Source organism: Dinoroseobacter shibae DFL 12 = DSM 16493 (assembly GCF_000018145.1).
Taxonomy (GTDB): Bacteria; Pseudomonadota; Alphaproteobacteria; order Rhodobacterales; family Rhodobacteraceae; genus Dinoroseobacter; species Dinoroseobacter shibae.
In genome coordinates this window covers 3,483,682-3,598,066 of sequence record NC_009952.1, presented here as the reverse complement: position 1 = coordinate 3,598,066, position 114,385 = coordinate 3,483,682, and the positions used below count along the sequence as shown (strand labels likewise).

At 62.1% G+C, this 114,385-nt stretch carries 99 protein-coding genes and 1 tRNA gene (1 of these 100 cut by a window edge); 53 read left to right on the top strand and 47 right to left on the bottom strand.

Annotation, left to right across the window (positions count from 1 at the left end; translation table 11 throughout):
• A protein-coding gene (locus tag DSHI_RS17315) for an amidase (RefSeq protein ID WP_012180076.1) crosses the window boundary here: on the top strand, positions 1 to 85 show its 3' end. 1,241 nt of this gene lie to the left of the window's left edge; the window shows 85 of its 1,326 coding nt (coding positions 1,242–1,326); its start codon lies off the left edge, out of view; its stop codon occupies positions 83 to 85.
• 74 nt (positions 86 to 159) lie between these two features.
• Here the strand turns inward: DSHI_RS17315 and DSHI_RS17310 are convergent, their stop codons facing one another.
• The 3 genes from DSHI_RS17310 to DSHI_RS17300 all read right to left on the bottom strand — a co-directional run bounded on the left by DSHI_RS17310 (position 160) and on the right by DSHI_RS17300 (position 3,896).
• Positions 160 to 1,668, bottom strand: a complete 1,509-nt coding sequence (locus DSHI_RS17310) for a heme biosynthesis protein HemY (protein ID WP_012180075.1) — start codon at positions 1,666 to 1,668, stop codon at positions 160 to 162.
• 10 nt (positions 1,669 to 1,678) lie between these two features.
• On the bottom strand, positions 1,679 to 3,106 hold the full coding sequence (locus tag DSHI_RS17305) for a hypothetical protein (RefSeq protein ID WP_012180074.1): 1,428 nt from the start codon (positions 3,104 to 3,106) through the stop codon (positions 1,679 to 1,681).
• A gap of 73 nt (positions 3,107 to 3,179) precedes the next feature.
• Complete coding sequence (locus tag DSHI_RS17300; RefSeq protein WP_012180073.1) at positions 3,180 to 3,896, bottom strand: uroporphyrinogen-III synthase; 717 nt, start codon at positions 3,894 to 3,896, stop codon at positions 3,180 to 3,182.
• 51 nt (positions 3,897 to 3,947) lie between these two features.
• On the opposite strand from DSHI_RS17300, the gene tsaD reads away from it, so the two are divergent.
• From tsaD to ccmI, 8 genes are all read left to right on the top strand, one after another.
• A complete protein-coding gene (gene tsaD / locus DSHI_RS17295; protein WP_012180072.1) occupies positions 3,948 to 5,018 on the top strand; it encodes a tRNA (adenosine(37)-N6)-threonylcarbamoyltransferase complex transferase subunit TsaD in 1,071 nt (356 codons plus the stop codon).
• Complete coding sequence (locus DSHI_RS17290; RefSeq protein WP_012180071.1) at positions 5,015 to 5,977, top strand: NAD(P)H-dependent glycerol-3-phosphate dehydrogenase; 963 nt, start codon at positions 5,015 to 5,017, stop codon at positions 5,975 to 5,977. The genes tsaD and DSHI_RS17290 overlap by 4 nt, the downstream gene beginning before the upstream one ends.
• Before the next feature lies 1 nt (position 5,978).
• Positions 5,979 to 6,251 carry a YciI family protein gene (locus DSHI_RS17285; RefSeq protein WP_012180070.1) on the top strand — a complete coding sequence of 91 codons (273 nt, stop codon included), beginning with the start codon at positions 5,979 to 5,981 and terminating at the stop codon, positions 6,249 to 6,251.
• Positions 6,251 to 6,670 carry an EVE domain-containing protein gene (locus DSHI_RS17280; RefSeq protein WP_012180069.1) on the top strand — a complete coding sequence of 140 codons (420 nt, stop codon included), beginning with the start codon at positions 6,251 to 6,253 and terminating at the stop codon, positions 6,668 to 6,670. Before DSHI_RS17285 ends, DSHI_RS17280 begins: the two co-directional genes overlap by 1 nt.
• 207 nt (positions 6,671 to 6,877) lie before the next feature.
• A complete protein-coding gene (locus tag DSHI_RS17275) occupies positions 6,878 to 8,872 on the top strand; it encodes a heme lyase CcmF/NrfE family subunit (protein WP_012180068.1) in 1,995 nt (664 codons plus the stop codon).
• A gap of 4 nt (positions 8,873 to 8,876) precedes the next feature.
• Positions 8,877 to 9,446 carry a DsbE family thiol:disulfide interchange protein gene (locus DSHI_RS17270; RefSeq protein ID WP_012180067.1) on the top strand — a complete coding sequence of 190 codons (570 nt, stop codon included), beginning with the start codon at positions 8,877 to 8,879 and terminating at the stop codon, positions 9,444 to 9,446.
• A complete protein-coding gene (locus DSHI_RS17265) occupies positions 9,443 to 9,928 on the top strand; it encodes a cytochrome c-type biogenesis protein (RefSeq protein ID WP_012180066.1) in 486 nt (161 codons plus the stop codon). Before DSHI_RS17270 ends, DSHI_RS17265 begins: the two co-directional genes overlap by 4 nt.
• Positions 9,925 to 11,106, top strand: coding sequence for a c-type cytochrome biogenesis protein CcmI (ccmI, locus tag DSHI_RS17260; RefSeq protein WP_012180065.1), 1,182 nt, complete (start codon positions 9,925 to 9,927; stop codon positions 11,104 to 11,106). The genes DSHI_RS17265 and ccmI overlap by 4 nt, the downstream gene beginning before the upstream one ends.
• Positions 11,107 to 11,108: 2 nt before the next feature.
• Here ccmI and DSHI_RS17255 read toward each other — a convergent pair whose 3' ends face one another.
• Complete coding sequence (locus DSHI_RS17255) at positions 11,109 to 13,220, bottom strand: protein-disulfide reductase DsbD family protein (RefSeq protein WP_012180064.1); 2,112 nt, start codon at positions 13,218 to 13,220, stop codon at positions 11,109 to 11,111.
• Between the two features lie 154 nt (positions 13,221 to 13,374).
• Positions 13,375 to 13,923 carry a L,D-transpeptidase gene (locus DSHI_RS17250; protein ID WP_012180063.1) on the bottom strand — a complete coding sequence of 183 codons (549 nt, stop codon included), beginning with the start codon at positions 13,921 to 13,923 and terminating at the stop codon, positions 13,375 to 13,377.
• A gap of 259 nt (positions 13,924 to 14,182) precedes the next feature.
• Between DSHI_RS17250 and DSHI_RS17245 the strand changes: the two genes are divergently transcribed.
• On the top strand, positions 14,183 to 14,905 hold the full coding sequence (locus DSHI_RS17245; RefSeq protein WP_044029101.1) for a DsbA family protein: 723 nt from the start codon (positions 14,183 to 14,185) through the stop codon (positions 14,903 to 14,905).
• A 4-nt stretch (positions 14,906 to 14,909) separates the two neighbouring features.
• On the opposite strand, the gene DSHI_RS17240 is transcribed toward DSHI_RS17245, so the two are convergent.
• Positions 14,910 to 15,122, bottom strand: a complete 213-nt coding sequence (locus tag DSHI_RS17240; RefSeq protein WP_044028117.1) for a heavy-metal-associated domain-containing protein — start codon at positions 15,120 to 15,122, stop codon at positions 14,910 to 14,912.
• Positions 15,123 to 15,342: 220 nt separating this feature from the next.
• Between DSHI_RS17240 and DSHI_RS17235 the strand changes: the two genes are divergently transcribed.
• The 8 genes from DSHI_RS17235 to DSHI_RS17195 all read left to right on the top strand — a co-directional run bounded on the left by DSHI_RS17235 (position 15,343) and on the right by DSHI_RS17195 (position 24,982).
• Entirely contained in the window at positions 15,343 to 17,082 is a 1,740-nt protein-coding gene (locus DSHI_RS17235; protein ID WP_012180060.1) for an AMP-binding protein, read from the top strand.
• Positions 17,083 to 17,240: 158 nt separating this feature from the next.
• On the top strand, positions 17,241 to 18,695 hold the full coding sequence (locus DSHI_RS17230) for a M10 family metallopeptidase (RefSeq protein WP_083768407.1): 1,455 nt from the start codon (positions 17,241 to 17,243) through the stop codon (positions 18,693 to 18,695).
• Between the two features lie 94 nt (positions 18,696 to 18,789).
• Positions 18,790 to 19,557: a methyltransferase family protein gene (locus DSHI_RS17225; protein ID WP_050757859.1), complete on the top strand. Its 768-nt coding sequence runs from the start codon at positions 18,790 to 18,792 to the stop codon at positions 19,555 to 19,557.
• A 13-nt stretch (positions 19,558 to 19,570) separates the two neighbouring features.
• Entirely contained in the window at positions 19,571 to 20,269 is a 699-nt protein-coding gene (gene ubiG, locus DSHI_RS17220) for a bifunctional 2-polyprenyl-6-hydroxyphenol methylase/3-demethylubiquinol 3-O-methyltransferase UbiG (protein WP_012180057.1), read from the top strand.
• 260 nt (positions 20,270 to 20,529) lie between these two features.
• Positions 20,530 to 21,484 (top strand): IS630 family transposase gene (locus tag DSHI_RS23145; protein ID WP_422703591.1). Its coding sequence is split into 2 segments (ribosomal slippage): positions 20,530 to 20,868 and positions 20,870 to 21,484, totalling 954 coding nucleotides; the frame shifts between segments, so codons are not numbered across the junction.
• Between the two features lie 107 nt (positions 21,485 to 21,591).
• Complete coding sequence (locus DSHI_RS17205; RefSeq protein ID WP_012180056.1) at positions 21,592 to 22,638, top strand: TRAP transporter substrate-binding protein; 1,047 nt, start codon at positions 21,592 to 21,594, stop codon at positions 22,636 to 22,638.
• Positions 22,639 to 22,726: 88 nt separating this feature from the next.
• A complete protein-coding gene (locus DSHI_RS17200) occupies positions 22,727 to 23,530 on the top strand; it encodes a TRAP transporter small permease subunit (RefSeq protein WP_012180055.1) in 804 nt (267 codons plus the stop codon).
• A gap of 3 nt (positions 23,531 to 23,533) precedes the next feature.
• The gene (locus DSHI_RS17195; RefSeq protein ID WP_012180054.1) at positions 23,534 to 24,982 is read left to right on the top strand and encodes a TRAP transporter large permease; all 1,449 of its coding nucleotides are present in this window, start codon (positions 23,534 to 23,536) and stop codon (positions 24,980 to 24,982) included.
• Positions 24,983 to 25,034: 52 nt separating this feature from the next.
• Here the strand turns inward: DSHI_RS17195 and DSHI_RS17190 are convergent, their stop codons facing one another.
• On the bottom strand, positions 25,035 to 26,045 hold the full coding sequence (locus DSHI_RS17190) for a Gfo/Idh/MocA family protein (RefSeq protein WP_012180053.1): 1,011 nt from the start codon (positions 26,043 to 26,045) through the stop codon (positions 25,035 to 25,037).
• Complete coding sequence (locus tag DSHI_RS17185; protein ID WP_012180052.1) at positions 26,042 to 27,115, bottom strand: isocitrate/isopropylmalate dehydrogenase family protein; 1,074 nt, start codon at positions 27,113 to 27,115, stop codon at positions 26,042 to 26,044. The genes DSHI_RS17190 and DSHI_RS17185 overlap by 4 nt, the downstream gene beginning before the upstream one ends.
• Positions 27,116 to 27,229: 114 nt before the next feature.
• Between DSHI_RS17185 and DSHI_RS17180 the strand changes: the two genes are divergently transcribed.
• Genes DSHI_RS17180 through DSHI_RS17170 form a run of 3 tightly spaced genes read left to right on the top strand, consistent with a single transcriptional unit; the run spans position 27,230 to position 29,082 of the window.
• Entirely contained in the window at positions 27,230 to 27,520 is a 291-nt protein-coding gene (locus DSHI_RS17180; RefSeq protein ID WP_012180051.1) for a putative quinol monooxygenase, read from the top strand.
• Positions 27,517 to 28,317: an N-acyl homoserine lactonase family protein gene (locus DSHI_RS17175; protein WP_012180050.1), complete on the top strand. Its 801-nt coding sequence runs from the start codon at positions 27,517 to 27,519 to the stop codon at positions 28,315 to 28,317. Before DSHI_RS17180 ends, DSHI_RS17175 begins: the two co-directional genes overlap by 4 nt.
• 3 nt (positions 28,318 to 28,320) lie before the next feature.
• Positions 28,321 to 29,082 (top strand): metallophosphoesterase family protein, encoded by a 762-nt coding sequence (locus DSHI_RS17170; RefSeq protein WP_012180049.1) that lies wholly within the window; start codon positions 28,321 to 28,323, stop codon positions 29,080 to 29,082.
• Here DSHI_RS17170 and DSHI_RS22405 read toward each other — a convergent pair.
• From DSHI_RS22405 to DSHI_RS17155, 3 genes are read right to left on the bottom strand one after another with little or no spacing between them, the layout of a single operon-like run.
• Complete coding sequence (locus DSHI_RS22405; RefSeq protein WP_012180048.1) at positions 29,079 to 29,909, bottom strand: tyrosine-protein kinase family protein; 831 nt, start codon at positions 29,907 to 29,909, stop codon at positions 29,079 to 29,081. The two genes, DSHI_RS17170 and DSHI_RS22405, sit on opposite strands and share 4 nt — an antisense overlap.
• A 47-nt stretch (positions 29,910 to 29,956) precedes the next feature.
• A complete protein-coding gene (locus DSHI_RS17160) occupies positions 29,957 to 31,483 on the bottom strand; it encodes a GumC family protein (RefSeq protein ID WP_012180047.1) in 1,527 nt (508 codons plus the stop codon).
• Complete coding sequence (locus DSHI_RS17155; RefSeq protein ID WP_245533025.1) at positions 31,483 to 32,331, bottom strand: ExeA family protein; 849 nt, start codon at positions 32,329 to 32,331, stop codon at positions 31,483 to 31,485. Before DSHI_RS17155 ends, DSHI_RS17160 begins: the two co-directional genes overlap by 1 nt.
• 737 nt (positions 32,332 to 33,068) lie before the next feature.
• Here DSHI_RS17155 and DSHI_RS17150 point away from each other — a divergent pair.
• The 4 genes from DSHI_RS17150 (at position 33,069) to DSHI_RS17135 (ending at position 38,630) form a co-directional block, all read left to right on the top strand.
• The gene (locus DSHI_RS17150) at positions 33,069 to 33,584 is read left to right on the top strand and encodes a sugar transferase (protein ID WP_012180045.1); all 516 of its coding nucleotides are present in this window, start codon (positions 33,069 to 33,071) and stop codon (positions 33,582 to 33,584) included.
• 133 nt (positions 33,585 to 33,717) lie between these two features.
• Positions 33,718 to 36,153, top strand: a complete 2,436-nt coding sequence (locus DSHI_RS17145) for a tetratricopeptide repeat protein (protein ID WP_012180044.1) — start codon at positions 33,718 to 33,720, stop codon at positions 36,151 to 36,153.
• A gap of 109 nt (positions 36,154 to 36,262) precedes the next feature.
• The gene (xrtD, locus tag DSHI_RS17140; protein WP_012180043.1) at positions 36,263 to 37,864 is read left to right on the top strand and encodes a VPLPA-CTERM-specific exosortase XrtD; all 1,602 of its coding nucleotides are present in this window, start codon (positions 36,263 to 36,265) and stop codon (positions 37,862 to 37,864) included.
• A 61-nt stretch (positions 37,865 to 37,925) separates the two neighbouring features.
• Positions 37,926 to 38,630 (top strand): rhomboid family intramembrane serine protease, encoded by a 705-nt coding sequence (locus tag DSHI_RS17135; protein WP_012180042.1) that lies wholly within the window; start codon positions 37,926 to 37,928, stop codon positions 38,628 to 38,630.
• Here the strand turns inward: DSHI_RS17135 and DSHI_RS17130 are convergent.
• Positions 38,624 to 41,878 (bottom strand): translocation/assembly module TamB domain-containing protein, encoded by a 3,255-nt coding sequence (locus DSHI_RS17130; RefSeq protein ID WP_012180041.1) that lies wholly within the window; start codon positions 41,876 to 41,878, stop codon positions 38,624 to 38,626. The two genes, DSHI_RS17135 and DSHI_RS17130, sit on opposite strands and share 7 nt — an antisense overlap.
• Positions 41,875 to 43,614 (bottom strand): autotransporter assembly complex protein TamA, encoded by a 1,740-nt coding sequence (locus DSHI_RS17125; RefSeq protein WP_044029082.1) that lies wholly within the window; start codon positions 43,612 to 43,614, stop codon positions 41,875 to 41,877. The genes DSHI_RS17130 and DSHI_RS17125 overlap by 4 nt, the downstream gene beginning before the upstream one ends.
• A gap of 230 nt (positions 43,615 to 43,844) precedes the next feature.
• Here DSHI_RS17125 and DSHI_RS17120 point away from each other — a divergent pair, with 230 nt between their 5' ends.
• The 5 genes from DSHI_RS17120 (at position 43,845) to DSHI_RS17100 (ending at position 49,637) form a co-directional block, all read left to right on the top strand.
• Positions 43,845 to 44,663 (top strand): OmpA/MotB family protein, encoded by an 819-nt coding sequence (locus DSHI_RS17120; protein ID WP_012180039.1) that lies wholly within the window; start codon positions 43,845 to 43,847, stop codon positions 44,661 to 44,663.
• 83 nt (positions 44,664 to 44,746) lie between these two features.
• Entirely contained in the window at positions 44,747 to 46,051 is a 1,305-nt protein-coding gene (locus DSHI_RS17115) for a flagellar hook protein FlgE (protein ID WP_012180038.1), read from the top strand.
• 15 nt (positions 46,052 to 46,066) lie between these two features.
• Positions 46,067 to 47,524 carry a flagellar hook-associated protein FlgK gene (gene flgK / locus DSHI_RS17110; RefSeq protein ID WP_012180037.1) on the top strand — a complete coding sequence of 486 codons (1,458 nt, stop codon included), beginning with the start codon at positions 46,067 to 46,069 and terminating at the stop codon, positions 47,522 to 47,524.
• Positions 47,525 to 47,526: 2 nt separating this feature from the next.
• A complete protein-coding gene (locus DSHI_RS17105) occupies positions 47,527 to 48,537 on the top strand; it encodes a flagellin (protein ID WP_012180036.1) in 1,011 nt (336 codons plus the stop codon).
• A complete protein-coding gene (locus DSHI_RS17100) occupies positions 48,534 to 49,637 on the top strand; it encodes a flagellar basal body P-ring protein FlgI (RefSeq protein WP_012180035.1) in 1,104 nt (367 codons plus the stop codon). Before DSHI_RS17105 ends, DSHI_RS17100 begins: the two co-directional genes overlap by 4 nt.
• Here the strand turns inward: DSHI_RS17100 and recF are convergent.
• The 7 genes from recF to mutM form a co-directional block, all read right to left on the bottom strand.
• The gene (gene recF, locus DSHI_RS17095; protein WP_012180034.1) at positions 49,634 to 50,719 is read right to left on the bottom strand and encodes a DNA replication/repair protein RecF; all 1,086 of its coding nucleotides are present in this window, start codon (positions 50,717 to 50,719) and stop codon (positions 49,634 to 49,636) included. The genes DSHI_RS17100 and recF overlap by 4 nt on opposite strands.
• Positions 50,720 to 50,725: 6 nt before the next feature.
• Positions 50,726 to 51,844 carry a DNA polymerase III subunit beta gene (dnaN, locus tag DSHI_RS17090; RefSeq protein WP_012180033.1) on the bottom strand — a complete coding sequence of 373 codons (1,119 nt, stop codon included), beginning with the start codon at positions 51,842 to 51,844 and terminating at the stop codon, positions 50,726 to 50,728.
• A 136-nt stretch (positions 51,845 to 51,980) separates the two neighbouring features.
• Entirely contained in the window at positions 51,981 to 53,363 is a 1,383-nt protein-coding gene (gene dnaA, locus DSHI_RS17085; protein ID WP_012180032.1) for a chromosomal replication initiator protein DnaA, read from the bottom strand.
• Positions 53,364 to 53,384: 21 nt separating this feature from the next.
• Complete coding sequence (locus DSHI_RS17080) at positions 53,385 to 53,834, bottom strand: rhodanese-like domain-containing protein (RefSeq protein ID WP_012180031.1); 450 nt, start codon at positions 53,832 to 53,834, stop codon at positions 53,385 to 53,387.
• Between the two features lie 227 nt (positions 53,835 to 54,061).
• Positions 54,062 to 54,328 (bottom strand): 30S ribosomal protein S20, encoded by a 267-nt coding sequence (gene rpsT, locus DSHI_RS21860; RefSeq protein WP_012180030.1) that lies wholly within the window; start codon positions 54,326 to 54,328, stop codon positions 54,062 to 54,064.
• A gap of 92 nt (positions 54,329 to 54,420) precedes the next feature.
• On the bottom strand, positions 54,421 to 55,197 hold the full coding sequence (locus DSHI_RS17075) for an enoyl-CoA hydratase (protein ID WP_012180029.1): 777 nt from the start codon (positions 55,195 to 55,197) through the stop codon (positions 54,421 to 54,423).
• Positions 55,198 to 55,261: 64 nt separating this feature from the next.
• On the bottom strand, positions 55,262 to 56,116 hold the full coding sequence (gene mutM / locus DSHI_RS17070; protein ID WP_012180028.1) for a bifunctional DNA-formamidopyrimidine glycosylase/DNA-(apurinic or apyrimidinic site) lyase: 855 nt from the start codon (positions 56,114 to 56,116) through the stop codon (positions 55,262 to 55,264).
• Between the two features lie 84 nt (positions 56,117 to 56,200).
• On the opposite strand from mutM, the gene ubiE reads away from it, so the two are divergent.
• Together ubiE and ubiB are read left to right on the top strand one after the other, a co-directional pair.
• Complete coding sequence (gene ubiE / locus DSHI_RS17065) at positions 56,201 to 56,953, top strand: bifunctional demethylmenaquinone methyltransferase/2-methoxy-6-polyprenyl-1,4-benzoquinol methylase UbiE (RefSeq protein ID WP_012180027.1); 753 nt, start codon at positions 56,201 to 56,203, stop codon at positions 56,951 to 56,953.
• Positions 56,954 to 56,955: 2 nt separating this feature from the next.
• A complete protein-coding gene (ubiB, locus tag DSHI_RS17060; protein ID WP_012180026.1) occupies positions 56,956 to 58,485 on the top strand; it encodes a 2-polyprenylphenol 6-hydroxylase in 1,530 nt (509 codons plus the stop codon).
• Here the strand turns inward: ubiB and DSHI_RS21855 are convergent.
• From DSHI_RS21855 to fliK, 3 genes are all read right to left on the bottom strand, one after another.
• Positions 58,453 to 59,322, bottom strand: a complete 870-nt coding sequence (locus tag DSHI_RS21855; RefSeq protein WP_157865355.1) for a phosphotransferase family protein — start codon at positions 59,320 to 59,322, stop codon at positions 58,453 to 58,455. The genes ubiB and DSHI_RS21855 overlap by 33 nt on opposite strands.
• A 70-nt stretch (positions 59,323 to 59,392) precedes the next feature.
• Complete coding sequence (locus tag DSHI_RS17055) at positions 59,393 to 60,055, bottom strand: flagellar hook assembly protein FlgD (protein WP_012180024.1); 663 nt, start codon at positions 60,053 to 60,055, stop codon at positions 59,393 to 59,395.
• 8 nt (positions 60,056 to 60,063) lie between these two features.
• Complete coding sequence (fliK, locus tag DSHI_RS21850; protein WP_083768405.1) at positions 60,064 to 62,463, bottom strand: flagellar hook-length control protein FliK; 2,400 nt, start codon at positions 62,461 to 62,463, stop codon at positions 60,064 to 60,066.
• Between the two features lie 59 nt (positions 62,464 to 62,522).
• On the opposite strand from fliK, the gene DSHI_RS17045 reads away from it, so the two are divergent.
• From DSHI_RS17045 to DSHI_RS17020, 6 genes are all read left to right on the top strand, one after another.
• Positions 62,523 to 62,825, top strand: a complete 303-nt coding sequence (locus DSHI_RS17045; RefSeq protein WP_012180022.1) for a rod-binding protein — start codon at positions 62,523 to 62,525, stop codon at positions 62,823 to 62,825.
• On the top strand, positions 62,809 to 63,156 hold the full coding sequence (locus tag DSHI_RS17040; protein WP_044028102.1) for a hypothetical protein: 348 nt from the start codon (positions 62,809 to 62,811) through the stop codon (positions 63,154 to 63,156). Before DSHI_RS17045 ends, DSHI_RS17040 begins: the two co-directional genes overlap by 17 nt.
• A 190-nt stretch (positions 63,157 to 63,346) precedes the next feature.
• The gene (locus tag DSHI_RS17035) at positions 63,347 to 64,897 is read left to right on the top strand and encodes a flagellin (protein WP_012180020.1); all 1,551 of its coding nucleotides are present in this window, start codon (positions 63,347 to 63,349) and stop codon (positions 64,895 to 64,897) included.
• Positions 64,898 to 64,959: 62 nt separating this feature from the next.
• Entirely contained in the window at positions 64,960 to 65,331 is a 372-nt protein-coding gene (gene flaF / locus DSHI_RS17030) for a flagellar biosynthesis regulator FlaF (RefSeq protein WP_012180019.1), read from the top strand.
• Positions 65,328 to 65,729 carry a flagellar biosynthesis repressor FlbT gene (gene flbT, locus DSHI_RS17025; protein WP_012180018.1) on the top strand — a complete coding sequence of 134 codons (402 nt, stop codon included), beginning with the start codon at positions 65,328 to 65,330 and terminating at the stop codon, positions 65,727 to 65,729. Before flaF ends, flbT begins: the two co-directional genes overlap by 4 nt.
• Positions 65,729 to 66,520, top strand: a complete 792-nt coding sequence (locus DSHI_RS17020) for a DUF1217 domain-containing protein (protein ID WP_012180017.1) — start codon at positions 65,729 to 65,731, stop codon at positions 66,518 to 66,520. Before flbT ends, DSHI_RS17020 begins: the two co-directional genes overlap by 1 nt.
• Positions 66,521 to 66,872: 352 nt before the next feature.
• Here DSHI_RS17020 and DSHI_RS17015 read toward each other — a convergent pair.
• A protein-coding gene (locus tag DSHI_RS17015; protein ID WP_245533024.1) for an IS3 family transposase occupies positions 66,873 to 67,972 on the bottom strand; the annotation gives its coding sequence in 2 pieces (ribosomal slippage) (positions 66,873 to 67,714 and positions 67,714 to 67,972; 1,101 coding nt in all).
• A gap of 353 nt (positions 67,973 to 68,325) precedes the next feature.
• On the opposite strand from DSHI_RS17015, the gene DSHI_RS23060 reads away from it, so the two are divergent.
• Positions 68,326 to 68,718 carry a topoisomerase DNA-binding C4 zinc finger domain-containing protein gene (locus DSHI_RS23060; RefSeq protein WP_083768404.1) on the top strand — a complete coding sequence of 131 codons (393 nt, stop codon included), beginning with the start codon at positions 68,326 to 68,328 and terminating at the stop codon, positions 68,716 to 68,718.
• A 246-nt stretch (positions 68,719 to 68,964) separates the two neighbouring features.
• Here DSHI_RS23060 and gyrB read toward each other — a convergent pair whose 3' ends face one another.
• Positions 68,965 to 71,382: a DNA topoisomerase (ATP-hydrolyzing) subunit B gene (gene gyrB, locus DSHI_RS17005; RefSeq protein ID WP_012180015.1), complete on the bottom strand. Its 2,418-nt coding sequence runs from the start codon at positions 71,380 to 71,382 to the stop codon at positions 68,965 to 68,967.
• A 202-nt stretch (positions 71,383 to 71,584) separates the two neighbouring features.
• On the opposite strand from gyrB, the gene DSHI_RS17000 reads away from it, so the two are divergent.
• From DSHI_RS17000 to DSHI_RS21840, 4 genes are read left to right on the top strand one after another with little or no spacing between them, the layout of a single operon-like run.
• Entirely contained in the window at positions 71,585 to 72,241 is a 657-nt protein-coding gene (locus DSHI_RS17000) for an ABC transporter ATP-binding protein (RefSeq protein WP_012180014.1), read from the top strand.
• Complete coding sequence (locus DSHI_RS16995; RefSeq protein ID WP_012180013.1) at positions 72,241 to 74,643, top strand: FtsX-like permease family protein; 2,403 nt, start codon at positions 72,241 to 72,243, stop codon at positions 74,641 to 74,643. Before DSHI_RS17000 ends, DSHI_RS16995 begins: the two co-directional genes overlap by 1 nt.
• Entirely contained in the window at positions 74,633 to 75,697 is a 1,065-nt protein-coding gene (locus DSHI_RS16990) for a lipocalin-like domain-containing protein (protein ID WP_012180012.1), read from the top strand. The genes DSHI_RS16995 and DSHI_RS16990 overlap by 11 nt, the downstream gene beginning before the upstream one ends.
• Positions 75,690 to 76,250, top strand: a complete 561-nt coding sequence (locus DSHI_RS21840) for a pyridoxamine 5'-phosphate oxidase family protein (RefSeq protein ID WP_083768403.1) — start codon at positions 75,690 to 75,692, stop codon at positions 76,248 to 76,250. Before DSHI_RS16990 ends, DSHI_RS21840 begins: the two co-directional genes overlap by 8 nt.
• Positions 76,251 to 76,260: 10 nt before the next feature.
• Here DSHI_RS21840 and DSHI_RS16985 read toward each other — a convergent pair whose 3' ends face one another.
• Entirely contained in the window at positions 76,261 to 77,736 is a 1,476-nt protein-coding gene (locus tag DSHI_RS16985; RefSeq protein WP_012180011.1) for an alpha/beta hydrolase, read from the bottom strand.
• A 97-nt stretch (positions 77,737 to 77,833) separates the two neighbouring features.
• Between DSHI_RS16985 and selD the strand changes: the two genes are divergently transcribed.
• Complete coding sequence (gene selD, locus DSHI_RS16980; protein ID WP_012180010.1) at positions 77,834 to 79,963, top strand: selenide, water dikinase SelD; 2,130 nt, start codon at positions 77,834 to 77,836, stop codon at positions 79,961 to 79,963.
• Positions 79,964 to 79,969: 6 nt separating this feature from the next.
• Here the strand turns inward: selD and mnmH are convergent, their stop codons facing one another.
• Positions 79,970 to 81,031, bottom strand: coding sequence for a tRNA 2-selenouridine(34) synthase MnmH (gene mnmH, locus DSHI_RS16975; protein ID WP_012180009.1), 1,062 nt, complete (start codon positions 81,029 to 81,031; stop codon positions 79,970 to 79,972).
• Between the two features lie 42 nt (positions 81,032 to 81,073).
• Complete coding sequence (trhO, locus tag DSHI_RS16970; protein WP_044028098.1) at positions 81,074 to 81,973, bottom strand: oxygen-dependent tRNA uridine(34) hydroxylase TrhO; 900 nt, start codon at positions 81,971 to 81,973, stop codon at positions 81,074 to 81,076.
• A 103-nt stretch (positions 81,974 to 82,076) separates the two neighbouring features.
• Here trhO and pncA point away from each other — a divergent pair, with 103 nt between their 5' ends.
• The 3 genes from pncA to pncB all read left to right on the top strand — a co-directional run bounded on the left by pncA (position 82,077) and on the right by pncB (position 86,405).
• Positions 82,077 to 82,679 carry a bifunctional nicotinamidase/pyrazinamidase gene (gene pncA, locus DSHI_RS16965; protein WP_012180007.1) on the top strand — a complete coding sequence of 201 codons (603 nt, stop codon included), beginning with the start codon at positions 82,077 to 82,079 and terminating at the stop codon, positions 82,677 to 82,679.
• 69 nt (positions 82,680 to 82,748) lie between these two features.
• Positions 82,749 to 85,034 (top strand): PAS domain-containing hybrid sensor histidine kinase/response regulator, encoded by a 2,286-nt coding sequence (locus DSHI_RS16960; protein ID WP_050757857.1) that lies wholly within the window; start codon positions 82,749 to 82,751, stop codon positions 85,032 to 85,034.
• Between the two features lie 78 nt (positions 85,035 to 85,112).
• On the top strand, positions 85,113 to 86,405 hold the full coding sequence (pncB, locus tag DSHI_RS16955) for a nicotinate phosphoribosyltransferase (protein ID WP_012180005.1): 1,293 nt from the start codon (positions 85,113 to 85,115) through the stop codon (positions 86,403 to 86,405).
• Here pncB and DSHI_RS16950 read toward each other — a convergent pair.
• The 9 genes from DSHI_RS16950 to DSHI_RS16910 form a co-directional block, all read right to left on the bottom strand.
• Complete coding sequence (locus tag DSHI_RS16950) at positions 86,402 to 87,358, bottom strand: phosphotransferase enzyme family protein (RefSeq protein WP_012180004.1); 957 nt, start codon at positions 87,356 to 87,358, stop codon at positions 86,402 to 86,404. The two genes, pncB and DSHI_RS16950, sit on opposite strands and share 4 nt — an antisense overlap.
• On the bottom strand, positions 87,346 to 88,587 hold the full coding sequence (locus tag DSHI_RS16945; RefSeq protein WP_012180003.1) for an aspartate aminotransferase family protein: 1,242 nt from the start codon (positions 88,585 to 88,587) through the stop codon (positions 87,346 to 87,348). The genes DSHI_RS16950 and DSHI_RS16945 overlap by 13 nt, the downstream gene beginning before the upstream one ends.
• Positions 88,584 to 89,006 carry an alternative ribosome rescue aminoacyl-tRNA hydrolase ArfB gene (arfB, locus tag DSHI_RS16940; RefSeq protein ID WP_012180002.1) on the bottom strand — a complete coding sequence of 141 codons (423 nt, stop codon included), beginning with the start codon at positions 89,004 to 89,006 and terminating at the stop codon, positions 88,584 to 88,586. Before arfB ends, DSHI_RS16945 begins: the two co-directional genes overlap by 4 nt.
• A 45-nt stretch (positions 89,007 to 89,051) precedes the next feature.
• Complete coding sequence (gene rimK / locus DSHI_RS16935; protein WP_012180001.1) at positions 89,052 to 90,467, bottom strand: 30S ribosomal protein S6--L-glutamate ligase; 1,416 nt, start codon at positions 90,465 to 90,467, stop codon at positions 89,052 to 89,054.
• Between the two features lie 342 nt (positions 90,468 to 90,809).
• Positions 90,810 to 91,433: a queuosine precursor transporter gene (locus tag DSHI_RS16930; RefSeq protein WP_012180000.1), complete on the bottom strand. Its 624-nt coding sequence runs from the start codon at positions 91,431 to 91,433 to the stop codon at positions 90,810 to 90,812.
• Positions 91,434 to 91,522: 89 nt separating this feature from the next.
• Entirely contained in the window at positions 91,523 to 92,404 is an 882-nt protein-coding gene (locus DSHI_RS16925) for an esterase-like activity of phytase family protein (RefSeq protein ID WP_012179999.1), read from the bottom strand.
• Positions 92,377 to 93,267: a penicillin-insensitive murein endopeptidase gene (gene mepA / locus DSHI_RS16920; protein ID WP_012179998.1), complete on the bottom strand. Its 891-nt coding sequence runs from the start codon at positions 93,265 to 93,267 to the stop codon at positions 92,377 to 92,379. The genes DSHI_RS16925 and mepA overlap by 28 nt, the downstream gene beginning before the upstream one ends.
• Positions 93,264 to 94,595, bottom strand: coding sequence for an MFS transporter (locus DSHI_RS16915; RefSeq protein WP_012179997.1), 1,332 nt, complete (start codon positions 94,593 to 94,595; stop codon positions 93,264 to 93,266). Before DSHI_RS16915 ends, mepA begins: the two co-directional genes overlap by 4 nt.
• A 61-nt stretch (positions 94,596 to 94,656) precedes the next feature.
• Positions 94,657 to 95,193, bottom strand: coding sequence for a thioesterase family protein (locus tag DSHI_RS16910; protein ID WP_012179996.1), 537 nt, complete (start codon positions 95,191 to 95,193; stop codon positions 94,657 to 94,659).
• Between the two features lie 124 nt (positions 95,194 to 95,317).
• On the opposite strand from DSHI_RS16910, the gene DSHI_RS16905 reads away from it, so the two are divergent.
• The 3 genes from DSHI_RS16905 (at position 95,318) to yaaA (ending at position 98,589) form a co-directional block, all read left to right on the top strand.
• The gene (locus DSHI_RS16905) at positions 95,318 to 95,605 is read left to right on the top strand and encodes a YggT family protein (protein WP_012179995.1); all 288 of its coding nucleotides are present in this window, start codon (positions 95,318 to 95,320) and stop codon (positions 95,603 to 95,605) included.
• 82 nt (positions 95,606 to 95,687) lie between these two features.
• Positions 95,688 to 97,727 (top strand): DNA helicase RecQ, encoded by a 2,040-nt coding sequence (gene recQ, locus DSHI_RS16900; RefSeq protein WP_012179994.1) that lies wholly within the window; start codon positions 95,688 to 95,690, stop codon positions 97,725 to 97,727.
• A 58-nt stretch (positions 97,728 to 97,785) separates the two neighbouring features.
• Complete coding sequence (yaaA, locus tag DSHI_RS16895) at positions 97,786 to 98,589, top strand: peroxide stress protein YaaA (RefSeq protein ID WP_012179993.1); 804 nt, start codon at positions 97,786 to 97,788, stop codon at positions 98,587 to 98,589.
• On the opposite strand, the gene DSHI_RS16890 is transcribed toward yaaA, so the two are convergent.
• The 9 genes from DSHI_RS16890 to DSHI_RS16850 all read right to left on the bottom strand — a co-directional run bounded on the left by DSHI_RS16890 (position 98,586) and on the right by DSHI_RS16850 (position 108,781).
• Positions 98,586 to 101,045 (bottom strand): response regulator, encoded by a 2,460-nt coding sequence (locus DSHI_RS16890; RefSeq protein ID WP_012179992.1) that lies wholly within the window; start codon positions 101,043 to 101,045, stop codon positions 98,586 to 98,588. The two genes, yaaA and DSHI_RS16890, sit on opposite strands and share 4 nt — an antisense overlap.
• An 88-nt stretch (positions 101,046 to 101,133) precedes the next feature.
• Positions 101,134 to 102,318, bottom strand: coding sequence for an acetyl-CoA C-acyltransferase family protein (locus DSHI_RS16885; protein WP_012179991.1), 1,185 nt, complete (start codon positions 102,316 to 102,318; stop codon positions 101,134 to 101,136).
• A gap of 178 nt (positions 102,319 to 102,496) precedes the next feature.
• Positions 102,497 to 102,573, bottom strand: a tRNA-Arg gene (locus DSHI_RS16880).
• 57 nt (positions 102,574 to 102,630) lie between these two features.
• Entirely contained in the window at positions 102,631 to 103,866 is a 1,236-nt protein-coding gene (locus DSHI_RS16875) for a CaiB/BaiF CoA transferase family protein (protein ID WP_012179990.1), read from the bottom strand.
• Positions 103,863 to 104,636 (bottom strand): enoyl-CoA hydratase/isomerase family protein, encoded by a 774-nt coding sequence (locus DSHI_RS16870; protein ID WP_012179989.1) that lies wholly within the window; start codon positions 104,634 to 104,636, stop codon positions 103,863 to 103,865. Before DSHI_RS16870 ends, DSHI_RS16875 begins: the two co-directional genes overlap by 4 nt.
• Entirely contained in the window at positions 104,633 to 105,913 is a 1,281-nt protein-coding gene (locus DSHI_RS16865) for a TRAP transporter large permease (protein WP_012179988.1), read from the bottom strand. The genes DSHI_RS16870 and DSHI_RS16865 overlap by 4 nt, the downstream gene beginning before the upstream one ends.
• Positions 105,913 to 106,455 carry a TRAP transporter small permease gene (locus DSHI_RS16860; RefSeq protein WP_012179987.1) on the bottom strand — a complete coding sequence of 181 codons (543 nt, stop codon included), beginning with the start codon at positions 106,453 to 106,455 and terminating at the stop codon, positions 105,913 to 105,915. The genes DSHI_RS16865 and DSHI_RS16860 overlap by 1 nt, the downstream gene beginning before the upstream one ends.
• A gap of 122 nt (positions 106,456 to 106,577) precedes the next feature.
• Positions 106,578 to 107,555: a TRAP transporter substrate-binding protein gene (locus tag DSHI_RS16855; RefSeq protein ID WP_012179986.1), complete on the bottom strand. Its 978-nt coding sequence runs from the start codon at positions 107,553 to 107,555 to the stop codon at positions 106,578 to 106,580.
• Positions 107,556 to 107,593: 38 nt separating this feature from the next.
• Positions 107,594 to 108,781 (bottom strand): pyridoxal-phosphate-dependent aminotransferase family protein, encoded by a 1,188-nt coding sequence (locus DSHI_RS16850; RefSeq protein ID WP_044028095.1) that lies wholly within the window; start codon positions 108,779 to 108,781, stop codon positions 107,594 to 107,596.
• Positions 108,782 to 108,909: 128 nt separating this feature from the next.
• Here DSHI_RS16850 and DSHI_RS16845 point away from each other — a divergent pair, with 128 nt between their 5' ends.
• The 3 genes from DSHI_RS16845 (at position 108,910) to DSHI_RS16835 (ending at position 113,801) form a co-directional block, all read left to right on the top strand.
• Positions 108,910 to 111,831 (top strand): FAD-binding and (Fe-S)-binding domain-containing protein, encoded by a 2,922-nt coding sequence (locus DSHI_RS16845; RefSeq protein ID WP_012179984.1) that lies wholly within the window; start codon positions 108,910 to 108,912, stop codon positions 111,829 to 111,831.
• A 1-nt stretch (position 111,832) separates the two neighbouring features.
• Positions 111,833 to 112,489 carry a GntR family transcriptional regulator gene (locus DSHI_RS16840; RefSeq protein WP_044028093.1) on the top strand — a complete coding sequence of 219 codons (657 nt, stop codon included), beginning with the start codon at positions 111,833 to 111,835 and terminating at the stop codon, positions 112,487 to 112,489.
• Between the two features lie 274 nt (positions 112,490 to 112,763).
• On the top strand, positions 112,764 to 113,801 hold the full coding sequence (locus DSHI_RS16835) for a LacI family DNA-binding transcriptional regulator (protein ID WP_012179982.1): 1,038 nt from the start codon (positions 112,764 to 112,766) through the stop codon (positions 113,799 to 113,801).
• On the opposite strand, the gene DSHI_RS16830 is transcribed toward DSHI_RS16835, so the two are convergent.
• The gene (locus DSHI_RS16830) at positions 113,798 to 114,253 is read right to left on the bottom strand and encodes a CreA family protein (protein ID WP_012179981.1); all 456 of its coding nucleotides are present in this window, start codon (positions 114,251 to 114,253) and stop codon (positions 113,798 to 113,800) included. The genes DSHI_RS16835 and DSHI_RS16830 overlap by 4 nt on opposite strands.
• Between the last annotated feature and the right edge of the window lie 132 nt (positions 114,254 to 114,385).

The window sequence follows — 114,385 nt, the reverse complement described above, 5'->3', positions numbered from 1 at the left end:
CGTACAGCTGGTCGGAAGGCGTGGAGAAGACCGCGCGCTCTTGTCCAAGGCGATCTGGTTGCAGGGCCATATGGGTAAAAACTGACGTCTTCGGCGACGAGGCATCAGTCTGGACCGGGTACCGGACCCATTGCGCTCAAGACAGAAGCAGTATGGAGATCAGGCGCTTTTCTGCGCGGGCGCTTCGTCCTCTTTTGACACGTTATCATCCCCGGTCTCGGTCGGTGTGATGTCCACGACATCGGGCACAATCACCTCTTCCTCCGGGTCTTTCTTGGCGCTCTGATCTGCGATGGCTCCGACGATCAGTGGCAGCATCTCAGCTGAGTTGGTCAGCGCGATTTCGGATTCCGGTGGTTCCACCCAAGACAGGGAGTCGAACGCACCACAATTGCCGCAGACCGGCGTCCAGGAGGCATGGATGTTGTTGCAGTTCTCGCAGGTCCATTGCGGCCCGCGTGAGGCGGTGACTGCCTTTGCCAGCCACGCACGCACGATCGCGTCGTCCGAACCTTCGCCGCGCTCTACTGCCGCCATTATTGTGAGCGACCGGGCGTTTGGCTTGGTCTCGTAGAGATCACCCATGGCTTTTCGGGCGGCGGGGAAATCCTCCGCGGCGATGAAAAGCTCCGCCATCAGCAGTCGCGACTCGTCATGGTTCGGGTTCGGTTTCACCAAGGCCTCAAACCGCTTGATCCGTGCCGCGGCGGTCTCGTCCGGGACAATCTCGGCATATGCTGCGGCCAGTTCGGGATGTGGGTTCAGCTCCCACGCTTTCCTCAGCAGCTTGGTTGCCTGCCGTTGCTTGCCCGCACGGATGGCCATCCGTGCGGCCAGCGCGGCAGACGGCACGAGACCGGGTGCCAGCCGGTTCGCCTCGTTGGCATGGGCTTCTGCCTTGTCCATCTTCCCTGCTTCCACCGCGTCGGCGGCCTCGCTATAGGCCAGAACGGCATCGCGGCGCTTGTGCACGTCACGCGGCAGATCCCCGGATTTGAGTTTCGCCGCCAATGTCTTGCGCGCGCCCGCCCAGTTCTCGTCCCCCGCCTGCAGGCGCAGCAGTGTATCCTGGACCTCGCCATTGCGCGGTTTCAGGGCAAAGGCTTTCTCCGCCAAGGCCATGGCGGTTTCCGTATCGCCCTCGCTCAGCTTCTGATGGAGCAATCCGCGCACACCCACGAACTTGGTGCGCTCGTCCGTCAGCATTTTCTTGTAGGTCTCGGTCGCCTTGGCGCGGTCCCCGGACAGCTCGGCGGCTTGCGCGGTCAGCAATTGTGTCAGGTCCGGTCGTCCGAGATAGCGTTCGGCCCGCGCGGCCTTGGCCATTGCAACCCGGCCTTCACCTGAGGCCAGCGCCATCATGCCCTGCGCCAATGCTTCGAATCCTTTGCGCTCGCGGTTCCGCATGAAGTAGCGAGAGATGGCTGTCTCGTCGCCATTGAGGAACTTTAAAGTCGCCAAAAGCAGACCCGCCAACTTGAAGAGCAGATAGGCCGCCCCAAGCAGGACCAGCGACAGAACAACCGCCGCCACCGGCGACAGCGTGAACTCCGTCGACGCGAGGGAGATCCGCACCTGTTCTCCCGTTTCCATGAGTAAGGTGGCACCAAAGGTAAGCGCCGCGACCAGCGTGACGAAAATCAGGATCTTGAGAAGTGACCAAAGCATCGGGGCGCCCTCAGTTGGAGTTCAGTTCAGCGGCCAGCGTGTCGAACGCGGCGAGCGCGGCGACACGGGCCTCGGCGGCCCCGATCCAAGGCGCCATTGCGGCCTGACCGGCGTCGGGAAGTGTGGAGATCTCGGCAAGCGCGGCTTCGAGCTGCCCGGCGCTGACGGCTTCTTGTGCCCGTGACAGGACGGCATCCGGGTCATCGCCCTCCCGCGGCTCAAGCGACCGAGCACCGACCTGTGCCCGAAGGAACGCTACGGCACGGTCAACCGGATCGTCACTGACCGTGGCTTTCAGCGACTCCGCCAAGCCAGCCCGCGCCGCTGCCGGGAATTGCCGTTGCAGGTCCAGAAGCGTTTCGACCCCGGAAGCTGATACTGCCGAGAGCGCCTCGGGCGCTTCCACCGTGAGGTTGTCCAGCGAAGCGGCAAGGGGTGCACCGTTTTCCAGTGCGGCGGCGATATTCGCCAGCGCCGCGCGGTTGGTGGCTGCATCGACTGCCGCTTGCGTTTCGTTTTGCAGGGCACCCGCTTGGGCGCGGACCTGCTCCATTTCCGCCTCTGCGGCGGCGGCCATCTCGGCCAGCTGGGCCTGCATTGCCTCGTTCTCGGCTTGCTGTTGCGCCAAAGTCGCCTGCAACGCCGCCATGGCAGCGGTGTCGGCAGAGCCGGTGCCTTCGGGCAGGGCAGCGATCGCCTCCATTTGCGATTCGAGATTTGCGAGAATGTCCGACTGCGCCGAAATCTCGGACTGAACCGCGCCGACTTCGCCCTGAATCTCCGCCAGGGCTGTTTCGACTGATTCAACCGACCCGACCACTGCGTCCATCCGAGGATCCTCGCTGCCAGCCTCTATTGCCGCTGCGATCTCGCTCTGCATCGCCGCGATCTGGTTTTCGAGGTTGCTGATTTGCGCGCGTTCCGCTGCGAAGGGGTCTGGGTCACCGGACGCGAGAATGCCCTGATCCACGAGGTAATAGCACAGACCGAACCCTATGCCGGCCGCGACGACCCCGCCGAGGAATGGGCCCATGAAGCCCCCCTTCTTTTCGACGACTCGCTCCACCGGTTCGGCTGCTTGCGGCTCGGAGGCGGGTTCGGGGTCTGAGGACGGGGTCTCATGGCTCCGATCTATCTCGTCGGCTCGTGTCTCTTCCATGGTTGCCGCGGTGTCCGCGTCCGTGTCATTGCGCGCAGCCTCGGACGTGGTCTCGTCGCTGGCGCTGGTCTCGCCGACAGGCTCGACCGGGTCCTGCGCAGTCTCGCTATTCCTGTCTTTGGCGGTGTCCACTTCGCCGGGCTGTTCGTCCAGGATTTCGGCGTCTTCAATCTGGTCTGTCTCGGGGGTGTCCGTGTCGGGCTTCGGGCTCTCCTGAGGTTGATCTGTGTCCGAAACCTGATTTTCCGGGGTGTCTTTTGGGGTCTTCGGATCTGACACGGACTAAATCCTTCCAAGAATTTTTATGGAGCCATGCGCCCGAATCCTCTTCCCGACCGCACCGCGTGTCAGACTAGCCAGAGGTCCTGCCCGCCTCAAGATGATTGCCCCCTGCATATGCCAAAAGAGCGTCCCGCATTGCCGCAGCATTGGGCTTTTCGAGGATACTTATCCCGCTATAGGCGTGTTCGGGGAGTTGTTCTGCAACCGCTGGGCTCATTGCGATGATCTGCGCTGTGCGGGCCGTCGGGCAGGCGTTAGTGAACAAGCAGGCCGTTCGGGGCGAGAAAAGTGGCACGGCGCAGGGTCCTTCGAGGATTGCGCGCGCCGTTTCGCTCAGCTCAACGGGCGTCTGATCATAGGCGATGATCTCTGCAACCTCCTTGCCCAGATCACGCAATGCGCCCGCAATATCGCCGGTCGTATGCTTGCCGCGAACATGGACGAAGGGCCCGGGGTATGCAGCGGCGAGGTCCAGAATGGCACGGGCGTCCCCCTCCGCCGAGATGGCGTCGAACCCCAGATCGCGCGCGATCGCAGTCGTCTTTGTCCCGACGCAGAGCGCGGACTGCCCAATGCCCGGGTGTTGCGTCGCATAGGCCGTGACACCATTGCCGGAGGTAAAGATGAGCGTCGCTGTCTCGGGGGCTGGCGGCAAATCGTCGAGATGAAGGATGTGCAGCAGCGGGGAGATGACAGGCCGCAGGACAGGCGGCAACGTCGCAGCAAACTGTTCCGATTGCGCCCGTGGGCGCGTGAGCAGAACAGGCAGCGGCGGTTGTGTGACCATGCCCCCGGTGTTAGCTGCGAGAAGAGTTTGGCGCAACTAAGGCGAGCGGCAATGACCCCCTCTCTGACCGTTTTGGGTATCGAAAGCAGCTGCGATGACACCGCGGCGGCGGTCTTGCGCGGACCCGAGGTGCTGTCTTCGGTCGTTTATGGCCAGACGGCGCTGCATGCGGCTTTCGGTGGCGTCGTGCCCGAGTTGGCCGCACGCGCACATGTCGAGAAGCTGGATATCGCCGTCGCGGCGGCCCTGTCGGAGGCGGTTCTGGCGCTCGATCAGATCGATGTGATCGCGGTGACCGCGGGGCCGGGGCTGATCGGTGGGGTACTGTCGGGCGTCATGTTGGCCAAGGGACTTTCAGCGGCGTCGGGCGTGCCGCTCATCGGGGTGAACCACCTCGCGGGTCATGCGCTGACGCCGCGATTCACCGATGGGCTGGCGTTTCCCTACCTGATGCTGCTGGTCTCTGGGGGTCATTGCCAGTTTCTGCGCGTGGAAGGGCCAGAGGCATTCCATCGCTTGGGCGGCACCATTGATGACGCGCCGGGGGAGGCTTTCGACAAGACTGCCAAGCTCCTCGGCCTGCCACAACCGGGGGGGCCTGCCGTCGAGGCGGAGGCCCGGGCGGGCGATCCCGCGCGTTTTGTCTTCCCACGGCCACTGCTGGACCGGGCTGGGTGCGACATGTCCTTTTCCGGGTTGAAGACGGCCCTTCTGCGGGCTCGGGACGGTCTGGTGTCGGCGGGCGGCGGCCTGACAGCGCAGGATCGGGCCGATCTCTGCGCCGGGTTCCAGGCGGCGATCTGTGACGTACTGGTGGAAAAATCGCGACGCGCCCTGACCCAGTCCGAAGGCGTGACCGGCTTCGCGGTGGCTGGCGGCGTGGCGGCAAATGAGCAGGTTCGGTCCGGCTTGGCCCGGTTGGCTGCGGAACTGGATGCTCCGTTTGTCGCACCGCCGCTGCGGTATTGCACCGATAATGCGGCGATGATCGCCTGGGCTGGGCAGGAGGCGTTCTCTGCTGGTGCGCGCTCTGGTCTGGATCTGTCGGCGCGCCCGCGTTGGCCGCTGGATAACAGCCAGCCTGCGCTCCTGGGTTCAGGCAAGAAGGGCGCCAAGGCGTGACGCAGGCGATCGATGTCATGGGGGCGGGGGCATTTGGATCGGCGCTGGCCATTGCGCTGAGCCGTGATGGCAGTGACGTCACCCTCTGGGCCCGGTCGTCGGAGCAGGTCGCGGCCCTGCGAGAGACTAGAGAGGTCGCACGCCTGCCGGGGGTGATTCTGCCGAAAGAGTTGCGGATTACGTCCGATGCCGGGGCATTGGGCGCGCCGATCCGCCTGCTGGCCATTCCGATGCAGGCTCTGGCACAACATCTGCAATTGTTGCCGGCGCGCGGTGGCACGGCCTTGGTCGCGTGCTGCAAGGGTATCGACCTGTCCACGGGCCTCGGTCCAACGGGGCTGATCGCGCGCGATGCGCCGGGCTGCGTGGCCGCGGTCCTGACGGGGCCGAGCTTCGCCGCGGATATCGCGCGCGGCTTGCCGACGGCGCTGACCCTGGCGTGTGCTGATGCGCAGGCGGGCGCGAAGCTCCAGTCCGCGCTGTCGACCGAGACATTGCGGCTTTACCGCAGCACGGACCCAACCGGGGCGGAATTGGGCGGCGCGCTCAAGAACGTCATCGCGATAGCGGCAGGTATGGTGATCGGGGCGGGCCTCGGCGAGAGCGCGCGTGCGGCCCTGCTGACGCGGGGCTACGTGGAAATGCAGCGCCTCGCTCTCCACATGGGGGCGCGGCCAGAAACCCTGGCGGGCCTGTCGGGGTTTGGGGACATGGTTCTGACGGCCACCTCGGGCCTGTCGCGCAACTTCACTTTCGGCCGCGCCCTTGGAGCCGGCAGCGCCCCATCGCAAGGGGCGACCGTCGAAGGGCGCGCGACGGCCCGCGCTGTGGCCCGAATTGCGGCAGATCAAGGAATCGACATGCCGATTTGCACGATGGTATCCGCGGTATTGGAAAACACACTGACCATAGAGCAGGCAACCGCGGCGCTTCTGGCCCGGGATCTGCGAGAGGAATGACATGCTGATTGCGCTGATTGCCATCGACAAGCCGGGTGCCCTCGAGGTGCGCAAGGCCAATCGCGAGGCCCATGTGGCCTACCTGCAAGACAGTGGCGTGGTGCAACAGGCCGGGCCCTTCTTGTCGAACGAGGGCGAGATGTGCGGCTCGCTCATCATCCTCGATGTCGCCGACATGGAAGCGGCGCAGGCCTTCGCCGCAGGCGATCCCTACGGCAAGGCCGGTCTGTTTCAAAGTGTCGAGTTGCGCGCCTGGAACCGGGTGATCGGCTGATGCGCTATTGGTTGTTCAAGTCCGAACCTTCGGTCTGGTCCTGGGACATGCAGGTGGCCAAGGGCGATGCGGGCGAGGAATGGGATGGCGTGCGCAACTACCAGGCCCGCAATTTCATGCGCGAGATGGCGCTGGGCGATCGCGGCTTTTTCTATCACAGCCAGAAGGACAAGGCGATTGTCGGTACTGTGGAGGTCTGCGCCGAAGCGCACCCCGACAGCACCACCGAGGACGACCGCTGGGATTGCGTCGACATCCGCGCGCTGACGCCCTTGGTGCGGCACGTTACGCTTGACGAGATCAAGTCGGATCCGGCGCTGGGCGAGATGGTTCTGGTGCGCAATGCGCGGCTCTCAGTTCAGCCGGTCACCGAGACGGAGTGGCGCCGCATATGTGAAATGGGCGGAGTGGACCCCTGATCTACGACAAAAGAATGATTTTGGGTGCAGGTTTGTCGCAGCCATGCGGGAATCCATGGCGGGACGGGCGAAGCGTGCTTATTCTGTCAAAAGCGCGGCAACGCGCGGCCTCGCTAAACTGTGACGACCTGTGGCGTTATTCGAGCGCCGCTGGACTTGACGAGAGCGCTCGGAAGGCTTCGGCTGACCCAGCAGGAGGACCGTGACATGATCCCTGAGATTGGCAATTTCGCCCTGATGCTCGCGCTGGCCGCGGCACTGGTGCAAAGCGTGCTTCCCATGGTGGGGGCCGCGCAACGCAATGTTCTGTGGATGCAGTCGGCGGTGACAACCGCACTGATCCAGTGCGGACTTTTGGCGGTCGCGTTCGCGGCGCTGATGCGGTCGTTCATCGTAAGCGACTTCACGGTCGTGAACGTTGTTGCAAACTCCCATTCTCTGAAACCGATGATCTACAAGGTTGCGGCCACCTGGGGGTCCCATGAAGGCTCACTTCTTCTGTGGGTGCTGATTCTGGCGATCTTCGGGGCCGGTGTCGCAGTGCTGGGCAAGAACATCCCTGCCGAGTTGCGCGCACGCACCTTGTCTGTGCAGGCCTGGATCAGCGTCGGCTTCCTGTCCTTCATGATCTTTACATCAAACCCGTTCGATCGCATGTTCCCGGCGCCTTTGAATGGCAATGACCTGAACCCGCTGCTGCAGGATATCGGTCTCGCCCTGCACCCGCCGCTTCTATATCTCGGCTATGTGGGCTTCTCGATCGTGTTCTCCTTCGCGGTCGCGGCGCTGATCGAGGGTCGTGTCGATCCGGCTTGGGCGCGTTGGGTCCGTCCGTGGACACTGGCGGCCTGGGTCAGCCTGACGGGCGGAATCGCGCTTGGCTCCTGGTGGGCGTACTACGAGCTCGGCTGGGGCGGCTGGTGGTTTTGGGACCCGGTGGAAAACGTGTCCTTCATGCCGTGGCTTCTGGGAACTGCCCTGCTGCACTCGGCCATCGTGACCGAGAAACGCGATACATTCAAAAGCTGGACGATCCTGCTGGCGATCCTGACCTTCTCGCTCTCCCTCTTGGGCACGTTCATCGTGCGCTCGGGGCTGCTGACCTCGGTTCATGCCTTCGCGGTCGATCCGGAGCGGGGGGTCTATATCCTCGGGCTGCTCTTCGTCTCCATCGGCGGGTCGCTGGCGCTATATGCTTGGCGGGCACCGCAACTCGAAGGGGGCGGTCTGTTCACCCCGATCTCCCGCGAGGCGGGTCTGCTGATCAACAACCTGCTCTTGGCCACGGCCACGGCGGCGGTTCTGTTCGGTACGCTCTATCCGCTTTTCCTGGAGGCGGTGACCGGCGACAAGATCTCTGTCGGACCGCCCTTCTTCAACGCGAGCTTCATTCCGATCATGCTGCCTCTGGTGTTCATGATGGGAATCGGGCCGTTCCTGAGCTGGAAACGCGCGGACCTGCCCGGGGTTATGTCCCGTCTGAAGTTCGCCATCGGGCTAGGCCTGATTGCTGCTCTCTGGGCCTGGTGGATGGATACTGACGGTCCGGTCCTGGCGATCATCGCCATGGGCGTGGCCGGATGGCTCCTGGTGGCGTCGGCGCGCGAATGGTTGTCTCGCATAAAGGCTGGGGAAGTTCCGCTGGCAGAAAGCCTGCGCCGGGCGAAGAACCTGCCCCGCGCGGCCCATGGCATGACCATCGCCCATATGGGGGTTGCGGTTTTGATCCTCGGCATGGTCGGATCTTCCGCCTGGAAAACGGAACAGATCCTGTTTGCCAGTCCGGGTACCGTGGTCGAGATTGCCGGCTACGAGGTCCGCTTCGACAGGGTCGAGCGTGTCCGCGGTCCGAATTACGTGTCCGACATGGGGACCCTGACTGCGTTTCGCGACGGGGAGCAGGTCGCGGTTCTGCAACCAGAGCGGCGCTGGTACCCGGTGGCCGAAATGCAGACCACCGAGTCCGCCATCAGGTCCACCCTGGCCGGAGACCTCTACGTGACCATTGGCGAGCCGGCGGCGGATCGTGCATCCAACGAATGGACTTTGCGTATCCTTTTCGAACCTTTCGTAAACTTCATCTGGATCGGCACGGTGTTTCTCGTGATCGGCGGCACGTTCTCTCTGACGGATCGCAGGCTGCGGGTCGGGGCACCCAAGAGCGCGGCACGGCCTCCGATCCAGGCCACCCCTGCGGAGTGACTACATGAAACGTGCCCTTTTCGCCTTGCCGGTGGTTCTGGTTCTGATCCTCGGAGGGTTCTTCCTCTGGGGGTTGAACCCCGATCGGGATCCAAACGCGATCCCCTCGGTTCTGATCGATGCCCAGGCACCGGAGTTTGCTTTGGACGGTATCCCGGGTCTGGATACGCCGGGCCTTGCCAAAGCGGATCTTTCGGGCGCCGACAACCCGCTGGTGGTGAATGTCTTCGCGTCCTGGTGTGTGCCCTGTAGGGCAGAGCATGCGGTACTGACCCGCATGGCGCGAGAGGAGAATATCCACCTGCTCGGCATCAATTACAAGGACAAGCCCGAGGATGCGGTGCGCTGGCTCGATGAGCTTGGTAATCCATATGAACGCATCGGTGCGGACCTGACTGGCCGCGTCGGCATCGAATGGGGCATCTCGGGCGTGCCGGAAACCTTTGTGATCGATGCCAACGGGATCGTGGTCTACCGGTTCGTCGGGCCGATCTTGAGCGCCGAGGATGTGCGGGATATGCAGGAGGCCATCGCGCTTGCCCGGTCGCGCAGCGGGGCCGGAGGAACATCATGATCCGCATTCTGACCGTTCTGGCAGCCTGTTTTCTGATGGCGATGCCGGTGCTTGCCGTGCAGCCGGATGAGATCCTGAATGACCCCGTACTGGAAGAACGTGCTCGCGACCTGTCGAAGGATCTGCGCTGCGTGGTGTGTCAGAACGAGAATATCGACAGTTCGCATGCGGGCATGGCGAGAGACCTGCGCATTCTTGTGCGCGAACGGCTGGTCGCGGGCGACAGCGACGAAGAGGTGCTCGATTTCGTGGTGGCGCGCTATGGCGACTACGTCTTGTTCAATCCGCCGTTCAAGCCGTCCACCTATGCCTTGTGGATCGGCCCGTTCGCAGTCATGGCACTGGGGCTGCTGGGAGTTGTTCTGATGCTGACCCGTCGCCCGAAGAAGATCGATGCAAAAGCGCTTGCCCTGAGTGAAGAAGAAGAAAGTGCCGTTGCGGCGATGTTGGCCGAGGACGGCAAGGAAGGACCCAAGGGATGATCTGGGTAATCGGCGGCGTTCTTGCCGCGATTTCGGTGTTGGTGCTTGTCTTGCCGGCGTGGCGCAAGCGTGGCGAAGCTCTCGGTCGCGACGAAAGCGCGATGGAGATTTTCAAGGATCAGTTGTCGGAAGTGGATCGGGACGAGGCACGTAACCTCATTTCCGGCGATGAGGCTACCGCGGCGCGGTCCGAGATCAAGCGCCGGATGCTTGCAATCACGAAACGGCAGGGAAACACTACCAAGGCAAAATCCGCCTCCGGCGGCGTCACGGTTCTGGTGGTTTCAGCCCTGGCGATTCCGGTTCTGGGCTTTGTGCTGTACGGCATGCGCGGAGCACCCGAAATCCCGAGCCAGCCCTTTGCCGAACGTGCCGAGGAACAGAACGAAGCATCCGAGATCGCGCAGTTGGCCGAGACCTTGCGGACCCGGCTGCTGGAGGATCGTACTGGTGGTCCCTCCGATGGCTGGATGCTGCTCGGCCAGACCTATATGCGAATGAACCGCTTTGACGCGGCGGCAGAAGCCTTTGGCAGGGTTGCGGAACGTCCCGATGCCGATAGCGGTGTTCATTCCCAATACGCCGAAGCGCTTATCTCTGCCGAGAACGGGGTTGTGACGCAGACGGCGAGCCGCGCGATCGCGCAGGCCATGCAGCTCGACCCGATGAACCCGGCCGCTGTATATTACCGTGCGCGTGAGCTGGCTCAGGACGGGCTACTGCGCGATGCACGGGCGTCGCTCTTGCTGCGGATTCAGGAAGCCCCGGGATTCGAACCTTGGATGGAGATCTTTCTCGAGACGGCGAACCAGTATGGTGAAGAAATCGGGATCGAAGAGCCCGTGCAGTTGCAGGATTTCGCGCCAATGTTCGCCGGGCGCTCACAGGCATCAACGCCGGGACCCTCGCCCGAAGATGTCGAGGCGGCAGAAGAGATGTCCGGAGAGGATCGAGCGGCTTTCATCCGGTCCATGGTCGACGGGCTGGCCGCACGGCTCGCAGAAGAGCCCGGCGATCTGGAAGGATGGCTGCGGCTCGCGCGGGCTTACACGGTTCTTGGGAACACCGAAGGTGCAACGGAAGCCGCGGACAAGGCGCGCGCTTTGGCAGAAATCCTGCCCTCTGACGACCCTGGCAGATTGGCGACGCAGGCCGAGTTGAACGCACTCGGTCTCTGATCTCAGTCCGCTTGGGCGATCTGGTTCATGCCAGCGCGAAGAAGCGCGTCTTGCACGATGTCTGCCGTCAAAAGTTCAGGCAGCGGCAGGCCCTCTGGAGCAGCGGGCCCGTAGACGACGTTGAAGGGAATGCCGAAGCGTCCAAAGCTTTCGAGATAGGCTGAGATACTCTCGTCCGGTCTGGTCCAGTCGGCACGCATGGCCGTCACAGCCTCTGACGCGAGCAAACCGGCAACCGGCTCCCGGTCCAGTACCAACGCCTTGTTCGCCTTGCAGGTCAGGCACCAGTCCGCGGTGACATCGACAAAGACAATCTCACCAGCCGCGACGCGTTTGGGGATATCGCTGCGCTCGAATGCGATCCACTCGGCGTCGAGCTTTGCATTCATCGCAGTATCTGGTGTGCTCGTGGACATGGGCAGGAAGAACGCTGCAATGACGGTGGCGAGCACCAGCCCCACGCGTGTTCTTCCCACTCCGCGCGCCACGGGTGACAGAAGTAGAACCAAAACCGCAAGCAGGGCAGCGACCCACAGGAGGGCTGCGGACCCGGCCACACCGCCGAGCACCCAGAGTAGCCATGCCGCGGTCAGGATCAAAAGGCCTGCGAGCACCGCCTTCACGAGTAGCATCCAGCGCCCCGGCTTCGGAAGATATCTGACTAACCCGGGTGCGGCGGCGACAAGGAGATAGGGCAGGGCCAGGCCGATCCCGAGGGCGGTGAAGATCACGACGATATCGATAGGGCGTCCGGCCATCGCGAATGCGATGGCAGTCCCGAGGAACGGTGCAGAGCAAGGCGTCGCCAGCACTGCCGCGAACGCCCCGGTGGCGAAGTCGCCAGTGTATCCGGAGCCCTTGTCCGAGGACATCCGTGTCATCCAGCTTTGTGGCAGGGATATTTCGAACAAACCGGCCAGATTCGCGGCAAAGACCGTCAGAATCAGCAGCATGGCCGTCAGGAAGTAGGGGTTCTGAAATTGCAGGCCCCATCCCACCGAAAGCCCCATCGCACGTGCCCCAAGGGTGCCGGCCGCCAGAAGCCACATAAAGGCCAGTACGCCCGCCGCAGACATCAGAAAGCCCCCGCGTACCCTGGCGGCGGATTGGTCCGCGGCCTTCAGCGCTGAGGCGAACTTGATCGACAGGACAGGCAGCACGCATGGCATCACGTTTAGGATCAGCCCGCCGATCACGGCGATGAGCGCAATCCATAGCAGTTCGGAAACTGCCGTCATTTCGGCCTGTGGCTCAAAAGGCGGAGCGGGCACCTGGGATACGAGGGGAACCTCTGGAAGGTCCACGGCCATTCCGTCATCGGTCAATGTCAGGCGCAGTGGCATGTCGCTGCTGACAGGGTCGGACAAAACAGGCAGCCGGGCCCACATGGTATCGCCCTCGGGATCGATCCGAACATCCGGAGCCCCGAAGGCAGTATACTCGCCCATCTCGGGGAAAATGTCAGGTGACTGCCAGCCACCCCGCCGGGAAAACGCAACGACGAGGGCCGCGCCATCATCGGCCAGTGCTGCGGCTTCGAGCGTGACACCATAGAGATCTGCCGGCTCCGGAACGAGCGCGGCGGCCGAGGCGATCAGGTTTGCGGAGGCCGCATCCACCCCCGTGCCGGTCCCGAGGTCCAGATCGAGTGCGAACTCCTCTGGTACACAGATTTCCGCACAAACGAGAATACTGACGTTGGCCGACAGTTTTGCCGGTGCGCCCGGGTCTTCGAGCGTCACTTTGAGCGGAAAATTGACCTCATCGGCATAACCGAAATTCTCGATGCCGAAGGCGCGAAACCGTGTTGGCGCTGGATAGAGAAGTTCGACCGATGCTATATTTTCCGAGCCTTCCCATGAGATTTCCGGAGGCAGGCCTACTTCGCCTGGCGACCTCCAATAGGTCTTCCAGGAGTCCTCCAGCGTGATTGCGAGGGCTGCTGAAATTGACTGGGCATTCGGCGCGACCGCGTCTTCGGCTGTCACGAGGCGTGCGGTCGATATTGCCGAAACATGCGGCTCGGACTCAGCCGCCTGCCCTGGCAGCGCATATGCGAGCCAGAGACATGTGAGCGCGAGCGCGTGAAGCGCGCACCTTGCCAAAGTTGTCATGAGACCGTTGTCTCCCGTCACCAAGCAATCCTGAACGCTGGATCAGTCTTTACATAGTATGCCCCCGTACGCTGCGCGAGAGGGCACACTGACCCGGTGTGCGGGCGCGCAGGCACAACCGCAAGAAAACTCTGGTCACGTCAGCGCGAGATGCTCAGAGAACGGTAACGAGCGTGCCGCGTGGAACCCGGTCATAGAGGTCTATGACATGCTCGTTGACCATGCGGATACAGCCGTTTGAGACCGATCGCCCGATCGACCAAGGCTCTGTCGTCCCGTGGATGCGGAAGTAGGTGTCCACGTTGCCTTGATAAAGATACAGCGCTCGTGCGCCCAGCGGGTTGTTCGGCCCTCCCGGGACCCCATCAGCGAACCGTTCGTACTTGTGCGGTTCCCGTTCGATCATCTCGTCGGTGGGTCGCCAGTTGGGCCAGACCGCCTTGCGCTTGATCGTGGCATTGCCCTTGAACTCGAGCCCTGCCTTGCCCACGCCGACGCCATAGCGCAGGGCCTTCTGTTCGGGTTGCACCCAATAGAGATAATGCGCCTGTGGTACGACGATGATTTGCCCAGCCTGAAAAGGGTAACGAAGTGGGACGACGGTGGGTTCAAAGCGCGGATCGAGTTGGAACTTACGTTGCGCAATGGCCGGTGTGGCCAGGGTCGCAAGACCCATGGTGAGAAACTGTCTTTTCGAAATCATACTCGTGCTCCATCCTTGGCCGATCCATCACCGCATCGCTGGTCGGGCGTTTTCACCTTATCAACTCTGATACCAATGTTTCGTTAGCAACCGGATATTGATTCTCCGTTCACAAAAGCGCGAGTTGCGGGCTTGCTCGCCCGGAATGTGGCCTTCTGGTCGCGGCGGCTTGCTCGGGCGCTTTGACGGCGGGCGGCAGTTCGGACATGGTGAGCGGGATATGAAGGGGCCGGCTACATGGTCCGAATTGGAGACAGAGATGAAGCATTGGGTCTACGTCGCGGCCATTGGCGCCAGCCTGGCATCCCCGGTTGCCGCGCAGGAGCTGAGCGAAGAACGGATCAAGGAGTTGGCGCTGGAAGCCATTCTTGAAAACCCGCAAATCGTCATGGATGCGGTGGCGATCCTGCGAGAGCGCGAAGCTGAAGCGCAGGTCGCCAGTGCGGCGGAAACTCTCGCCAATCAACGCGATTTGCTGGAGCGCGATGAAAACGCGCCTGTTCTGGGTAATCCCGATGGCGACGTGACCGTGATTGAGTTCTTCGACTACAATTGTCCATACTGCCGTCGCGCGAAGCCGACGATCGAGGGGCTGATCGCTGCGGACCCGAATGTCCGGGTGGTTTTCCGTGAATTCCCGATTCTCGGTGACGACTCCGTTCTGGCGGCACGCGCGGCCCTCGCAGCCCGTGCCCAAGGCATGTACGAGGAATTTCACTGGGCGCTCATGGCATTGTCGGGGCGCATAAACGAAGCGCAGATCATGCAGACAGCAGATGATCTTGGCCTCGATGTCGCCCAGCTTGAGGCGGACATGCAGTCAGATGCCGTGACAATGCATATCGAGACGTCACTGAGCCTCGCGCAGTCGCTTGGAATTTCGGGAACACCGTCTTTCGTGGTTGGCGAGACAATCTTGCCCGGGCTCGTCGACCAGGCGCGGCTCGAAGAGTTGGTGGCGCAGGAGCGCTCCGACGGTTGACGGATCAGGCGGAGGTTTGCTGCGCCACGTTCGCGGCAAACCCTGCTTGGCTGAGGACCGACAGCACCATCGCGGTGGAGGCTGCCGTTTCCACGCATATGGTGCGGGCATCAAGGTCTGTCTGAATCTCCGCATCCGGGTCCAGCTTGGTGAGCGCCTGCTCGATTGACTGGCGGCAATGCGGACAACTCATTTCAGGAACTGCGAATTTTATCATCAAGGTCTCCTTGCAAATCAACTCTGAAGCGCGTCTGACAACTCTTCAAGGTGCGCATCGCCGCAGTGCAGTATCAGCCATGTCGAAAGAATAGGCCTGCTGTTTTATCCCGCAAGGGTATCCGCGATGCGCCGTTTCACCAGGCGCTTGCCTTCCCCAAGTCGACAAGAGGCCCTAAGTTTCGGAGACGAGGCATCGCACGGTTGCGGGGGAGGACTGGATGGCACTCGAAGATGAGGGGCATAGTGGCACGCAACTGGGTGTCGCCCCAACCAACGGGTCATCACATGTGCTGGGTGCGCAAGAGCCGCCCCTTCTGGAGCTTACCATTCCTGAGCTTCTGGTGCAGACCGCGGCCCGTTTCCCAAACCATGTTGCCGCGATTTTCGAGGCGCAAGGGATCCGATGGACCTACCGCGACCTGATACGGGAGGTCGATGCGCTGGCCGGTGGGCTTTTGCAGCTCGGGCTCAAGCCCGGTGACCGGGTCGGGGTCTGGGCACCCAACTGTGCCGAGTGGTTGCTGGCGCAGTTCGCCACGGCACGGCTGGGCATCATCTTGGTCAATGTGAACCCGGCCTACCGGCCCTTCGAGTTGTCCTACGCCCTGAAGAAGACAGGATGCACCGCGCTGATCCTCGCAGCACAGTTCAAGAATTCGGATTACGTCGCCATGCTGTCGGAAGTGGTCCCGGAGATTGCGGCCTCCGATCCTGGTGCGCTGCACGCGGCCGAATTGCCGGACCTTCGTGCCGTGATCGTGACCGAGGCCGAGGCGCCGGACGGCATGATCGCTTTTCCCGATCTGATCGCCAAGGGTCGCGCCGTTGTCGCGAAGGATCTGGATGCAATCACGCGCAAACTGGATTGCCACGATCCGATCAATATCCAGTTCACGTCCGGGACGACAGGGTTGCCCAAGGGTGCAACGCTCACCCATCGGAATATTGTCAATAACGCTGCTTCGGTCACGTCCGCCATAAAGCTGATAGAGCAAGACATGCTCTGCATTCCGGTGCCGTTCTATCATTGCTTCGGGATGGTCATGGGGACGCTCGGCTGCGTCACCAAGGGGGCTGCGATCGTGGTCCCCGGGCCCGGGTTCGATCCAATCACTACATTGGACACGGTGTCGAAGCATCGCTGTACGGCTCTCTACGGTGTGCCGACCATGTTTGTGGGTATGCTGGAGCATCCGCGATTTGCGGAGTACGACCTGTCATCGCTGCGCACGGGCATCATGGCAGGCGCGCCCTGTCCGATCGAGATCATGCGCCAGGTTCAATCCCGCATGCACATGAGCGAAGTGACCATAGCCTATGGAATGACGGAGACATCGCCCGTGTCCTTTCAGTCCGCCACAGACGATCCGGTACAGAAACGGGTGTCTTCCGTCGGTCGCATTCAGCCGCATGTGGAAGTGAAGATCGTCGATGAGGATAGCGTCGTCGTTCCGGTGGGTGCACAAGGTGAGCTTCTCACCCGCGGTTACAGTGTCATGCAAGGATACTGGGACGAGCCGGACAAGACCGCCGAGGCGATAGATGCCGACGGATGGATGCATACGGGCGATCTGGCGACGTTGGATGTGGACGGGTTCTGCAAGATCACCGGACGGGTCAAGGACATGATCGTACGCGGTGGGGAAAACGTCTATCCGCGTGAAATCGAAGAATTCCTCTACACCCACCCGGCGATCAGTCAGGTTCAGGTGTTCGGCATCCCGGACCAGAAGTTCGGCGAGATCGTGGTGGCCTGGCTGGTGGCCAAGCCGGGGGCAGACCCGACCGAAGCCGAGATCCTCGACTTCTGTCGCGACAGCATCGCGCATTTCAAGGTTCCGGCCATGGTGCGCTTCAAGAACAGCTTGCCAATGACCGTAACGGGCAAGCCACAGAAGTTCATCATGCGCGCGCAGATGGTCGAGGAACTTGGCCTCGAGGAAATCGAAACGGCGTGACTCCGACGTTCGCCCATCGGCGGAACCGTTAAGCGGCCGGAAACCTCTTCAAGTCATTTTTAATCGCACGAACGGTGTCGGGCTCATTAGAGCCGCAGCCAAGCCACATTCTCGGATCACCGTAACTCGGGAGACCATTCTCCTGAGGCTGGCGACCCATGAACGCGGCCCACGCGGGGCGTGGCTCTTACGCGACACCACTGGAAAACCCCCGCGCCTCTTTGAGGGTGCGCGAGCAGAACGACCCGGAGCAGCCAATGTGCACGATTTGCCAATCCATGAACCCCAACAGGGATCGGTTCGATTACCACGAAGCTCCTTTTCCTTCTTTGTTTTCAGGCGACCGGATCGCAGCCAACCTTCCCACATTCACCGTTGATCAGGTCGCCGACCAGCTCAAGAGCGGGTTTTTCAAATCACGGGAAGCCTCCTGGGACGTGGAGCCCGGTGGGGAGGCTATCGACGTGGACATCTCGCGCCTGACGGAAAAGGGTCAGTTTTACGCAGAACTTGCACTCGATGCATGGACGATGACCACGGGCATCGAATTCAACATCACCGAGCTGGAAATCTTCGCCTTTGGCTTCACCAGATCAGGGATCATTTTCGATGACACCGACTCCGGAGCCTACGCTCAGCCGATCGTGAATTCCGAGAACGAGATCTACACTGCGCGGATCAATATCTCGCAGGACTGGATCCGGAACGATGGGGAAACGATAGACAACTACTCGTTCCAGACATTCATCCACGAAATTGGTCATGCCCTCGGGCTGGAACATGCGGGCAATTACAACGGTAACGCAAAATACAGCACCGACGCGCTCTATACCAATGACAGCTGGCAGATGTCGATCATGTCGTATTTCAGCCAGACCGATAATGCGTCGATCGACGCAAGTTTCGCCTACGTGGTCACGCCAATGATCGCGGATATCACGGCGGTTCAGCAGTTGTATGGCGTCGCGGGTGATTTGCGACCTGGCAATACGATCTATGGCCAGCCGACGACACAAGGTGGCAGCCTGATGTCCATGGCCGACGGCTACTATGAAGACTTCGGCGATACCAGCAGACCGATCACCTATACCATCATCGACGACGGCGGATTTGACGCAATCAATTTCAGTGATGTCACTGCGGATCAGAATATCAATCTCAATGGGGGCGCGGTCAGCGATGTCAACGGCCTTAAGGGCAACCTGGTGATTTTCTCCACGACCGTTATCGAATACGTGGTTTCCGGCTCTGGCAACGACACTCTGACCGGCAACGGTGCCAACAATCATTTCTTTGCAGGCGATGGCAGGGATACGATCTTCGGTGGTGACGGAGACGACATTCTGGAAGGGCAGGGTGGCATCGACATCCTCACGGGCGGGGCGGGGCGCGATGGATTCGTCTTGTCCGGGACGGGTTTCGACGGTCTTGATATCGTCACCGACTTTACCGATGGAGAAGATCTTCTGTTCTTCGCGGCGGCGGACAGCTTTTCCGATATTTCGGTCAGTGAGCGCGCAACTGGCACGGTCGTGGGGTTCAACGGCGAATTTGCCATCCTCCTCGGTGTATCGTCCAATCAGATCTCCGCGGACGATTTCGTCTTCGGATAACCAACGCCGCATTCTCATATCGAGGGCCTGCTGAGGTGGGCCTTTTTTGTCGCATCGGGTCGACAGGCTTCGCCCTTGTCCTAGCTCGCGGCCTATGAATGCAGACACCGATCATTCCTTGCGACGCCGCGGAACTGCCCTGCTCTATGGTGCTGCATGCCATGGCATTTTCGCGCTTGCAGGTCTTGCAATGCTTGTTGGCCTGTTCACTGGTATGCAGTCCGGGTTCGGTGCAGTGCCGCAGCCCTGGGCCTGGGGGGCAAACCTTTTGCTTCTTGTGCAGTTTCCGCTGGCGCACTCCTTTCTGCTGAGCGCCCGAGGGCAGTCGCTTCTTGCGCGGCTTGCGCCTTGGGGTTACGGCAAGCCGCTGGCGACAACCACCTACGCCACCATCGCATCGTTGCAACTCCTTGCGCTGTTTACGCTCTGGACGCCGTCCGAGACAATTCTTTGGCGCGCCGAGGGAATGGTGTTCTGGCTCATGTGCCTCGCCTATGCGGCCAGTTGGCTGTTGCTGACAAAGGCCTCCTTCGATGCCGGACCCTCAGTTCAATCGGGCGCCTTGGGCTGGATGGCGCTGCTGCGCGGGCGCAAGCCGGTGTTTCCGGACATGCCTGAGACCGGTCTCTTCCGGGTGGTGCGTCAGCCGATCTACGTCTCTTTCGCGCTCACACTTTGGTGCGTGCCGGTCTGGACCCCGGATCAGATCCTCGTGGCGACCCTGTACACCGCCTATTGCGTTATCGCTCCGCGTTTCAAGGAGGAGCGCTTCAGCCGCTTATATGGCGATCGTTTCCGGGCTTATCGGGCCCGTGTGCCCTACTGGGTCCCGCACCTGAGCCGGCGAAAAGGAGATGCCTGATGGGGGCGGCTATATGCGCAACGATCTGACGATCTATGACAGTGAGGCCGATCGGTGGTGGTCCGACGATGTCCGCTGGGTCCGAACCTTGAAGAACATGGTGCCTGGACGCTTGGACTATTTCGATCGGTTCATAGATTGGCAGGGGAAGCAGGTGCTCGATCTTGGCTGTGCCGGAGGGTTCATGGCCGAGGCTCTGGAGGCGCGGGGCGCCCGGGTAACCGGGATCGATCCTGCCGCCAAGGCCATCGCCGCGGCACGGTCTCATGCTGCAGCTACCGGCCGTGATATCCGCTATGATATTGGTGCGGGAGAAGACCTGCCCTATGGGACGGGCTGTTTCGATGCCGTGGTTTGTGTCGATGTGCTGGAGCATGTGCGCGACCTGGACCAGGTTGTGGCCGAGGTTGCGCGGGTGCTGAAGCCCGGCGGGTTGTTCCTGTTCGATACGATCAACCGCAACCCACTGTCTCGGCTTGCGGTGATTACCTTGGCCGAGGATGTGCTTGGGCTTTTGCCCAAGGGAACCCACGACCCTGACATGTTCATCAAACCGGCAGAACTGCGCGCAGCCCTCGAAGCGCAGGGTTTCGCCGTTGGCAAGTTCACCGGCCTGGGTCCCAGGGGATTGACCCGTCGCGGGGACTTCACCTTCGGGCGACTACCCGGTACGGCGATCATCTACATGGGAACGGCCCGCCTTCCGGCCTGACCAGCACGCTGCAGAGGCTACCGAGAATCGAGATTTGTGGCATTCCGCCTCCACGGCTACCTGCGTAGTATTGGGTAGATATGGCAATCTGGTGTGATCAAACCGTAATTTTCTTACTGTTTTCAGTGGGATAATTTTTGGTAATTGCGGGTTGCTTTGCTCAGCGATTTTTTAGAGCATGTCGCCTCTGACCAGATTCAGGATTCCCCTGATGTTGTTCCTATGATTCCATGTCTTTCAGGCAGATATGGAGGTCAGAGATGGGCAAAGCGCATCCTGTTGAGTTGCGTGAACGTGCCGTGCGGCTTGTCGAGCAGGGCAACACGCACACAGAGGCGGCTCGGCGGCTGTGCGTGTCGATCAAGTTCGTCAACGACATGGTGCGGCTCAAGCGCGAGACCGGCTCGCTCGCGCCGAAACCTCAGGGCAATCCCGGGCGCGGCAAACTGACCAGCGTCAAAGGCTGGGTGGAGAGCCGGATCACGGCGCAACCCGATCTGACGATTGACGAGTTGACCGCGGAACTGGCCGCGAAACACGGGGTGAAGGTTCATCGCTCGTCGGTCGGTCGGCTGCTGCTCAGGCTCGGGCTGTCACACAAAAAAAGACCTGCAAGCCCTTGAGCAGAAGCGTCAGGACGTGGCCGATCTGCGCCGCATATGGATCGGCAAACGCCAGCCCTTCATGGCCAGACATCTGGAAAGGCTGGCTTTCATCGACGAGACATCGCTCAAGACGAACATGGCCAAGACCACCGGCTGGGCCCCGCGCGGGCAACGCCTGGTCGATCACGCGCCGTTCGGGCATTGGCGCACCCAGACCTTCATCGGTGCCCTGCGCCATGATCGCCTCGATGCCCCGTGGGTGATCGATGGCGCAATGAACGGCGAGTTGTTCGACCTCTATATCGAGACCCAGCTGGTGCCGACCTTGGGTCCGGGCGACGTGGTCATCCTCGACAACTTGTCGAGCCATAAGAGCCCCGGCGCAGCCAAGGCCATGCGAGATATCGGCGCGTGGTTCCTGTTCCTGCCGCCCTACAGTCCCGACCTCAACCCGATCGAGATGGCCTTCTCAAAGCTCAAGGTCCTGATCCGAAAGGCTGCAGCCCGAACCTACCATGAACTTTGGCAGGCTGTCGGTCATGTGTGCGACCTCTTCACCGACGAGGAATGCTACAACTTCTTCAAGGCCGCAGGATATAAAACCGATTAAACGCGACACGCTCTAAATGCTCTGCGCACGCTTGCGACGGTTTGGTGTTGCAAAAAGTGGTAAAAAAGTCTTACCAAAGTACGTGGGATACCTAGGGAGGGAAATCCATGAAAATTAAAACAATGGCAGCGGTAAGCTGCCTGAGCCTTGCCGCGTCGGGTGCATCGGCACAAGAAGTGTTCGAAATGACGTCGGCGTTCGGGAAGAACCTGCCGGTGCTGGGCACCGCGGCGGTCAACTTCGTCGAAAAGATCAACGGCATTTCGGAAGGCGTGGAGTTCGAGCATTTCGATCCAGGCGAGCTTGTGCCGGTTCTCGAAGCGCTTGACGCCGTGTCCAGCGGTTCGGTCGATGCTGCCTACACGACCTCTGGTTATTGGCAGGGCAAGATGGCCGCTGCTGGCCTCTTCGCGGCCGTGCCGTTCGGCCCCGAGCCCGGCGAGATGCTGGCCTGGATGCTCTACGACGACGGCCTGACGTTGATGCGCGAGATGTACGAGACCAACGGGTACAACGTGCATGTAATGCCCTGCGGGATCTACGCGCCCGAAACCTCCGGCTGGTTCAAGGAAGAGATCAACTCGATCGAGGACCTTCAGGGCCTCAACATGCGCTTCTTTGGTCTCGGCGCCGAGGTCATGCAGAAACTGGGTGTGTCCACCTCGCTGTTGGCCGGCGGTGATATCTTCCCGGCGTTGGAGCGCGGCGCAATCGACGCGACCGAATTCTCCATGCCCATCGTGGACGCGCGGCTCGGCTTCTACAACATCGCCAAGTTCAACTACTTCCCCGGCTGGCACCAGCCGTCGACCGTGTTCGAGCTTCTTGTGAACAAGGACCGTTGGGAAGAGCTGGATGAGCGGTCCCAGAAACAGATCGAGATCGCCTGCATGGCGAACGTCACCGACAACTTTGCCGAAGGTGAAGCTGTGAACTTCCCTGCCATGATCGACAACGTCGAGAATCGCGGCGTAACCATCAAGCAGTGGACCCCTGAACAGTTGCGTGCATTCGAAGCCGCATGGCTCGAAGTGGCGGCGGAACTGGCGGAAAGCGACGAGATGTTCGCCAAAGCCTGGGCGGATCTGCAGGAATTCCGCGAGGGCTATGCCCTGTGGGGTAACAACATCAACCTGCCGCGTCCCTGGAACTGAGGCAGATCACATGATCTGAGCCGGAGCGACGTAGGCCGTCGCTCCGGCTTTGTCACGCCTGTGTAGTCTGGGCGGTATCGGAGGACCCATGGAACCCGTCGAAGAAATCATCAAGCTCTCTGATCCGGGGGAGGTCGGTCGCGAAGAACATAATCGCGGCGACCGGGTCATCGTGCAAATCTCGAATGTGATGGCGTGGCTGTTCCCGATCCTGATGGTCGCCATTGTTGCACAGGTCTTCCTGCGTGGTTCGGGTATGAACCAGGCATGGCTCGACGATCTGCAATGGTGGCTTTACGGCTCTGCGGTCCTGGTCGGGATCGGATATGCGGTGACGAACAACGCCCATGTTCGGGTCGACATCCTCTTCGACAATTTCGGCTCGGACAAGAAGAACCGGATCGAAATCTTCGGCCTGGTTTGGTTGTTCCTGCCGTTCATCATCCTGTGCTGGGATGTCACTCTGCCCTACGCCATCGCGTCGGTCAGCGCGAATGAAGGATCCGACAGTCCCAACGGGCTCCATAACCTTTGGATGCTCAAGGTGTTCATGAACGTCTCGTTCGCGTTCATCGGTATTGCGATCTGGTCGGCTTATGTGCGCTTTCTCAACAAGATGACGGAACCCGTGCTGTGGAAGCAGCTCCTATTCGCGTTTCCATCCACGATGTTCCTGATCAACCTGGTGGTCTACTATTCGATCTGGTGGGCCCTGCGGCTGACGACGCCTGCGGATGTGACCAATCGCGAGATCGGCCGTCACCCGATTTTCGATGAATTGCAGGTCGGGGTCGAAGAGATCCCCTACACGATCATCATCACCGTCATTGTGACGTTCATCGTGATCGGTCTCGCCTATGCGCGCGATCGTGCTCGCGAAGCGAGGTACTAATCGATGTTTCTTCTGGAAGCACTGGGTCAGTTCATGACCCTGAACGAGTTTGCCGTTTTGGCAATGTTCCTCGTGTTCATCTACCTGCTCTTTCGCGGCATACCGGTGGCTTACGCCCTCGTAGGGGTCAGCCTGATCTTTGCGCTGGTGGCCGAGATCTTCCTGGACCCCAACCGGGCCGCGTTCCGGGACATCATCGAGTTCGACCGCACCGGTATCGACTATCAACGCTTGCAGGTGCTCTCCGGGCGGCTCTTTGGCAACATCGTCAAGAACCCGGTCCTTGTGGCTCTGCCGATGTTCATCTTCATGGGGCTCATGTTGGACCAGTCCGGCGTGGCACAGCGGATGATGCACTCCATGCAGAAGCTGTTCGGTGGCCTGCGGGGCGGTCTGTCCCTGACGGTGATGCTGATCGGTATCATCCTTGCAGCGTCGACCGGGGTGATCGGCGCGTCCGTGACCCTGCTTGGCGTCATGGCGCTGCCTGCGATGATGCAGCAGAACTACTCCAAGCCGATCGCGACGGGGACCATCGCCTCAGCAGGTACACTTGGCATTCTGATTCCGCCATCGATCATGCTGGTGATCATGTCGGACCAGTTGGCGATCAGCCTCGGTGATCTGTTCATGGGCGCTCTGTTCCCGGGGCTGATCCTCGGAGCGCTGTATATCATCTTCATCATCGCCTACGGCCTGATCAATCCCAAGGCGATGCCTGCTCCACCCCAGACCGACGAGGTCGGCTGGGACGTGGTCAAGGACGTGCTGTTGGCGGTCGTGCCGCCGATGTTCCTTATCCTTCTGGTCCTCGGGTCGATCTTCGCGGGCTTCGCCACACCGACCGAAGCCTCGGGCCTCGGAGCGCTGGGCGCGACTTTGCTGGCGCTGGCCAATGGTCGACTGAACTTCAAGGTTCTGAAGGAGGTGAGCCGCTCCACCCTCAATACGTCGGGTTACATCGTCGGAATCTTCCTTGCGGCCAACTTCTTCGCGCTCGTACTGCGTCGCTACGGCGGGGACGAGATCATTCAGGGCTATGTGCTGTCGACCTTCAGCGACCCGTACATGATCGTTCTGTTCATCCTATTCATCATCTTTCTGCTTGGCTTCCTGCTGGACTGGATCGAGATCACGATCATCATCATGCCGTTGATGTTGCCGATCATCGTGGGCCTGGACCTGGCGGTGCCGGGCTTCGACCAGGTGCGGGATCCGGCGGTTGTGTGGTTTGCGATCCTCGTGGCGGTCACCTTGCAGACGAGCTTCCTGACGCCACCTGTGGGCTTCGCGCTCTTCTATTTGAAGGGTGTCTGTCCGCCGGGTGTGAGCCTAGGGCACATCTACAAGGGGATCATCCCCTTCGTGATGCTGCAGCTCCTGGGCTTGTTCATCGTCTTCCAGTTCCCTGCGCTGACCACCTGGCTACCGGCCATTGCCTACGCGGATTAGGGACCTCAACATGTGATGTGACAGGGGCGGGCCATGGGTCCGCCCCTTGTCGTCAGAGCGCGATGCGGCGTCCCTCGGCCGCGGATGCGTACACGGCTTCTTCGATTTCGTGTACGCGCAGGTAGTCGCGCGCGCGGTTCTCGAAAGACCCTTCATCGCGCAGGGCCGCGACCACATGCTGGTTCAAGGCATGGACGCAGTCGCCCGCAAATCCCTTGTACTGTCGCGCGGCCAGGAGTGTTGTCTCTTCGGTCGCGCCAAAGGCACGAAGTGTGACAGACCCGTCCCCATGGAGGCTCAGCGTAGCATCCGTGCCCTCCAGCAGCGCCTCGCCGAAGGTCAGCCGACCGTTCGGGGTCTTGTGGTCCAGCAGGCGGTTGCCATCGAAGAGGGCCCGAGCGCCCGATGGGTAGTCGAAAAGGATGAGTCCGGCATCCTCGCCGGCAATCACCGGGTTCTCCCGGCGCAGATCGCCATAAACCCCGCTGGGTTCCCCTAGCAGATAGCGAAACGTGTCGATCCAGTGGACCGCCGTTTCCCGAACGAGAAGGCGCGGAGCCGTCTGGAAATAAGGCTGCCGCGCGAGGTAGGCGTCAGGCCCCCGGCCGTCGCCAGTACGGAAGCGGAAGGTCAACTGCCGCGGTTCGCCGATCGTCCCCGCATCAATCGCGGCGCGAATCGCCCGATACCAGGGCTGGAAGCGGAAATTGTCATGGATCAGCAAGGTCGCCCCGGCAGCTTCGGCTTCCGCCGTGAGGGCGCGTCCGGTGTCGAGGGTCTCGGCAAAAGGCTTCTGGCAGATGATTGTCCGGACGCCATTGGCGAGTGCTGTACGCACGGCGTCGGCGTGGGTTTCGGGCGGGGTGATGATGTCGAGCACATCGGGCACCGTCTTGGTAAGCATTTCTGGAAGGTCGGAAAAGGGCGCCAGCCCTGTGGCCATTGCGCGCGCCAGGTCTGCATCTGCAGCGCCGACCAGTTGCGCGCCCTGCACGCGGGCCCAGGCGTCGTAGTGGAATTGCGCGAAATACCCGGCCCCAAGGCAGGCTACACGCACTGTCATAGCTTGGCCGCCACAGCTGCGGCAGCCTCCTCGGTGCTGGCGTTCCCGCCGAGATCCCGGGTCAGCACACGCCCTTCCGTCAGGACCGCTTCGACCGCTTCGCGCAGGCGCTGCCCATCTGTGGCAAGTTCCGCATTCTGCCCGCGCAAGGCCAGCCAGTCCAACATCATCGCCGCCGAGAGGATCATGGCCAAGGGGTTGGCGATCCCGCGCCCGGCAATATCGGGTGCAGTCCCGTGGCAGGGCTGAAACACCGCGTTGTCGTCCCCGATATCCGCAGAGGGGGCCAGGCCAAGTCCCCCCATCAGCCCCGCGCCGAGGTCACTGAGGATATCACCGAACATGTTTTCGGTGACCATCACGTCGAATGTCTGGGGGCGGGTCACCATCCATAGCGCCATCGCATCCACATAGGCGTGATCTGCGATCAGATCCGGGTGTCGCGCAGCCTCTGCATCGAAGATCTCGCGAAAGAACGCGAAGGCCCGGAACACGTTGGCCTTGTCCACGCAGGTGACGCGCCCTTCCCCTCGCCCGGAAGCCTTGCGTTGTGCAGCAAGCGCGAAGGCGAAGCGAAAGAGTTTTTCAGATGTATCGCGCGTGATCTGCAAGGTCTCGGTGGCATGGTCTTTGGTCACGGTGCCCTTGCCCTTGGTATGAAACAGGCCCTCTGTGCTTTCCCGGATCAACACGAAGTCCACAGGCCCCGGTGCATGCAGCGGCGTCGGATGCCCCGGCACGATCCGTACCGGACGCACACCGGCATAAAGATCCAGGGCGATCCGAATATCGATCTGCGGTGTGATTTCTGTGCCGTCCGGATAGCGGATGTCAGGCAACCCCATCGCGGACAGCAGGATCGCATCTGAGGCGCGCGCAGCGTCTAGAGACGCCCGTGGCAGTGCCTGGCCTGTTTGCGCATAGTGACCCGCGCCCATAGGATGGCTGTCGAAGTTCAGATCATAGGTCGCTGCAGTCCCGGCCAGCTTGCGCAAAAGCCCTAGCGTCGGCGCCATGATCTCGGGGCCGATACCGTCCCCGTCGAAAACCGTAATCGAAAAACTTTGCATGTTACGCCTCCCGAAGAAAGTTGTGCCGCGTGCCTGTGCCTACCGCAAGTGGAACGCAGGATGGACCTTGCACCGCACGAGATGGCATCGTTCACTACGCATCGAGGAGGTCTTATGTTCGCTGTCACTGTCACCTTCACGCTCATCCCCGGTGGTGCAGAGGCTTTCATGCCCCTGATGCTCGCCAACGCACGCAAGACGTTGGCCGATGAGCCCGGCTGCTTGCGTTTCGACGTCTGTACCGATCCGGCTCATCCCGACGAGGTCTTTCTCTATGAGATCTACTACAACCGGGAGGCATTCGATCGACATCTGGACGCGGCGCATTTTCAATCCTTTGACGCGGCAACCGCACATCTTGTCTGGGCCAAGGACGTCCGGACCTATGCACAGGTGCAGACATGAGCGGTGTTTGGGAGGTCTATGCGATCAAGTATGCAGAGCGAAACGCCCGTGTACGTGGCGATAGCTTTCTGTTCGATCCCCGCCACGACGTTCCCCATGCGATGGATTACTTCATGTGGCTTCTGCGCCGAGGGCCTGAGACGATCCTTGTCGATACGGGGTACGACATGGACGAAGGCGAACGGCGCGCGCGCCCCATACGCACCGATCCGGCCGAGGCGCTGGCACCTCTCGGCGTGAGCCCTGACAGCATCGAGCAGGTCATTGTCACACATCTGCATTACGATCATGCTGGGGGCCTCCACCTGTTCCCGAATGCAACGCTGCATATGCAGGCTGCGGAAATGGCCTACGCTACGGGCCCCTGCATGTGCCACGACGTGATCCGCATGCCCTATACCGCTGATCACATCTGCACTGCGATCAAAAGGCTTTATGCCGGGAAGGTGGTTTTTCATGATGGCGATGCGGAGATTGCGGAGGGTGTGACCGTCCACAAGATCGGGGGACACTCACGCGGGCTGCAGGCGGTGCGGGTGCGCACCGAGGCGGGTTGGCTGTGCCTTGCATCGGATGCGGCGCACTACTACGAAAATGCGTTCGCGCGCAAAGCGTTTCCCCTGGTCGTGGACCTCGAAGACATGATGAATGGATTCGCGCGGCTCGAAGCGCTTGCAAGTCGGCGGGAGCTCATCGTGCCCGGGCATGATCCGCTTGTGTTCTCGCATTACCCGGATATCGGGTGCGAAACGATTTTGCGTCTCGACCATGGCCCTTCGCGATCCCTGAAGGTCTGATCCGTGTGGTCTCTCTTCCGACGCAAATCAGCTGCACCTGAAGTACTGCCCCCTCCGGTGCCCGAAGGTCTGACCTATGTTGTGGGTGATATCCATGGTCGCCTTGATCTGCTCGAACATGCGCTCGAGCTGATCCAAGCCGACCGCGGATCGGCAGCAGCTTCGCTGGTTTTTCTAGGGGACTACGTCGACCGCGGTCCGGATAGTGCGGGTGTTCTCAACCGGCTCTTCAAGCTGCGGATCGCCGATGTGGAGGTTATCTGTCTGATGGGTAACCATGAGCGGATGATGTTGGATTTTCTAGATGACCCGGATCGCAGGGGGGATCGCTGGCTCAGGAATGGTGGGACTGAGACACTAGCAAGTTTTGCGCCCGCAAGGGCGGACCCGCGGAAGGGCCAGTCGCGGCTTGAGGCACTGCGCGACAGTTTCCTCGACACGATCGAGCCGGAGCTTCTCTATTGGATGCGGTCGTTGCCCCTGTCGTGGCGCTCGGGGTCGTTGGGCTGTGTGCATGCCATTACCGATCCTGCGCAAGCCTGGGAGGCACAAGACGAGGACATACTGCTCTGGGGGCGCCCCTCTCCCGCTCTCATACCCCGGTCCGATGGGATTTGGGTAGCACATGGTCATACGATCGTTGACCAAAGCGAGGCTGTCTGCGGTCATATTGCACTGGATACCGGTGCTTATCGAACGGGTCGTCTATCTGTCCTGCGATGCGATGATCGCGGGATTAAGTTTTTCAGCGCGACTGCGCCCTAGCTCTTTTTCCCGTAGCCGTAACCATAGCCATAACCGGCTTCTGGAAAGCGGCATTTGTTGAGCACCATGCCCAGTACATTGGCGTGATCCGCAACTTCCTTTTCGCAGCGGTCCAGATCCGGTATCGTGCTGCGTTCCGCATCGACCACGATCAACACGCAGTCGACATGAGAAAAAATCGCCGTCGCATCGTCACTGACAAAAATCGGGGGCACGTCGAATACCATGAGGTTCGGTTGATATTCCTGCTCGAGCCGTCGCAGGAAGTTGCCTGTTGCGTCGTCGAGGAACACATCAGACGGATCCTTCACGGGGCGTGCATTCATGGCGAGTGCAACATTCGGCCCAAGCCGACTTGCATGCTCTTCAAAGCTGATGCTCCCGGTCATCATATCTGCAACAGTGCCATCAGTCTCGACGCCGAGTTTCTTGGCCATGGACGGGTTTCTCATGTCGAGATCCATGAAGATGGCTCGAATGGATTGCTGGCGAGCGATGGAACTTGCAAGATTGCAGCAGACCGTGCTTTTGCCTGCGCGGCTACCTGCGGAGGTTACAGCCATGCGAGTCCAGCCGTTCTTCTCCATCTGAAGGAGAACCTTGGTCCTGAGAACGTCGAAACTCGCGGCCTCGCTGTTTTGGGAATCCTTGAAGAAAACCCTGTTTTTTCTCAGAATTTTGGGATCCGTGTGGATCGGTTTCAACGCCTTCCACCGATCCTCGAGCGGCGCGCGTTGTGACGGGCGTTGTGAGGACAGTCCTGACGGCGGAACGGAACCTTCGCGACGTTCACGTGCCTTATCCAGGGCGGCTTGTAGCTTTTCCATTCCAGGACATTCCTTGGTCAAGAGCATATCGGCTCAATGCGGTTTGATCAGACACCAATGCGCGTCAGGATCCTGTCGGCGAGCAGATCCAAAGGCAGATAAAGCATATGGACCGCGTAGAGCATCGCCGGAATGCCGGTGACGATCACGAGAATAATTGCAACTTTGGCCACCCGTTCAAAAACGATCTCACGGCTCGTCTTGACGTAAGGGAGTGTCGCCAGCGGCACAATGCCAAGACCTTTGGTCAGGTCGCTAGGTCGGCGGATCGTCTTGCTCATGACCTCCAGGAGGATTGCCAACCCCAGAGCCAGAAAGAAACCGCCGATGGTACCTCCGGCAGCGACAAGAAGTGGTGGCATGCTCGACGGGTCAGTCGGTGTCGCAGCCTGTTCGAGAACGATGATGCGCTGGCCGCGTGATGCCAATTCTATACGCTCACTGGTTTGCGCAATCGCCAGTCGCTCTACCGCGGAGTTGTACTGTTCCTGAACGTTTTGGTAGTCCCGTTGCAAGGACTCCAAAGACACCGAGATGCCAGGTGTCAGATCGAGCGTGGCTTCCACGTCTTCAATTTGGGATTGGGTGGTGCCAAGCTGCTCCTCCAAGAACCCGATCTGCGCGTTGATCTGTTCAATCTGCGCCTGAAGAGTCTGGGTCGGGTTCTCGATCGCCGTGATGCCGCCGAGCGACTGAATGACCCGCTCGACCTGGGCGATCCGGGATTGCAGAATTCGAACCCGCGGTGCGGTTTCGCCCGCAGTTTCCATTGCCTCCACAAGCTCTCGTCTGAGATCCACGAGCTTTTCTTCTTCTTGAGAAAGCTCTTCCGTGGCGTCTTCGGGCAACCCGGTCCGCAAACCGTCCAAAGCTTCTTTGAGTTGCTGACGCTGTTCTTTTAGGATGAGTAGGTCCCTGGTGAAGGCTGTGGATCGCTCCTGCAAACCCGCTAACCGTTCAAGCCGAAACTCAAACGTTTCGGGGAGAGCATCGGAGTTTTCGGAGCGGAACTGTCGAATCGCGGCACTTTTCTCGTCAAGTTGAACGGCGAGCCGATCGACTTCCTGTTTGAAGAACTGCTCGGTCTCCGACGCGCGGCTGGTTCTGAGGCGGCTATCTTCACGCTGGATCAGAGTGATGTACTCATTCACAACGTCCGACGTCGTCACAGGACGATCATCGGTGAAGGAGATCGTCATGAGTGTCGCGCGATCACGACCGGATGTCAGGTTTATGCGCGTGTTGCTCCGCATGCTACGGACGACTTCATCCGGGCTCATCGACCTAATGTCGGGAAACACTTCGAACCGGTTTGCTATATCGAGCAGATTGGCCCGCGTCAGCAGCCTTTGCTGGATGATTTCCAGCTGCTCCTGCGCGCCGGTAGTTGCTGTCGACATCGCCAGCTGATCCGGGATCTGGGCCGATTCGACCAACAGTCTTGCCGAGGCTTCGTATTTTGCGGGTAACTCACGAGCGACTAGTACAGATAACACTGCGCAGACGCCGGTGACCACGATCAGTAACGGCGAGCGGCGCAACAAGACGGATGTGTAGTACCGCATATCGAACATTATTCCGCTGCCTCGCCAAGTTGGTCGAAATTCCCGACGAAGATGCCGTCTGACAAGACTTCATCCACCGCACTGGCTGTCACTACGTCCCGGTTCTCGGTTGCCGTATAGAGCAAAGCAAAATCGCACAGCTTGTTCACGAGGCGAGGAACGCCCTCGCTTGCTTGGTATATTCGGTCGAGGGCCTGGTCGGTGAACTCATGCCCGGATCCCCCGGCATGCTTCATGCGGTGCTGTACATACTCGCCCATAGTGTCCCGGTCCATCGGAGGAATGTGATAGAAGGCCGACACACGCTGCGCGAACTGCTGCAGGTCGGGATGCATGATCATCTTGCGAAGTTGCGGCTGTCCGACAAGTACGAGTTGAAGGATTTCATCCTTGTTCGAGTTGATGTTTGTCAGCATCCGCAGTTCTTCCAGACCCTCCGGCGACAGGTTTTGCGCTTCATCAATGATCAGTATGACCTTGCGGCCTTCACTGTACTCGTGGATCAGAAAGTCCTGAAGCCGTTGAAACAGGCACACATAATCTCCGTTGCCGTCGCTGGTAACCGACAAGGCGTTAAGAACCCATTGAAGCAGCTCGCCACGACCGCCTTGTGCATTTGAAATCAGGCCGACAGTCACCGTATCGTCGATGGAACGCAGAAGGCGCTGCAGCAGAGTGGTCTTGCCGGCCCCGACTTCGCCGGTCAGGACCGTGATCGGGGCGCCGCTCAAGATACCGTACTCAAGCACCGCATAAGCCCGTTTGTGGATCTTGCTCCAGAACAGAAAGTCAGGATCGGGCAGCAGTTTGAAGGGCCTCTCCGTCAGCCCGAAATAGTCCGAATACAATCCGCTCATGGACATTTATACATACTCACAACCGTTCAAAACCATAGCTGACATCCCGCGGCACCTTGAGCATATAGGCACGGCGCGTCGTCTGTGCAGCTATCTGCCTGCTGCCGGCCACTCAGACCAGTAAAATGCGCCGCAAAGATGTCTTTTGCACGAGTTTGTTTCACGAACGCCTCTGGATGGCACAGTGTTGCCCGTCTGTCTGCCCAACACAGGCCCGGCTGGCACAATCGAGGCCAGCCAAGAATGATTCGCAATCTGCAGTTCTGCCGCTGAACCTACCATGCCAAATCCTTTAAATTCGCTCAAAACTCGCAACAAATGCAGCATTCCTTCTGGTTTGATGGCGGTTCGCGACAAATTCCATAACGGATAAAGAGTTCGTTTTCTTATTTAGATCAAGGCTTTAACTCGAGATAGGTAGTTTCGCCGATGATCTGGAGGCTTGGCAGTTTGCCCGGTAAATGCTTAGTTAGTGTTGTGTTAACGGTTCGCGCAGTTCTGCGATCTGTGTGTGGAGCGTCGAGCATTTCGAAGACGCATATATGGTGAGTGAAGAGTAGCATGACGATAAGAGCGAGTGATATTTCCGGAAGCGAACCTGTAGCAGCGCTTGGTCTTCAGGTACCCGCGGCAAAATCATCCCAACTCTACCGCGAGCATGGAAAACGTTTGTTTGACTTGGTCCTGGTAGTTCTTTCATCTGTATTTGTGGTACCTCTGGTGTTGATACTGGCGTTGTGCGTGGCGCTGGGCTGGATGGTCACAACCCCTTCTATTGGCAGTATCGTGTGGGCCGGAACGGCCGCACCTTCCGCCTCTGGAAGTTGCGGACCATGGTCCCGAATGCAGACGAAAAACTGGAAGCCTACCTGGAGGCTGACCCTGAGGCGCGGCATGAGTGGGACACGCGCCAGAAACTCAAGCGCGACCCTCGCATTACCAGAGTGGGTCGCCTGCTGCGGAAAAGCTCCGCTGATGAACTTCCCCAGCTCCTGAATGTACTCAAGGGTGAGATGTCCCTCGTAGGCCCGCGGCCAATGATGGAGGCCCAGCGCGAGATGTATCCCGGAAAGGCATATTATCGCCTGCGCCCCGGAATCACCGGCACTTGGCAGATTTCTGACCGAAACGATTGCAGTTTCCGCTGTCGTGCGCAGTACGACGATCTTTACGAAGGCAACATGTCCCTTCGCGGCGATATCCGGATTTTGCGGGGTACGGTCACAGTTGTTTTGCGCTGCACCGGTTACTAATCTAAAGCTGGTTTCACCGCACTTTATTGTGCGCTTGTCGCCGTAGCGATACCATAGTTGCATTGCTAAGTTACACACACAGGCGCTTTGGCGCCTTGTGTTGTTGAGGTCAGCGTCTTTGGGAGCGCAGGATATGAGATTTTTTGGAACGGCCCGCTTGATGTTCGGCGTGCTTGGTGTGGTTGCACTCGCTGCGTGCGACACGGCTGAGGAGCGCGCGGAAGGCCACTACCAAAAAGGCATCGAACTCCTTGAGGCTGGAGATGTCGATCGCGCGCTTGTGGAACTGCGCAATGTTTTCCAACTCAACGGTCTGCACCGCGACGCCCGGGCGCTCTATGCGGCGACTGTTCTTGACCAGGGCAGGATCAGTGAGGCTTTCGGGCAATACCTGAGACTGGTGGAGCAATACCCGGACGATCTGCAAGCGCGCATCGTTCTCGCCAACCTATCTATCGACGGACGTCAGTGGGAAGAAGCAACGCGTCATGTCAACCGCGCCAGGCAAATTGCAGCGGACGATTTCGAGGTTCAGGTCCTCGATCTTGTCATGCGGTATCGCGAAGCGGGCTTGAACGGCGACGATGACACGCGCAGGACCCTGCTCACCGAGGCGGAGGCCAAGTTGGCGCAGGCGCCAGAGAAACTCACGTTGCACAACATTCTGATCGACGGTGCCATCTGGCAACAGGATTTCGATCTTGCGCTACGGCGTGTCGATGCCGCGCTGGAATACAACAAGGAAGCGGAGCAGCTCTACATGTTTCGCCTCGCGGCGCTCGAACAGCTCGGGCGCACCGTCGAAATCGAAGAACAGCTTCTCGAACTTGTTGCTCAGTATCCAGATGTGGATCGCTACAGGCGTCTCGTCTTGCAGTTCTATCGCCAGCAGAACGAGCCTGAAAAGGCCGAGTCGTTCATCCGTTCCGTGGTTTCCCCGAGCGACGAAGATCCGACGGAGTACGTGGCCTTCGTGCGTTACCTGCGGGACACTCGTGGCATTGAAGCGGCCCTTTCCGAGCTCGAGTTGGCGAATGAGACAGTGCCGGATCGTCCCGTTCTTCAGGCGCTCGAAGCCTCGCTGATCTTCGATCTCGGGCGGCGGGATGAGGGGATCTCCAAGATGCAGGCCATCGTGGATGCTGCGAACGAGTCCTCCGATACGAATCGTTTCAAGGTTGCCTTGGCTCAGATGCTTCTCGCGACTGGAAACGAGGTTGGCGCGCGTCAGCTCGTCGAGGAAACTCTGGTGGAAGACCCGACCAACGTGGATGCGATTAAGATGCAGGCGAGCTGGCTCATCGACAGGGATGAGACCGAGCGCGCCATCAGCTTGCTGCGGACCGCGTTGGACCAGACCCCTGACGATCCTCAACTGATGACTCTGATCGCCAACGCGCATATGCGCAACGGGGACCGGGAACTCGCGCGGGATCTGCTGAGTCTGGCGGTGGAGACCTCCAGCTATGCGCCGGAAGAGAGCTTGCGCTACGCCCGTTTGCTGGTGAGCACCGAAGAGTTTCTGACCGCCGAAGATGTGCTCGTAAATGCCCTGCGCCGCGCGCCGTCGAATACGCAACTTCTTTTGGCCTTGGCCGAGGTCTACTTGCAGTTGGAAGATTGGGCGCGCGCTGAGCATGTCGAAACAACGTTGCGTGGCCTCGATCAACCGGGGGTGCGTGAAGCAGCCGACAGCATTCGTGTCGCGATCCTGAACGGTCAGCAGCGTCAGGGCGAAGCGCTCGACTTGCTGTCGAACCTGGCGACGCAGGATGGCGGAAACTTCACAGCCCTGACAGCCACGGTTCAGTCCTTGTTGAATGCGGGCGAAGCGGAGCGCGCGCGCGCCATGGTCGATGAGGCCTTGGCGCAAGACCCGGACAGTTTCCAGGTTCTCGTTCTCGATGCGGCGCTTAAAAATTCCGTGGGCGACTTCGAGGGTGCTGCGAAGTCTTATCGCGCTCTGTCTGCGCGCCAAGAGGCCGGAGAGAGGATCTGGTTGGAACTCGTGCGTACCTTGAACCGTTTGCAACGCCCTGGCGAGGCTCGCGCCGCGCTCGCCGAAGGCTTGGAGCGTTTTCCGCAGGGCGCAAACCTGCTCTGGGCTCAAGCCTCGACGCTTGAACAGGCGGGCGATATAGACGGCGCGATCGAGATCTACGAGCGTCTTTACGAGCAGTCCAGCGGATCCATCGTCGTCTCTAACAACCTCGCGAGTCTGCTGTCGACACACCGGACGGACGAGGCGAGCATCGAGCGCGCTTACCGGATTGCCCGTCGTCTGCGCGGCACCGAGAACCCGGCGTTCCAGGATACTTATGGCTGGCTTGCATACTTGCGCGGTGATTACGCAGAGGCTGTCGAGTATCTCGAACCTGCGGCCGCGGCCCTGTCGTCGGATGCGCTTGTACAGTATCATCTCGCCATGGCTTATCTCGCGGCAGAGCGGACAGAGGATGCCGCAGAGCAATTCCGCAAGTCACTGGCGCTTGTGGGGCCAGACGAGACCCGGCCTCAGTTCGCCACCGCTCGAGAAGAGTTGAACAAACTCGAGACGGTTAACCAGTGAGCAAGAGTGTGTGTTGTGGAATGATCATCGTGCGCGACCCATGGGGCTGCACACGACCGAGTGACTATGCAATCCATCGACCCCCAAACCGTAAATTCAGGTGATTTGAATGTCGACGTCTACGGATTTTCTAGGTCGTGGCCCATCTGGCCTGAAAGTAAATTTTATCGGGCTGACGTCCTTTGTGCTGCTTCTGGTGGTATCGCTGCCTTTGTTCTGGTCGGGGTTCGTGTCCCTCGCACGGGCGTGGTCGACACCCGAGTATAGCCATGGTCCGCTGATCCCTCTGATTTCGCTCTATCTGTTCTTGCGCGAGCTGCGGGACAAGCCCGCAGCCACACCGGGCGAGGCTGTGAACCGCTGGCCCGGTGTCCTTGTCATCGGACTGGGTCTTCTGATTGCGCTTGCTGGAAACCTCTCCCGGATTCCGGACATCATCACTTACGGGTTCATCATATGGACCGGCGGGGTCGTGCTGACGGTGTTCGGTTGGAAACAGGGTATCAGGCACCAGCTGCCTGTGTTCCACCTAATCTTCATGCTGCCGTTGCCGCAGTTCATGTACTGGCACATGACCATATTTCTGCAGGGTATATCTTCGGTGGTTGGGGTCTGGTTCGTGCAGTTGGCGGGCGTGCCCGTGTTCCTCGAAGGCAACATTATCGACCTCGGGGTCTACAAGCTGCAGGTTGCCGAGGCGTGTTCCGGTTTGCGGTATCTCTTCCCCATCTTGTCCTTCTCCTACCTGTTCGCGATCCTGTACCGCGGTCCTTTCTGGCACAAGATCGTGCTGCTGGTCATGGCGGCACCGCTCGCAGTGTTCATGAACTCCGTTCGGATCGGGATCATCGGCATCATGGTCAATTCCTACGGCATCCAGCACGCCGAGGGCTTCATGCACTTCTTCGAGGGCTGGGTGATCTTTGGATCCTGCATCGCGATCCTCTTCCTGACTGCAATTGCCCTGCAGCGTCTGACACCGAACCCCCTGCCGTTGAGCGAAGCGATCGACCTTGACTTCAACGGGCTTGGAGGGATCTCCGCCCGGATCACGCAGATCAGCAATTCGACCCAGATGATGGTGGCGACCGGCATCACGGTGGTGTTCTCGGCCCTGCTTCTGGCGCTCAACCCAGGCGCAGGCGCACCCGTTGAACGCGATCCATTCGCGATCTTCCCGCGCACGATAGAAGACTGGCGGGGGGTGCAGGTGCCGCTTGACACTCAAGTCGAGCAAGTCTTGGGCGCCGACGATTATATAAATGCCACTTACCAGAACAGGGTCACGGACACCGCGATTAACTTCTTCGTCGCGTTCTATAACAACCAAACCGAAGGGAGCGGTATTCATTCGCCGGAGGTTTGTTTGCCCGCGGGTGGCTGGGAGGTGTTTTCCCTGGAGCCATATGAAGTCTCGTTCCCGGATACGGAATATGGCACGTTCGAACTGAACCGCGCCGTCATCCAGAAGGGCCTCGTGAAGCAGCTTGTCTACTACTGGTTTGAGCAGCGCGGGAAGCGCCTGACGAATGATTATGTGGCGAAGGCCTACGTGGTCTACGATGGGCTGATGCACGGTCGGACCGAGGGGGCGATGGTCCGTTTCGTCACCCCGATTTACGGAGATGAAGACGAGGCTCTGGCGGATCAGCGTTTGCAAGAATTCATGGAAGAGGCACTGGTCAAGCTGCCGCGCTTCGTTCCCCTTTGAACACCTTGAAATTATGACTACGGTGCCCGTCAGGAATGCTTCCTGACGGGTCCTGTTTTTCATGAAAGATCTCAATCCGATTTCCCGCGCTCCGGGCCCTGAAGATAACGCCAACTGCCCCGCGCAGGTCTCGATGATCGCGCCGCTTGTCATCATCGGCTTCTGCATTCTCGTCGAAGGTATCCTGCAGCTGGCCAATCTCGGCATGATCGATCATCCACGCCTCCGCGCGGAAGTGGTGGAATACCTTGGGTTCTGGCCCGGGCTTTTGGGCACGTGGCGCCCAAACTACGCAGGGCAGCCATATGCCATGTTCTTTACCTACGGGTTTCTGCATGGCGGGCTGCTGCATCTCGTGCTGAACATGGTGACGCTCTATTCGCTTTCGCGGGCAGTGATCGATCGTGTCGGTAGCGGCAAGTACCTGCTGCTTTACGCGGCAACGATCATAGGAGGGGCGATCGGCTACTGGCTGCTGACCTCGAGTCTCCGACCCATGGTGGGAGCGTCTGGCGCCTTGTTCGGGCTCGCAGGGGCCATTGTGGCGTGGGACTATCTCGACCGCTTCCTGTTGTCAGAAGGGCTATGGCCGGTCCTTCGAACGGTTCTTTTCCTGGTCGGGCTGAACATTGCGCTCTGGTGGGCAATGGGGGGGCAGTTGGCCTGGGAAACCCACCTTGGGGGCTTTGTCACGGGTTGGGTGATGGCCATGCTGCTCGATCCTCGGGGACGCCCCATGGACGACCCGCCGCCTACAGATCAGTAATCTCGTTCGAAAAACAGGCCGATTGCGCTGTCATCGGTGCCCGCCGTTCCCCGCGCTGTCAGGCTATCAGTCAGGTCGATGTTCAGAATGATTTCGGTTTCTCCGTCCGCGTTCACATCCACATTGGTGTAGACATCGTCAGAGATATACTTGCCGAGCCGAAGACTGGTTTGCCCATCCTCGTCGGTGACAAGGTCAAGGTCGTCGAGCCCAGCTTCCTCCCGCAGAGAATTGAAAAGACCCAGCCCCGTACCATTCTGCACGGCGATAAGGGCGTTCGCCAGCCTCAGCGCCTGAATCGGGCTCAGGCTGTTTATATCCGCATTGAACAGCAGGCGCGCCAGCGCTTCGTCCTCGGGCAGGGGCGGGTTGGACTCGAAGCTCACCTCTGGATCATCTGCAGGCCCTTCGACGATGGCCGACACCTCGACATCGTCGCTGGTGACGGTCGCCACGAAGCGAATATCGGGGATGAGATCTGCGCTCAGACGGATGTTGCCTTCCGTCAGTTCCAGGCGCTGGCCGAGAATGTTCAGTCGTCCGCGCACAAGGTCGAATTCGCCGACCGGGCGGGGGTCGGCGGTGGTGCCCGTCACCCGGATATCCCCACCTAGTTCCGCATCCAGTCCGAACCCACGGACGAAAATCTGAGACGGTGCATTTACTGTCAAATCCAGTCCGATCGCGGGGCCGCCGCCCCCCGAAGGTGGTTTCGGCACTGTGACAAGCCCCGCGCGTGTCAAGGTTCTGCGCACCGGCTCGGGCGCACGTACATGTCGCAAGCCGTCGATTTCGCCGCTGGCCCCGGCCCCGTCGGGTACGCGTATCTCGGTCTGATCGACATTGATTACACCGGTCAGTGCCGCGCCTCCGGTCAGTGGGCCTGCGAAGGCGATCTCACCGTCCAGTTCAGTTGCGAGGAAACCCTGTATTGCCAGTCTCAGATCATCTAGAACAACGCTGAGGTCCGCCACTTGCGATCCGGTTAGCCCTAGACTGCCGCCGAGGTCGATCCTGCCACCGCGATTCCCGCGTCCAGAAAAGTCGAGGCCCAGAGTGCCGGCATCAAGCTGCGCTGAGCCGCCTAGGTTCTCCAGGGCAAAGCCGATGGAAGGGTCGGCCACGCGCGCGTCCTGGAGGGATACGGTGCCTGAAACCGCCTCCAGTCCCAGGGGTCCTGCAACCGCCAGGTCGAAATCCAGTCTGCCGGTGGCGGTTCTTGGTGCGATGAATGGGCTTGCGATCACCAGAGAGGTGCCCCCACCCACGGTCAGATCAGCGGTTGTGAAATTCGCGGCCACATCTCCGTCGATCGACAGGTCCAGACCCGCGGGCCCCGAGCCTTGGCCTGACACCCGCAGTGTTTCTCCGCTCTGGGTGACCGTGCCGGTGAATGAGGTCGGACCTGGCAAGTCCGGCACAAGTCGCGCCAGATTGTCGAGTTTAGCGGTCAGCGAAATCTCTCCAGCTGCATTGCCCAGCGTGCCCTCAGCCTCAACGCCGATTGCCGTAGTCTGAAGGGAAGCTTGGCGGATGGAGATACCGTTTTCGTCCCGTGCGCCATCGAACGCCAGGCTGGCCGTGCCACCCAGCAGGTCGTCCGCTTGCGCAATGCCGGTCCGCAGCTCATCTGCGTTTCCACGGATCGCAAGGTCGAACATGCCCGACAGAAGTGTAGCCGTCCCCTCGATATCCAGCGACACAGCCCCGTTCAGATCTTGTCCGGCGAGCTGTGCGAAGCGCGACAGGTCGGGTGCATCAAGACTGATCGCCCCGTCGAAATCCACGCCGGCCGCGAGGTTCGCGAAAAGTCCGGTGAGGTTAAGCTCGACATCGCCCAAGGCAATTTCGGCGCCACCGATGTCCAGAGGCTCCCCCTTGCGCCAGGCAAAAGAGGTCGCGAACGCGACTTCGTCCCGCACAGCGCCCTGCAAGGTCGGGTCGCCCAGATCGAGCCCACCCACGCCCCCGCTGAGCTGACCGGATACAGCACCGGCTTCGGTGTTGCTTGGCAGGGCCAGTTGGCCTGCACCGCGCAGGTCGATGGTATCCAAGGAGATATCTCCTTGCGAAAGGTCCGAGGCGGTTATGACAGCAGACCAGACCGATGCGCCCGCCTCATCATAGGAAAAACTGATATACGCACGCGACAGTTCGGTGGGACTTCCGGGCACCGGCAGTGCAATCGGTTCTCCGTCCTCGCCGTGGAGGCGCGCGAAGAGTGCGATCTTTTCCGGCCAAAGTGCTTCGGTCAGCGAAACGGTCGAGCGCAGATTGAGTTGATTCGTCGTCAAGTGCAGTCGGGGCACTGCGATGGCGCCGGACCCAGCCAAGACCGTTTCGATATCGATTTTCGTTTCTTCGCCGAAGAAGCTTTGCAGGTCCGCTATTACCAAGGGACGTACATCCCCGGAAAGGGATGCGATGATGCGCCTGTCCACACCGTCGGTTGGGTCCTCGGCTGCGGCGGCAAGCAATTGAACGACACCGCCCAACCGGGTGCTGTCCGCAGTGGCGAAATTCACGTCAGCCGTGAAATCCGACAAAAGGCCGCGGCCCGCCACGTTCAAGTCGAGCGCCGGTGCGTTCGGAATGCCCGACTTTCGCGCGATCAGACCGCCTTCGCGCGCCTGTGCGTCCAACTCCACCACCAGTTCTTCGGTCTCGTTCTCGAAACTGGCGTCGAGTTTGAGCGCCGTTCCTGTGACATCCGTGCGCAGCAAGTCCAGATTCACCGATCCTTCGCCATCCACCAGCCGCAAACCACCCTCGAGGGTCGCGACGACTTCTTCTCCGATGACCGGGGCGGCGACAAAGATCTCGCCAGCCGAGAAGCGCTCTACCTCTATGGAAACCGGCAGTTCTGGCAAGTTGAAGCTAAAGGGCTCTGCGGCGGCGGAGGGCAACTCGGGGTCTTCTTCTGGGCCTGCGGGTAGGCGCAAGACGCGAATGCGCTCGGCCGCCAACTCCGCGACCTGCACACGCCCGCGCAGAAGAGCCGTCCGGGTCCAGTTCAGTGCCGCGTTCTCAATCTCGAGCCATGGCCCGCTCGGATCGGAAAAGGTCAGTTTCTCGATGGAGGCAGTCGAGGACAGCGCACCCGACAGCCCGTCCACAGTGACCTGAAAAGTCTCACTGGAGAGGCTGCGCTCGAGCAGACCCTCAAGCCCACCTTTTTCTTCGTCCTGTGCCAGTGCTCCGAGGGGCAGCCACAGCAGGCAAAGCAGATATGTCAGAAACCGTTTCAAAAGGATTGTCCCAACCCGAAATAGAACTGCACACCGTCATCGGTATCGCCACCCACAGGTGCGGCGATGTCCAGCCGGATCGGCCCGACCGGCGTATCATAGCGCAATCCGAGCCCCGCACCGCTATGGCTTTTGCCCGATCCTGTGAAGACATCGCCCTCGGTGATGAAGCCGTAGTCGAAGAAACCAACGGCGCCGATCGTGTCAGTAAGCCTGTAACGGGCTTCCAGCGACAGGCCGGCAAAGCCTTCGCCGCTGCCGACGGTTCCGTTGCGGTCCACCCCGAGAGACTCGAACGGTTGTCCGCGGACTGTTCCACCCCCCCCGGAGAGGAACAGGAACGATTCCGGCACCGCACCAGAGCGCGCGTTGAACACGCTGCCGAGTTGCCCGCGTGCAGCAAGGGTTAGAGATTCCTCGGCGAAACTGCGATAGTATCGCGCGTCCACTGTCAGGCGGGCTCCGTCATCCGCATCTCTTTGCCCCAGGAAGGGGAACAGTTCTGCTTTGGCGTAGATACCCTCACGAGCATCCGTGGTGATCTCTCGGTTGTCATAGACCAGGCCAAAGGGTGCGCCAACGATCAGGAAATCGCGTTTCTCCGGGCGGAGATCGGTCCGCGTGGTTGTCAGCCGCAACCCACCATAGGTGAACAGGTCTTCGGTCAACCGATAGTCGAAGCCGATATTGAACTCGAAAATATCTTCGCGGAAGCTCTCGCTCGCCTCACGCGAGATGCTGATGGAGGTCCTGAAATCGCCCTCCGGTGCAAAAACCGACGGTTTTACGAATGACGTTCCGACCAGGTATTCCAGCTCTGCATTGTCTTCGATTTCCCGTGACAGGGCGACATCGAAGCGCAGGCGCTCCGCCCCGCCAAGCAAGTTTCGGTGAAACCAGAATGCCGTCAGCGATACACCATCGCTGCTGCCGATTTCCCCGCCGAAGCCAAGGCGGCGCTTCTGCTCTTCTTGTACCTCCACAAGGATGTCGATCGTGTCGTCCGGGTTTGCCACCTCCGCTTCTTTCACGAGGGCGAAACGGAAAGCACCGGTTCTCTGGACGCGGCGTTGGATCGTGTCGAGGTTGTCATCGGAAAACTGCATGCCGGGCTCGAAGCCGATCATGGCCTCGACTCTCTCGGTGCGGACATCTTCGTTCCCCGTGATTTCGAGGTTGCCAAATGTCAGCCGAGGTCCGGTATCGAGGGTGACGGTCACGTCCAGTTCTGCGTCGGCATGATTTGCGGTCACGGATTGCCCGGCAACGGCAACCTTCGCGTGCCCTTGGTCGCGCCAACCCTGTACCGCGGCCCGGGCGGCCTGGCTGATAAGCCCGCTGAGTGCTGGCTCCCCCGTCTGGAACTCATCTGGAAGCTCGGTGTCCGGGGCCAGAGGGGTCACCTCTGCACGTCCGAACCGAAACAGAGGGCCGGGATCCACGGCGACGGAAATCGTGGCGACCTGAGCGGGCGTCTCGAACGGGGAAAGCGAAGAAACCTCGCGTCCATCGATCTCGATCGACACCGTCGCGGAGTAGTAACCCTTGGCATAAAGCGCGGAAACAAATCGCCGGTAGTCCGCTTTTGCCGCGGCAACGATATCCTGGCTTGTCGTGGTCTCCTCTGCGAGAGCAACACGGGTCAAGGACGAGGCACGCAAGGCGTCCTCGATCTCCTCCGGGGCCGATATCACCAGTTCCTGGGCCGTTGCGGGCGTCAGGAACAGCGCGGTCATTATGGGAAAGATCACCTTGTATGGTCTGAAATCCGCTCCCAGCATGTCCGCCGCCCTGTCAACCTTGCCCTTTGCCCGATCTTTACCTGATCTGCGTGGGCTCGCAAACCGATCCTCGCTGTACTGGGCAGAAAGTGGTGCTGGCCAAGTTGCAGCGCATTTTACCTGTTAGCAGGCCCTTAAGACGACTGCGCTAAACCCTGTGTTGGGTGAAGTATAGAGGTGATGTGATGGGTGGGGATACTCCCGCACCGGTCATCATCAAGCGAAAAAAAGTTGTTGCCGGCGGCGGTCACCATGGTGGTGCATGGAAAGTCGCCTATGCGGACTTCGTGACCGCGATGATGGCTTTTTTCATGCTGATGTGGCTGTTGAATGCGACGACCGAAAAGCAACGCAAGGGGATTGCGGACTATTTCAATCCGACAATCCCGGTCAACCGCATTTCCGGTGGTGGCGAAGGTATGTTCGGAGGTGACAACATCTTTTCCGACGTCTCCTTGGCCCGCAGCGGAACCGGCGGGTCCGAAAACTCGTCCAGATCCAGTCAGCTCGAAGCCCTCAGGGCCGCAGAAGAAGCGCGGATGCAGGCGCTGTCCGAAGATCTGCTGGGTTTATCGGGTGAAAGCGATGTGGCCGAGCAACTGCGCCGGCATGTCAGCACGCGTGTGACGGATCGTGGCCTTGTGGTAGATCTTTTCGATCAGGGCGAGGCGACGGTCTTCGTACCCGGATCAACCGAACTGACCCTCTTGGGCAAAGCCCTTCTGAAGGTGATCCATGAGGTGTTTTCCGTTGTCGACAACCCTCTGTCCATCACCGGGCATGTGCCGAGTCAGCCGGTCGTTCTGCGCGAACGGGATGCATGGGAGGTCTCGACATCTCGGGCCCATGTGGCGCGCAGCACCCTCGAGTCCTATGGGTTTGCCGAAAGCCGGATCATGAAAGTGGCCGGGCAGGCGGATCGCAAGCCAGCTGCCTATCCAGATATATCAAGCAAAAACAACAGATTGGAAATTGTTCTCCTGCGAAATGGGATCTCCGGATAAAAAATATGGCCTGATTAGGGCAGCCTTAACTGCTTGGGCTCCAAGGTCCCGCCAATGGAGTCGATGCAGCAGAAAGGCGCAATATGACTATTTCCTCCTCTCTGAATGCGGGAGTCTCGGGGTTGAATGCCAACGCGACCAGGCTGGCCACGATTTCCGACAATATCGCGAACTCTTCTACCTACGGGTACAAGCGGGCCGAAGCGGACTTTCAATCTCTCGTCATCAATGGGAACAGCAGTGGAACCTATTCTGCTGGAGGTGTGCGGGTCACGACGACCCGGGTCATCGATGAACAGGGACCCCTTGTGACAACCAGCAACCCCACAGATCTTGCTGTCGGCGGGAGCGGGATGTTGCCTGTGACAACGCTGTCCGCTCTGGATGAGAATACCGGCGGTTATCCCTTGAGCCTGATGACGACCGGGTCGTTCTCGCCCAATGCGGACGGAGTTCTGACCACGGAAACAGGTATGGTTTTGATGGGATGGCCGGCAGCGCCCGATGGGACCGTGCCGGAGTTTCCGCGTGATACCGTCGACGGTTTGGAACCGATCACCGTCAATCTCAACCAGTTTGCCGGAGACCCGACCACGCGGATCGACCTGGGCGTGAACCTGCCTGCAAGCGAAACCGAGGCAGGATCGTCCGGTGACTCGATCGACCTTTCGATCGAGTACTTCGGAAATCTCGGAACCTCTGAAACGCTGGGCGTGACCTATACGCCCCAGGTGCCTGCGTCCGGAGCGTCCAACACCTGGACCATGACGATTACGGACTCTGCTTCGGGTGGCGCCGTTGTTGGCGAGTACGAACTCACTTTCGATGATAGTCGCGGCGCGGGTGGCACCCTGGCGTCCGTGACGGCTGTTTCCGGCGGTCCTTTCGATCCGGTGCAGGGGACGGTTGAGATTACCGCTGACGGTGGACCGGTTACAGTGAAGATCGGTAGCGTCGGGGACGAAAACGGCATGACACAGCTGTCTGATACGTTTGCACCGGTGTCGATCTCGAAGAATGGATCGCCTGTTGGAAATCTCTCTACCGTCGAGGTGGACCCCAACGGATTTGTTGTCGCAGTCTATGATACCGGCTTCACGCGCACCATCTACCAGGTTCCCTTGGCGGATGTGCCCAATCCCAACGGACTCCTGAGCCGGGACAACCAGTCCTACATGATATCGCCCGAAAGTGGCCCGTTTTTCTTATGGAATGCGGGCGAAGGACCGACAGGGGATGTGATCGGCTTTGCACTTGAAGAATCGGCGGCGGATGTGGCCGGAGAGCTGACCCGGCTGATCACGACGCAGCGGGCGTACTCGTCCAATGCCAAGATCATCCAGACCGTCGACGAGATGTTGCAAGAAACCACTAACATCAAACGTTGATCCTAGGATTGGATCATGTCTGTCACTTCAACCCTCGGAAACGCCCTGTCCGGTCTTACGGCCGCGAGCAAGGCGGCCTCTGTCGTCTCTTCGAACATCGCGAATGCGACGACAGAGGGTTATGGGGTTCGACAAGTCCAGACCACGTCAGTCTCCCTGAATGGCCAAGGCTCGGGTGTTCAGGTCGTCAGCGTGTCCCGCAATGTCAATGAAGGCGTTCTGGCGGATCGACGCGCGGCAGACGCAGCCTATGCCCAAGCAGCGACCCTAGCCAGCTTCTATGGCAGTGTCGAAGGCGCAATCGGCCTGCCTGGGGATGAGGGCTCCTTGAGCTCGGAGTTTTCCCAGTTCGAAGCCGCCCTGGTTGAGGCGGGTAGTCGCCCGGACTCCGATGCTCGGCTCGCAAATGTGGTGAGAGCAGCTGAAAGCCTCGCCGGAACCCTCAATGATCTGAGCGCTGACATACAGTCGGAGCGGCTCGAAGCGGAAAAGGAGATCGCGCGCCAAGTCGATAATTTGAATACATCGCTCGCGCAAATCCAAGATCTGAATGGAGATATCCGGTTGCAGATCGCTGCCGGGAACGATCCCCTCGGCCTGATGGATCAAAGGCAGGTTCTCATAGATCAGATCGCCACCATTGTGCCGGTCTCCGTTGTGGACCGTGACTTCGGACAAGTCGCTCTGATCACCGAGAGTGGTGGGGTACTTCTGGACGGTACGGCAGCTGAGATCTCCTTTCGGGATGTCGGACTGATTACGCCTGACATGACGGTCGCATCAGGCGGCCTTTACCAGGTCGAAATCAACGGATCGCCCGTGGACTCAACGTCGCCCAACAATCCGCTTAAGGGGGGATCTCTGGATGCCCTGTTCGAGATCCGTGACGAACTGGCTGTCAGCGCCCAAGGGGATGTCGACGCGGTAGCGCGAGATCTTATCGAACGGTTCCAGAATTCCGCGATTGATCCAACACTGAGTGCAGGAGAACCCGGATTGTTCACGGATGCCGGAGCCCTTGTCGATCCGGCCAACGAGGTTGGTCTTGCCGGCCGCATCGAGTTGAATGCGCGGGTCGACCCCGCAAAGGGCGGCGAAGTCTGGCGCGTTCGCACCGGTCTCGGGGCAACGTCACCAGGGGACCCAGGCGCGGGTGGGATCATACTCGCGCTTTCGGATGCCTTGTCTGAGCCAAAGGTCGTCGCATCCGGATCTTTTTCTTCAATTCCGCGCACCGCGGCTGCTCTCGCAAGTGACTTGCTCTCCACGATTGGTGCCGCGCGACAGGCCTCGGAGAACGAGGTTTCCTATACTGCGGCGAAATGGGAAACGCTCAGGTCGCTAGAGCTAGAAGGCGGCGTCGACACGGATGCCGAGTTGCAAAAGCTTCTAATGATCGAAACAGCCTATGCGGCTAACGCGCGGGTTATTCAAACGGTCGACGAAATGCTCGACCTGTTGCTGAGGATCTGACCATGACCAGCACTTCCATCGGTGATCTGGCGCAAAGCATGGCGACGCGCATGCAGATGACCCGCCTCAAATCGAACCTGAACACGCTCACCACTGAACTGTCCACCGGTCGCAAGGAGGATGTGGCAAAGCAGATGCGCGGCGAATTTAGCGCGGTGGCGGCCCTTGAGGGTGAGATGCGCGCCCTGTCTTCTTATGATGTTGCTGTTCGCGAAGGCAGCTTGCTTCTGGATGCAGCGCAGGTGGCCCTGACCAATATCTACGATCAAGTGGTCGATGCAGGCCCGGATTTCCTCCTGACCAGCGAAGTATCGGATTCGGCGATGCTCAAGGCAGCCGGGCAAGACGCCGAACAGAAACTGGCAACTGTGATCTCTTCGTTGAACCTCTCGGTTGCTGGTCGCGCAATTTTCGGCGGCGTGGCAACGGACAACCCGCCTCTGCTCTCCGCAGAAGCGCTTCTCGATGAACTCAGCACGGTCGTGATGGGTGCAGCCACGCCTCAGGACACGGCAACCCTCATAGACAGCTGGTTCAACGATGCGGGCGGAGGATTCGAAACGGTCGCCTATCAGGGTTCTCCGACCGCTGGCCTCACGATACCGGTGGGCCCGGGGGAAACCGTTAGCTATTCCATCACGGCCGGGGATCAGGCGGTGCGAGATGTGCTCGCGTCCTTTGCAACCGCCGCCCTCGTGGCGCGCGGCAGTTTCGATGGCGATCCGACAGCGCAGGCGGAGATGCTCGAGATCGCAGGGCAGTCAATGTTGAATGCGGAGGCCAGCTTCTCAGTTCTGCAAGCTGAAGTCGGTACGCAACAATCCTTTCTGGAGGATGCGCGAGAACGGATCGATGCGTCCCTCAATGCGCATCAGATGGCTCTGAACGAACTCTATTCAGCTGATCCGTACGAGGTCGCCACGCAACTCGAGGCAATCTCACTGCAACTTGAAACGCTTTACGCGGTCACCTCACGTCTGAGCGGCCTGAGCATGACGGAGTATCTCAGATGACCCGGCTTTTCCTCGCAATCTTCATGAGCCTGAACCTGGCCGCTACTGCGATGGCGACCCCGATCCGGCTCAAGGATCTGGTGGAGTTCGATGGCGTTCGCGGGAACGACCTGGTGGGCTACGGGCTCGTGGTGGGTCTCAACGGCACCGGCGACGGGATCCGCAACGCGCCCTTCACCGAAGAAATCCTCGGAAATATCCTCGAACGGCTTGGTGTCAACGTGTCGGGTGAGCAGTTTCGTCCCAAGAATGTCGCCGCGGTTATCGTGACCGCTGAACTCCCGCCCTTCGCGCGTGTCGGCAGCCAGATCGACGTCACCGTGTCCGCGATCGGTGACGCCAAGAGCTTGCTTGGGGGGACATTGATCATGACCCCCATGAACGCGGCAGATGGTGAGATTTATGCAGTGGCCCAAGGGACCATCATCGCGGGTGGCGAGGCGGTTGCCGGTGGCAACGAGGAAATCGTGACCGGCGTTCCGACCGCCGGGGTGATCCCCGCAGGCGCGCGTGTAGAGCAGGAAGTGGACTTTGTCTTTGGTGATCTGACCTCACTGCGGCTTGCTTTGCGGGCCCCTGATTTCACGACAGCCGGACGTATCGAAAGTGCGATCAACGAATTCTTCGACAGGCAGGTGGCCTTGATGCTGGATTCCGGAACGGTGGAAATCGACATCTCCAGGACGCGGTTGCGCTCGGCAGCCCACGCCATTGGGCGGATCGAGAACCTGCTGATAGAGCCTGAACTGCGCGCGCGGGTCGTTGTCGACCAGCGTTCGGGCACCATCGTGATGGGAGAAAATGTGCGGGTCTCGCGTGTCGCGGTATCCCAAGGAAATCTTACGCTGCGGATCGAGGATCAGCCTGTCATTGCGGTACCCAACCCATTCTCAAGGGGGGACACGATTGTGGTCCCCCGGCAAGTTGTGACGATGGAAGAAGAACCGGGGATCGGGCTCGCGGAGGTAAAGGAAGGCACAAACCTGTCCGAAGTGATTTCGGGGTTGAACGCCTTGGGCGTCTCGCCGCGGGATATGATTGACATCCTCAAGAGTATAAAGGCCGCCGGTGCGCTGCACGCGGAGTTTGTGGTCCGCTAAGTCCCGTCGAGTGGCAGAGCGATGAACTGCGCCCGCTCTCCCAGGGGCTGAAACAGCTCCGCGCCCGTCCCGGTCATCCAGGCTTGCGCGCCTAGAGCGCAGATCTCATCATAAAGCGCACGCTGACGCTCCTGATCCAGGTGCGCGGCGACCTCGTCCAGTAAAACGAGGGGCGCTTGCCCAACAAGGCTTTTTACGGCCCGCGACATGGACAGGATAAGCGAAATCAGAAGGGCTTTCTGCTCTCCCGTCGAGCAGTCCCGCGCAGGCGTACCCTTGGAAACATAGACCGCGGCAAGATCGTCGCGATGGGGACCGTCCAGGGTACGCCCGGCCGTCTGGTCCATGTACCGGTTACATCGAAGCGTATTTTCGATCTCGCCTTTGGTTCTGAGCGGTGCGCGCCCGTCATGCGCCTCGATTTGCAACCCTGCGAATGGGAACGCGGTCGTTGCGTCGGCCTGGGCCGCTTCGATTTCGGAAAGACATCTTTGCCGGTTCTGCGTAATGCGCGCGCCCGCTTCGGCCATCTGCGCCTCGAGCGCATGGTACCAGTGAGGATCTCGCACTCCATCCTTCAAGAGCCGGTTCCTGTCCCGCATGGCCCTTTCATATGCCAGAACATCGCGCCCATGAGTTGTCACGAAATTCAGGGTCATGCGGTCGAGAAATTTCCGACGGCCTTCGGCAGCTTCGATCCACAACCTGTCCATGGCAGGTACCAACCAGACCATTGGAACGAGTTCCGCGAGCGCCATTTGAGGAACCGGTTTGCCATCCAACTGAACCGTTCTGGAGGCGCCCGCATCGCTGCGAGTCATAACCTCCCTTTCGCGACCGCCGGATTTCACAAGAGCCGAGACCCGCCATCCGAGACCGGCCTCCGACTGGCCAACTGCCTCTGTCTTCGCTCGCCGCAGGCCGCGCCCAGGGGACAAAAAGCTCAGTGCCTCCAGGACGTTTGTCTTACCGATCCCGTTCGGACCATGCAGTACAACCGGCCTCTCATCCAGAGACAAGGTCAGATGTGTATGGGATCGAAAATGCGATAGGGACAGGGATGTGACAGCGACCCCGGTCACCCCGGATCACACCCGCATCGGCATGACCACGTAGATGGCCGAGGAATCGCTGCCTTCGCGCATCATGGTCGGGTCGGCAGCCGAGTTGAACAGGAAGACCGCGTTTTCGCGGTCGACCTGGCTTGCAATCTCGAGCAGATACTTGGCGTTGAAGCCGATCTCCAAGCGTTCATCTCCGTAAGCGACTGCGAGTTCTTCTTCCGCGGCGCCGCTGTCGGGCGCATTGACCGAAAGGATCAGACGATCCTCGTCTAGGGCGAGCTTCACGGCGCGTGACCTTTCCGAACTTACGGTCGCCACCCGGTCAACGGCCTTGGCGAATTCGGACGCATCAACTTCGAGCTTGCGGGAGTTCGACACAGGGATCACACGCGTGTAATCCGGGAACGTGCCGTCAATCACCTTGGACGTCAGGGTGATCTCAGGGGTGGCAAAGCGGATCTTCGTCTCCGAAACCGAGACCGCGATCTGGGCTTCGTCATCCTCGAGAAGCTTGCGCAACTCGCCCACGGTCTTTCGGGGTACGATGACACCCGGCATCCCCTCGGCAGCGTCGGGCAGATCCGCATCGATCCGCGCCAGCCGGTGGCCATCGGTTGCCACACAACGCAGGCTGCGTCCGTTTTCGCCGTCCGCGACATGCATGTATACACCGTTAAGGTAATACCGTGTCTCTTCGGTGGAGATCGCGAATTTCGACTTGTCGAACAAGCGACGCAGGACGGGGGCAGGGGCCGCGAAGTTGCAGGTATATTCCGTCGTGGTCATCACGGGAAAGTCTTCGCGCGGCAAAGTCGCCAGCGAGAAGTTCGACCGCCCCGCTGACACTTCCAGCCTCCCTTTGGCCGTATCATGGGTCAGGGCGACCAAGGCGCCATCGGGCAGCTTGCGTACGATTTCGTGCAGGGTTACCGCGGGGACGGTGGTCGCGCCGGCGCGCTCCACCTGTGCCGTGACGCGGTCCACGACTTCGATGTCGAGGTCCGTCGCGCGAAAGCTCACGGAATCGCCCTCGGCCTCGATCAGAACATTGGCCAGGATGGGGATCGTGTTCCGCCGCTCCACGACCGACTGTGCCTGACTTACAGCCCGCAGCAGCGTGGCCCGTTCGATACTAATTTTCATGGCGATGTCCTATGCCCCCCGGAGCGCCCGAGCGTAAGCATTCTTGCCTGCTGCTCAAGCATTATCTCGGAATTTCCAATGGTTCGCAGGGAGCGTCAAGGCCCGCAGGTCACTGCGGGCCTTGAAAGGTCCTGGTTCAGTTTTCCAACGTGCGCAAAAGCGACCGGACATCTTCGGAAATCTGGGGGTCACTGTCGCACAGGGCTTCGATGCGCTTGACCGCATGAATGACCGTGGTGTGGTCGCGCCCCCCGAACCGTCGCCCGATCTCGGGCAGGGACCGGGTTGTCAGCGTCTTGGCCAGATACATCGCTAGTTGCCGCGGGCGGGCAATCGTACGGGTCCGGCGGGGGCCCAGAAGATCGGTCATGCGCAGATTGTAGTACTTCGCTACCGCCTGCATGATCTCGTCCACCGTTACCTTCTTGTCGTGGGCTCTGATCAGGTCCGACAGGGCTTCATGCGCAAGGTCGAGCGTGATCCGGCGGCCAACAAGGTCCGAAAACGCGATCAACCTGTTGAGCGCACCCTCGAGTACGCGGACGTTCGTTGAAATGCGCTGGGCGAGGCATTCCAGAACGCCATCCTCCACCGCGATGGTCTCGCCAGCCGCAATCTGGTCCTGCAGACGTTGCTGGAGAACGCCCAGTCGCAATTCGTAGTCTGTTGGATGGATGTCGACCACCAGACCACAAGACAGCCGCGACTTGATCCGATCTTCGAGACCATCGATCTCTCCCGGCGCGCGATCCGCCGAGATGATTATCTGCTTGTTCTGGTCGACCAAAGCATTGAACGTGTGGAAGAACTCGTCCTGAGTGCTGTCCTTACCGGCGATGAACTGCACGTCATCCACCATCAACAGGTCCACGGACCGGAACAGTTCCTTGAACTCCATGGTGTTACGATCCCGCAGGGCACGCACGAACCGGTACATGAACTGCTCGGCCGACAAATACAGGACTTTCAACCCTGGGTTGCGCGCTTGCGCTTCCCAGGCAATCGCATGCATCAGGTGCGTCTTGCCCAGACCGACCCCGCCATAGAGGAACAGCGGGTTGAACGAGACCGGCCCGCCCTCGGCAACACGACGGGCCGAGGCGTGCGCGAGCTCGTTCGGTTTTCCGACCACAAAGTTGCTGAAGGTCAAACGCGGATCCAGTGGCGCGCTCTGTAGTGAAGCCGACGGTACGGGCTTGTCCATGGCCACGTCCCCTGGCGATGGGGTCATGGTGCGCTCGGTGCCCTTGGGCCGCACCTGACGTGCGGCCTGTGCAAGCTTCGCCACATCGAATTCGATCCGCTTCACCTCGACTCCCGCAGAGACGAGATGATGCAAAATGTCCTCACGATAGTTGCGCGCCACCCAGTTCCCAACAAAGCTGCTGGGTGCTTCAAATCGTACAACGCCACCTCTGCAATCCGCAAACTTCAGAGGCTCGATCCAAGTAAGATAGTTGTTTTGCCCGACGGTTTTAAGCAGATCATTTTGAACACTCCCCCAAGTGTCTTCTGTCATTTTTTGCCCTTTTTCAGTTGTTTATGACTGCTTCCACGGCAGTCCACGCGCCTTCCAACCGGATTTGCCTCCCCGGTGCTTTTGTGCGTCCAGGTCTCCCTCGAAACCCTCTTGCACATTGATGCAAGCCACCTGCTCACCGCGCGCGGTGAAGACTTGCGACATCGCCCGGGCCGCATTCAGCGACCGGACGCCTGACCTGCACATGAAGAAGAGATGGGAAGGAGCAGCACCTTCCAAGGCCTTCGACAGGTCGTCTGTGAAACTCGGATTTGGGGTCATGCCGGGAAAGCTGGCCCATTCGACGAACAGGACACCTTTCCCCAACTGGTCGAGATCGGGCTTGCCCACGAAAGTCCATTCGGCCGATGATCTGACATCGACCAGTACCGCGTCTTTCGTGTGCTGTAGTATATCCCAAGCGTCACGAGGCAATACCTCTCCGACGCCGGCCGAGACGCCCGCGCTCATCCCTTTCCTCACATCCGTGTGAATCACTGGGATATGGGTATCAAGCGGGCAGCGGGTCTCGCAACATATCTTCGTAGTTGACTCGGCCGATATCGTTCATCGAATCTTTACACAACCTAAGGTTGCATCTTGGTCGTGCCGGTAAGTCTCAAAAATGAAAGACAAATCCATCTTTAAACAAAAACGCCCCCGCAAGCGGAGGCGTTTCAACTTTTTTTGTCCGGCGATCAGGCGCTCAGGGCCTTCACGCGCTTGGACAAACGCGACATCTTACGGGACGCAGTATTCTTGTGCAGAATACCCTTGGTCACGCCGCGCATCAGCTCAGGCTGCGCACTGCGGAGAGCGTCTGCAGCAGCGGAAGAGTCACCACTTGCGATCGCTTCCTCGACCTTGCGCAGGAATGTACGGATGCGCGACCGGCGCGCTTTGTTGACTTCAGCGCGGCGCTCGTTCTGGCGCGCTCGCTTTTTTGCCTGAGGCGAGTTGGCCATGAGGCCTCCAACTTGTATCACATGATTGAATTCTGAACCGCGTCTTTAGGCCCGAGTCGGCCCCAAGTCAACACGCGAAACGCCCCTAAGGGTTACTTGTCGCGGAACTGCGGTTCGCGCTTCTCAAGGAAGGCGCCCATCCCTTCGGTTTGGTCTTCCGTGGCGAACATCGCATGAAAGAGCCGGCGCTCGAACAGAAGCCCTTCGCGCAGGGTCGTCTCATAGGATCGGTTGACGGCTTCCTTTACGGCCATGGAGGTGAGCACGGATTTCTCCGCGATTTTCTGCGCGGCGCCCATGGCTTCTTCCATGAGCTTTTTGGTTGGGACCACGCGGCTGACGAGACCGGATCGCTCCGCTTCCTCTGCGTCCATGAACCGCCCTGTCAGGTGCATGTCCATCGCCTTGGATTTCCCGACAAAGCGGGTCAGCCGCTGAGTGCCGCCGATCCCGGCCACCACGCCAAGGTTGATTTCCGGCTGTCCAAACTTAGCGGTCTCGGATGCGATGATGAAGTCGCACATCATCGCGATCTCGCAGCCACCGCCCAGCGCATATCCCGAAACGGCTGCGATAATCGGTTTGCGACAGTTGAGCAGGCGCTCCACTTCCGGGCCGAACAGATCGCTGCTGAACACCTCGACAAAGGTTTTCTCGGACATCTCCTTGATATCCGCCCCCGCCGCAAAGGCCTTCTCCGAGCCTGTCAGGATGATGCAGCGGACTTTTTCATTTTCCTCCGCGCTCCGCAGCGCCTTGGCGAGTTCTCCCAAAAGCTCGGTATTCAAAGCATTCAGCGCATCCGGCCGGTTCAGACGGATCAAGGCGACGTGATCTTCAATTTCGACGATCAGCGTGTTGTAGGCCATAAAGGCGCTCCCGGTTGTTCCCCAAACTCGGGCAGGGTTACCAACTGCAGCGCGGGGCGCAAGGCTATCTTTGGCAGCTCGGACAGTAGAACGACGATCTGCCAGACTGCACCACGCGGCGCACAACATCTGGGCAACCCGCCGTGACGCAGGGGGCGTTTTCACGGTCGTAAACCCGGAACCGGTGCTGAAAATAGCCCAGATCACCGTCCGTTTGCCGGTAATCGCGTAAAGAGGATCCCCCTGCCTCGATCGCGTCGCCCAGAACCGTGCGGATGATCGGCACGAGAGATGCGATGCGGGTTTCCGAAACCCGTCCCGCCTTTCTCAGGGGCGAGATACCGGCTTGGAACAACGCTTCGCACACATAGATGTTGCCGAGGCCTGCGACGACCTTCTGGTCGAGAAGCGCGGACTTGATCGGTGTCATCCGACCCTTCAGTCGCGTGGTCAGGTAGGCTTCGTGGAACGCGTTTCCCAAGGGCTCGGGGCCAAGTGTTGCCAGCATCGGGTGTTGGTCGATCTCGGTGGTTTCGCACAAGTCCATGGCTCCGAAGCGGCGCGCGTCGTTGAAGACCACCCGTGCGCCCGTGTCGAAATCCAGCACTACGTGATCGTGTTTTTCCAGCGAGGGCAAAGCGTGATGAAATGCTCCCGGAGCCTGCCCGCCATGGATCAGGATCCGCCCCGACATGCCAAGATGGATGATGAGGGTCTCGCCACTGTCGAGCTCGGCCAGAATATACTTCGATCGTCGCGCCAGCCGCAGAATCCGCTTGCCTTCGAGACGTGTCTGCATGTTCGCGGGGAGAGGCCAACGCAAGTCCGGGCGGCGAATATCGGCTTCGATGATCCGCTGCCCGGTCATCACGGGTTCCAGCCCGCGGCGCACGGTTTCGACCTCTGGAAGTTCGGGCATCTGCTGTCCTGCGTTTGCGTCGCGTTGTAACCGCGAAAGTGAGGCCTATAAGAAAGGTGGCATAGATCGAGGCGACAAGAGCGAATGACCGAAAGTACCGACAAAACCACGCATTTCGGCTACCAGACCGTGCGCGAAGACGACAAGGCCGGCTTGGTCCAAGGCGTTTTCACCAATGTGGCTTCGAAATACGACATCATGAACGACCTGATGTCCGGAGGGCTGCACCGGGTCTGGAAGGATGCGATGATGGACTGGCTCGCCCCGCGGGCCGCTCAGCGGCTGCTCGACGTGGCGGGCGGGACCGGGGACATCGCGTTTCGCTTCCTGAAGCGCGCACCCGAGGCCGAGGCGGTGGTGCTCGACCTGACCGAGAGCATGTTGATTGCCGGACGCCAGCGGGCGGAGGCCGAAGCGCTGGACGCCCGGCTGAATTGGCTGGTCGGCGATGCCATGGCCTTGCCTTTCGCGGATAACAGCTTTGATGTCTACACGATCAGTTTCGGTATCCGGAACGTGACCCGCATCCCGGATGCCCTGGCCGAAGCCTACCGCGTGCTCCGCCCCGGTGGGCGCCTGATGGTCCTCGAATTCAGCCAGTTGCCCAACCCCGGGTTGCAGAAGGCCTACGATCTCTATTCCTTCAACGTGATCCCGCCCATGGGCAAGGTCGTCACCAATGATCGCGACAGCTACCAGTACCTCGTGGAATCGATCCGCCGGTTCCCCGACCAGGAGAGCTTCGCGTCCATGATCCGCACCGCCGGATTCGATCAGGTCAAGTATCGCAATCTGACCTTCGGGGTGGCTGCGCTCCATTCCGGCTGGAAGCTCTAGAAATGCGAGGACCCCACAATATCTGGCGCCTCATCCGGACCGGCGCCACGTTCGAACGCACGGGTGCCATGCGCGTTGCGCTGGAGGCGATGGATGCCCCGCCGACATTGCGCCTTGCGGCGCGGGTTCTGGGTTGGCCGTTCCAGTGGCTTGGGCTCAAGGGCGACGAATCCGTGCCGCCCGTTACCCGCGCCCTGACGGCGCTCGGCCCGGCGTATATCAAGTTCGGGCAGATTCTGTCGACGCGGCCGGATGTGGTCGGCTCGGAGCTGGCCGACCAGTTGAAGGTCCTTCAAGACAAGCTGCCGCCCTTCTCGGTCGAAGAAGCCAAGCGCGAGGTCGCGAAGGAGCTAGAACGCCCCGTTGAAGAGTTGTTTTCCGAATTCAGCGAACCCGTCGCCGCCGCCTCCATCGCGCAGGTTCACAAGGCCGTTCTGGCCGACACGGGTGAGGCCGTGGCGGTCAAGGTTCTCCGTCCCGGCATCGAGCGTGCCTTTCGCAAGGATATCGACGCCTTTTACCTGATCGCGCAAACCGTGTCGCTGTTTGCTCCCGGGGCGCGCCGTCTGCGGCCGATCGATGTCATTGAGCATTTCGAGGGCGTGGTCATGGGAGAGCTCGATTTGCGGCTCGAAGCCTCCGCGGCCAATGAGTTCGCCGACAGCACGGCCAAGGACGAAGGCTTTGGGGTGCCTTCGGTGCATTGGGACCTTTCGGCCCGCCGCGTGATGACCCTGTCCTGGGCCGAAGGGCTGCCCATGCATGATGTCGCTGCGATCAAGGCCGCGGGCTTCGACACAAATCTGCTTGGCACCCGGGTTTTGCAGCTCTTTCTCAACCAGGCGCTGCGCGATGGCTATTTCCATGCGGACATGCACCAGGGCAACCTGAAGGTGAACGCTGCTGGCGAGATCATTGCGCTGGATTTCGGGATCATGGGGCGGATCGACGAGTATACCCGTCGGGTCTATGCCGAGATCCTTATGGGGTTCATCCGCAAGGATTACCGCCGCGTGGCAGAAGTACATTTCGAGGCAGGCTACGTGCCTGCGGATCGGGATATCGATCTCTTTGCGCAGGCCCTGCGCTCAGTTGGGGAACCGATTTTTGGCATGGATGCCTCGCGCATCTCCATGGCCCGGCTCCTTGCCTATCTGTTCGAAGTGACGGAACGGTTCGGAATGGAAACCCGGACCGAGCTGATCCTGCTGCAGCGGACCATGGTGGTGGTCGAAGGGGTCGCACGGTCCCTGAACCCGCATATCAACATCTGGGAAGTGGCTCAGCCGATCGTCGGGGACTACATCGCGCAAAACGTGGGGCCAAAGGCGCTGTTGCGGGATCTCAATGCCACCGTGCGTGTGCTTGCCAAATTCGGACCCAAGTTGCCGCAACTGGCCGAAGATGCACTTATCCGTCAAACTGCACTCGGCACCCCGCCGCCCAAGGTGGCCCGGTTCCCGGGCTGGGCGTGGTTCGCGCTTGGCGCTGCGACAGCCTCAGCGGTGGGCTTGGCGGCAAGCCTGCTCTAAGGCCTCACACTCCAGTGTTACAGCTTGTTCGTAGGCCGCCGCCCCGCGGCTTGCCTGCAGGTGGCAATAGCAGGCCATCCGCCACCGATAGAGGGGCTCCATTTGTCGGAAGCGGGCACGGACATCGCGGTCGGGGTAAGCGGCGACAAGGTCCCGGGCGGCAATGCGCGGTACCCCCTTCGCCAACGACTGCATGGCCGGAGAACTGGCATGGGCCAGGTCTTCGGCCGGGTCGCCAATCGAAGGGCATTGCCAGTCAATGGCGACATGTCGACCATCCACGACGGCCGTATTGGCAGGTACAAGGTCTCTGTGAATTAACCTTGCATCAAGCGTTATTGGCAACAGGGGAGGTTTGGGGCGCATCCCTGACAGCCATGCCGTTGCCCCCGCCTGTCTGAGCATGGCGTTCCCATCTTGCAAGATGGCATCGGGTGTCATCGGGAGCCTGGGAAGATCGTCCCATGGCTCTATCCGGTGGATCCGCAGAAGCAGCCTTGCGAGATTGCTTGCATCCGGAGCGGCATCCCGGTCGGCGGCATGCAACAGAAGGACAGAACCCACTGCACCGTTACTTGCAAAAGCAACGGGTGCGGGCGCAACACCATTGGCGCACAGCTTGATCAGAGCGCGCCATTCCTGATCCGGGGCGTTGGGAAACATTTCCGTGCTGTCGATCTGGCGCGACAGCTTTGCGATCAGAGGGGTCCTGGCAGCAGATACTACTTTCCAGACCCGGCTGGTTCGGCCCCCGTGCAAGGCGTGCAAAGCTTCCAGACCCGGCAGCCCCTGTCGGCTGAGAAATTCCCGAAGGAACTTGGCTTCCTTCGGTGACAAGTCTGGATTTCGGTTAAACTGCGATACCATGGGCCTGCTATACGCGGCGTCCCATGGTATCGCCAGAGTTTCAGGATTGCGGCTGTCGCAGGCTGACGACCGCATTCGCGGCAACATCGATCCCGCCTGCAGTCACGAGCGTGGTCTTCCCGTTCACGGCCTTCACCTCCACCACTTCGCGATAGGCTTGAACGGGCTTGGTGGGGAGAGATTCGTTGTTGGCAAATGCCTCGACCTGCAGATTGTAAACGCCACTTGGCAAGGGATTGCCATTGGCGCCAACACCTGCCCAGAGAACTGTCTCGGTGCCGGGTTCAAGCGTGTTGCGCTGTACCTCGGTGCCATCTCGGCGGTAGACGACCAGCTCCGCTTTCTCGGCCAAGGCCGGGATGTTCGGTTTGATCTCCACCGGGGAGCCGTCGAAGTGCACATTGCCTTCGGCCAGCGCATCCATTCCCACCCAACTCGCCAGCTGAGACAGACTCATCAAACCCATTTGCGACCCGAGATCCTCCAGAAGGGAATTCGTCTGTGTTTGCTGTTCGACGCCCGAGAAAGTGGCCAACTGCACGGCGAGATCCTGGCTTGCGACTGGCTCCAAGGGGTCCTGGTTTTCGAGTTGTGTGGTCAGCATGCGCAGAAACGTCTCGAAATCCGAGGCGATCGCTGTCGCGGTCTGTGCGGAACCGCTGGGCTGCGGAGTTGCCGTGCGTGTTGTGGTAACGGGATCCATGTTCTCTCCTACAACCTGATGTCCAGCCCGTTGAGGCCGGCTTTGAGTGCCGCTGTCCGTTGCTCAATTGCCGAGAGCCGTTCGGGTGCAGCCGATACTGTTGCCTCCTGAGGTGTCCAACCCGAAGGATCGCTTTCAGCTTCTTTGTGCTGGTCCGGACTATTCTCCTGGCCGAAGCTGAACTCAACATTTTCCCAGCCAGCCTCGACCAGCTCGGCGCGCATCTGTTCGATGTTCCGCCGCATCAATTCCAGCGTTTCCGGTCGCTCGACCTGCAACATGACGATGCCACCGTTCTCGGCGCCACTCAGGGTCATTCTCACGCGCCCAAGCTCTTCCGGATCGAGAAGGATCTCCGTCGTTTCACCGGTAACCTTAGGCATGTTGGCCTGAAGGTTTGCTCCGATCGATGCCGCGATCGCAGCCGTTCGGGCATTGGTCTGTCCGGGGATCACACGCTCGCTTGCGCGTTCGCCCCTGTCGAAGCGGCTTTCGCCATCGGTCTCACCCAACAAGCTCAGTTCGCCGGATAGGGCCTCAGAAGAAGTCTGCCCCGCGGGTGGCGCGATCGCCATTGCAACCTGCGATGTTGGCGCTTCCGGCAACTTGGCTGCATGGCTCCCGTTCTTTGCGCGTTTGGGCGGCTCGGGTGCTTCACTGCTGGTAGACTTTCGATCGTGCTCCACGACCTGTTGCGGTGCAGGGGGCTGTGCAGCCTGAATGCCAGGGCCGATATTGAGGTTGGAAGTCTGCGGGGTGGTCTTTGGCTCCGACGACGGGACACCTCCTGCGCCCGTTCCGGGTATCGCGGGCGCGGGGAGCGCAGCTACGGCGGGAGGCGCTACATTCACCGGAAGTGTCATGGAAGGCGAATTCCCTGGCGGTCGCGCGTCGGTCGCCGTCGTTCTTGGCGCGACGTCGGGGTCTGTTGGCCCGCTCGACCAATGGCGCACTTGCAACTTCAAATCCGGGCCCATGTCTGCGGCCGGATCGGTTGCTTCAGGGCGCATCGCACCAGCCGCAGCGGCGGGCCCTGCTCGAGCAATCCCATCGGTGTCCGGCTGCGTGGTCCTCGAGAGGTCGACACTATCCCGTTTTGGATCCAAAATCTGGGCAATCTTCGGCGGGTTGTCGAGAACAAGGCTCGCCGCCTGGCTGATTTGAGAGGTCGATTGAAGGGATGCCTGCACAGGCACCGAAGTGATTTCCGGGTTCGCTATTGCTGATGGCCTCTCGCTCGGACTGCCCTGTTCGATCACGGTTCCAGAGTTCTGAACTAGCCGCTCAGATTCGCTCGAACCGTTCTTGGCTGTTGGGGAAAGACCTGTGATGAGTTCAGAAAGAGGCAGTGATGAACGCTCAGAGCCGGAGCTGGCCTCGCCCGGGGACAATGGGGTGTCAGGTGCCTTCGGCGACGAAATCGCACCGACCTTAAACTCAGTCTGAACAGGCGTATTCGTGCCCTCACCTTCTGTCGAAGCGCCCATAGCGATCTGTTTTTTATCCGTACTTGTTACATCAACAGTTTCGCTTCTTGATGTGTCGTCGCTCTTTACTGACTGCTGCGCTGGTGCCTGTGTCGCGATGGGACCAAAGGTGGACGGGCTGTCCATGGCGATCATGCCGCCCCTTTTCGGAACGAAGGGCCCCAAAAAGGTCTCTCCCATAATCCGAAAAGTGCTGGACTGGTCCCCGGCTTTGGGTGCTATCTGACCAATCTCTTGTTGAGTCTTGGCCTGTTGCGGCGGTGGTGTCGCTGTGTCTTGCGGATCTGCACTGATACTCGCGGGCGTCTGTGCGGAAGTGTTGAGTGCTGTCAAAGCGTTGCGTGAGCTTGTGGCCGATAAGACGGCCTCGGTCCGGAAAGGCTGTTCAGGTGCCATGGGAGACGCTTCGAGAGAAGTCGCAACCTTGATCGGTACTTCCAAATTCTTCTGGAGAATGAGAGGTGATAGACCATCCGACCGCTCCTGTGTATCGGCAACTCTGCCGTCTTGTTTGATCGGGCCCAGCGGTTCGGACGGGCTTTGTACGGTTGGAATTTCCGCGCCCTTCAAACGTAATGGCTGATCCGACTGCACGAGGTCAGTCTCGCTAACGACTGATTGCGCGTCGCGCAACATGTTGCTTGGCCCCTCGCCGACGGTTTCCCGTGTTCTCTGCGGTGCCACAGCTTCCGTTTCTCCGCGTTGAGTTGCCGACGTCGGTGGCGACCACGCCTCTTTCGCACCAGCCCGGTCTCCGGTTCGCATGGTCTCCAGAAAGCTTGGCTGGCGATCTTGCGTAGGCCCCTCTTCTGGACCTCGGACACCCTTCGCGCCAATCACCCGATCCGCTTCTGGCATCTGAGTGGTGCTCCGCTGAGAAAGAGAAAAAGGAATCATGAGACCCGACATTTGTTTGTTCATGGTCTGTCCTAAACAAGACACCTTACCAGTTCTTTACTCTCATCATCCAGAAACAGGGTATGGAACGAATCGCACATTTTTCTCCCGCCCTCTCGACTGCCCGTGCCCAAGACGCCCAGAGTGGCAGTTCTGCCTTGGAACAGGCCGCAAAGGATCTGGAGGCGGCCTTCCTCTCGGTCATGCTCAAGGAAGCGCGCTTCGGGGTGACGCCGGAAACCATGGGAGGCGGTGTCGGAGAAGATCAGTTCGCTTCGTTCTTGAGGGATGAACACGCCAAGGCCCTCGTGGAAAATGGAGGCATCGGTTTGGCCGAAGCGCTTTTCAACGCCTTGAAGGGAGATGTCGATGTGGAGAGCACGTGACGGTTTGAGTCAGGTTCAAGAGTTGCTTGACGCGCAATACGATCTACTGCTTTCCGGAAAGGTGACCGATCTGGAAAGCACGGCTCAAGCCTTGTCGTCCCTCATCGAAAGGATTGACCATGGCAACGTCGAAGCGGCGGCGTTGCAACGCGCGAAAGACAGTGCGCAACGCAATCAGCGTCTCATTTCAAACGCGGTCCGTGCCATCAAGGACGTGGGTGCGCGCCTGCAGAGCGCGCGAACGGCACAGCGCGGGTTCGAATCCTACACGCCATACGGCATGGCTCGAACCGTTGGCGGAGCTCGGGCAAAACTGATTAAAAAAATATAGAAATTGGAGAGACTTGGCCTCTCCAGCCCGTGCGGAATTTAACATCTCTTTGAGGGTTCTGTCACAGGATCAGCAGGCACCTCGCGGTGACACGGGATACGACCCGTAGCGTCAGAAAGGCGTTTCCATCGGCCAATAGGCTCTGAATGAAGACTAGGCGCAAAATGCGCCGCCCATCTAAGGAACGCAAATGTCCAGCATTTTGACAAACAACAGCGCCATGGTTGCGCTGCAAACGCTCAAGTCGATCAACTCGAACCTGAGCAAGACGCAGGATGAAATCTCGACGGGTAAATCCGTGGCAACCGCCAAGGACAACGCCGCTATCTGGTCGATCTCCAAGGTCATGGAAGCCGACGTCAAGGGTTTCAAGGCGATCTCCGAGAGCCTGTCTCTGGGCGAGTCCACCGTGGCCGTTGCCCGGAACGCGTCCGAGACGGTGACGGACCTTCTGACCGAGATCAAAGGCAAGATCGTCGCGTCCCAGGAAGAGAACGTCGATCGCGCCAAGATCCAGACAGACATCGACGCCCTGAAAGAGCAGATCGGCTCGGTGATCAGTGCCGCCCAGTTCAACGGCAAGAACCTGGTCAACAGCTATGATCAGAGCTCGATCCTGTCGTCGCTCGACCGGGACTCCTCCGGCACGGTGACCGCAAACTCGATCTCCTTCACCGGTCAGAACCTGACCTCGGCCAGCGGTACCCTTGAAACGGCAAGCGCGCTGGATCGGATCGGGACCATCGATGACGCTGGCACCTACACCGTGGGCAATGGCGCTTCACTGACCAACACGGCAAACACCACCGACCTGGTTCTGGCCAACGATCTTGCGGACAGCGCCACTCTGAACATTTCCTTCGGGGATCAACAGTTCAGCTACACCAACACGACCGGCAGCGCGATCGCCGTCGCGGACCTCTCCAATATCGTCGCCGCGGGTTTGTCGAACCTTGGTGTCGAGGGGGTCACGACCACGTCTGATGGCGTTGACACGGTCACGATCGCTTCGACCAACAAGTTCGAAGCAATCGCGATCCAGGGCAGCTCGTCCGGTGCCACGACCGTTGACGTCAATGGCGCCGGCGCAGGTGTCGAGGAAACACTCGTGGCCCGCGCTGAAACCGTTTCCCTTGGTGGCGCCGGTAACACTGGTGGTGTCGTGAATGAAGGCGACGGCTTCCAGATCGCTCTGGGCGGTCAGGCATTCAACTACGTCGCCAAGGATGGTGACACCCTGAACGACGTTGCCACCGGCCTGAAGCGGGTTCTGGATGCTGGCGGCCTCGAAGGTATCGAGGTCAAGGTGAACATCTCGGATGACCCGACGATCGATCCCCCGACCATCCAGATCGACAATGATGGAGCCACGGCCGTCGCCCTGACGGTGGATGACGGCGCCGATGGTGTGGCGTCCGGTGGCCTTGTCGGTCTCGACGGTATCGACGTGACTACTCAGGAGGGCGCGGAAAATGCGCTCGCCAACATCGAAAGCCTGATCGAGACGTCCATCGATGCCGCCGCGCAATTCGGTTCTGTTCAAAGCCGGATCGAGACCCAGTCAGATTTCATCGGCAAACTGACCGACTCCCTGAAGTCCGGGATCGGATCACTCGTGGATGCAGATATGGAAGAGGCATCCGCGCGCTTGCAGGCCCTGCAGGTTCAGCAGCAGTTGGGTACCCAGTCGCTGTCCATCGCAAACCAGGCGCCTCAGAATATCCTGGCACTCTTCAGATAATCGGGCCCGCCCCCAGTTCGCTGGGGGCGCCCTTTCCTCTTCCTATTTAGCCGGGTGATGACATGAACGCGTATGCGCGCAGCCAAATGGCCTATTCCAACCACACCGCCGCCACACGAACCGAGCAGAGCATCGAGTATGAGCTGTTCGCCAAGATGACCAGTGCTCTGGTTCAAAGCTCCAAGAGTGGAAAATTCGAAGCCATTGCCAAGGCGGTACATGATAATCGCAGACTCTGGTTGGCGCTGGCCGCAGATGTCAGTGACGACGCCAACAATCTGCCGGTCGAACTGCGTGCGCAGGTTTTCTATCTGGCCGAATTCACACAGCATCACTCTTCCAAGGTTCTGACCGAAAAGGTCCCTGTCGATCCTCTGGTCGAGATCAATCGCAGCATCATGAGCGGACTCTTTGCCCAGAGAGGTGCTGCATGACCGGTCTTGTACTGAAGTTGGCTCCTAAGGAGCGCGTTCTCGTCAACGGTGCCGTCGTGGAAAACGGCGATCGCAGAAGTCGGCTGAGTATCATCACGCCGAATGCGAACATCCTGCGTCTGCGCGACGCGATCCATCCGGACGAGGTAACCACCCCGGTGCGCAGGGTCTGCTATATCGTCCAACTCATTCTCTCCGGAGACATGTGCCCCGACGAAAGTTCCATGCAGGTGTTGCGTGGGCTCGAACAACTCAGCCAAGTTTTCCGGGATGATGACAGTCGGGCGCGGCTTGCGGATGCGACAAACGCGGTCTTGGCAAAGAACCATTACCAGGCTCTCAAATCTCTTCGGTGTCTTTTGCCCCGAGAAGAGCGCCTTATGGCGACGCCCCACTGATGAGTTTCCAGCCAATCATACCCACCGGTGGTCTGGCGGGCTGGACCTTTCTCAACCGAACTCTCGAGGCACAGAAGGAGGCGTTCGGCCAATCGACGCAGTATCGTCGGGAGGAGGATTACTTCCGCGCAAACATTGGCAACATCGAAACTGCGGAACAACTCGTGGCAGATCGGCGACTTCTGGCATTTTCTCTGTCGGCGTTCGGTCTGGACGCTGATCTTCCCAACAAGTTCTTCATCCAGAAGATTCTGTCGGACGGGACATCCGACAATGCCGCCTTATCCAATCGTTTGTCGGACAAGACCTATCGCGAGTTTTCGGATGCCTTCGGGCTCGGTCAGGGGCAGGTGCGCAAGACGCAGCAGACCAGCTTTGCCGATGAGATCATCCAGAAGTACGAGACTCAGAAATTCGAAGAATCCGTGGGCAATGTGAACGATGACCTCCGCCTAGCCCTGAACTTGAAACGCGAAATTTCTGACCTTGCGTCGAGCGATATGTCCGAACGGGCAAAGCTTTTCACGGTGTTGGGAAGCCCGCCCCTGCGCACAACCTTCGAAACGGCTTTTAGGCTGCCAAGCGCCTTCGCTGGCCTCGATATCGATCGTCAGGTTACTGTTCTCGAAGAGAAACTGGAGTCTGCTTTCGGGGATGCGTCAATTTCTCAGTTCAAGGATCCCGACTTGTCGGAGCGCTTGATTCAGAAATTCCTGCTTCAATCAGAACTGAGCAGTTTCGAGGCAACCTCTTCCCCTGCCGCGACCGCACTTTTCTTGCTGCGGTCTTGACGAGAGGAGTTCAGGCCCTGGAACGCCAAGGCATTGGCAGTCTGCGCCTGAGTTTTTGAACAGCTTGGGCAGCAACCATGCGCGCCACGATCAGTTGTACAGCCCAAGCTGTTCTTTGCGGCTTTTTCACTTTTCTGCTCTCTCATTTCTGAGCGGGTACACCAACCACCCAAGAAGTGCCTTTTAGGGGCGAGGATAATTTTTCGTCAGACATGCACAAAAAGTAGACAGTTAGCCACAGAAGCGAGATCACATTTTTTCGCGTCGCGCGCGCCTATTTTTTCGCCGTATGCTGACCTGAGACCCGACTCTCCTCCGGATTTTCGGAGAGTCCGCAGGTTGATCTCTGAGGCTACGCGGCGCGCATTTCCAGCCCCTTCTTTGCCACGAACTCGACGGGCGGAATGTTCCCCAGTCCTGAGTGAGGGCGATGGTGGTTGTAGTCGTGCTGCCATGCCCGGATCTGCTCGCGGGCATCGGCCAGAGACGAGAATAGCGACTCGTTGAGAAGCTCGTCCCGGAAGCGTCCGTTGAAGCTTTCGACGAAGCCATTCTGCATGGGCTTTCCTGGCGCGATGTAGTGCCATTCGATGCCCGTGCGCTGGCACCAGCTCAGGACAGCCACCGAGGTCAGTTCCGTTCCATTGTCCGAAACCACCATTGCAGGCTGGCCGCGGCGCAACATCAACGCATCGAGCTCGCGCACGACGCGCAGGCCAGAGAGCGACGTGTCCGCCACCAAGGCCAGGCACTCCCGGCTGTAGTCGTCGACCACGGCCAGAACGCGGAACCGTCTGCCATCCGTCAGCGCATCGCTGACGAAGTCCAGGCTCCAGTGCTGGTTGGGGGCATCTGGCACCAGCATCGGCCAGCGTGTCCCCAGAGCCCGCTTTCGGCCGCCCCGGCGGCGCACTTGGAGCTTCTCCTCGCGATAGAGCCGCCTGAGCTTCTTCAGGTTCATCATGATCCCCTGCCGTTCCAGCATCACGTGGATGCGGCGATAGCCAAACCGCCGCCTCTCGGCCGCGACAGCCTTCATGGCGGCCCTCGCTTCGGCATCGTCAGGCCGCACGCTGCGATAGCGCACGCTCGACCGATCCACGGCCAGTGCCTTGCCCGCCCGTCGCTGGCTCACTCCGTGGACTTCCACAACGTGTGCCACCGCTTCCCGCCTGACGCCGGGCGCTACCACTTTCGCGAAGTGACATCCTTCAGTATCGCATTGTCGAGCATCGCTTCGGCCAGCAGCTTCTTCAGCTTGGCGTTCTCGTCCTCGAGCGCCCTCAGTCGGCGCGCGTCCGATACCTCGAGGCCGCCGAACCGCGCCTTGTATTTGTAAAACGTTGCCGTGCTGACCCCGTGCTTGCGGCAGACATCGGCCGTCGTCATTCCGGCCTCCTGCTCCTTCAGCATCCCGATGATCTGCTCTTCCGTGAACCTTGATCGCTTCATTGTCCGTCTCCTGGTTGGGCGGACTCTACCTCAAACTGGAGGAAGAAGCGGCTCTCAGATCACTGCTCCGTGGCAAGCGTGAGCAATGCGAGGATGGTCCCGCTGTGCGCCAGACTTCTCGCGATTCGAAGAGGTGACATTGCGAAAATAACCGAACGCGTGTCATCGTAGTCCGCCAGAACCATGCACTTGCTGCGCTGCTGCTATGGATTGCCTCCAGCCCATAGCTGCACCTTCAAAGCGGACATCCGTCTGGCATGGTTTGTGAGGCGTGCAAGTTGCTTCTGACCCACCTACACAACAAACATTGAGTCATTATATCGGAGGTCACAGCCTAACAATCAGGCGGAGGCATGAAGTTGTTGGGATACATCGAAGATCGGTTGCGAGCAAACGCCGCACAATTCATTGCAGCCCAGGCCCAGAAGCATACGCACACCTGCCCGGGGTGCGGTGGACGGTTGCTTCACATGCCTGGCAGCGACGGTCGCGAGTGGTATAGATGCGAGCATTTGAAGCTGTGCGGCAGCCGCATGCCGGCTTACCCGGCCTGCGGTGTCGGCCTTCCGGTCCGTTCCCGAACCAACGGAGATCTGATTTGCGGTGATTGCGACGAGAGCCAGCGGGCCTGCCCCAGCTGCGAAGCTGGATGGCTTGTCGAACGGTGCGGCCGATATGAAGCATTTCTCGGCTGTGTCCGCTTCCCTGACTGTGATGGCAAAGCCAAGCTAAGGCAGATCGCGTGACATCCACGCGGTCCGGCCCGCCAGCGGATCATTGATGGGCAATGGGCATTGCGACGCTGGACAACGATTGAGAGGGGGACCGACGTGAAGGTCCAACGGAAGTGCGAATCGAATATCGCCCAAACCCTTCGCCATTACTGCGTCTCCGGTAAGCCTTGGAGAAACATGAAACTTTCCTCATTTGCGGGCACCCGTGACACGGAAAAATATGCGCGCCACAAAAAATGTCTGCTTCCTTACATGCCTTTAGAAATCCAGGTTCTCCACGCTCAGCGCGTTCTGCTGGATGAAGGCCCGACGTGGCTCAACCACATCGCCCATCAGCTTGGTAAAGATGTCATCCGCATCCGCCAGATCCTCGATCTGGACTTGCAACAGCGTTCGCGCCTCGGGATCCAGGGTCGTTTCCCAGAGTTGATCCGGGTTCATCTCCCCCAGACCCTTGTACCGTTGCAGTGACTGCCCCTTTTCGCCTTCTTCGAGAATGGTACTCAGCAAGGCCAGTGGTCCATGGATGGATACTTCGCGTTCCTTTCGGACTAGTTTGGCGGGGTCTTGATACACGTCCCGACTCTCGGTCGAGACCGAGGCCAGTTTCCGCGCCTCGCCGGATCGCAGCACCGCGCCATCCAGAGTGCGGATCTCTTCAACTCCGCGCAGCACACGGCTCAGGCGGATACCATGGTCCTGTGTAATTCTCCCTTGCCAGCCGCGCTCGTACTCGACCGCCACAAGGTCCAGCCGCGCGGCGACCTGGTCCGCCACCTTCTGGAGATCGGCATCGGCCTTACCGGGATCGAACGCCCCCGCCAGTGCGGCCTGTTCAAGAATTGGCCTCGGATAATGGGTCGGAAAAGCATCCAGGATCCGCTTGAACTGCCGCGCGGCGTCGACAACCCGGGCGAGATCCTTGCCCGCGATTTCCTCACCGCCGGGCAGGCGCAGCACCGCACCTTCGATCCCTTGCCCGATCAGGTGATCCTCCAGTGCGGCCTGGTCTTTCAGGTAAACCTCGGACTTGCCACGCGCGACCTTGTAGAGCGGCGGTTGCGCAATGTAGAGATAGCCGCCCTCAATGATCTCGGGCATCTGCCGGAAGAAGAACGTCAGCAGCAGAGTCCGGATATGCGCGCCGTCCACATCCGCGTCCGTCATGATGATGATCTTGTGGTAGCGTAGCTTGCCAATATCGAATTCGTCCCGCCCGATCCCGGTACCGAGCGCGGTGATCAGGGTGCCGATCTCCTGGCTCGACAGCATCCGATCGAATCGGGCGCGCTCCACGTTCAGGATCTTCCCGCGCAAGGGCAAAACGGCCTGGTTATGCCGCGATCGGCCCTGCTTGGCCGAGCCACCGGCACTGTCCCCCTCCACGAGGAAGAGCTCGGAGTGCGCTGGGTCCTTCTCCTGGCAATCGGCCAGCTTGCCGGGCAGGGAGGCGACATCCATCGCCGTTTTGCGGCGGGTCAACTCCCGCGCCTTGCGGGCTGCCTCCCGCGCAAGGGCGGCTTCGATGATCTTGCCGACGATGACCTTCGCCTGCGCGGGGTTCTCTTCGAACCACTCGCCCAGCTTCTCGTTCACCAGGCCTTCGACTGCGGGGCGCACCTCGGATGAGACCAGCTTATCCTTTGTCTGGCTGGAGAATTTCGGGTCCGGCACCTTCACCGACAAGACGCAAGTCAAGCCTTCGCGGGCATCGTCGCCGGTGAAATTCACCTTCTCGCGCTTGGCGATCCCGCTGGACTGCGCATAGGCGTTGATCGTACGGGTCAGGGCGCCGCGAAACCCGGCCAAGTGCGTGCCGCCGTCGCGCTGCGGAATGTTGTTGGTGAAGGGCAGCACCGTCTCGTGGTAGCTGTCGTTCCACCACATCGCGACCTCGATCCCGATGTCGTCGCGCTCGCCGGTGATGAAGATCGGCTCTTCCATGGCCGACGTCTTGGATCGATCGAGGTACCGCACGAACTCCCGCACGCCGCCTTCATAGAACAGCTCCGAGCGCAGAGGTTCGGCAGGGCGCTCGTCCTCCAGGATGATGCGCACCCCCGAATTCAGGAAAGCCAACTCGCGCAGCCGGTTCTCTAGCGTCTTGAACGAGTAGTCGAGGTTCGAAAACGTCCCCGTCGAAGCCATGAACCGGACTTCCGTGCCGGTCCGGTCACCCGCATCCCCGATGACTTCCAGGTGCTTGACCGTATCACCATGCTCAAAGCGCGCCACATGTTCCTTGCCGTCGCGCCAGATCCGCAACTCCAGCCAGTCGGACAACGCATTCACGACCGACACACCGACGCCATGAAGACCCCCGGACACCTTGTAGGAGTTGCTATCGAATTTCCCGCCCGCGTGAAGCTGGGTCATGATGACTTCGGCGGCTGAAACGCCTTCCTCCTCATGCACGCCCACCGGGATACCCCGGCCATTGTCACTGACCGAGACACTGGAATCCGCATGGATTTTCACGTTCACCGCGTCTGCGTGACCGGCCAGTGCCTCGTCAATGCCGTTATCGACGACCTCGTACACCATGTGGTGCAGACCCGAGCCGTCGTCGGTGTCCCCGATATACATTCCGGGCCGTTTGCGAACAGCCTCCAACCCTTTGAGAACCTTGATGGAATCGGCGCCATATTCTTCGGCTACCTGTGCGGTCTCTGCCATGAGAGCCTTCCTGTTGTTTTGTCTGATTTTATACAAGCACTGGTGGGGGATGTCACGCACTTGCAACAATATATGGGGGTCTACGATCCGCCGCGCCCTTCGACCTCGAACGCGCGGCGCGCTTCGCCGCATGCCAAGTCCTGCCGGGCTGCGCGACAAGCCCGTACAGGGCCCTAGTTAGGCCCGGGAAGGAGACCGATCCATGGTTCTGCAACTGCGCGGTGTCACGAAAACCTACGAAACGGGCGATGGACCGTTGCCGGTGCTGCGTGGTGTCGATCTCGGCCTGAACGCTGGCGAGACACTTGCACTGACCGGAGAGAGCGGATCGGGCAAGAGCACACTGCTGCATCTGGTCGGGGGGCTTGATACGCCGGATGCGGGGACGATCGAGGTTGCAGGGGCCAATGTCGGAGCCATGGGGGACGAGGCACGCGCTGCCCTGCGTCGCGGCACGGTCGGTGTGGTGTTTCAGCAGTTCAACCTGATCCCCGCTTTGGATGTGGCGGCCAACCTGTCGTTTCAGGCTCGGCTAGCGGGTCACGATGAGCCCGCCCATTGGGTCGATCTGGCCGAGCGCTTGGGCCTTACCCCGTTCTTGCGCCGCTACCCCGAGCAGCTGTCGGGTGGTCAGCAGCAGCGCGTTGCGATCGGGCGTGCGCTTGCCGCCCGACCGCGGCTTCTGCTGGCGGATGAGCCAACGGGCAATCTGGACGAGACCACGGCGGATGCGGTGCTGACCCTGATGCTCGACCTCGTGCGCGAGAGCGATACGGCTTTGCTGATGGTGACCCATTCCGACCGAGTGGCGGAGCGTATGGCTCGCCGCATCCATCTGCGGCTCGGGAAGGTCGCCTGATGCACCGGACCGCCCTTTCCGCGATGCTGGCCCATTGGCGGCGGCACCCGGGTCAGCTGCTGACATTGCTGCTCGGGTTGGCACTGGCGACAGCGCTCTGGTCCGGCGTTCAGGCGATCAATGCCGAGGCACGGTCGAGCTATGCAACGGCTGCCGCTGCGCTTGGTCAGGATGAGCTGAACCAGCTTGTCGACCCCTCCGGCCCGATCCCGGAGGCTACCTATATCGCCCTGCGCCGGGCCGGGTGGGGCGTGTCACCGGTGCTGGAAGGACGCATTACGCGGGATATCGGGATAATCACAATTCTCGGCATCGACCCGATCACCGCGCCCCCCGCGGCACAAATGGTCGATCTGAGCGCGCCGGGCGACCTTGCGGCATTTATCGCGGGACAAGCTTATGCCCCGCCTGAACTGGCCGCGCGCCTCGGGGTGGCGTTCGAGGGGCAGCCTGTCCGTCAGGCGCTGGGCTTGCCCGCCGGGACGCTCCTGATGGACATGGGCCAGGCTCAGCGTGTGCTCGACCGCCCGGACCAGGTCACGCGCCTGCTGTTGTGGCCGGACCAGCCCCTGACCCGGGTTCCCCTGGCCGAGATCGCGCCCGAACTGACCGAGGCCGCGCCGGAGGATCGCGGCGATGTGGCGCGACTGACCGACAGTTTCCACCTGAACCTGACCGCCTTCGGGTTCCTGTCCTTCGCCGTGGGTCTTTTTATCGTGCACGCAGCCATCGGGCTGGCGTTCGAGCAGCGTCGCCCAACCTTCCGGACTTTGCGCGCGCTGGGCGTGCCGGCCCGCAGCCTCGTCGGGCTGCTGGCGGCTGAGGTGTTGCTGCTGTCTTTGCTCGCCGGAGCGGTCGGTGTCGCGCTGGGCTACCTGATCGCGGCAACGCTTCTGCCGGACGTGGCCGCCACTTTGCAGGGGCTTTATGGCGCCAGTGTCGACGGTGCGCTCAGCCTCGCGCCAAGCTGGTGGTTTCTCGGGCTGGCGATCTCGGTGCTGGGGGCCGCGGCGGCGGCCGCCCAAAGTCTCTGGCGGCTCTGGCACTTGCCGGTCCTGGCGCCGGCCCAGCCTCGGGCCTGGGCACGCGCCTCGGATCGCGCCATGCGCCGGCAAGGGCTGCTGGCCGCCGGGATGATCGTGGTCGGGCTTGGATTGCTGCTCTGGGGCAGCGGCCTCGTGGTGGCGTTCGTGATGCTGGCGCTCCTTCTTCTGGGGGCGGCGCTTGCCCTCCCCGTGCTGCTCTCTGGGGCTTTGGCTTTGGGCGCCCGCACAGCGTCTTCGGTGCTCGGCGAATGGTTCTGGGCCGATACGCGGCAGCAGTTGCCCGGCCTGTCGCTTGCCCTGATGGCGCTCTTGCTCGCACTCTCGGCCAATATCGGTGTAGGCACCATGGTGGGCAGCTTCCGGCTGACCTTCACCGGCTGGCTGGATCAGCGGCTCGCCTCCGAGCTTTACGTCACCGCGCGCTCCGAGGCAGAGGCCGCCGAGATGCGCGCCTTCCTCGCCCCAAAAGTTGATGCGCTATTGCCGATCTGGAGCGTCGAGGCCCCGCTGCCCGGTGGGCCGGGGGAGATATTCGGCGTCGCCGACCATCCGACCTATAGAGACTACTGGCCTCTGCTGTCGGCCCTGCCCGATGTCTGGGACCGCGTGGCGGAGGGATCCGGCGTCCTGGTCAATGAACAACTTGCGCGTCGCGAGGGGTTGCGCCCGGGCGATACCATTCCGCTCCCCGGAAACTGGGAGGCGGAGGTCGCAGGCATCTACTCCGACTACGGTAACCCGCGCGGGCAAGTGATGATCGGCCTTTCGGCTTTCGAGACGCGCTTCCCCGAGGCGGCGCAGTTGCGCTATGCGGTGCGGCTTGACCCGGACCGGACCGAGACAGTGATGGAAGATCTGCAATCGGAATTCGGCCTGCCCGCCAGTACGATGATCGACCAGGCAACGGTCAAGGCGTTCTCCTTGGCCGTGTTCGAGCGCACGTTCACGGTCACAGCCGCGCTCAATGTGCTGACACTCGGCGTGGCGGCGGTGGCGATGTTGGCCAGCCTGATGACGCTCGCGCGGATGCGCTTGCCGCAACTGGCACCGGTTTGGGCGCTCGGCCTGACGCGGGCCCGGCTTGCGCGGCTCGAATTGGCCCGTGCGGCGCTGCTGGCCGCATTGACGGCGGTGCTGGCCCTGCCCGTGGGGCTGGTGCTCGCCTGGGCGCTGCTGGCGGTGGTGAATGTCGAGGCATTCGGCTGGCGTCTGCCCATGCACCTCTTCCCGGGCGATTGGCTGCGGCTTGGTATTCTTGCGCTGCTGGCTGCCCTGCTGGCCTCGGCCTGGCCGGTGCTCCGGCTGGCGCGCACCGCCCCCTCCGACCTGCTGAAGGTGTTTGCCAATGAACGCTAGACTGCTTTTCGCTACCCTCTTTCTGTTCCCGACCGTCGCGCTGGCCCAGGGTTTTGCCGGGCTCGGCAGCACCACCACCGACGGGTTTGCGCAGCCCGCACCGGACCCGGAGTTCGATTTCCCCACCGACCATGGGGCGCACCCCGACTACCGGATCGAATGGTGGTACCTGACCGCGAACCTGACCGGCCCCGACGGCCAGGATTATGGCCTGCAATGGACCCTGTTCCGATCCGCGTTGGAACCGCGCCAGACAGACGGCTGGGACAGTCCGCAAATCTGGATGGGTCATGCAGGCCTGACCACACCTGAGCGCCATTATGTGTCCGAGCGTTTCGCGCGGGATGGCAACGGGCAGGCCGGGGTGACGGCCGATCCTTTTCTCGCCTGGATCGACGACTGGGAGATGCGCAGCACCGCCGCGCCAGGTACCGACGCGATTTCCGCCGCACGGCTCACGGCTTCGGGCCTCGATTTCGCCTATGCACTCGACCTGACCGCCCAAGGGCCGTTGGTCCCGCAGGGGCAGGGGGGCTTTTCCGTCAAATCCGAAAGCGGCCAGGCGAGCTACTACTACTCGCAACCGTTCTACACCGTGACCGGGACCCTGACCTTGCCCGAGGGCATGGTGGCGGTCACCGGTACCGCCTGGCTCGATCGCGAGTGGTCGAGCCAACCGCTTGAAGGCACGCAGACGGGCTGGGACTGGTTCTCCCTTCACCTCGACACTGGCGAGAAGGTCATGGGGTTCCGCCTGCGCGACGAGTCGGGCCCGGATTTCACCGCGGCCACCTGGATTTCCCCGGATGGCAACCCGACGCCCTTGCCCAATGGGGCCTTCCAGGTGACCGAGCGCGCCCGGACCCCGGTCGCAGGCCGCGAGGTGCCGACCGAGTGGCGGGTCCAGGTGCCGTCCCGCGGTCTCGACATCACCACCCGCCCGCTCAATGCCCAAAGCTGGATGGAGACACTCTTTCCCTACTGGGAGGGTCCGATTTTCTTCGAAGGGTCCCACACGGGACGCGGCTACTTGGAGATGACGGGCTATGACTGACTGGTATACGGGGTTGGACACGACGCTCGACCATGTCTGGCGGTTGCTGAGTCGTGCGCCGGTGGATCGACGCAGCCCGCTGCGCACACCCGTCATGGCCACGGTGGGGGCGGACGGTGTACCGAACGCCCGGGTTGTCGTGCTGAGGGCCGCTGCACGTAGTGCGGGAATCCTCGAAGTCTATACCGATAAGAGAAGCAAGAAAGTCAACGACTTAGAAATCAGTGCATTTGCAACTTTTTGTGTCTGGGTGCCGAAAGCTGATTTACAGATACGGATTAAAACGATAGCAAATATCCTTAGCGGGTCGGAGGTTCTGCCTCTTTGGCAGTCATTGTCCGAGCCCGCCCGCCGGGTCTATGGCGGAGTGCCCGCGCCGGGGGTGTTGCTTGCGCATCCCTCTGAGTTTGGTGCTCGGCCCGACCCGGCGGCTCTTGCCCTTCTACGGTGCGTGATCTCGGAAATCGAAACGCTGCATCTAGGGGCCGATCTGCACCGGAGAGCCCGGTTTTCGCGCAATGACGATTGGCAGGGATCCTGGTGCGCCCCCTGAGGTTGGCGGATTACAGCGCGAACATCGGGAAAGTGACCCCAAGGGACCAGGCGAGAACCAGTCCCAATCCCACGCCGATGCTGCCCACGGCGCCGGTGCGACGCCCGGCCCATCCCGCCATGGTGCCGAACACCGCGAAATAGAGCAGGATCACCGGCAGGATGATCAGCAGGAAGAACAAGCCCTCGAAATCCAGCGCCACCGCCAGTCCCAGCGACGCGAAGAAGCCCAGCTTCACCATGCCCTTGCGCCACAGGGGCGCCCGCCCTGCGCCGCTGAGCCAGGTATCGGCCAGCATGAACGCGACGGCCCCGACCGCGATCGCGGCGATGATCGGGATCCGTCCGGCATGGGGCATGAAAGAGGCGACATAGCGGTCCAGTGCCCCGCCGAAGACGAAGGTTCCATAAAGGGCCAGGGCCAGTCCCGGCACCACTTGCCAGCCGCCCGGTCGGTGCCCGCGCCACAGCAGGTAGCCGCAGGCAATCGCACCGAAGACCAGCAGATGCAGCGCCAGGTAATCTGCCACCAGAACCGGCAGCACCTCGATCTCCACCGGCCACAGGATCAGGGGCGTTACCAAGCTGGCCACGCCGAGGGCGACCGCGAAATCCCGGCGTGGCAGCAGGGCAGGGACCGGGCCTCGCGGCAGCAGCCCCGCCACCGGCCAGACCAGCCCCACCAGCCCCGCCAGCAATAGCACGATCCACCCGCCCGTCGTTGCCAAACCCGTGTCGGCATTGCGCCCATAGCTCCGGTCGAGCCAATCCCGCGCTTCCTGCAGGCTGGTGGCGGAATAGAGCACACCCACATGTTCCACATTCGGGGAGGCCACCGCCCGGCGCACCACGTCGCCTGCCTGCACGGTCTGCCCTTCCTCCGCGTCCGGGTCGATGAGCCGGATGACACGGCGCGCCTCTTCGCGCAGCATCGTCTCCCACGCGCCGTTGATCGCGATCAGGTTCGACGGTTGCTCGGCATTCACTGCCTGGCTGAACATGGAAATCGCCACCGTGGCCGAGACCCGTGGGTCCGCGATGGTTTGCCGGACGATCACATCGGACGCCATCGAGTGCCCCAAGAGCGCCACGCGCCCGTCAACCCCGGGCAACGCCAGGGCGTAATCGGTGACCCGCCCGGTTTCCGACATCAGCAGCTGAGTGGTGCCGTCGATCCGGGAGACATCGCCCGACATGGGGACCGGATTGCGCCCGTGACCTTCGAAATCGAAGCTCACCGCAACATAGCCCGCCTGCGCCAGTGTCAGGGCAAAAGCCTCCATCAGCTGCATCGACCCGGCAAAGCCATGTGCGATCACCACCGCCGGGGCGGGGCCCGCATCGGGCAAGCGATAGACCGTGACCGGCGTCGGGCCGACCGCGTCGCGGGTGATCTCGATCCCTGCGCGCATCCCTTCCAGCCGCCACACCGAGAACGTGACCGCAACAAGCGACAGGGCCAGAACCAACCAGCGGATCGATGACATATTCGGGAGCCTCTTTCTTGCGGCGCTGTCGCCTCTCGCGCCCGCAGGACGGGACTGCTAAGGCCTTTGGCGCGACTATGTAGTGGAGCGGCGCGCGATGCACACCCCCTATCCCTTGACCCAGGACGTCGTTCTGGTCGGCGGTGGTCACACCCATGCGCTGGTCTTGCGGAAATGGGCGATGAGCCCGCTGCTAGGGGCGCGGCTGACCCTGATCGACCCGAATCCGACCGCGCCTTATTCCGGGATGTTGCCGGGCCATATCGCCGGACATTATGACCGCGCCGCGCTGGAGATCGACTTGGTCCGGCTGGCGCGCTTTGCCGGGGCGCGGCTCGTGTTGGGCCGAGCAGAGGGGCTGGACCTCGCTGCCCGGGAAATCCACGTGTCGGGTCGCCCGCCGATCCGCTATCACCGGGCGTCGCTCGACATCGGCGTGACCTCCCGCCTGCCGGATCTGCCTGGTTTCACGGATCATGCTCTGGCGGCCAAGCCGCTCGGCGCATTCGCGGATCGCTGGGAAGCGTTCTGCACCAACCCGCCCCCGGAACCCCATGTGCTGATCCTGGGCGGCGGCGTCGCCGGGGTCGAACTGGCCATGGCCTGTGCGCATCGGTTGGGCGCTACGGCGAAAGTCACCCTGATCGAGGCGAGCGATACGGCCCTCGCGGGCATGAACGCCAAGACCCGCGATACCCTTCTGGGCGAGATGGCCGCGCAAGGCATCACCCTGCGCCTGAATGCCCGTGCCGCCGAGATCGGCGCGGATCACGTGCGGCTGGAGGGGGGCGAGGCCCTGCGCGCCGACATCACCATCGGAGCCACCGGCGCGCGCCCGCAAGACTGGCTGGCGCAGACCGGCCTCGCCCGTGTCGATGGGTTCGTCGCCGTGGATGACCAGTTGCGCAGCCTTTCCGATGATCGGATCTATGCGGTGGGCGATTGCGCTCATATGGGCTTTGCGCCCCGGCCCAAAGCGGGCGTCTATGCCGTGCGCCAGGCGCCGATCCTTTATCATAACCTGCGCGCGGACCTGACGGGACGTGCCCGCAAGCGCTACAAGCCGCAGTCGGATTACCTCAAGCTTGTGTCCACGGGCCGCAAGGCGGCCGTGGCCGACAAGGCCGGGATGCGCAGCTCCGGCGCTCTGTTGTGGCGCCTGAAAGACCGCATCGACCGCAAGTTCATGGCGAAGTTCCACGACCTGCCCGCGATGTCCGCGCCGGATCTGCCACGCCTCCGGGCCGAAGGTGTCCAAGCGGCGCTATCGGGCAAACCCCTTTGCGGCGGCTGCGGGGCAAAGGTGGGCGCGGGGTTGCTGAGCGACGTATTGGCAGGGCTCCCTTCCCCAGCCCGCGACGACGTGCTGTCCCGCCCCGGGGACGATGCGGCAATCCTGCGCCACGGGGCGGGCCAGCAAGTGATCACTACCGATCACCTGCGCGCCTTTGTCGAAGACCCGTACTTGATGACCCGCATCGCTTTGCAGCATGCGTTGGGTGATGTCTGGGCCATGGGTGCTGATCCGCAAGCCGTGTTGTCCCAGATCATCCTGCCCAAGGCCACCCCGGCCGTGCATGCGGGCATGCTGGCCGAGATCACCGCCGCCGCCAGCGAAGGCGCGCGCGCCGTAGGGGCCGAGCTTGTGGGCGGGCATACCAGTATTGGGGCGGAGTTGAGCATCGGCTTTACCGTGACCGGGCTCGCGCCCGCCCGCGCCATCGGTCTCGACGGCGCGCGTCCCGGAGATCGCCTTGTCCTGACCCGTCCCATTGGCACCGGCGTGCTTCTGGCGGCGGAAATGCAGGCCGCGGCTCCCGGGCAGCAGGTTGCGGCCCTGTGGGAATTGCTGGCCGCGGATCAATCCAAGACCGCGCGCCACCTTGCTGCCAAGGCGCATGCCATGACGGACGTGACCGGGTTCGGGTTGGCAGGGCATCTCGCGCGGCTCTGTGCGGCCTCGGGCACCGGGGCCGAGATTCGTCTGGACGCGATCCCGATCCATGCCGGGGCCGAGGCGTTGGCGGCGGCCGGGCATCGCTCCTCTCTCTATCCGGCCAATCGCGCGCTTGTGCCCGACTGGCCGGAGACGACGCCCCGCCATGAATTGCTCTTCGATCCGCAAACCGCTGGCGGACTGTTGGCTGCCCTGCCGCCGGGTGATCCGGTCCCCGGCACCGTGGAGATCGGGCGCGTTACCGCCGATCCAGGCCTGCGCCTCGTCTGACCCCTGTCAACGCGCGGCGACAACCGCCGCCAGCGCCTGCGACACCAGCGCGGCGGTCTCTGCCATCCGCTCTTGCGCCAGCGCCCCGTTGCCCAAGGCCAGGTCCTGCCCCTCGGCCCCCTTTCGCCCGCGCCGGTAGAGCGGATCGTAATGCACCGCCATCAGGCCCTCGGCCAGCGCCTCGAATGCGCCCGCCGCGGCCATCTCCTGCCAGGCGTCGACCTGGGCGTGGCCGTGCAGTTTGCGCAAGGGGTTCAGCCGCGCGGCCATTTCTCCCGGCTGATCCAGCAGGTCGCCGTAGCTCCGCGTCAGGTAGCGGGCCCGTTCCGCGCGCGGCACCGACAGCACCAGCCGAGGTGCCCGCCGCATTGCGGACCACAGGACGGGGGGCAGATTGATCCGCCCGATCTTGGAGCTCTCGGCCTCCACCACCACGGGCCGGGCCGGATCGAGCGCCGCAAGGGCCATCGCCAGCGCACTCTCGAATCCCTTTTGTGCAGGCTGATCTTCGGCATATGCGCCCAGAAGAGAGCCGCGATGATGCGCCATCCCTTCGAGGTCCAGCACCTGCCAGCCCAGACCGGGCAGCAGGTTCAGGATATCGGTCTTGCCCGATCCGGTATCCCCGTCCAGCAGTACAACGGGGCAGGGAAACTCGGCATCATAGAGCGCCGCGTTCACCAGCCGCCGGTAGCTCCGATAGCCGCCCTGCAAGGTCTCGGCGCGCCAGCCGATCTGCTGCAGGATCGCCGCGAAGGACCCGGACCGCTGCCCCCCGCGCCAGCAATAGACCAGCGGCCGGTACGCGCCCGGCTTGTCGGCCAGATGGGTCTCCAGATGCCGGGCCGCGTTCCGCGCAACGAGGGCCGCGCCCATCTTGCGCGCCTTGAAGGGGCTGTCCTGTACATAGACCGTGCCGACCTCGGCCCGCTCCGCGTTCGACAGAACCGGCAGGTTGACCGCACCCGGCAGATGGTCCTCGGCAAACTCCGCCGGGGACCGGACGTCGATGATTTCGTCATGGGGCAGGTCGGTCAGTTCGGGCAGGGACGACAGGGCGATGGGCATAAACGTCTCCTAGCGCAGCGCCCCCGGCACCGAAAGCCCGGATCAGCTAAGGTGTTCCTCGCCGCGCGCCCGCGCCAGCTTGATCTGCTTCTGCCGCTCGCGAAAACGGGTGCGATCTGCCTCGCTGTATTCGCTGAGGCAGCGATGGCAGGACACGCCGGTTTCGTATTCCGGGCGCGTCTTGTCCGCTTCAGCGAGCGGGCGGCGGCAGGCATGGCATAGTCCGAGCGGCCCGGGCTTCAGCCCGTGCCCCACGCTCACCCGCTTGTCGAAGACGAAACACTCGCCTTCCCAGAGGCTCTCGTGCTCGGGCACCTCTTCGAGGTACTTCAAGATCCCGCCCTGCAGGTGATAAACCTCCAGCACGCCTTCACTCAGAAGGTAGTTCGTCGATTTCTCGCAGCGGATGCCGCCGGTGCAGAACATCGCCACACGCTTGTTGCCGAACCGGTGACGGTTGGCCTCCCACCAGGCGGGGAAGTCGCGAAAGCTCGTGGTTTGCGGGTCGATCGCGCCCCTGAATGTACCGATCTCGACCTCGTAATCGTTGCGTGTGTCGATCACCACCACGTCCTCGGCAGAGATCAACGCGTTCCAGTCCTGCGGCGGCACATAGCGCCCGACCGCTGCCATGGGGTCCACATGGGGCTGGCCCATGGTCACGATCTCGCGTTTCAGGCGGACCTTAAGCTTGCCGAAGGGCATCGTTTTGGCCGTGCTTTCCTTCCACTCCAGCTCCGCGCAACCGGGCAGCGCTCGGATTGCGGCAATGGCCGCATCGATCCCCGCGCGCGGCCCGGCGATGGTCCCGTTGATCCCCTCGCGCGCCAGGAGCAGTGAGCCGCGCACACCGCCTGCCTCGCACACCGCCCGCAACCCGGGCCGCAGGGCGTCCGGATCATCGAACCGGGTGAACTTGTAGAGGGCAGCGACCGTGAACATGGGCGCGGCTATACCGGGTCCGTCCCTGCCTTGCCAAGCCATGCCGCTTGACCCGCGCCAGCGGCCTTTCTACGCAGGTCCGGTGTAGACCCGGAGGTTTTTGATGACCCACGCCCTGATCGTCATCGATGTGCAAAACGATTTCTGTCCCGGCGGCGCGCTTGCGGTGGCCGAAGGCAATACCATCGTGCCCGCCATCAACGCCCTGATGGCTGAGGCCGAAGCGGTGGTGCTCACCCAGGATTGGCACCCGGCGGGTCACAGTTCTTTTGCCAGTAGTCATCCCGGAGCCGCTCCCCTGTCGATGATCGATATGCCCTATGGCCCGCAGGTCCTTTGGCCGGACCATTGCGTACAAGGCAGTGACGGGGCGGCATTTCACCCCGATCTGGATACGACCCGTGCCGACATGATCGTGCGCAAGGGGTTTCGCCCGGCCATCGACAGTTATTCTGCGTTCTTCGAGAACGATCATGAAACTCCAACGGGGCTTGACGGGTATCTGCGCAGCCGCGGCATCACGGACCTGACGCTGGTGGGGCTCGCCACGGATTTCTGTGTGCATTACTCGGCGGTGGATGCGGCCAAACTGGGCTTTGCCGTCACTGTTCGCACCGACCTGTGCCGCGCCATCGACCTCGACGGCTCGCTGGCATCCGCCTGCACCGCGATGCAGGAGGCCGGCGTGCGTCTCTCGGACGTGTGAACAAGCCATGTGCAGAGAAAATTAACGTTTCTCTGCAACACAGACTCCGTTGACCAGTCGGCGGAGGCCATGCCCCAACCCGCGCCCCAAGCGCAGAATGCGCGCCAGAAATTCGAGAACCGGATCAGTGATGAGGGCCGGTTCGCCGCCTATGCGCGGGGGCGGGTCGGCCATTTCGCTGCCCGGCAGGTTCTGACCTTGCTTGGTGCGCTGATCCTATGGGTGCTTGTCAGCCCACAAATAGGTCTTCTGGCGCTGGCCTTGGCCCTCCTGGGCGAAGCGGTGGATTGCCTGACCCTGTGGGTCCTGATCAAACGGCGGAGTTTCGGCCGCGGCGCGCGGATAGTGTCAACCGGTACTGCAGCTGTCCAGGCCCTGTCCATCGCGGCCTGCGTCTGGATCGGATGGCATGCGACCGCCGGTCCCGAGGCGCGCTTCTTCGCGGTCGCTTACCTCTGTGGTGCAATCATAAACGCCAGCCTGGTCTTCCCTTACAACCGGCGGGCGACCGAGGCGCGGCTCGTCATTTACATCCTTGTGATAGCCGTTCTTTTTGCCTTGGACGGTCTCCAGGGTCGCGGGGGGCGGGGGCAACTCGTCTTCGACTCCCTCGCCACGCTTCTTTTGCTCTACATGGCGTATTCTTTCGTGTCCTTCGTGCTGCGCAGCTACACAAAGCGCATCAAGATGGAGCGGGAAATGTTGGAGGGTCAGGAACGTCTTGACCGCTCCTATCAGACCCTTCGCGCCCGCGAACGGGAGGCCCGGCACCTCGCCATGGTCGCGGCGAATGCCAATGACAGCGTGATCGTGACCGACCGCGCCGGGCATATCGAGTACGTCAATGCCAGCTTCACGCGGGTGACCGGATACACGGTGGAGGAAGCGCTCGGCCGCACCCCGGCGGAGCTTCTCAATGGGCCGAACACCGACACCGAGGCGATAGAGGCGATCCTCAACGCGCGCCGGACCCATGAGCCCGTTCGGTTGGAGCTGATCAACCGCACAAAATTTGGCAAGGACATCTGGGTCGAGACGAACATCACCCCTATGATGGACAGTGACGGGAACGTGGTCGGCGAGGTGGCGATCGAGCGCGACATCACCCAGGCCAAGCAGCGCGAACAGGAGCTTGCGGCCGCCAAGACCGCTGCCGAAGAGGGCGCACGCGCCAAGGCCCAATTCCTCGCCATGATCAGCCACGAGATTCGGACGCCCCTGAATGGTATCATCGGCATGTCCGATGTCATGTTGTCGGGTCCGCTCGATCCCGAGCATCGCGGCAATCTGCAAACGATCCTCGCCTCCGGCGAGGGGCTCTTGACCATCATCAACGACATCCTCGACCTGTCCAAGCTTGAAGCCGGCAAGATGGAGATCGATCAGTTACCATTCGATCTCCGCGCTGAACTCCAGGCCGCGCTGGATCTGGTCCGCCCGCTGGCGAATGAGAAGGGGCTGTCGCTGAGCGTTGACGTCAGCGGTCTTCCCGAGGGCCGTATACTTGGCGATCCGGGCCGCGTGCGGCAGGTGTTTCTCAACCTGATGGGCAATGCCATCAAGTTTACCCGGGCAGGCGCAGTGAGCCTGCGCGCCGCCGTGGATACGGGCGCCGCGCCGCCGCGTGTCACCCTCGCCGTGCAGGACACCGGTATCGGCATTCCTGCCGATCGGCTCGACCAGATCTTCGACGCCTTCGCCCAGGCCGACAGTGCCACGACGCGCGACTTCGGGGGCACGGGCCTTGGCTTGGCCATCTCGCGGCAACTGACGCAGCAGATGGGCGGCGACATCACCGTGACCTCGGTGCCGGGGAAAGGCTCCTGCTTCACCATGGAGTTCGTCACCGGGCTGGACGTCATGCAACCGGTTGAGGTCTCGCCGCGCATCTGCGCCGATGACGAAGCCGACCTGCCCGCAAGCCTGCGGCTCCTGATCGCCGATGACAATCGCACCAATCGGCTGTTGCTTGCTAAACTCCTCTCGCCGCTCAAGGACGGGATGCGGTTCGCCAAGGACGGGGTCGAAGCAGTCGAAGCCTTCGCCGCCGACGTGCCGGACCTGATCCTGATGGATATGTCCATGCCCCGGTGCGACGGGCTCGAGGCCACGCGCCGCATCCGTGCGCTGGAGGCCAGCCGATGCACGAACGCACCGGTTCCGATCATTGCCTTGACCGCCAACGCCTTCGCCAGCGACCGGGAGCGGTGCCTCGCGGCCGGTATGGATGGGTTCCTGACCAAGCCGATCCGGCGCAACGACCTCTTGAGGACCATTGCAAGGGCCACGCGAGATTCTGCAATTGCCCCGGACAACGCTGCCCAACCGCCCCCCCGACACTCCGCCGCGGTCTAGCCGCTTTGCGTCTGCGGTGCCGATCCGTTATCACGAGAGCGGAAGTCTCAGCGACTGGGCTGTGAGGGAGACGGGCTTTTGGTCGATATCGCTGAGCGGGTCTACAATCATAACTGGAAAATCGACCCGATTGTCCGGTCTCTGATCGACACAGACTTCTACAAGTTGCTGATGTGCCAGTCGGTGTTCCGCAACCGCCCGGACACCCGCGTTACCTTCAGCCTCATCAATCGCTCCACCGACATTCGCCTGGCCGAGCTGATCGACGAAGGCGAGCTGCGCGAACAGCTCGACCATATTCGTTCCCTTTCGCTCAGCCGCGGCGAATCCACCTGGCTGCGCGGCAACATGTTCTATGGCAAGCGCCAGATGTTCCGCTCCGATTTCATGGAGTGGTTCGAGGGCATGCGCCTGCCGCCCTACACCCTGACCAAGCGCGACGGGCAGTATGAGCTGACCTTCGAAGGGCAGTGGCACGAGGTCATGCTGTGGGAAATTCCCGCCCTCGCCATTTTGATGGAGCTGCGCTCCCGCGCTGTTCTCCGCGACATGGGCAAGTTCGAGTTGCAGGTGCTTTATGCCCGCGCCATGACCCGCCTGTGGGAGAAAGTCGAACGTCTGCGCGACATTCCCGACTTGCGCTTGGCGGATTTCGGCACAAGACGGCGACATTCCTTCATGTGGCAGGACCGCTGCGTGCAGGCCATGATCGAGGGTCTCGCCCAGAAATTCGTGGGCACCTCCAACTGCCTGATCGCCATGCGCCGGGAGGTCGAAGCCATCGGCACGAACGCGCATGAGCTGCCCATGGTCTACTCGGCCCTCGCCGACAGCGACGCGGAACTGCGCAAGGCCCCCTACCAGGTACTTGCGGACTGGCACGAGGAGCACGAGGGCAACCTGCGCATCATCCTGCCCGACACCTATGGCACCGAAGGCTTTCTGGCCGAGGCGCCGGACTGGCTCACGGGCTGGACGGGTATCCGCATCGACAGTGGCGATCCCGCGACCGGCGCCGAGCGCGCCATTGCCTGGTGGCGGTCCCGGGGTGAGGATCCGCGTGAAAAGCTGATCATCTTCTCCGACGGGCTCGATGTGGACAAGATCGCCGAGCTGCAGGTCCAGTTTTCTGGGCGGGTCCGGGTGTCCTTCGGGTGGGGCACATTGCTGACCAACGATTTTCGCGGGTTGGTGGAGGGGGATGGGCTCGCGCCCTTCTCGCTGGTCTGCAAGGCGGTCAGCGCCAATGGCCGCCCGACCGTCAAGCTTAGCGACAATCCCAACAAGGCCATGGGTCCGGCCGACGAGGTTGCGCGTTACAAGCGTGTCTTCGGCCTCGGTGCGCAAGTTCCGCAAGAGGTGATCGTCTAGCCCGCGAGTATATCGCGCCTGGCCAGAACCGCCTCGGCGGCCCGCAGTGCCCGTGCCTTGTAGAGATGCAGTTTCGGGTGGCTTGCGGCAAAGCGGGGTCCGACCCACGCCAGGGCACAACAGCTGCGCAACATGGAAAAGACCGGCAAACAGGCGAGTTCCGCCTCGGACAGGGCGGATACCTCTGCATACCCGCCCACGATCGACTGCCGGAGCACAGGCAAGTCCGGATCATCGAGGCTTTGTGTCAGGGCCACGGCGATGTCGTAGGCCCGGAACCCCGGTCCGCAGTCGTCAAAATCGATCAGCGCCAGCCCCGTTTTGGTGATGAACACGTTCTCGCGCAGAGGGTCGGCGTGCACCATGCCCCGGATCAGCTCTCCCCCGGCGTCGCCCAAGATCCCGCGCGCATGGTTCCGCGCCCGGATCATCAGGGCGGCCTCTGCCGAAGACAAGCACGGGCTTTCCCAATATCGCCCCCAGATCGGATCCGGCCCGGTCAAACCGTCGATATCCCAGGCCGGTCGTGCCGAGCCGACCCCGCCGAGACCGGCGGCGGCCTGGTGCATCTGCGCGAGGGTTGCGCCAAGTTCCGCATAAAGCCGCGGTGCCTCCGGCGGGAGATCCTGGTCGCCTGCCCCCAAGGGCGCCCCCGCAACCCAACTGACAATGCTGACCACCTGCCCGTCCTGCCCGTGCCAAAGCCAGTCCCCCGCCAAGGTCGGTACCCCGCGTGGACAGGCGATGCCTGCCCCCGCCAACCCGGCGCAAAAAGCCAGCTCTTCGGCGATCTCCGCCGCTGTCTTGTAGCCGGGTCGATGCACCCGCAGTGCTGCCCGTGCCCCATCGGGCAAGCGCACGGCGAACACCGTGTTCTCCCGGTGGCTGAGCAATTCCGGCGTCTCGACGCACCCCCAGGCCGCTTGGGCCTCTGCTGCAATCAGCGCGGGCATGCGTCGAACGCCGCTTGCAACACGTCGCCCAGCCGGTCGCCATGCTCTGGCGCAAAGGGCAGGGGCGGGCGGATTTTCAGGATATGCATGTCGCGCCCGATCCGGTTGATCAAAACGCTGCGCCGCTTGGCTTCTTCAGTCACGGCCGCCGCGAGGGCCGTGTTGGGAGCCCCGTCTGTATCGACAAGATCCAAGGCGAAGGCCAGCCCGTATCCCCGGACACCGTCAATCGCCGGGTGGCGCAGCGCCTGGAGCCTTTCAAGCGTGTATCGCCCGACCCGTTTCGCGTTCTCGACCAGCCCTTCGTCTTCCAGCACATCCAGCACCGCCATGGCCGCCGCGGCCGCGACGGGCGAGCCGCCGAAGGTATTGAAATAGCCGAATGCCTCCCGAAACGCGCCCATGATCTCTGTCCGCGCCACCACCCCCGCAACCGGGTAGCCATTGCCCATGGATTTGCCCAATGTCACAACATCCGGCGCGATGCCCAGCGCCTGATACCCCCAGAACACATCGCCCAGCCGCCCGAAGCCCGGCTGCACCTCGTCGGAAATCAGCAGCCCGCCACGGGTCCGCAGTGCCGCTACCGCCGGTTCGAGAAACCCGCGCGGCAGACAGGGTAGCCCCTCGTTTGCAAAGATCGGGCAAACGATCAGGGCGGCAACCCCATGCCCGGCGGTCTCCAACTCGGCGGCAGCCCGCGCGACATGGGCCCCGAAGGCCGCGCCATCGGTGCCCGGCTCCGGCGCGGGCACCAATCGCACATGGTCCGAATAGCCCCCGATGGGCGGGCGCCGGGTGCTCAGCTGCGCCACGGCAGTGGTGTTGCCGTGATAGGTGTTGTCGGTGGCAATCAACCCGGTTTTGCCCGTGGCCGCGCGCGCCATCCGCAGCGCCACATCCACCGCTTCGGACCCGGTGCAGACCAGCAGCGCCTGATCGAGCCCGTTGTCCATGGTCCCGGTCAGCCGTTCGATATAGTCGAGCACCCCCTCGTGCAGGTACCGCGTATGGGTGTTGAGCACCCGGGCCTGCCGGGCGATCGCGTCGACCACTCGGGGATGACAATGCCCCACATGGGGCACGTTGTTGTAACAATCGAGGTACCGACGCCCCCCTGCGTCCCAGAGCCAGACGCCTTCACCCCGCACGATATGCAAGGGCGGGTCGTAGAAGGTCGGCACATTCGGCCCCATCAGGCGCGCGCGCCGCTTCAGCAGATCGCTCATTCGCCGTCCTGTACCTTGCCGCGCAGGGCCTTGACCTGCCCGCGCTGGGTCTTGGCCGCCAGCCGTCGCCGTTTCGAGCCGAGCGTGGGCTTGGTCGGGATCCGCCGTACAGGTCGCTTCAGGGCCTCCCGGATCAACTCCGCCAGCCGGTCCCGGGCAATCTCGCGGTTACGCACCTGGCTGCGGGTCTCGTCCACCTGCAGCACCACGGCCCCATCCTTGGTCCAGCGCCGCCCGGCCAGCCGTCGCAATCGTCCTTTCACCGGGTCGGGCAGGTTGGGGCTCCGCGCGGCTTCGAAGCGCAACTCGACCGCGGAGGACACCTTGTTCACGTTCTGCCCGCCCGGGCCCGAAGCCCGCATGAAGCTTTCGGACATCTCCCAGTCCTCCAAGGTTATCGTATCGCTGATCCTGAGCATCGTCTCCGCCGTCAAGCTTGCCTTACGATACGCAATCCCGCCCGCTCAGGCGAGCCGCTTGCCGGATTTCGGCTTGCGGAGTCCGCCTTCGCGTAACTGTGCCAAGGGACGGACCTGCGCCTCCAGATGCATGATCATCATGGTGGCGATATCCTTGCCCGTGGCGGTCTCGATCCCCTGCAACCCGGGGGAGGAGTTCACCTCCAGGACCTTCGGCCCGTCCGAGCTCTGCAAGATATCCACGCCGGCGACCTGCAACCCCAATTCCCGCGCCGCACGTCTTGCCACGTCGCGCTCCGCCTTGGTCAGGCGCACGGATTTCGCCGATCCGCCCCGGTGCAGGTTCGACCGAAACTCGCCTTCCGCCGCGGTGCGCTTGATGCCGCCCACGACCTTGCCGCCCACCACGAAACATCGCAGGTCCGAACCTGCAGCCTCGGCCACGAATTCCTGCACCAGGAAACTCGCGTTCAGCCCCCGGAAGGCGTCGATCAGGCTTTCGCCCGCCTTGCGCGTCTCGGCCAGAACGACGCCGCGCCCCTGCGTACTTTCCAGCAGCTTGACCACCAGCGGCGTACCCCCCGCCAACCCGACCAGATCCTTGGTATCCTTGGGTGAGGCGGCGAAGGCGGTCACCGGCATCCGGATCTGCGCCTGGGACAGGATCTGATGTGCGAGCAGTTTGTCCCGTGACCGCCCGATCGCATCGGCCGAGTTCAGGCAGTAGGCCCCGGTCCCTTTGAACTGTCGCAGCACCGCCATGCCGTACGAGGTGACCGAGGCCCCGATCCGCGGGATCACCGCATCGAACCGGGGCAGGACCTTGCCGTCATAATGGATTTCCGGCGCGACGCCGCCAATCCGCATGTAGCAGCGCGTGGTGTCGATGGTCTCGATCACGTGGCCGCGCGCTTCAGCGGCCTCGATCAATCGCTTGCTGGAATAGTTGTCGGGCTCCCGGGTCAGCAGGGCGATGCGCAGGGGGCGCTTGGTCGGCCGTTTGCGCGGGATCGCCTTGTAGAGATCGAAGCTCAACTCCGGCTGCACGAACGAACTGTTGGGGTCGACTTGCATGCCTTCGGTGATCGAGGTTCGGCCCAACAACATCCGGTAGGCCATCTGGTCCCGGTTCGTCAGGGTCATCTCCACCGGCCATCGCCGGTCGCCGATCTGCAGCTCGGTCTGGATGACAAAGCGCAACTCCGTCTCGCCGTTCGAACTGGTCACGTTGCGCCGATCCGTCACCGGGGCGGAACAGGTGATCTCCAGCCCCGGGTTGTCCGGATCAGGCTGGATCAGGAACCGCACTTGCGGAGCATCCGGCGGCCCGAACGGCTCGATCACCGACGCATGCAGCGCCGAGGTCCGCGCGCCGGTATCCACCTTCGCCTTGAGTGCAGGCAGGCCCAGTCCCGGCGCGCTCACCCATTCTTCCCATCCCAGGATGATCGTTTCGGACATGACACCGCTCCGTTGCCTGGTCGCACAGTGCTGCGCGCCCTCCGGGGTTGCAAACCGCATTTCGGGACATGTCACAAGGTCGAAAAGGCCCGTATTGAATGCGAAAGGGCCGCCCGGTTCGGGGCGGCCCAGCCGAAAGTTTCGGAGGTGGGGTCGGTTAGATAAGCCTGTCGTGCAAACCGATCCGCTGGGGCGATCACGTCGCCAAGGGCTGCCTCAGAGGCGCGCCTCCCCAGTTGTCCCGACACCTCTCTCCAATACCTTTTTAGACACTGGATCACCTCCTTTCGTTTGTTGAACCTCAGGAGATGCTGCCACAGATTTTGTGTATGTCAAAACTTTTTATGCTAGGTTTGGGCGAAGGCGGCGCAAAATCACTCGAAACGGGATGAGCGCCAGAATGGCGAGCGACAGCTTGACCATCAAGTCCGCCACGGCCAGCGACACCCAAAGCGGTGCGACCGGCCCCAGACCGAGCAGCGGCACCGCCTCTCCGGCCCAGGACACGTCGTTTGTCGGTTCCAGGAAAGTCAGGGCGCCTGAGAACGCGATGGTGAAGAAGATTGCCGTATCCAGGCTCGATCCCACCAGGGTGGAGGCCAGCGGTGCCCGCCACCAGGAGCCTTCGCGCAGCCGGTTGAACACGGCGATGTCGACAAGCTGTGCGGTCAGAAACGCGAGGCCCGAGCCGATGGCGATGCGCAGGGTCACAAGCGGGCCGAATTCACCCATGATCTGCGTGCCGATCAACGAGCAGACCACGCCGACGGCAAAGCCCACGGCCACAACTCGACGCGCGGCCTGCGCCCCGTAGAGCCGGTTCATCAGGTCCGTGACCAGAAACGCCAGCGGATAGGTGAACGCGCCCCAGGTCAGCCAGTTGCCGAAGAGGAATTGCACGAGAATGTTGGAGGCGACGACGATGGCCGCCATGGCGACGATGCCGGGCAGATGAATACGGGTCATGTCTGTGGTCCGTTTTTACAAGGTTGCGGAGACTTGGCGCCGGGGGCGCGGATAGTGCGGTCTAACGCCTGTGGCGCAGGCCCGCAACCCTAGTCGAGCCGGTACTCCACGATCTCCGTGCGCTGCAGGAAACGAAAATTGTCGTCGGAAATCATGGTTATGCGGATGTCTCCCGCACCATCTCGCCAGACCGAGATGCCTTCGAGGTTATCATGGGTGCCGGCGGCGGTCTCCAGCAGCGTCTCTTCCGAAACCACCCGCGCACCTTCGGCGATCTCGAACCGTCGGACCCGCGTGGCAAAGAACAGGCCGCGCAGCGCACGCTCCAGCAGGTAAAGACGCCCATCCGGCCCGAAATCCATCCCGACCACCAGGAAATCCCCGTCCCGCCGCAGGGCGAAGGGTACGCTCCATGCCTCGCCGTCGAAGCGGTAAACCGGAAAGGGCCGGTCCAACTTGCCTGAGCGTTCCGGCACCATGTAGATCCAGCCACGACTGTCAGCGGCCAGTGCTTCGAGGCTGGAATTGTTCTGGAACTCGTCGAAAAAGGCCGGACGGGGTAACCGGCCCAGCATGCGTCCTGTCTCGGGGTCATGGTGTTCCACCCTGTGATAGCCTTCAAAGGAAATCAGCAACCGACCATCGGGATATCGGTGCAGCCCCTCCGAATCCCTGAAATACTCAGGCAGACCATCACCGTTCTTCCGAAGCAGCGGCATCAGTCGACCGCGCGTGATCCCGTTCAGGTTACCGTTCGCATCGCGGCTCAATACCCCATCGGCGAGCACCGCGCGGTCTCCGAGGGCCACGATGTCGGTCCCGTTCTCCGCCACCGCCAACCCGGAAAACCCCCCGAAAAGCGGGTGAGGATCCGTCCAAGTAATCCGACCGACCAGCTCCGCCGCACCCGCGGTCGAAGCCCACAGGACCAGGCAACAGACCGCTAGCGCGCGGCGAGGACGGTTTGGCATTGCTGCGGCAGATCGGCGAGCACGAAATCGCGCGCATTGGGCCGTTTCGGCGCCGGCTTGGCGGGTTTCACGGTCTTTTTCGGCGGGTCGAGCGCATCGGTGACCCACCAGTTCAGGGTCTCGTCGCAGCCCGTGCCGCCCTTGGACAGATCGCGCACACTGGGCGTCTGGGTCTGGCACCCGCCCATCCCCGACGGACATTTCAGCCGAACATGGAAATGATAATGATGCCCCCAGAGTGGGCGGATCTTCTGCAGCCATTTCTTGTTGCCTCGCGCCGCGTTGCACATGGCGATCTTGGCCGGTGCGGTGACGAAGATCCGGTCCACGGCAGGGTCCTCCGCGGCGGCTTTCAGGATTTCCATATGCTGCGGTGTCCAGTTGCCGTTCACCCGCCGCTGGTCTTGCGACCGCACAGACACCGAGCTGATCTTCTCCCGCTCGGCCCGGCTCAGGTTCAGCCGTTTCGGCGGCAGCATCCAGATGTCGATATCCAGCCCCATCTGGTGACTCTGGTGGCCCGAGGTCATCGGCCCGCCCCGCGGCTGGCTGATATCGCCGATATAGAGACCCTTCCAGCCGGGCTGCGTCGCGGCGAACCGGCTCAGCCGCTCGACAAAGGCGATCGCCTCCGGATGGCCCCAGTTGCGGTTGCGGCTCAGGCGCATGGCCTGCCATGTCGGACCGGTCTCGGCCAGTTGCCGACCCCCGGCAAGACACCCCTTGGCATAGGTGCCGATCGCAGCCGGCTGGTGTGGCGAGCCACGCGCCTCCGCTCCGAACAGGGCGTTTGCCTTCGGCTCCGCCGCGAGGGGCGTGGAAAATAGCGCGGCACACAAGGACGCGGCGATTAAACGGATCATGGGCTGCTCGTCTCAGGGTCCGGATGCACGAACCTTAGCAGACCCAAACCACAGAGGAAGAGGGCAATCAGCGGAATGAGCCCCGCGCTTTGCGTCCCGCTGAGATCGGTGGCAATCGCGATGGTCAGCGGCGCCAGGAACGAGGTCGCCTTGCCTGCAAGGGCGTAAAGCCCGAAAGCCTCCGTCATCCGCCCCCGGCTGGCCTGGCGCACCATCATGGTCCGGCTTGCGGCCTGCAACACCCCGCCCGCCGCGCCGATCAACGCCCCGCAGATGTAGAAAATCGTGTCCGGCAAGGTGCTGTCCGGCGCCACGGGCATCCCGAACACCGCCTCGCGCGACACTGACACGATAGTGATCCCGACGCCCGTCAGGATGACGATGCAGACCGCGATCACCGGCTTGGGTCCAAAGGCGCGGTCCGCGAACCCGCCGATATAGGCAAAAACCGCGCCCGTGATCGCCGCCATGATCCCGAAGATCCCGATGTCGATCACGCTCCATTCCAGAACGCCCAGCGCATAGATCCCGCCGAAGGTGTACATTCCGTTCAACGCATCGCGGTAGAACATCGACGACGCGAGATAGGCCGCGAGGCTCCGCTGCCCCGGCAGCCGCCGTAAGGTGTCCGCCAACCCCTTCAGCCCGGCACGCAGGTCCGTCCGGCGCGGCGGCACGGGCGGTGTTTCCCGCACCCACAGGAAGAACGGGATCATGAAGACCACGAACCACAGCGCCACGAAGGGCCCGACACTGCGCGTCCCCTCTCGCATCTCGGGGTCCAGCCCGAAGACCGGCGCGATACCCAGCAAGGTCACCCCCGCCTCGTTTTCCGCGAAAAACAGCAGCATCAGGATCAGCGCGACGACTCCACCGGCATAGCCCACGGCCCAGCCGGTGCCCGAAATGCGTCCCAACTCCGCCTTCGGTCCCAGATCCGGCAACATCGCATTGGTGAAAATCGTGGCGAACTCCATCCCGATCAGGCCAAGCCCGAAACAGAACAGGATCAGTACCACCGCCTCCGCCCCCGGTACCGCGATCCACAACATGCTCGCACCCACGAGGTAAAGCACCGAGAACGCGAGGATCCACGGCATCCGCCGCCCGGCCTGGTCCGCCAGCGCGCCCAGGACCGGGGCCAGCACCGCGATGGTCAACCCCGTCGCCGTCAGCATGTAGCCCCACATCGCCTGCGCCGCGACCGGGTCGCCGACCACGGTCGCGAAATAGGGACTGAAGATGAAGGTCAGAAGCAGCGTGTTGTAGGGCTGGCTGGCCCAATCGAACATCATCCAGCCCGCTATGCGTTTTCTCGCCGCTTCCATTAAGCCCTCCGCCTGCTCGCGCGATTAAGCGCAAAGCCCTACGCCGAGGGCAACAGGTTTCTCAGCCCGCCAGCGCCGGAGGCCAGGGGCGCAGGTCTTCTGCCGCGATCCAGGCCTGCACCCAGTCCGGCAGATCCGGCGTGGCCAACCCGGGCGCCAGCGCGTCGATCAACCTTTGCGTCGGCACGATCCCCTTGGCGTCGGTCACCGCAGTGCGGAACACCGCCTGGCTCGTCACCACGCCCCGGACCAGCATGATCTGCTCGATATAGGTGAACCGCGCGTCCCACCCGATCAGCCGGGAACGCATCTCGATCCGGTCGAACATCCGGACCCGCCGCCGATACCGCACGACCGACCCCGCCACGGTCAACCCCCAGCGCTCGCGTTTCAATAGCGCCAGCAGCCCCGCGCGCTGCCCCAGCGGGATGCGGCCCAGATCGAACAGGGTCAGGGTCCGCCCGTTGTTCAGCTCCAGAAACAGGTCCAGGTCCCAGGGCCAGCAGACATGGTGGCTGACATGGGTGCCCAGCGGCTCCAGCGGCGGCAGGTTCGAGGCGCGCCAACTCTGGAACAGGAAACGGAAGATCGGGTACATGGGCAGGCTCCTTCCGGTTGCACTTCGCTCCGGGTGACGCCCGCGTCAACCGTGACCTCGCGTCCCCTGCTTGCACAGACCGGCGGTGACGCATAGGTCTTGGAAAACGCGACGGAGACCGCCCATGCAATCGCTTTTCCAGATCCTCATGCTGATCCTCGACGTGGTGTGGTTCATCATCATCGTCCACATCATCATGAGCTGGCTGATCAACTTCCAGGTGCTCAATCTGCGCCAGTCCCTCGTCGCCCAGATCTGGTACGGGCTGGAGCGGCTTCTGGAACCGATCTATTCCCGCGTGCGAGCGTTTCTGCCGAACATGGGCGGGCTCGATCTCGCCCCGCTGATCGTGTTGCTCGCGGTCTATGCCGTGCGGATCATCCTGACCAACAACATCGCCGCCTTTTACTGACATATTGCGGTCCGGCGACCTTGCTCCACGATAGGGAGTATGGGATGCTCTGAAAAAAGAGCAGTCTCAGGTAAACAGGTCCATGCCCTCCGCCGACACGATCCTGTCGTCAGTCTTCGGATTCTCCGAATTCCGCCCCGGCCAGGAAGAAGTGGTCGATGCCGTTTGCGCGGGCGAAGACGTGTTGGCGATCATGCCCACGGGCGGCGGCAAATCGCTCTGCTTCCAGTTGCCTGCGCTGGCCCGCGAGGGGCTGACCGTGGTGATCTCGCCTCTGATCGCCCTGATGCGCGACCAGGTAAGGGGGTTGCGCGAGGCGGGCGTGGCCGCGGGGGCACTGACCTCCGGCAACACGCCCGAAGAGACCGACGCGGTGTTCGAAGCCCTCGAAGACGGGTCGCTGAAAATCCTCTACATGGCGCCCGAACGCCTCGCCCATGGCGGCACGGTCCGCCTGTTGTCCCGCGCCGGGGTCGGCCTCCTGGCGGTGGACGAGGCGCACTGCGTCAGCCAATGGGGCCATGACTTCCGCCCCGACTACCTGCGCATCGGCGATCTGCGCCGGGCGCTCGACGTGCCGGTGGCCGCCTTTACCGCCACCGCCGATGCCGAAACCCGTGACGAGATCATCGCGCGCCTCTTCCCCGACACGGCCCCGCGCGTGTTCCTGCGCGGGTTCGACCGCCCGAACATCCACCTCGCCTTCGCAGCCAAGGACAGCCCCCGGCGGCAGATCCTCGACTTCGCCGGGGCCCGCAAGGGTCAGTCCGGCATCGTCTATTGCGGCACCCGCGCCAAGACCGAGGGCCTCGCCCAGGCCCTCCGCGAGGCCGGGCACATGGCCTGCCACTACCACGGCGGGATGGAGGCCGAGGACCGCCGCATCGTCGAGACCCGGTTTCAACGCGAGGACAGTCTCATTGTCGTGGCCACCGTGGCCTTCGGCATGGGCGTCGACAAACCCGATATCCGCTGGGTCGCCCACGCGGACCTGCCCAAGAGCATCGAGGCCTACTACCAGGAGATCGGCCGCGCGGGCCGCGACGGGGCGCCGGCCGAGACCCTGACGCTCTTCGGCCCCGACGACATCCGTCTGCGCCGCAGCCAGATCGACGAAGGCCTCGCCCCGCCCGAGCGCAAAGGTGCCGATCACGGCCGTCTCAACGCGCTGCTGGGTCTGGCCGAGGCGCTGCGCTGCCGCCGCCAGGTCCTGCTGTCCTATTTCGGTGAGGACAGCGCAGCATGCGGAAACTGCGATCTCTGCGACACCGCGCCCGAGGTGTTCGACGGCACCGATGCGGTGCGCAAGGCACTCTCGGCGGTGCTGCGTACGGGGGAAAGCTTCGGCGCGGGGCATCTCATCGACATCCTGACCGGGAACGCCACCGACAAGGTCCGCCAGCGCGGGCACGAAGACCTGCCAACCTTCGGCGTGGGCCGCGATCTGGATAAACGCACCTGGCAGGGTGTGTTCCGGCAAATGATGGGCCATGACCTCTTGCGCCCCGATGCTGCCCGCCACGGCGCGCTGGTGATGACCGACGCGGCCCGCCCGCTCCTGCGCGGGGAAACCACGATCGAGTTGCGCCGTGACACCCTGCGCAAGGCCGCCCACCGCCCCGCCGTCCGTGCGCTGGTCTCGGACGAGGACGCGCCGCTCCTGTCGGCGCTCAAGGCCAAGCGCCGCGCCCTGGCCGAGGCCGCCGGGGTCCCCGCCTACGTGATCTTCACCGACCGCAGTCTGATCGAGATGGCCGAACGGCGCCCCGACACCCTCGATGCCTTCGCGGGTATCAGCGGCGTGGGGGCCAAGAAGCTGGAAAAATACGGCGCGGCCTTTCTCGAAGTCATCGCGGGCGACCGACCGACCCCGGCCCATCCCGCGCGCCGCAAGCTGGCCGGGCGTGCGGCCGGCAGCACCTATGACCGCCTGCTCGAAGCCCAGGCCGCCCTGCTGCGCGGTGCGGCAGGCACGGACAAGCCGCTCAGCTGTTCCGCGGCCATCCTGTCGCGGGTGGCCGAGACCCGGCCGCGGGATGAGGATGATATGGTCCGCATCCTGGGCGACCGTCGCGCGGAACGGTTCGGCGCGGCCTTTCTCGAGGTGCTGCGCGAGGCGTGACGCTGGACCGGACGCGCCCTGCACCCTAGGTATTGGCAGACCAAGAAGGAGACCGCCCATGCTGACCGTGATTTCCCCGGCCAAACGTCTTGATTGGGATGTGGCGACGCCCGCGGGCGCGACCCTGCCGGAATTCCAGGACGAGGCAATGGCTTTGGTGGATGTCGCGCGGGAGCTCGACGTGGCCGATCTGCGCAAGCTCATGGGCCTGTCCGAGAAGCTCGCGGTGTTGAATCTCGACCGCTTCGCCAGTTTCGCTGAACAGGCCGACACCGAGACCGCCCGCCCCGCCGCGCTCGCCTTCGCGGGTGACACTTACACGGGGCTGGAGGCGCGGAGCCTTTCGGACGACGAGATGGCGTACGCCCAGGATCACCTGCGCATCCTGTCCGGTCTCTACGGCGTGCTGCGTCCGCTCGACCTGATCCAGGCCTACCGGCTCGAAATGGGCAGCCGCCTCGCGACGCCACGGGGCAAGACGCTTTATGACTGGTGGGGCGACCGGATCGCGACGGCGCTCAACCGTGCCGCTGAGGCGACCGACGGTCGCCTTCTCGTGAACTGCGCCTCGCAGGAGTATTTCGGCGCGGTGGACCTCAGCGCACTCTCCGTTCCCGTGGTCACGCCCGTTTTCCTCGAAGACCGCGACGGTACGACCAAGACTGTCAGCTTCTTTGCCAAGAAAGCCCGCGGCGCCATGGCCCGCTTCATCGTTCAGAACCGGGTGCGCAACCTCGATGGGCTGCGCGATTTCGAGACCGGCGGCTACCGCTTCGTCCCGGATCAGAGCACCGAAACCGCGCCGGTTTTCGTCCGCCCCTATCCCGAGGCCGCCCCGGCTGCGCGCGAACTCGCCTCCTAGCGCTCCTCGATCAGGGGTAAACGCCCCGCGGGGACCTGCGCCTCGATACGCGCGTGAATTTCCGTCTTCTTCAGCGGTTTGGTCAGGTAGTGATCCAATCCGGCGGCAAGGATCCTTTCTGCGTCGCCGTCCATGGCATGCGCGGTCAGCGCGCAGATCGGCACCGGCGGCAGGCTCAGTTCCGCCTCCCGCGCGCGGATCTTCTGGGTGGCCTCCATCCCGTCCATCTTGGGCATCGAGATATCCATGAAGATCATGTCCGGACGGTCTTCTTCAAAGGCGGCGACAGCCTCTTCGCCATTGTTGGCAAAGCGCAGATCGATATTGAGTCCCTTCACCATCTTGCGAAACACAAGCTGGTTCGTCTTGTTGTCCTCGGCTGCCAGCACGCTGGTCTTGCGTATGGGAACTTCGGCCTCTGCAGGCGCGACATCTCTCGGGGCCGGGGCTTCAACCGGCGCGTCGGTTTCCTGCACGGGGTCCGGATCCATGGTCCCGTCGTGTGGCGCCACCGGGACTTTGGGCAGGTCCGGCGCCTGCTGCGTGGCTTTGGCCGACACGAAAGATGCGGGTGTCGCCTCCCGGGCGACCTTGGCGGCGCGGGCCGACACGAACGGCCCCGGCTCCACCACCGGGTCCAGGGCGGGCGGGGCAGAAGCAGGGATCATTGAGATCACCTCCGCACCGGCCGGAGGGCCTGCGTCCTCGGTGATCGGATCGGTGAGCTTCAGCACCTTGTTCCGCTGGGCAAGGGTATTCAGCGCCGCATAAAGATCGGCGCGCATCACCGGCTTGTTCAAGGTCACCTCGAACAGGTTGCGATCCTCTGCAGTCAACTGCCCCAGCATCGCCGAGCTGAGCAGGATCACCGGCGGCCCTCCCACCCGATCCCGCACGCGGCGGGCCAGTTCGCTGCCCGACAGGCCGGGCATGACCAGATCGGTCAGCACCGCGTCCACATCCGGATTGGCATCCAGATAACTCAACGCCTCCTCGGCCGAGGTCGCGAGCGCCACGGACACGCCCAAGGGTGCCAGTTGACGCTCCAGGATCGAGCGGTTCAACTCGCCTTCCTCCACGATCAGCACCCGGCGCAGCTCGGACGACACCGACAGGGGCGGCTCCCCGTCTGCGGCATCCAGTGGCAAGGCGATCCGGAACGAAAAACAAGAGCCTTCGCCGATCTCGGAATCCACCCAGATCTCGCCACCCATCAGGTCAATCAGTTGCTTGGTGATGGCCAACCCCAGGCCCGTGCCCTCGAAGGCGCGGTTGCGTTCGTCCTCGGCCTGGTTGAACTCGCCGAAGATGTGATCGATCATCTCCGGCGCGATGCCGATCCCGGTATCCTCGATGCTGACGATGATCTCCTGCGTGCCGTCTTCCGGCGGCATCCCGATCACCCGGATCAGCACATGTCCCTCCAGGGTGAACTTTACCGCATTGCCTAGCAGGTTGGTCATTACCTGGCGCAACCGCCCCTGGTCGCCGATGAAATGGCTCGGCAGGAAGATGTCGTAGTCGAGCATCAGGTCCACCGACTTCTCCTGTGCGGTGGGCTTGGTCAGCATCACCACATCATGCATCAACCGTTCCAAGTCGAAGGGCGCGGGATGCAGTTGCAGCTTCTCCGCTTCCATCTTGGAGTAGTCGAGCACATCGTTGATGATCACCAGAAGCGCTTCGCCCGATTTGCGGATCGTCTCCACGTAAAGCGCCTGCTCCTCGTCCAGCGCGCTTTCGTTGAGCAGCTCGGACATGGCGACCACACCGTTCATCGGGGTGCGCAACTCGTGGCTCATATTGGCGAGGAAGGCGGATTTCGCGCGATTGGCGGCCTCGGCCCGGGTCCGTGCGAGGGTCAGTTCCTGCTCGCGCTTGATGGTATCGGTGATGTTCAGGCACAGGCTGACGATGTCGCCGTCCTCGCCGCGCCGCTCCACCAGCTTGATGGAAAACCCGTTCCAGAGCCGCACCACCGCAGGCTCGATCTGCGCTCCGTTCCAGCGCATCTCCATCTGCGCGCACCAGTCCTGACGACTCAGCCCTTCGGTATCTATGATCCCCTCCTCGGCGCAGAGCCGCAGGAGTTCTGCATAGCCGATGCCCGGCGCCACATCCTCCAGCCCGTCGAAGATGGACACATAGGCCGGGTTGGCGAGGACCAGCCTCCGCGAGGCATCGAACACCGCGAAGCCATCCTCTATCGTCTCGAACGAGGTCCACAGCCGCTGTTCCGCCCGCCGCAGGTCCGATCTGACCTGGAAATTCTCGTCCTTCAGCTCTTCGGCGGCGTGGCGCTGCTCGACGATCTGGTCGGATAGGGTGAATGCATGCCGGGAGAGCTTTTGATTCGCGGCGTAAAGCTCTTCTTGTTTTTGGGCGAGCAGGCGCTCCGCGGTCAGTCTTGCGCGCCGTTCGGCGGCGAGCTTGCTCTCGATTTCAGCGCTTTGCATCCACGGCGTCCCGACTCAGTCCATGACGCGCGCGGGCCAGTGCCGGCACGTCCTGGCCCGACACTGGCCTCAATTGGTGAATCTCCGCTTAAAGCGCTTCGAATGCGAGGGCGATTCCCTGCCCGCCTCCGATGCACATGGTCACGAGGGCGCGTTTACCGCCGATACGCTCCAACTCGTAGAGCGCCTTGAGGGCGATGATCGCGCCGGTGGCGCCCACGGGATGGCCAAGCGCAATCGCCCCGCCATTGGGGTTCACCTTCGCCGGATCGAGGCCAAGCCCCTTGTTGACCGCCAGCGCCTGGGCCGCGAAGGCCTCGTTGCTCTCGATCACATCGAAATCCGAGACGCTCAGGTCGGTCTTGGCCAGCAGGGCCTGCACCGCGGGCACCGGGCCGATACCCATCACCTCGGGCCGCACCCCGGCATGGGCATAGCCGAGGATCCGCGCGCGCGGCTTCAACCCGGCGCTCTCGGCCGCCGAGGCGCGTGCCAGAACCAGCGCCGCCGCCCCGTCATTGATTCCCGACGCATTGCCCGCCGTGACCGTGCCGTCCTTCTGGAACACCGTGCGCAGACCGGCCAGTGCCTCCGCCGTGGTGGGCTTGGGATGCTCGTCGCGCACGAAATCCACCATGTCGCGCTTCACCTTGACCGGCACCGGCACGATCTGGCTGTTGAAATGCCCGGCTTCCTGGGCGCGGGCAGCGCGGGCCTGGCTTTCCAAGGCGAAGGCGTCCTGGTCTGCACGGCCGATACCATGCTCGGCGGCGACATTCTCGGCGGTCACCCCCATGTGCCCGGTGCCGAAGGGGCAGTTCAAAGCCCCCAGCATCATGTCCATCGCCGTGGCATCGCCCATCTTCTGGCCCCAGCGGGCGACCGGCATCGCATAGGGCGACCGACTCATGCTCTCGGCCCCGCCGGCCAGTCCGAACTGCGCATCGCCCAACATCAGCGACTGGATCACCGAGACCAGCGCCTGCGCCCCGGAGCCGCACAGCCGGTTGACGTTCATCGCCGGTGTCGTGTCGGGGATCCCGGCCTCCATCGCGGCGACCCGCGACAGATACATGTCGCGCGGCTCGGTATTGATCACATGTCCGAAGACCACATGACCGATCTGCGCGCCTTCCACCCCGGACCGCTCCAGCGCGGCCTTGGCCACCGTGGCCCCCAGCGTAATCGGGGCCGTGCCCGCGAGGCTGCCGCCGAACGTGCCGATCGCCGTGCGGGCGCCGTCGAGAATGACGATGTCTTGATCCAATGGCATGGGGGTCCTCCCTCCTCGATAACCAGTTGCGCGGGCAGGCATACGCGCTTCCGCGACCAAAGTCGCGAGGGCAAGAGCGCGCAATCCGCCACCCCGGCCATAGCTATCCCGCACAGCCCAAGCGACCGTGCCGCTGCCGCAGCAGCCATGCCTGATTTCGGAAAGCCTGGGGAAGGCGTGGTGACCCCGGCAGGACTTGAACCTGCAACCTATCCCTTAGGAGGGGATTGCTCTATCCAGTTGAGCCACGGGGCCGTCCGGCACGTCATAGCGGCCCGGCGGCCGGTTGGGCAACCCTCTGGCCGACACTGATCAGGAGGCGCGCGCTTGCGCGCTGCCGTCCGGGCAGATCACGGCCCCCGAAGCGATTAGCCGGGCGACCGCGTCAGCGTCATAGCCCAGGTCCGCGAGGACCGCGCGGCTGTGTTGACCGAGCAGCGGCGCCGGCCGCTGCACCGCACCGGGGGTTTCGGAAAATTTCACCGGCAGGCCCAGCGCCTGCACCCGCCCGGCCACCGGATGCTCGGTCTCGACGATCATCTCCCGGGCGCGGGCCTGGGGGTCCGCATGCATCTCCGGCACTGTCAGGACCGGCCCCGCGGGTAGCCCCGCCTCCTCCATCCGCACCAGCCAATCCTGCGTGGTCCGGGTCTCGAAATGCGCCTCCAGGAGCGGGACCAATTCAGACAGGTTCACTCGGCGGTCCCGGTTGGTGGCAAAGCGCGGGTCGTCGCGCAACTCATCCGCCTCCAGAACCTCCAGCAGCCGCAACCAGTTCTTCTGGTTCGCCGCCCCGATATTGATCCAGCCATCGGCGGTGTGAAACGCCTGGTAGGGCGCGTTGATCGGATGGGCGGAGCCTTCGGGCTCCGGCGCGGTCCCCGTGGCAAAGGCAATCGCCGATTGCCAATAGGTCTGGGTGATCGCCGCTTCGAAGAGGCTGGTGTCCACCCTCTGCCCCTGTCCGGTCCGCAGGGCATGGGCATAGGCCGCGTTGACCCCCATCGCGGCCACGATCCCGCTGGTGATGTCCGAGATCGGTGCGCCGGGCTTCACCGGGGGCCGCCCCGGACCCTCGCCGGTGATCGACATCAGCCCCGACATGCCCTGCGCGATCAAATCAAACCCCCCGCGATGGGCATAGGGCCCCGTGCGCCCAAACCCCGAGATCTCGCAATAGATCAGGCGCGGGTTTTCCTTGCGCAGGGTCTCGTAGCCGAGGCCGAGCTTTTCCATCGTGCCCATGCGGTAATTCTCGATCACCACATCGGCATCGCGCAGAAGGGCGTGCAGAACCTCCACCGCGTCCGGGTCCTTGAGGTTCAGGGAAATCCCCCGCTTGCCCCGGTTCATCATCATGTAAGCCGCGGACTCGCCGTTGATGTCGGGGGGCAGGAAACGCCGACTGTCATCGCCATCGGGCTTTTCGACCTTGATCACATCCGCGCCCATATCGGCCAGCATCATGCCGCAGACCGGCCCGGCCATGATATGCGCCAGTTCGATCACCTTCATGCCTTTGAGGGGGCCTTGAGCTTGTTCGGTCATGTCCCGCTCCAACTCGGTTTGCGCTTGCCCAGAAACGCCTCCATCCCCTCGCGGAAATCGGCGCTCATGTAGCACATCTCGATCAGGTCGCCGTCCTCGGCGGACTGCACGGCTTGGAGTCGGCGCATGGCCTCCTTGGTCGCGCGCAGGGTCAGGGGGGCCATGCCACCGACCTGTGCGGCCAACTCTTCGGCCCGCGCCAATACCGCCGCTTCATCCTCCAGAACCTCGGACACGAGACCCACCGACAACGCCTCCTCGGCCCCCATCAGCCGCGCGGTGAAGATCATCTCACGCACCCGGCCTGCGCCCATCAGCGCCGAGAGCCGCGCCAGGTTTGCAGCCGCCAGGCAATTGCCCAGCGTCCGCGCAATCGGGAAGCCGAATTTCAAGGATCCGCTGGTGATCCGCAGGTCGCAGACCGCCGCGATGGATGCGCCCCCCCCGGTACAAGCCCCATGGATCGCGGCAATCGTCGGCAGGGGGCAGGTCTCCACCGCGGTCAGAACCGCCTCGATCCGCCCTTCGTACCTCCGGGCGTCCTCGGCTGTCTCGAAGGCCCGGAACTGGGTCATGTCCGTCCCGGCGGCAAAGGCCTTGCCGCCATTGCCCTTGATCACCACTGCCCGCACCGACCCATCGGTGGGCACCGACTGGCACAGTTCGGCCAGCCCTTCATACATCCCGAAGGTCAACGCATTGCGCGCCTCGGGGCGGTTGAACGACACCCACAGGGTGCCGTTCCGGGTCTCTGTCACAAGCTCGGTCATCCGTAGAAATACTCCACCAGGAACAGCGGGATCGACGGGATGTAGGTACACATCAGCAAGACCGTCAGCAGCACCAGGATGAACCAGATATTGACCTTGGACACTTCCCAGATGTTGGCCCGCGCCACCGCGCAGGCGGTGATCAGGACCGACGCCACCGGCGGCGTCTGCTGCCCGATGGCGAGGTTCAGCGTCACCACCAGCCCGAAATGGATCGGGTTGATATCCGCCGCCACGATCAACGGGATCACGATCGGCACCACCAGGATGATGGCCGCCGCTGAATGCAGGAAGAACCCGATGATCAGGAAGAAGAAGTTCAGGATCAGCAGGATCACCCACTTGTTGTCGGTGATCTCCAGGATGTTCTGGGCAATCTCCTGAGGGACCTGCGCGCGGGTCAGGAACCCGCCCATCACCACCGACGCGGCGACCAGCACCATCACGACTGCGGTCTGCATCCCGCCGTCGAGCATCGCGCTCTTGAGCCGCCCAAGATTGACCTGTCGGTAATAAAGGCTGACGAGGATCGCCGCGAGCACGGCCAGACCGGCGGCCTCCGTTGCGGTCACGAACCCGCCGAAGATGCCACCGAGGATGATCACCGGCAGCGCGAAGGTCGGCAGTGCGTCGATGAACGTCTCCCAAAGGCGACGGCCCGAGAAAGCCTCTTCGCGCGGCAGGTCGTAGCGGCGGGCAAAGACATAGGCCACGCCCATCAACCCGGCCGCCCCCATCAGGCCCGGCACGATGCCCGCCACGAACAGCTGCTCGACCGAGACATTGGCCGAGGTCGCATAGAGGATCATCGGGATCGAGGGTGGAATGATGATCGCCAGCGACGCCGAGGACGACGTCACCGCCGCCGAGAACGCGCCGGAATAGCCGCGCTTTTTCATCTGCGGGATCATGACCGACCCCATGGCCGCCACATCCGCCACCGCCGAGCCGGAGATTTCCGCAAAGAACAGCGACACGCCGATATTCACATGGGCTAGGCCGCCCCGAACGAAGCCGATGATGCAGGTGACGAAGTTGATCAGCCGGTCGGTGATGCCGCCCGCGTTCATGATCGCGCCCGCGAGCACGAACATCGGGATCGCGATCAGCGAGAACTTGGTGGACCCGTTATACATGTCGAGCGCCACGGTCACGAGCGAACTGGTCCCCTCCATCACCAGCAGGCCGAGGATGGCCGACACGGCGAGGGCCACGGCGATGGGGATGTTCAGGCAGATCATCGCCACCATCGCCACGAAAATACCAAACATCAGCATCAGGCGTTCCCCGCTTTCTTCATTTCCTGCTCGACCTCTTCTTCGATCTCCGCATGTTCCAGCGAGATACCGGCCGCGCATTTGGCCCAATACTCCGGCAGGCTCAGCGCCTGGCAGATCAGGAACAGCACCGCGCCGATGGGAATGACCGATTGGGTGAAGGTGATCGGCACCCAGGTCAGCGAGATCAGGTTCATGCCGGTCATCACCGTCAGCACCGTGAACCCGGCCCAGGCCAGCAACAGGAAAAAGCCCGCCGTGACCGCCTCGGCAAGGGCCACCGCCCACATCCGCGCGGGCATGGGGATCGACAGAAGCACCGAGTCGAACCCGATATGGCGGCGGCGCAACGCGGCCAGCGCCGCCCCGTAATAGGTGATCCAGGCCAGCAGGATCGCGGCGACCTCGTCGTACCAGCTGAAACTGGACCCGGCGAGACGCCACAGAACCGCGACGATGACGATGACGGTCAGAAACACCATCAGGAAGATGACGAACCATTCCAGGGCGGTCTCGAGGACCTTTCGGAACATGGCGAGCATGTGAGGGATTCCATGTCGTAGGGCAAAGCCTGCCCGGGGCGCCGAAGAGCACCGGGCACGCGATCAATCTGTGCGAAGGATCGTTCAGGCGGGCCGCCCCTTGAGGCGACCCGCGGGAAGCCTCAGGAGCCTTCGGCCAGGGACTGCACCGTTTCGATCATTTCGGCAGCACCCTCGACCTGTGCCGCGAAGGCGTCATAGATCGGGGTGGAGGCCGCCACGAACGCCGCCTTGTCGGCTTCGTTCACTTCCACACCAGCCGCCTTGATCACGTCGAGCAGTTCGGTCTCCAGGTTCGCGGCGATCTCATACACCGTGTCCTGAGTCTCGGTCCCGCAGGATTCCAGCGCCGCGCGCACATCCTCGGGCCAGGACTGCCACTGATTCTCCGCCACCAGCACATAAGCCGGGGTGTAGACATGGCCAGTGATCGACAGATAGCTCTGCACTTCCTGGAACTTGGCGGATGCAATCTGGGCATAGGGGTTCTCCTGCCCGTCGATGACCTTGGTCTGGAGCGCGGTGAACACCTCCGAGAAGGACATCGGCGTCGGGTTCGCGCCGTATTCCTGGAACATCTTCACCCGCCATTCGCCATTCGGCGTGCGCAGCTTCACACCGGCCAGGTCTTCGGGCGTGTTGATCGGGCGCACATTGTTGGTGATGTGCCGAAACCCGTTCTCCATGTAGCCGATGATCCGGTAGCCTTGGCCAAGCGCGGCCTCTTGGAACGTGTCGCCCAGTTCGGCCTGCACGCGCTTCATGTGCTCGCGGTCACGGATGATGTAGGGCATCTCGAAGATGCCGAACTCCGGCGCCACCGAGGACATCACCGAGGACGGCAGCGACATGTGCACCTGACCCAGCTTCAGCTTCTGCAGCATCTCGCGGTCATTGCCGAGCTGGCTCGCGCCAAACGTCTGCACCTCGGCCGCATCGCCGAGCTTGCCGTTGGCACATTCGGCAAAGGCGTTCACCGATGCCTCGAACAGCGACCCGGGCGCCCCCACATGGCCGAAACGCAGCACCATCTCGGCGCTGGCAATCGCCGGCGTGACACAGGCGGCCACGGCCCCCAGCAGTACGGTCTTGAGTTTCATCAGAATTTCCTCCCTTTTTGTCTGATCGTCAGATTGTCTTACTCGGCGGCCACCTTTACCGCCTCATGGGTCTTCAAGTGATCCATCGCCGCCTGCACGCCGCCGCTCTCATGCGGCACGCCTGCCTTGGCCAGCCCCATCTCCACCCCCGACAGCGTCGCCATCAGCATCAGATCGTTGAAATCGCCCAGATGCCCGATGCGGAATACCTTGTCGGCAACCTTGCTCAGCCCGTTGCCGAGCGAGATGTCGTAATGCGCCAGCGTGGTCGCGCGGAACGCATCCGCCGAATGCCCCTCCGGCATCATCACCGCCGTCAACACACCGCTTTCCTGCCCCTGCCGGGCGCAGAGCACCTCCAGCCCCCAGGCGCGCACGGCCGCGCGGGTCGCAGCCCCGTGGCGACGGTGCCGCTCGAAGACATTCTCCAGCCCCTCCTCGTGAAGCATGTCCACCGCTTCATTCAACCCGTAGAGCAGGTTCGTCCCCGGCGTGTAGGGGAAATACCCCGTCGCGTTCGGCCCGACCATGTCCAGCCAGTCCCAGTAGCTGCGCTGCATCTTGGCCGACTTCGCCACCTCCAGCGCCTTGTCGGATACCGCGTTGAAGCTCAGCCCCGGCGGCAGCATCAGACCCTTTTGCGACCCTGACACGCAGACATCGACGCCCCAGGCATCGAACTCGAACGGCACCGAGGCGAGCCCGGAAATCGAATCGACCATCAACAAGGCGGGATGCCCCGTGGCATCCATCGCCGCGCGCACCTCCGCAATCGGTGAGACCGACCCGGTGGAGGTCTCGTTATGGACCACGCAAACCGCTTTGATCTCGTGGTCCGTGTCCTTGCGCAGCGCGTCCTCGATCGCCTGCGGGTCCGCCCCGCCGCGCCAGTCGCCTTCGATGAACACCGGGTTCAGGCCGATTTTCTTGGCCATCTTCTGCCACAGTGTGGCGAAATGGCCAGTCTCGTACATCAGAACCGTATCGCCCGGCGACATGGTGTTCACCAGTGCCGCTTCCCACGCGCCCGTCCCCGAAGACGGGAAGATGAAGACGTTCTGGTCCGTGCGGAAGATCGTTTTCATGCCCTTGAGGGCCTTCTGCCCTACATCTGCAAAGTCTGGCCCGCGATGGTCGATCGTCTGCATGGAAATCGCCCGCAAGATCCGGTCCGGAACCGCGCTGGGCCCAGGGATCTGCAGGAAATGGCGGCCAGCCTTGCGCATGGGGTCGGTCTCCTCCGGTTGTCGGCCCCTGCTCGGACAGGGGAGTCTTTTTTCGTTGTGCATACACAATAATGAATTCATAATTCAGTCAACTGCAATTTTTCCGTATCACGCTGTAGGGGACACGCATGGGAATGATGGAGAAATCGCCACTGGCCTCGCGCCTCGCCGGGAAGATCGAGGGCGAGCTGCTCTTCGACGCCTTCTCGCGCGGGCGCTATGCGACAGACGCGTCCATCTATCAGATGACCCCGCTCGGCGCGGTGGTCCCAAAATCCCTGGACGACATCGAAACCGCGCTGGGGGCAGCGCGCGAATTGGGCGCCTCGGTCCTGCCGCGCGGGGGCGGCACGTCCCAATGCGGCCAGACGGTCAACCATTCCCTGGTCCTCGACAATTCCAAGTATTTCAACCGGATCCTCGATCTGGACGTGGCAAACCGGCGCTGCGTCGTGCAACCGGGCATCGTGCTGGACGAGCTGAACCGCGCGTTGAAGCCCCACGGGTTGTGGTTTCCCGTGGATGTCTCCACCGCCTCCCGCGCCACCATCGGCGGGATGGCCGCCAACAACTCCTGCGGGGGGCGGTCCCTGCGCTACGGAACCATGCGCGACAACGTGCTGTCGATCGAAGCGATCCTCGCGGACGGCACCCGCACCACCTTCGGCCCGGTGGATCGCAACGGCGTTCTCGGCAACGACCCCACCTCGGCCCTGATCTCCGAAATGCTGGCACTGGGCGCGCGGGAACAGGCCGAGATCGCCGCGCGCTTTCCCAACATCATCCGGCGCGTGGGCGGCTACAACATCGACGCCCTGACCCCGGATCATGCGCGCAACAACATGGCCCACCTGCTGGTCGGCTCCGAAGGCACGCTGGGCTATTTCACCGCCATCGAGTTGAAACTGTCGCCCCTGCAATCGACCAAGGTCACCGGGGCCTGCCATTTCCCGACCTTCCATGCCGCGATGGACGCGGCACAACATCTCGTCCCGCTGAAACCGGCCGCGGTGGAGCTTGTGGACGACACGATGATCGCGCTTGCCCGCGACATCCCGATGTTTCGTCAGACAATCAGTCAATTTGTGCAGGGCGACCCGGCGGCGCTGCTGCTCGTGGAATTTGCCGAAGGCTCCGATGCGGCGAACGCGGCGAAACTCGAAGAATTGTCAGACAAAATGGCCGCGCTCGGCTTCGGCTTCGACCGCAGCGGCAAGCACTGGGGCGGTTCGGTCGCCGTGACCGATTTGAAGCTCCAGAACGACATCGGCGAGGTGCGCAAATCGGGCCTCAACATCATGATGTCGATGAAATCCGAGGGCAAACCGGTCTCCTTTGTCGAGGATTGCGCGGTGGAGCTGCCGGATCTCGCCGCTTATACTGCCGGGCTGACCGAGATCTTCGAGAAACACGGCACCAAGGGCACCTGGTATGCCCATGCCTCGGTCGGCTGCCTCCATGTCCGGCCGGTGCTGAACATGAAGCTCGACAAGGACGTCAAGACCATGCGCGCCATCGCGGAAGAGTGCTTCGACCTTGTCGCCCATTACAAGGGCTCCCATTCCGGCGAACACGGCGACGGCATCGTGCGCAGCGAATTCCACGAGAAGATGTTCGGCCCGCAGATGGTCGCCAGCTTCAATGAGGTGAAGGACCGCTTCGACCCCAACCGCCTCTTCAACCCCGGAAAGATCGTCCAGCCGCCCAAGATGGATGACCGGCGGCTCTTTCGCTACGGGCCCGACTACACCGTGAAACCGATGAAAACCGCGCTTGACTGGTCCGCATGGCCCGGGGCCGGGGGCGGGTTCCAGGGCGCGGTAGAGATGTGCAACAACAACGGCGCCTGCCGCAAGCTGAAGGGCGGGGTGATGTGCCCCTCCTACCGGGTGACCCGGAACGAGCGGGACGTTGTGCGCGGGCGGGCCAACTCCCTCAGGCTGGCGATCTCGGGGCAGCTCGGGCCGGATGCCTTTGCATCCGACGACATGGTCTCGGCCATGAAACTGTGCGTGTCCTGCAAGGGCTGCAAGCGCGAATGTCCGACCGGCGTGGACATGGCCAAGATGAAGATCGAGGTGCTGGCCGCCCGGGCCGAGAAACACGGGCTGTCCTTCCACGACAAGCTGGTGGGTTACATGCCCGCGTATGCCCCGTTCGCCGCGAAACTGCCCTGGCTCGCCAATGCCCGCAACTGGCTGCCCGGGGCGGCGAAGCTGACCGAGCGCCTGACCGGGTTCGCGGCAAGCCGCAAATTGCCGGCCTGGTCCAATGACCCGTTTCTCGACACGGAGTTCCAGGACGCCGACCCGGACGTGGTGCTCTGGGCGGATATCTTCAACCGCTACTTCGAGCCGGAGAACCTGCGCGCCGCGGGCCGGGTGCTGCGGGCGGCGGGGCTGCGGGTGGCCGTGGTCCGGCCCGCCGACGGCAAGGATCCGCTCGATTGCGGGCGGACATACCTCGCCGTGGGGCTGGTGGAGGAGGCGCGCGCCTCCGCCCGCCGGGCGCTCAAGGCCCTCGTCCCCCATGCCGAGAAGGGGGTGCCCATCGTCGGGCTGGAGCCCTCGTCGCTCCTGACCCTGCGGGACGAATGGCCGGTGCTGGTGCCCGGCCCGGAGGCCGATCTCGTGGCCCAGCACGCGCTGATGCTGGAGGAGTATCTCGTTCGCAACGAAATCGCCCTGCCGCTGAAACCCCTCGGCCGACCCATCCTGCTGCACGGGCATTGCCACCAGAAGGCCCATAACGTGATGCCGGATGTCCAGAAGACGCTGGCGATGATCCCGCAGGCGGAGGTGTCGGTGGTCGAGACCAGCTGCTGCGGCATGGCCGGGGCTTTTGGATATGGCAAGGATACGGTAGAAACCTCCCTCAAGATGGCCGAGCTGGACCTGTTGCCCGCGGTGCGGGCCGCGGCGCAGGACGCGCTGGTGGTGGCCGATGGCACCTCTTGCCGCCACCAGATCAAGGACGGCGCCGCGCGGGAGGCGATCCATGTCGCCCGGATCCTGGAGATGGCGCTCGATGCCGGTGGAAAGGGAGCCTGAGATGAACCTTGCCAAGCCGATCGCCCGCCCGTCGCTGCATGCGGAACTGGTGGACCGGGTCCGCGAGCTGATCATCGAGGGCAGCCTGGAGCCGGGCACCAAGATCCCCGAGAAGGAGCTGTGCCAGAGCTTCGGTGTGTCGCGCACGCCGATGCGCGAAGCGCTCAAGGTGCTCGCCAACGAGGGGCTCGCGGTGCTGGAGCCGAACCGGGGCGCCTGGGTGTCCACGGTCACGATGGAGGAGCTCGAAGAGACCTTCCCGGTGATCGCGGCGTTGGAGCGGCTTGCCGGGGAGCTGGCCTGCGCCCATGGAAGCGACGCCCAGATCGCCCATATCCGCACCCGCCACGACGACATGATGGCGTGTTTCGCAACGCGCAACCGGCAGGCCTATTTCAAGGCGAACCAGGATATCCACGACGGCATCCTCGAGGCGGCGGGCAACGAGGTTCTGTCCCAGCATCACAGGGTGCTTGGTTCAAGGGTGAAGCGCGCGCGATTCCTTGCGAATATCTCGGATGCGCGCTGGGCCCAGGCCGTGGCCGAGCACGAAGGCATCATCACCGCGCTGGAGGCACGGGACGGCCCGCTGCTCGGGCAGCTGTTGTCGGCCCATCTCGGTAACAAATTCGCCGCGCTGAAAGCCCGGATGAATTGAGGCGCCCGGTGGGGGTTGCGCCGGACCCGGGGCGCTTCGACTGAATTCATTGCAAAAAACCCGAGGGTTTCGCATGCGAAACCACAAGGTTTTGGAAAGCTTCATGAAAACCGGGTAACCTTGGTTAACGCCGCACCCGCCCGCACAGCCCGGCGTGACCCTATGGTCCCCTTGCCAGAATTGTGACCGCTAACGTAAGCTATGGGCATCTCCGGGTTTGCGTGCGGCGGCCCGCGGATGGATGTGACCTGCCGCCAGTTTCAGGAGCCCCTCGATGAACGACGTTTCCGCCCCCCCTGCGCGACGCCCCCTGACCCTGCGGGACGTGTCGGAAGCCTCCGGGGTGAGCGAGATGACCGTGAGCCGGGTGCTGCGCAATCGCGGCGATGTCTCGGACGCGACGCGCGCCAAGGTGCAGGAGGCCGCGCGCGCCCTGGGCTACGTGCCCAACAAGATCGCCGGCGCGCTGGCCTCGAACCGGGTGAATCTGGTGGCGGTGATCATCCCGTCCATGTCCAACATGGTGTTTCCGGAGGTGATGGGCGGCATTTCCAGCGTGCTGGAAGAGACCGAGTTGCAGCCCGTGGTCGGCATCACCGACTACCTGCCCGAGAAGGAAGAGAAGGTCCTCTACGAGATGCTGTCCTGGCGTCCCTCGGGCGTGATCATCGCCGGGCTGGAGCATACGGAGGCCGCGCGCGCGATGCTGCGCAACTCCGGCATCCCGGTGGTCGAGATCATGGATACGGATGGCAATCCGACCGATTGCGCCGTGGGGATTTCCCATCGTCGCGCGGGCCGCGAGATGGGCGAGGCGATCCTGGAGGCGGGCTACCGGCGGATCGGCTTCATGGGCACCAAGATGGCCTTGGATCACCGGGCGCGCAAACGCTACGAGGGGTTCGTCGAAGCGCTCGCCAAGGGCGGTGTGGAACTCGCCGATTGGGAATTCTACGAGGGCGGCTCGGCGCTGGCCAAGGGCCGCGAGTTGACCGCCGCCATGCTGGAGCGGACGCCCGACCTCGATTTCCTCTATTACTCCAACGACCTGATCGGGGCGGGCGGATTGCTCTATTGTACCGAGAAGGGCATGGATATTCCCGGCAGCTTCGGCATGGCCGGGTTCAACGGGGTCGAATTGCTGCGCGGTTTGCCGGTGACCCTGGCCACGATCGACAGTTGCCGCCGGGAGATCGGGCGCACCGCCGCCGACATGATCGTGGCGCGGATGGAGGGCGCGACCTCGTCCGAAGTGGTCACCCTGACGCCGAAACTGCAGCCCGGCGACACCATGCGCCTGAGCGCGCCCTAGGGTTGATAGAGCGGCACGGTGGAGATCGCCATTTTCGCCGACCCGTCGGTCAGCTCGCGGGCGTGGGCGACATAGATCAGGGTCTGGTTGGTCTCGTCGAAGATCCGCTTGATCCGCAGGGATTTCAGCACGATGGAGCGGCGTTCGTTGAACACGTCCTCACCCTCGTCGCTGCGATCGATCTCGCCGATGGTGATCGGGCCGGTCTGGCGGCAGGCGATGGAGGCGTTCGACGGGTCCTCGAACCAGTTGCCCTTGGAAATCCGGTCGATCAGCCCCCGTTCGAAATAGGCGATATGGCAGGTGACGCCCGTGACCTCGGGGTCGGCGATGGCCTCGATGATGATGTCGTTGCCGATCCAGTCCACGTCCACATTGCCGACCTGTTCGGCCCAGGTGATCTGAGGCGCAGGCAGGGCGAGGCAGAGGGCGGCGACGAGGGGGCGAATCATGGGAGGGCTCCTTTTGCGACGGCAACGCCCGGGGCATGGCACGGGTTCCGGGGCGCTGTCGATGCCGGTGAGTTCGCGGTGGCCGGGCCTGTGCATTTGGGCAAGGATGGCCGGGCAGTTCGGGAGGGAGGG

Excerpts from the sequence above, each read along its gene's own strand:
- DSHI_RS17310 (WP_012180075.1), bottom strand. The coding sequence starts at position 1,668 with ATGCTTTGGTCACTTCTCAAGATCCTGATTTTCGTCACGCTGGTCGCG.
- DSHI_RS17300 (WP_012180073.1), bottom strand. The coding sequence starts at position 3,896 with ATGGTCACACAACCGCCGCTGCCTGTTCTGCTCACGCGCCCACGGGCG.
- tsaD (WP_012180072.1), top strand. The coding sequence starts at position 3,948 with ATGACCCCCTCTCTGACCGTTTTGGGTATCGAAAGCAGCTGCGATGAC.
- DSHI_RS17285 (WP_012180070.1), top strand. The coding sequence starts at position 5,979 with ATGCTGATTGCGCTGATTGCCATCGACAAGCCGGGTGCCCTCGAGGTG.
- DSHI_RS17280 (WP_012180069.1), top strand. The coding sequence starts at position 6,251 with ATGCGCTATTGGTTGTTCAAGTCCGAACCTTCGGTCTGGTCCTGGGAC.
- DSHI_RS17275 (WP_012180068.1), top strand. The coding sequence starts at position 6,878 with ATGATCCCTGAGATTGGCAATTTCGCCCTGATGCTCGCGCTGGCCGCG.
- DSHI_RS17270 (WP_012180067.1), top strand. The coding sequence starts at position 8,877 with ATGAAACGTGCCCTTTTCGCCTTGCCGGTGGTTCTGGTTCTGATCCTC.
- DSHI_RS17265 (WP_012180066.1), top strand. The coding sequence starts at position 9,443 with ATGATCCGCATTCTGACCGTTCTGGCAGCCTGTTTTCTGATGGCGATG.
- ccmI (WP_012180065.1), top strand. The coding sequence starts at position 9,925 with ATGATCTGGGTAATCGGCGGCGTTCTTGCCGCGATTTCGGTGTTGGTG.
- DSHI_RS17255 (WP_012180064.1), bottom strand. The coding sequence starts at position 13,220 with ATGACAACTTTGGCAAGGTGCGCGCTTCACGCGCTCGCGCTCACATGT.
- DSHI_RS17250 (WP_012180063.1), bottom strand. The coding sequence starts at position 13,923 with ATGATTTCGAAAAGACAGTTTCTCACCATGGGTCTTGCGACCCTGGCC.
- DSHI_RS17245 (WP_044029101.1), top strand. The coding sequence starts at position 14,183 with ATGAAGCATTGGGTCTACGTCGCGGCCATTGGCGCCAGCCTGGCATCC.
- DSHI_RS17240 (WP_044028117.1), bottom strand. The coding sequence starts at position 15,122 with ATGATAAAATTCGCAGTTCCTGAAATGAGTTGTCCGCATTGCCGCCAG.
- DSHI_RS17235 (WP_012180060.1), top strand. The coding sequence starts at position 15,343 with ATGGCACTCGAAGATGAGGGGCATAGTGGCACGCAACTGGGTGTCGCC.
- DSHI_RS17230 (WP_083768407.1), top strand. The coding sequence starts at position 17,241 with ATGAACGCGGCCCACGCGGGGCGTGGCTCTTACGCGACACCACTGGAA.
- DSHI_RS17225 (WP_050757859.1), top strand. The coding sequence starts at position 18,790 with ATGAATGCAGACACCGATCATTCCTTGCGACGCCGCGGAACTGCCCTG.
- ubiG (WP_012180057.1), top strand. The coding sequence starts at position 19,571 with ATGCGCAACGATCTGACGATCTATGACAGTGAGGCCGATCGGTGGTGG.
- DSHI_RS17205 (WP_012180056.1), top strand. The coding sequence starts at position 21,592 with ATGAAAATTAAAACAATGGCAGCGGTAAGCTGCCTGAGCCTTGCCGCG.
- DSHI_RS17200 (WP_012180055.1), top strand. The coding sequence starts at position 22,727 with ATGGAACCCGTCGAAGAAATCATCAAGCTCTCTGATCCGGGGGAGGTC.
- DSHI_RS17195 (WP_012180054.1), top strand. The coding sequence starts at position 23,534 with ATGTTTCTTCTGGAAGCACTGGGTCAGTTCATGACCCTGAACGAGTTT.
- DSHI_RS17190 (WP_012180053.1), bottom strand. The coding sequence starts at position 26,045 with ATGACAGTGCGTGTAGCCTGCCTTGGGGCCGGGTATTTCGCGCAATTC.
- DSHI_RS17185 (WP_012180052.1), bottom strand. The coding sequence starts at position 27,115 with ATGCAAAGTTTTTCGATTACGGTTTTCGACGGGGACGGTATCGGCCCC.
- DSHI_RS17180 (WP_012180051.1), top strand. The coding sequence starts at position 27,230 with ATGTTCGCTGTCACTGTCACCTTCACGCTCATCCCCGGTGGTGCAGAG.
- DSHI_RS17175 (WP_012180050.1), top strand. The coding sequence starts at position 27,517 with ATGAGCGGTGTTTGGGAGGTCTATGCGATCAAGTATGCAGAGCGAAAC.
- DSHI_RS22405 (WP_012180048.1), bottom strand. The coding sequence starts at position 29,909 with ATGGAAAAGCTACAAGCCGCCCTGGATAAGGCACGTGAACGTCGCGAA.
- DSHI_RS17160 (WP_012180047.1), bottom strand. The coding sequence starts at position 31,483 with ATGTTCGATATGCGGTACTACACATCCGTCTTGTTGCGCCGCTCGCCG.
- DSHI_RS17155 (WP_245533025.1), bottom strand. The coding sequence starts at position 32,331 with ATGAGCGGATTGTATTCGGACTATTTCGGGCTGACGGAGAGGCCCTTC.
- DSHI_RS17145 (WP_012180044.1), top strand. The coding sequence starts at position 33,718 with ATGAGATTTTTTGGAACGGCCCGCTTGATGTTCGGCGTGCTTGGTGTG.
- xrtD (WP_012180043.1), top strand. The coding sequence starts at position 36,263 with ATGTCGACGTCTACGGATTTTCTAGGTCGTGGCCCATCTGGCCTGAAA.
- DSHI_RS17135 (WP_012180042.1), top strand. The coding sequence starts at position 37,926 with ATGAAAGATCTCAATCCGATTTCCCGCGCTCCGGGCCCTGAAGATAAC.
- DSHI_RS17125 (WP_044029082.1), bottom strand. The coding sequence starts at position 43,614 with ATGACCGCGCTGTTCCTGACGCCCGCAACGGCCCAGGAACTGGTGATA.
- DSHI_RS17120 (WP_012180039.1), top strand. The coding sequence starts at position 43,845 with ATGGGTGGGGATACTCCCGCACCGGTCATCATCAAGCGAAAAAAAGTT.
- DSHI_RS17115 (WP_012180038.1), top strand. The coding sequence starts at position 44,747 with ATGACTATTTCCTCCTCTCTGAATGCGGGAGTCTCGGGGTTGAATGCC.
- flgK (WP_012180037.1), top strand. The coding sequence starts at position 46,067 with ATGTCTGTCACTTCAACCCTCGGAAACGCCCTGTCCGGTCTTACGGCC.
- DSHI_RS17105 (WP_012180036.1), top strand. The coding sequence starts at position 47,527 with ATGACCAGCACTTCCATCGGTGATCTGGCGCAAAGCATGGCGACGCGC.
- DSHI_RS17100 (WP_012180035.1), top strand. The coding sequence starts at position 48,534 with ATGACCCGGCTTTTCCTCGCAATCTTCATGAGCCTGAACCTGGCCGCT.
- dnaN (WP_012180033.1), bottom strand. The coding sequence starts at position 51,844 with ATGAAAATTAGTATCGAACGGGCCACGCTGCTGCGGGCTGTAAGTCAG.
- dnaA (WP_012180032.1), bottom strand. The coding sequence starts at position 53,363 with ATGACAGAAGACACTTGGGGGAGTGTTCAAAATGATCTGCTTAAAACC.
- DSHI_RS17080 (WP_012180031.1), bottom strand. The coding sequence starts at position 53,834 with ATGAGCGCGGGCGTCTCGGCCGGCGTCGGAGAGGTATTGCCTCGTGAC.
- rpsT (WP_012180030.1), bottom strand. The coding sequence starts at position 54,328 with ATGGCCAACTCGCCTCAGGCAAAAAAGCGAGCGCGCCAGAACGAGCGC.
- DSHI_RS17075 (WP_012180029.1), bottom strand. The coding sequence starts at position 55,197 with ATGGCCTACAACACGCTGATCGTCGAAATTGAAGATCACGTCGCCTTG.
- mutM (WP_012180028.1), bottom strand. The coding sequence starts at position 56,116 with ATGCCCGAACTTCCAGAGGTCGAAACCGTGCGCCGCGGGCTGGAACCC.
- ubiE (WP_012180027.1), top strand. The coding sequence starts at position 56,201 with ATGACCGAAAGTACCGACAAAACCACGCATTTCGGCTACCAGACCGTG.
- ubiB (WP_012180026.1), top strand. The coding sequence starts at position 56,956 with ATGCGAGGACCCCACAATATCTGGCGCCTCATCCGGACCGGCGCCACG.
- DSHI_RS17055 (WP_012180024.1), bottom strand. The coding sequence starts at position 60,055 with ATGGATCCCGTTACCACAACACGCACGGCAACTCCGCAGCCCAGCGGT.
- fliK (WP_083768405.1), bottom strand. The coding sequence starts at position 62,463 with ATGAACAAACAAATGTCGGGTCTCATGATTCCTTTTTCTCTTTCTCAG.
- DSHI_RS17045 (WP_012180022.1), top strand. The coding sequence starts at position 62,523 with ATGGAACGAATCGCACATTTTTCTCCCGCCCTCTCGACTGCCCGTGCC.
- DSHI_RS17040 (WP_044028102.1), top strand. The coding sequence starts at position 62,809 with ATGTGGAGAGCACGTGACGGTTTGAGTCAGGTTCAAGAGTTGCTTGAC.
- DSHI_RS17035 (WP_012180020.1), top strand. The coding sequence starts at position 63,347 with ATGTCCAGCATTTTGACAAACAACAGCGCCATGGTTGCGCTGCAAACG.
- flaF (WP_012180019.1), top strand. The coding sequence starts at position 64,960 with ATGAACGCGTATGCGCGCAGCCAAATGGCCTATTCCAACCACACCGCC.
- flbT (WP_012180018.1), top strand. The coding sequence starts at position 65,328 with ATGACCGGTCTTGTACTGAAGTTGGCTCCTAAGGAGCGCGTTCTCGTC.
- DSHI_RS17020 (WP_012180017.1), top strand. The coding sequence starts at position 65,729 with ATGAGTTTCCAGCCAATCATACCCACCGGTGGTCTGGCGGGCTGGACC.
- DSHI_RS23060 (WP_083768404.1), top strand. The coding sequence starts at position 68,326 with ATGAAGTTGTTGGGATACATCGAAGATCGGTTGCGAGCAAACGCCGCA.
- gyrB (WP_012180015.1), bottom strand. The coding sequence starts at position 71,382 with ATGGCAGAGACCGCACAGGTAGCCGAAGAATATGGCGCCGATTCCATC.
- DSHI_RS17000 (WP_012180014.1), top strand. The coding sequence starts at position 71,585 with ATGGTTCTGCAACTGCGCGGTGTCACGAAAACCTACGAAACGGGCGAT.
- DSHI_RS16995 (WP_012180013.1), top strand. The coding sequence starts at position 72,241 with ATGCACCGGACCGCCCTTTCCGCGATGCTGGCCCATTGGCGGCGGCAC.
- DSHI_RS16990 (WP_012180012.1), top strand. The coding sequence starts at position 74,633 with ATGAACGCTAGACTGCTTTTCGCTACCCTCTTTCTGTTCCCGACCGTC.
- DSHI_RS21840 (WP_083768403.1), top strand. The coding sequence starts at position 75,690 with ATGACTGACTGGTATACGGGGTTGGACACGACGCTCGACCATGTCTGG.
- DSHI_RS16985 (WP_012180011.1), bottom strand. The coding sequence starts at position 77,736 with ATGTCATCGATCCGCTGGTTGGTTCTGGCCCTGTCGCTTGTTGCGGTC.
- selD (WP_012180010.1), top strand. The coding sequence starts at position 77,834 with ATGCACACCCCCTATCCCTTGACCCAGGACGTCGTTCTGGTCGGCGGT.
- mnmH (WP_012180009.1), bottom strand. The coding sequence starts at position 81,031 with ATGCCCATCGCCCTGTCGTCCCTGCCCGAACTGACCGACCTGCCCCAT.
- trhO (WP_044028098.1), bottom strand. The coding sequence starts at position 81,973 with ATGTTCACGGTCGCTGCCCTCTACAAGTTCACCCGGTTCGATGATCCG.
- pncA (WP_012180007.1), top strand. The coding sequence starts at position 82,077 with ATGACCCACGCCCTGATCGTCATCGATGTGCAAAACGATTTCTGTCCC.
- DSHI_RS16960 (WP_050757857.1), top strand. The coding sequence starts at position 82,749 with ATGCCCCAACCCGCGCCCCAAGCGCAGAATGCGCGCCAGAAATTCGAG.
- DSHI_RS16950 (WP_012180004.1), bottom strand. The coding sequence starts at position 87,358 with ATGCCCGCGCTGATTGCAGCAGAGGCCCAAGCGGCCTGGGGGTGCGTC.
- DSHI_RS16945 (WP_012180003.1), bottom strand. The coding sequence starts at position 88,587 with ATGAGCGATCTGCTGAAGCGGCGCGCGCGCCTGATGGGGCCGAATGTG.
- arfB (WP_012180002.1), bottom strand. The coding sequence starts at position 89,006 with ATGCTCAGGATCAGCGATACGATAACCTTGGAGGACTGGGAGATGTCC.
- rimK (WP_012180001.1), bottom strand. The coding sequence starts at position 90,467 with ATGTCCGAAACGATCATCCTGGGATGGGAAGAATGGGTGAGCGCGCCG.
- DSHI_RS16930 (WP_012180000.1), bottom strand. The coding sequence starts at position 91,433 with ATGACCCGTATTCATCTGCCCGGCATCGTCGCCATGGCGGCCATCGTC.
- DSHI_RS16925 (WP_012179999.1), bottom strand. The coding sequence starts at position 92,404 with ATGCCAAACCGTCCTCGCCGCGCGCTAGCGGTCTGTTGCCTGGTCCTG.
- mepA (WP_012179998.1), bottom strand. The coding sequence starts at position 93,267 with ATGATCCGTTTAATCGCCGCGTCCTTGTGTGCCGCGCTATTTTCCACG.
- DSHI_RS16915 (WP_012179997.1), bottom strand. The coding sequence starts at position 94,595 with ATGGAAGCGGCGAGAAAACGCATAGCGGGCTGGATGATGTTCGATTGG.
- DSHI_RS16910 (WP_012179996.1), bottom strand. The coding sequence starts at position 95,193 with ATGTACCCGATCTTCCGTTTCCTGTTCCAGAGTTGGCGCGCCTCGAAC.
- DSHI_RS16905 (WP_012179995.1), top strand. The coding sequence starts at position 95,318 with ATGCAATCGCTTTTCCAGATCCTCATGCTGATCCTCGACGTGGTGTGG.
- recQ (WP_012179994.1), top strand. The coding sequence starts at position 95,688 with ATGCCCTCCGCCGACACGATCCTGTCGTCAGTCTTCGGATTCTCCGAA.
- yaaA (WP_012179993.1), top strand. The coding sequence starts at position 97,786 with ATGCTGACCGTGATTTCCCCGGCCAAACGTCTTGATTGGGATGTGGCG.
- DSHI_RS16890 (WP_012179992.1), bottom strand. The coding sequence starts at position 101,045 with ATGCAAAGCGCTGAAATCGAGAGCAAGCTCGCCGCCGAACGGCGCGCA.
- DSHI_RS16885 (WP_012179991.1), bottom strand. The coding sequence starts at position 102,318 with ATGCCATTGGATCAAGACATCGTCATTCTCGACGGCGCCCGCACGGCG.
- DSHI_RS16875 (WP_012179990.1), bottom strand. The coding sequence starts at position 103,866 with ATGACCGAACAAGCTCAAGGCCCCCTCAAAGGCATGAAGGTGATCGAA.
- DSHI_RS16870 (WP_012179989.1), bottom strand. The coding sequence starts at position 104,636 with ATGACCGAGCTTGTGACAGAGACCCGGAACGGCACCCTGTGGGTGTCG.
- DSHI_RS16865 (WP_012179988.1), bottom strand. The coding sequence starts at position 105,913 with ATGCTGATGTTTGGTATTTTCGTGGCGATGGTGGCGATGATCTGCCTG.
- DSHI_RS16860 (WP_012179987.1), bottom strand. The coding sequence starts at position 106,455 with ATGCTCGCCATGTTCCGAAAGGTCCTCGAGACCGCCCTGGAATGGTTC.
- DSHI_RS16855 (WP_012179986.1), bottom strand. The coding sequence starts at position 107,555 with ATGAAACTCAAGACCGTACTGCTGGGGGCCGTGGCCGCCTGTGTCACG.
- DSHI_RS16850 (WP_044028095.1), bottom strand. The coding sequence starts at position 108,781 with ATGCGCAAGGCTGGCCGCCATTTCCTGCAGATCCCTGGGCCCAGCGCG.
- DSHI_RS16845 (WP_012179984.1), top strand. The coding sequence starts at position 108,910 with ATGGGAATGATGGAGAAATCGCCACTGGCCTCGCGCCTCGCCGGGAAG.
- DSHI_RS16840 (WP_044028093.1), top strand. The coding sequence starts at position 111,833 with ATGAACCTTGCCAAGCCGATCGCCCGCCCGTCGCTGCATGCGGAACTG.
- DSHI_RS16835 (WP_012179982.1), top strand. The coding sequence starts at position 112,764 with ATGAACGACGTTTCCGCCCCCCCTGCGCGACGCCCCCTGACCCTGCGG.
- DSHI_RS16830 (WP_012179981.1), bottom strand. The coding sequence starts at position 114,253 with ATGATTCGCCCCCTCGTCGCCGCCCTCTGCCTCGCCCTGCCTGCGCCT.